This window comes from Treponema sp. B152 (genome assembly GCF_024181665.1).
GTDB lineage: Bacteria > Spirochaetota > Spirochaetia > Treponematales > Treponemataceae > Treponema_B > Treponema_B denticola.
On record NZ_CP058668.1, the window covers coordinates 518792 to 634134 of the forward strand.

At 39.9% G+C, this 115343-nt stretch carries 94 protein-coding genes and 3 pseudogenes (1 of these 97 cut by a window edge); 61 read left to right on the forward strand and 36 right to left on the reverse strand.

Annotation, left to right across the window (positions count from 1 at the left end; translation table 11 throughout):
- The first annotated feature begins 33 nt into the window (after window positions 1-33).
- Window positions 34-540, forward strand: a complete 507-nt coding sequence (locus HYB91_RS02335; RefSeq protein WP_253704330.1) for a hypothetical protein — start codon at window positions 34-36, stop codon at window positions 538-540.
- 80 nt (window positions 541-620) lie between these two features.
- On the forward strand, window positions 621-1370 hold the full coding sequence (locus HYB91_RS02340) for an FKBP-type peptidyl-prolyl cis-trans isomerase (protein WP_253704331.1): 750 nt from the start codon (window positions 621-623) through the stop codon (window positions 1368-1370).
- A gap of 60 nt (window positions 1371-1430) precedes the next feature.
- Here the strand turns inward: HYB91_RS02340 and mazG are convergent, their stop codons facing one another.
- Window positions 1431-2276: a nucleoside triphosphate pyrophosphohydrolase gene (gene mazG / locus HYB91_RS02345; protein WP_253719597.1), complete on the reverse strand. Its 846-nt coding sequence runs from the start codon at window positions 2274-2276 to the stop codon at window positions 1431-1433.
- Between the two features lie 94 nt (window positions 2277-2370).
- Between mazG and HYB91_RS02350 the strand changes: the two genes are divergently transcribed.
- From HYB91_RS02350 to HYB91_RS02375, 6 genes are all read left to right on the forward strand, one after another.
- Window positions 2371-3792, forward strand: coding sequence for a hypothetical protein (locus HYB91_RS02350; protein WP_253719598.1), 1422 nt, complete (start codon window positions 2371-2373; stop codon window positions 3790-3792).
- On the forward strand, window positions 3793-4758 hold the full coding sequence (locus HYB91_RS02355; RefSeq protein ID WP_253719599.1) for an efflux RND transporter periplasmic adaptor subunit: 966 nt from the start codon (window positions 3793-3795) through the stop codon (window positions 4756-4758).
- Window positions 4759-4765: 7 nt separating this feature from the next.
- Window positions 4766-6004 carry an ABC transporter permease gene (locus HYB91_RS02360; RefSeq protein WP_002675723.1) on the forward strand — a complete coding sequence of 413 codons (1239 nt, stop codon included), beginning with the start codon at window positions 4766-4768 and terminating at the stop codon, window positions 6002-6004.
- A 13-nt stretch (window positions 6005-6017) separates the two neighbouring features.
- A complete protein-coding gene (locus tag HYB91_RS02365) occupies window positions 6018-7055 on the forward strand; it encodes an EF-P lysine aminoacylase GenX (protein WP_002675721.1) in 1038 nt (345 codons plus the stop codon).
- 134 nt (window positions 7056-7189) lie between these two features.
- Window positions 7190-8263 (forward strand): LysM peptidoglycan-binding domain-containing protein, encoded by a 1074-nt coding sequence (locus HYB91_RS02370; protein WP_002674375.1) that lies wholly within the window; start codon window positions 7190-7192, stop codon window positions 8261-8263.
- 61 nt (window positions 8264-8324) lie between these two features.
- Window positions 8325-10391 carry a flagellar assembly lytic transglycosylase gene (locus HYB91_RS02375; protein WP_002675719.1) on the forward strand — a complete coding sequence of 689 codons (2067 nt, stop codon included), beginning with the start codon at window positions 8325-8327 and terminating at the stop codon, window positions 10389-10391.
- A 20-nt stretch (window positions 10392-10411) separates the two neighbouring features.
- Here the strand turns inward: HYB91_RS02375 and HYB91_RS02380 are convergent.
- Window positions 10412-11464 (reverse strand): annotated as a pseudogene (locus tag HYB91_RS02380) (HDOD domain-containing protein); the annotation flags it as partial.
- Window positions 11465-11569: 105 nt separating this feature from the next.
- On the opposite strand from HYB91_RS02380, the gene HYB91_RS02385 reads away from it, so the two are divergent.
- On the forward strand, window positions 11570-12646 hold the full coding sequence (locus tag HYB91_RS02385) for an IS30-like element ISTde2 family transposase (protein ID WP_253719447.1): 1077 nt from the start codon (window positions 11570-11572) through the stop codon (window positions 12644-12646).
- 46 nt (window positions 12647-12692) lie between these two features.
- Here the strand turns inward: HYB91_RS02385 and HYB91_RS02390 are convergent.
- Window positions 12693-13136, reverse strand: a pseudogene (locus tag HYB91_RS02390) (hypothetical protein); the annotation flags it as partial.
- Between the two features lie 304 nt (window positions 13137-13440).
- Window positions 13441-14196 carry an SIR2 family NAD-dependent protein deacylase gene (locus HYB91_RS02395; protein ID WP_002675715.1) on the reverse strand — a complete coding sequence of 252 codons (756 nt, stop codon included), beginning with the start codon at window positions 14194-14196 and terminating at the stop codon, window positions 13441-13443.
- Between the two features lie 92 nt (window positions 14197-14288).
- Between HYB91_RS02395 and HYB91_RS02400 the strand changes: the two genes are divergently transcribed.
- Window positions 14289-14981 carry a PrsW family intramembrane metalloprotease gene (locus tag HYB91_RS02400; protein WP_002675714.1) on the forward strand — a complete coding sequence of 231 codons (693 nt, stop codon included), beginning with the start codon at window positions 14289-14291 and terminating at the stop codon, window positions 14979-14981.
- A 12-nt stretch (window positions 14982-14993) separates the two neighbouring features.
- Here the strand turns inward: HYB91_RS02400 and truA are convergent, their stop codons facing one another.
- Complete coding sequence (gene truA / locus HYB91_RS02405; protein ID WP_002675713.1) at window positions 14994-15800, reverse strand: tRNA pseudouridine(38-40) synthase TruA; 807 nt, start codon at window positions 15798-15800, stop codon at window positions 14994-14996.
- Window positions 15800-16675, reverse strand: a complete 876-nt coding sequence (locus tag HYB91_RS02410) for a DUF2225 domain-containing protein (protein WP_002675712.1) — start codon at window positions 16673-16675, stop codon at window positions 15800-15802. Before HYB91_RS02410 ends, truA begins: the two co-directional genes overlap by 1 nt.
- A gap of 242 nt (window positions 16676-16917) precedes the next feature.
- Here HYB91_RS02410 and HYB91_RS02415 point away from each other — a divergent pair, with 242 nt between their 5' ends.
- The 8 genes from HYB91_RS02415 (at window position 16918) to HYB91_RS02450 (ending at window position 27791) form a co-directional block, all read left to right on the forward strand.
- A complete protein-coding gene (locus HYB91_RS02415) occupies window positions 16918-17946 on the forward strand; it encodes a hypothetical protein (protein ID WP_002675711.1) in 1029 nt (342 codons plus the stop codon).
- Entirely contained in the window at window positions 17861-18445 is a 585-nt protein-coding gene (rdgB, locus tag HYB91_RS02420) for an RdgB/HAM1 family non-canonical purine NTP pyrophosphatase (protein WP_044909949.1), read from the forward strand. Before HYB91_RS02415 ends, rdgB begins: the two co-directional genes overlap by 86 nt.
- Window positions 18446-18546: 101 nt before the next feature.
- The gene (locus HYB91_RS02425; RefSeq protein WP_253719602.1) at window positions 18547-20646 is read left to right on the forward strand and encodes a methyl-accepting chemotaxis protein; all 2100 of its coding nucleotides are present in this window, start codon (window positions 18547-18549) and stop codon (window positions 20644-20646) included.
- A 176-nt stretch (window positions 20647-20822) separates the two neighbouring features.
- Window positions 20823-22613: an ABC transporter ATP-binding protein gene (locus tag HYB91_RS02430; protein ID WP_002675708.1), complete on the forward strand. Its 1791-nt coding sequence runs from the start codon at window positions 20823-20825 to the stop codon at window positions 22611-22613.
- 51 nt (window positions 22614-22664) lie between these two features.
- Window positions 22665-23579 carry an alpha/beta hydrolase fold domain-containing protein gene (locus tag HYB91_RS02435; RefSeq protein WP_002675707.1) on the forward strand — a complete coding sequence of 305 codons (915 nt, stop codon included), beginning with the start codon at window positions 22665-22667 and terminating at the stop codon, window positions 23577-23579.
- Complete coding sequence (locus tag HYB91_RS02440) at window positions 23579-24829, forward strand: peptidase U32 family protein (RefSeq protein WP_002675705.1); 1251 nt, start codon at window positions 23579-23581, stop codon at window positions 24827-24829. Before HYB91_RS02435 ends, HYB91_RS02440 begins: the two co-directional genes overlap by 1 nt.
- Window positions 24830-24893: 64 nt before the next feature.
- Complete coding sequence (locus HYB91_RS02445) at window positions 24894-26495, forward strand: 5'-nucleotidase C-terminal domain-containing protein (RefSeq protein WP_002675703.1); 1602 nt, start codon at window positions 24894-24896, stop codon at window positions 26493-26495.
- 114 nt (window positions 26496-26609) lie between these two features.
- On the forward strand, window positions 26610-27791 hold the full coding sequence (locus HYB91_RS02450; protein ID WP_002675702.1) for a YibE/F family protein: 1182 nt from the start codon (window positions 26610-26612) through the stop codon (window positions 27789-27791).
- 53 nt (window positions 27792-27844) lie between these two features.
- Here the strand turns inward: HYB91_RS02450 and HYB91_RS02455 are convergent, their stop codons facing one another.
- The 3 genes from HYB91_RS02455 to HYB91_RS02465 form a co-directional block, all read right to left on the reverse strand.
- On the reverse strand, window positions 27845-28507 hold the full coding sequence (locus HYB91_RS02455; protein ID WP_002675701.1) for a C39 family peptidase: 663 nt from the start codon (window positions 28505-28507) through the stop codon (window positions 27845-27847).
- A gap of 10 nt (window positions 28508-28517) precedes the next feature.
- Window positions 28518-29780 carry a uracil permease gene (gene uraA / locus HYB91_RS02460; protein WP_002675699.1) on the reverse strand — a complete coding sequence of 421 codons (1263 nt, stop codon included), beginning with the start codon at window positions 29778-29780 and terminating at the stop codon, window positions 28518-28520.
- Between the two features lie 110 nt (window positions 29781-29890).
- A complete protein-coding gene (locus tag HYB91_RS02465) occupies window positions 29891-30637 on the reverse strand; it encodes a DUF368 domain-containing protein (RefSeq protein WP_002675697.1) in 747 nt (248 codons plus the stop codon).
- A gap of 76 nt (window positions 30638-30713) precedes the next feature.
- Here HYB91_RS02465 and HYB91_RS02470 point away from each other — a divergent pair, with 76 nt between their 5' ends.
- Both HYB91_RS02470 and HYB91_RS02475 read left to right on the forward strand, forming a co-directional pair.
- Window positions 30714-31772 carry a phospho-N-acetylmuramoyl-pentapeptide-transferase gene (locus HYB91_RS02470; protein WP_002675695.1) on the forward strand — a complete coding sequence of 353 codons (1059 nt, stop codon included), beginning with the start codon at window positions 30714-30716 and terminating at the stop codon, window positions 31770-31772.
- 19 nt (window positions 31773-31791) lie between these two features.
- Window positions 31792-32514, forward strand: coding sequence for a tRNA threonylcarbamoyladenosine dehydratase (locus HYB91_RS02475; RefSeq protein ID WP_002675694.1), 723 nt, complete (start codon window positions 31792-31794; stop codon window positions 32512-32514).
- Window positions 32515-32528: 14 nt separating this feature from the next.
- Here the strand turns inward: HYB91_RS02475 and HYB91_RS02480 are convergent, their stop codons facing one another.
- From HYB91_RS02480 to HYB91_RS02495, 4 genes are all read right to left on the reverse strand, one after another.
- Window positions 32529-32858 (reverse strand): type II toxin-antitoxin system PemK/MazF family toxin, encoded by a 330-nt coding sequence (locus HYB91_RS02480; RefSeq protein ID WP_002675692.1) that lies wholly within the window; start codon window positions 32856-32858, stop codon window positions 32529-32531.
- Complete coding sequence (locus HYB91_RS02485; protein ID WP_002675691.1) at window positions 32846-33088, reverse strand: AbrB/MazE/SpoVT family DNA-binding domain-containing protein; 243 nt, start codon at window positions 33086-33088, stop codon at window positions 32846-32848. Before HYB91_RS02485 ends, HYB91_RS02480 begins: the two co-directional genes overlap by 13 nt.
- 95 nt (window positions 33089-33183) lie before the next feature.
- On the reverse strand, window positions 33184-35001 hold the full coding sequence (locus tag HYB91_RS02490; RefSeq protein WP_002675689.1) for a DNA topoisomerase IV subunit B: 1818 nt from the start codon (window positions 34999-35001) through the stop codon (window positions 33184-33186).
- The gene (locus tag HYB91_RS02495; RefSeq protein WP_002675687.1) at window positions 35001-36221 is read right to left on the reverse strand and encodes a V-type ATP synthase subunit I domain-containing protein; all 1221 of its coding nucleotides are present in this window, start codon (window positions 36219-36221) and stop codon (window positions 35001-35003) included. Before HYB91_RS02495 ends, HYB91_RS02490 begins: the two co-directional genes overlap by 1 nt.
- 115 nt (window positions 36222-36336) lie before the next feature.
- Between HYB91_RS02495 and HYB91_RS02500 the strand changes: the two genes are divergently transcribed.
- The 5 genes from HYB91_RS02500 to HYB91_RS02520 all read left to right on the forward strand — a co-directional run bounded on the left by HYB91_RS02500 (window position 36337) and on the right by HYB91_RS02520 (window position 42727).
- Window positions 36337-37077, forward strand: a complete 741-nt coding sequence (locus tag HYB91_RS02500) for a copper homeostasis protein CutC (protein ID WP_002675685.1) — start codon at window positions 36337-36339, stop codon at window positions 37075-37077.
- 179 nt (window positions 37078-37256) lie between these two features.
- Window positions 37257-39710 carry a hypothetical protein gene (locus HYB91_RS02505; RefSeq protein WP_002675684.1) on the forward strand — a complete coding sequence of 818 codons (2454 nt, stop codon included), beginning with the start codon at window positions 37257-37259 and terminating at the stop codon, window positions 39708-39710.
- A complete protein-coding gene (locus HYB91_RS02510) occupies window positions 39703-40773 on the forward strand; it encodes a glycosyltransferase family 2 protein (protein WP_196218684.1) in 1071 nt (356 codons plus the stop codon). Before HYB91_RS02505 ends, HYB91_RS02510 begins: the two co-directional genes overlap by 8 nt.
- A gap of 53 nt (window positions 40774-40826) precedes the next feature.
- Window positions 40827-41591 (forward strand): hypothetical protein, encoded by a 765-nt coding sequence (locus HYB91_RS02515; protein ID WP_253719603.1) that lies wholly within the window; start codon window positions 40827-40829, stop codon window positions 41589-41591.
- Complete coding sequence (locus HYB91_RS02520; protein ID WP_002675679.1) at window positions 41588-42727, forward strand: formylglycine-generating enzyme family protein; 1140 nt, start codon at window positions 41588-41590, stop codon at window positions 42725-42727. Before HYB91_RS02515 ends, HYB91_RS02520 begins: the two co-directional genes overlap by 4 nt.
- 328 nt (window positions 42728-43055) lie before the next feature.
- Here the strand turns inward: HYB91_RS02520 and HYB91_RS02525 are convergent, their stop codons facing one another.
- Window positions 43056-43808: an Rpn family recombination-promoting nuclease/putative transposase gene (locus HYB91_RS02525; RefSeq protein ID WP_002675676.1), complete on the reverse strand. Its 753-nt coding sequence runs from the start codon at window positions 43806-43808 to the stop codon at window positions 43056-43058.
- A gap of 284 nt (window positions 43809-44092) precedes the next feature.
- On the opposite strand from HYB91_RS02525, the gene HYB91_RS02530 reads away from it, so the two are divergent.
- The 6 genes from HYB91_RS02530 to HYB91_RS02555 all read left to right on the forward strand — a co-directional run bounded on the left by HYB91_RS02530 (window position 44093) and on the right by HYB91_RS02555 (window position 50755).
- Window positions 44093-44950: an Rpn family recombination-promoting nuclease/putative transposase gene (locus HYB91_RS02530; protein WP_002675675.1), complete on the forward strand. Its 858-nt coding sequence runs from the start codon at window positions 44093-44095 to the stop codon at window positions 44948-44950.
- Window positions 44951-45035: 85 nt separating this feature from the next.
- A complete protein-coding gene (locus tag HYB91_RS02535; RefSeq protein ID WP_002674441.1) occupies window positions 45036-46493 on the forward strand; it encodes a methylaspartate mutase subunit E in 1458 nt (485 codons plus the stop codon).
- Between the two features lie 178 nt (window positions 46494-46671).
- Window positions 46672-47910 carry a methylaspartate ammonia-lyase gene (locus HYB91_RS02540; protein WP_002675672.1) on the forward strand — a complete coding sequence of 413 codons (1239 nt, stop codon included), beginning with the start codon at window positions 46672-46674 and terminating at the stop codon, window positions 47908-47910.
- 105 nt (window positions 47911-48015) lie between these two features.
- The gene (locus HYB91_RS02545) at window positions 48016-48951 is read left to right on the forward strand and encodes an ABC transporter substrate-binding protein (RefSeq protein WP_002675671.1); all 936 of its coding nucleotides are present in this window, start codon (window positions 48016-48018) and stop codon (window positions 48949-48951) included.
- A complete protein-coding gene (locus HYB91_RS02550; RefSeq protein WP_002675670.1) occupies window positions 48951-49970 on the forward strand; it encodes a FecCD family ABC transporter permease in 1020 nt (339 codons plus the stop codon). The genes HYB91_RS02545 and HYB91_RS02550 overlap by 1 nt, the downstream gene beginning before the upstream one ends.
- A gap of 5 nt (window positions 49971-49975) precedes the next feature.
- Complete coding sequence (locus HYB91_RS02555; RefSeq protein ID WP_002675669.1) at window positions 49976-50755, forward strand: ABC transporter ATP-binding protein; 780 nt, start codon at window positions 49976-49978, stop codon at window positions 50753-50755.
- Here HYB91_RS02555 and HYB91_RS02560 read toward each other — a convergent pair.
- A complete protein-coding gene (locus HYB91_RS02560) occupies window positions 50752-51573 on the reverse strand; it encodes a leucine-rich repeat domain-containing protein (protein ID WP_002674449.1) in 822 nt (273 codons plus the stop codon). The genes HYB91_RS02555 and HYB91_RS02560 overlap by 4 nt on opposite strands.
- Window positions 51574-51853: 280 nt before the next feature.
- On the opposite strand from HYB91_RS02560, the gene HYB91_RS02565 reads away from it, so the two are divergent.
- The 3 genes from HYB91_RS02565 (at window position 51854) to HYB91_RS02575 (ending at window position 53964) form a co-directional block, all read left to right on the forward strand.
- Window positions 51854-52180: a DUF6922 domain-containing protein gene (locus tag HYB91_RS02565; RefSeq protein ID WP_002674450.1), complete on the forward strand. Its 327-nt coding sequence runs from the start codon at window positions 51854-51856 to the stop codon at window positions 52178-52180.
- A gap of 8 nt (window positions 52181-52188) precedes the next feature.
- Complete coding sequence (locus tag HYB91_RS02570) at window positions 52189-52419, forward strand: nucleotidyl transferase AbiEii/AbiGii toxin family protein (RefSeq protein WP_253719604.1); 231 nt, start codon at window positions 52189-52191, stop codon at window positions 52417-52419.
- 99 nt (window positions 52420-52518) lie between these two features.
- The gene (locus HYB91_RS02575) at window positions 52519-53964 is read left to right on the forward strand and encodes an aminoacyl-histidine dipeptidase (protein ID WP_253719605.1); all 1446 of its coding nucleotides are present in this window, start codon (window positions 52519-52521) and stop codon (window positions 53962-53964) included.
- A 182-nt stretch (window positions 53965-54146) separates the two neighbouring features.
- On the opposite strand, the gene HYB91_RS02580 is transcribed toward HYB91_RS02575, so the two are convergent.
- From HYB91_RS02580 to HYB91_RS02605, 6 genes are all read right to left on the reverse strand, one after another.
- On the reverse strand, window positions 54147-54806 hold the full coding sequence (locus tag HYB91_RS02580; RefSeq protein WP_002691014.1) for a DUF1361 domain-containing protein: 660 nt from the start codon (window positions 54804-54806) through the stop codon (window positions 54147-54149).
- 103 nt (window positions 54807-54909) lie between these two features.
- On the reverse strand, window positions 54910-55881 hold the full coding sequence (locus tag HYB91_RS02585) for a metal ABC transporter substrate-binding protein (RefSeq protein WP_253719606.1): 972 nt from the start codon (window positions 55879-55881) through the stop codon (window positions 54910-54912).
- 93 nt (window positions 55882-55974) lie between these two features.
- Window positions 55975-56382 (reverse strand): acyl-CoA thioesterase, encoded by a 408-nt coding sequence (locus tag HYB91_RS02590; RefSeq protein WP_253690727.1) that lies wholly within the window; start codon window positions 56380-56382, stop codon window positions 55975-55977.
- Window positions 56383-56562: 180 nt separating this feature from the next.
- Entirely contained in the window at window positions 56563-57447 is an 885-nt protein-coding gene (locus tag HYB91_RS02595; RefSeq protein WP_253719607.1) for a 1-acyl-sn-glycerol-3-phosphate acyltransferase, read from the reverse strand.
- Between the two features lie 19 nt (window positions 57448-57466).
- The gene (locus tag HYB91_RS02600; protein WP_253719608.1) at window positions 57467-58501 is read right to left on the reverse strand and encodes a DUF7954 domain-containing protein; all 1035 of its coding nucleotides are present in this window, start codon (window positions 58499-58501) and stop codon (window positions 57467-57469) included.
- 11 nt (window positions 58502-58512) lie between these two features.
- Window positions 58513-60300: a proline--tRNA ligase gene (locus HYB91_RS02605; RefSeq protein WP_253719664.1), complete on the reverse strand. Its 1788-nt coding sequence runs from the start codon at window positions 60298-60300 to the stop codon at window positions 58513-58515.
- Between the two features lie 291 nt (window positions 60301-60591).
- Here HYB91_RS02605 and lepB point away from each other — a divergent pair, with 291 nt between their 5' ends.
- Window positions 60592-62277 (forward strand): signal peptidase I, encoded by a 1686-nt coding sequence (lepB, locus tag HYB91_RS02610; RefSeq protein WP_253719609.1) that lies wholly within the window; start codon window positions 60592-60594, stop codon window positions 62275-62277.
- Here the strand turns inward: lepB and HYB91_RS02615 are convergent.
- The gene (locus HYB91_RS02615) at window positions 62266-63144 is read right to left on the reverse strand and encodes an acyl-[acyl-carrier-protein] thioesterase (protein ID WP_253719610.1); all 879 of its coding nucleotides are present in this window, start codon (window positions 63142-63144) and stop codon (window positions 62266-62268) included. The genes lepB and HYB91_RS02615 overlap by 12 nt on opposite strands.
- A gap of 119 nt (window positions 63145-63263) precedes the next feature.
- On the opposite strand from HYB91_RS02615, the gene HYB91_RS02620 reads away from it, so the two are divergent.
- The 3 genes from HYB91_RS02620 (at window position 63264) to HYB91_RS02630 (ending at window position 67798) form a co-directional block, all read left to right on the forward strand.
- Window positions 63264-64475 (forward strand): substrate-binding domain-containing protein, encoded by a 1212-nt coding sequence (locus HYB91_RS02620; RefSeq protein WP_002668007.1) that lies wholly within the window; start codon window positions 63264-63266, stop codon window positions 64473-64475.
- 110 nt (window positions 64476-64585) lie between these two features.
- Window positions 64586-66079, forward strand: a complete 1494-nt coding sequence (locus tag HYB91_RS02625; protein WP_253719611.1) for a sugar ABC transporter ATP-binding protein — start codon at window positions 64586-64588, stop codon at window positions 66077-66079.
- A 24-nt stretch (window positions 66080-66103) separates the two neighbouring features.
- Window positions 66104-67798 (forward strand): galactose/methyl galactoside ABC transporter permease MglC, encoded by a 1695-nt coding sequence (locus tag HYB91_RS02630; RefSeq protein WP_253719612.1) that lies wholly within the window; start codon window positions 66104-66106, stop codon window positions 67796-67798.
- Window positions 67799-67803: 5 nt separating this feature from the next.
- On the opposite strand, the gene HYB91_RS02635 is transcribed toward HYB91_RS02630, so the two are convergent.
- Both HYB91_RS02635 and HYB91_RS02640 read right to left on the reverse strand, forming a co-directional pair.
- On the reverse strand, window positions 67804-68139 hold the full coding sequence (locus HYB91_RS02635; protein ID WP_002668012.1) for a type II toxin-antitoxin system HicB family antitoxin: 336 nt from the start codon (window positions 68137-68139) through the stop codon (window positions 67804-67806).
- Window positions 68132-68389: a type II toxin-antitoxin system HicA family toxin gene (locus HYB91_RS02640; RefSeq protein ID WP_002668014.1), complete on the reverse strand. Its 258-nt coding sequence runs from the start codon at window positions 68387-68389 to the stop codon at window positions 68132-68134. The genes HYB91_RS02635 and HYB91_RS02640 overlap by 8 nt, the downstream gene beginning before the upstream one ends.
- Window positions 68390-68557: 168 nt before the next feature.
- On the opposite strand from HYB91_RS02640, the gene HYB91_RS02645 reads away from it, so the two are divergent.
- The 3 genes from HYB91_RS02645 to HYB91_RS02655 all read left to right on the forward strand — a co-directional run bounded on the left by HYB91_RS02645 (window position 68558) and on the right by HYB91_RS02655 (window position 71845).
- Complete coding sequence (locus tag HYB91_RS02645; protein WP_002675658.1) at window positions 68558-69757, forward strand: galactokinase; 1200 nt, start codon at window positions 68558-68560, stop codon at window positions 69755-69757.
- Between the two features lie 165 nt (window positions 69758-69922).
- The gene (locus HYB91_RS02650) at window positions 69923-70522 is read left to right on the forward strand and encodes a hypothetical protein (RefSeq protein ID WP_002675657.1); all 600 of its coding nucleotides are present in this window, start codon (window positions 69923-69925) and stop codon (window positions 70520-70522) included.
- Between the two features lie 15 nt (window positions 70523-70537).
- On the forward strand, window positions 70538-71845 hold the full coding sequence (locus tag HYB91_RS02655; RefSeq protein ID WP_002688510.1) for a right-handed parallel beta-helix repeat-containing protein: 1308 nt from the start codon (window positions 70538-70540) through the stop codon (window positions 71843-71845).
- A 123-nt stretch (window positions 71846-71968) separates the two neighbouring features.
- Here HYB91_RS02655 and HYB91_RS02660 read toward each other — a convergent pair whose 3' ends face one another.
- The 3 genes from HYB91_RS02660 to HYB91_RS02670 all read right to left on the reverse strand — a co-directional run bounded on the left by HYB91_RS02660 (window position 71969) and on the right by HYB91_RS02670 (window position 75898).
- Window positions 71969-73645 carry an ATP-binding protein gene (locus HYB91_RS02660; RefSeq protein WP_253719613.1) on the reverse strand — a complete coding sequence of 559 codons (1677 nt, stop codon included), beginning with the start codon at window positions 73643-73645 and terminating at the stop codon, window positions 71969-71971.
- A gap of 31 nt (window positions 73646-73676) precedes the next feature.
- Window positions 73677-74444 (reverse strand): Nif3-like dinuclear metal center hexameric protein, encoded by a 768-nt coding sequence (locus HYB91_RS02665; RefSeq protein ID WP_002675650.1) that lies wholly within the window; start codon window positions 74442-74444, stop codon window positions 73677-73679.
- 152 nt (window positions 74445-74596) lie between these two features.
- The gene (locus HYB91_RS02670) at window positions 74597-75898 is read right to left on the reverse strand and encodes a Na+/H+ antiporter family protein (RefSeq protein ID WP_002675647.1); all 1302 of its coding nucleotides are present in this window, start codon (window positions 75896-75898) and stop codon (window positions 74597-74599) included.
- Between the two features lie 229 nt (window positions 75899-76127).
- Here HYB91_RS02670 and HYB91_RS02675 point away from each other — a divergent pair, with 229 nt between their 5' ends.
- Entirely contained in the window at window positions 76128-77489 is a 1362-nt protein-coding gene (locus HYB91_RS02675; RefSeq protein WP_002675646.1) for a Na+/H+ antiporter NhaC family protein, read from the forward strand.
- Window positions 77490-77540: 51 nt separating this feature from the next.
- Here HYB91_RS02675 and HYB91_RS02680 read toward each other — a convergent pair whose 3' ends face one another.
- Window positions 77541-78443 (reverse strand): DMT family transporter, encoded by a 903-nt coding sequence (locus HYB91_RS02680; protein WP_002675645.1) that lies wholly within the window; start codon window positions 78441-78443, stop codon window positions 77541-77543.
- Between the two features lie 227 nt (window positions 78444-78670).
- Between HYB91_RS02680 and megL the strand changes: the two genes are divergently transcribed.
- From megL to nifJ, 3 genes are all read left to right on the forward strand, one after another.
- Window positions 78671-79876, forward strand: coding sequence for a methionine gamma-lyase (megL, locus tag HYB91_RS02685; RefSeq protein WP_002675643.1), 1206 nt, complete (start codon window positions 78671-78673; stop codon window positions 79874-79876).
- 69 nt (window positions 79877-79945) lie between these two features.
- Entirely contained in the window at window positions 79946-80650 is a 705-nt protein-coding gene (locus tag HYB91_RS02690; RefSeq protein ID WP_002675642.1) for an aspartate/glutamate racemase family protein, read from the forward strand.
- A complete protein-coding gene (gene nifJ, locus HYB91_RS02695) occupies window positions 80619-84224 on the forward strand; it encodes a pyruvate:ferredoxin (flavodoxin) oxidoreductase (RefSeq protein WP_002675641.1) in 3606 nt (1201 codons plus the stop codon). The genes HYB91_RS02690 and nifJ overlap by 32 nt, the downstream gene beginning before the upstream one ends.
- A 405-nt stretch (window positions 84225-84629) precedes the next feature.
- Here the strand turns inward: nifJ and HYB91_RS02700 are convergent, their stop codons facing one another.
- A complete protein-coding gene (locus HYB91_RS02700; RefSeq protein ID WP_002675639.1) occupies window positions 84630-85340 on the reverse strand; it encodes an RluA family pseudouridine synthase in 711 nt (236 codons plus the stop codon).
- Window positions 85341-85478: 138 nt separating this feature from the next.
- Here HYB91_RS02700 and HYB91_RS02705 point away from each other — a divergent pair, with 138 nt between their 5' ends.
- On the forward strand, window positions 85479-86666 hold the full coding sequence (locus HYB91_RS02705; RefSeq protein ID WP_002675638.1) for a glycine C-acetyltransferase: 1188 nt from the start codon (window positions 85479-85481) through the stop codon (window positions 86664-86666).
- A gap of 84 nt (window positions 86667-86750) precedes the next feature.
- A complete protein-coding gene (locus HYB91_RS02710) occupies window positions 86751-87257 on the forward strand; it encodes a deoxycytidylate deaminase (RefSeq protein WP_002675637.1) in 507 nt (168 codons plus the stop codon).
- Between the two features lie 33 nt (window positions 87258-87290).
- Here HYB91_RS02710 and HYB91_RS02715 read toward each other — a convergent pair whose 3' ends face one another.
- Entirely contained in the window at window positions 87291-88709 is a 1419-nt protein-coding gene (locus tag HYB91_RS02715) for a PALP domain-containing protein (protein WP_002675636.1), read from the reverse strand.
- Between the two features lie 161 nt (window positions 88710-88870).
- Between HYB91_RS02715 and HYB91_RS02720 the strand changes: the two genes are divergently transcribed.
- The 5 genes from HYB91_RS02720 to HYB91_RS02740 all read left to right on the forward strand — a co-directional run bounded on the left by HYB91_RS02720 (window position 88871) and on the right by HYB91_RS02740 (window position 95365).
- On the forward strand, window positions 88871-90202 hold the full coding sequence (locus tag HYB91_RS02720) for a thymidine phosphorylase (RefSeq protein ID WP_002675635.1): 1332 nt from the start codon (window positions 88871-88873) through the stop codon (window positions 90200-90202).
- A gap of 19 nt (window positions 90203-90221) precedes the next feature.
- Window positions 90222-92345, forward strand: coding sequence for a single-stranded-DNA-specific exonuclease RecJ (gene recJ, locus HYB91_RS02725; RefSeq protein ID WP_002675633.1), 2124 nt, complete (start codon window positions 90222-90224; stop codon window positions 92343-92345).
- 21 nt (window positions 92346-92366) lie between these two features.
- A complete protein-coding gene (locus tag HYB91_RS02730) occupies window positions 92367-93317 on the forward strand; it encodes a M23 family metallopeptidase (protein WP_002675632.1) in 951 nt (316 codons plus the stop codon).
- Between the two features lie 76 nt (window positions 93318-93393).
- Complete coding sequence (locus HYB91_RS02735; protein WP_002675631.1) at window positions 93394-94941, forward strand: hypothetical protein; 1548 nt, start codon at window positions 93394-93396, stop codon at window positions 94939-94941.
- Window positions 94942-94963: 22 nt separating this feature from the next.
- A complete protein-coding gene (locus tag HYB91_RS02740; protein ID WP_002668053.1) occupies window positions 94964-95365 on the forward strand; it encodes a ParB N-terminal domain-containing protein in 402 nt (133 codons plus the stop codon).
- A gap of 93 nt (window positions 95366-95458) precedes the next feature.
- On the opposite strand, the gene HYB91_RS02745 is transcribed toward HYB91_RS02740, so the two are convergent.
- Genes HYB91_RS02745 through HYB91_RS02760 form a run of 4 tightly spaced genes read right to left on the reverse strand, consistent with a single transcriptional unit; the run spans window position 95459 to window position 101269 of the window.
- Window positions 95459-97114 (reverse strand): AMP-binding protein, encoded by a 1656-nt coding sequence (locus HYB91_RS02745; protein ID WP_002675629.1) that lies wholly within the window; start codon window positions 97112-97114, stop codon window positions 95459-95461.
- Between the two features lie 51 nt (window positions 97115-97165).
- Entirely contained in the window at window positions 97166-98410 is a 1245-nt protein-coding gene (locus HYB91_RS02750; RefSeq protein ID WP_002674509.1) for a type 2 periplasmic-binding domain-containing protein, read from the reverse strand.
- 9 nt (window positions 98411-98419) lie between these two features.
- The gene (locus HYB91_RS02755; RefSeq protein ID WP_002675628.1) at window positions 98420-100606 is read right to left on the reverse strand and encodes a YncE family protein; all 2187 of its coding nucleotides are present in this window, start codon (window positions 100604-100606) and stop codon (window positions 98420-98422) included.
- Window positions 100607-100612: 6 nt separating this feature from the next.
- Complete coding sequence (locus HYB91_RS02760; RefSeq protein ID WP_002675627.1) at window positions 100613-101269, reverse strand: CpXC domain-containing protein; 657 nt, start codon at window positions 101267-101269, stop codon at window positions 100613-100615.
- 135 nt (window positions 101270-101404) lie between these two features.
- On the opposite strand from HYB91_RS02760, the gene HYB91_RS02765 reads away from it, so the two are divergent.
- Genes HYB91_RS02765 through mnmE form a run of 3 tightly spaced genes read left to right on the forward strand, consistent with a single transcriptional unit; the run spans window position 101405 to window position 105931 of the window.
- Complete coding sequence (locus HYB91_RS02765; protein WP_002675626.1) at window positions 101405-103483, forward strand: putative glycoside hydrolase; 2079 nt, start codon at window positions 101405-101407, stop codon at window positions 103481-103483.
- Window positions 103483-104526 carry a phosphatase PAP2 family protein gene (locus HYB91_RS02770; protein ID WP_002675624.1) on the forward strand — a complete coding sequence of 348 codons (1044 nt, stop codon included), beginning with the start codon at window positions 103483-103485 and terminating at the stop codon, window positions 104524-104526. The genes HYB91_RS02765 and HYB91_RS02770 overlap by 1 nt, the downstream gene beginning before the upstream one ends.
- Window positions 104513-105931: a tRNA uridine-5-carboxymethylaminomethyl(34) synthesis GTPase MnmE gene (mnmE, locus tag HYB91_RS02775; RefSeq protein WP_002675623.1), complete on the forward strand. Its 1419-nt coding sequence runs from the start codon at window positions 104513-104515 to the stop codon at window positions 105929-105931. The genes HYB91_RS02770 and mnmE overlap by 14 nt, the downstream gene beginning before the upstream one ends.
- A 5-nt stretch (window positions 105932-105936) precedes the next feature.
- Here mnmE and HYB91_RS02780 read toward each other — a convergent pair whose 3' ends face one another.
- Window positions 105937-107574, reverse strand: a complete 1638-nt coding sequence (locus tag HYB91_RS02780) for a ClC family H(+)/Cl(-) exchange transporter (protein ID WP_002675622.1) — start codon at window positions 107572-107574, stop codon at window positions 105937-105939.
- Window positions 107575-107586: 12 nt separating this feature from the next.
- Window positions 107587-107988 (reverse strand): DUF3784 domain-containing protein, encoded by a 402-nt coding sequence (locus HYB91_RS02785; RefSeq protein WP_002675621.1) that lies wholly within the window; start codon window positions 107986-107988, stop codon window positions 107587-107589.
- 172 nt (window positions 107989-108160) lie between these two features.
- On the opposite strand from HYB91_RS02785, the gene HYB91_RS02790 reads away from it, so the two are divergent.
- The 6 genes and pseudogenes from HYB91_RS02790 to HYB91_RS02815 all read left to right on the forward strand — a co-directional run.
- A complete protein-coding gene (locus HYB91_RS02790; RefSeq protein ID WP_253719614.1) occupies window positions 108161-108589 on the forward strand; it encodes a hypothetical protein in 429 nt (142 codons plus the stop codon).
- Window positions 108516-111140, forward strand: a complete 2625-nt coding sequence (locus HYB91_RS02795; protein WP_002675620.1) for an autotransporter outer membrane beta-barrel domain-containing protein — start codon at window positions 108516-108518, stop codon at window positions 111138-111140. Before HYB91_RS02790 ends, HYB91_RS02795 begins: the two co-directional genes overlap by 74 nt.
- 413 nt (window positions 111141-111553) lie before the next feature.
- Window positions 111554-112447 carry an Rpn family recombination-promoting nuclease/putative transposase gene (locus HYB91_RS02800; protein ID WP_002694511.1) on the forward strand — a complete coding sequence of 298 codons (894 nt, stop codon included), beginning with the start codon at window positions 111554-111556 and terminating at the stop codon, window positions 112445-112447.
- Between the two features lie 82 nt (window positions 112448-112529).
- A complete protein-coding gene (locus HYB91_RS02805) occupies window positions 112530-113078 on the forward strand; it encodes a hypothetical protein (protein WP_002675616.1) in 549 nt (182 codons plus the stop codon).
- On the forward strand, window positions 113075-114688 hold the full coding sequence (locus tag HYB91_RS02810) for a leucine-rich repeat domain-containing protein (protein ID WP_002675613.1): 1614 nt from the start codon (window positions 113075-113077) through the stop codon (window positions 114686-114688). Before HYB91_RS02805 ends, HYB91_RS02810 begins: the two co-directional genes overlap by 4 nt.
- 319 nt (window positions 114689-115007) lie before the next feature.
- Window positions 115008-115343: pseudogene (locus tag HYB91_RS02815) on the forward strand (Rpn family recombination-promoting nuclease/putative transposase) (its annotated part continues 222 nt past the right edge of the window); the annotation flags it as partial.

Sequence of the window (115343 nt, forward strand, 5' to 3'; positions counted from 1 at the left end):
TTTAAGAGATATAGCTTTCTCTATGGAGGAAAAATGAAGAAATTTTTAGTTGTCTTATTTTTATTTGTTACGGTCTTTGCATATTCTTTTAAGTATGAAAACTATCAGGAAATGTCTATTAACGACTTAGTAAAAATGGTAGAGTCTGCTGCTAAAGAAAATGAAGATGGAGGGCTTACTATATTTAACAGCTTTATAGGTCTCCCTGTTACATTGGATGAGTATCCAAGTGCCGAAAAAGATAAAAAATATGAACAAGAAATTCGTATGTTTACATATTGGTTTGAAATGCCTGAAAATTTTTTTGGGAGTGTTATTACAAATAAGCTTCCAAATGGATATGAACTGGTTATGGTATTCCAAAACAGCATTGCTCAGCACTTAAAAAATGATGTAAAAAAAGGTGAAAAAATAGGAGTCTATGCTTTTTTAGGCGGATATGATAGTTCTTCCAAAAGAATATTAATAATGGTCTCAGCCTTTAACACAAAAGTCGACTATAAAAGGCGTAATATAAAGCCTATTTGGGAAAGAATGTAAAAGTCCGGCTATTGACTGTTTTTTAAAAGACTGATATTCTTACGCCTTCTATATATTTTATATTTATAAGGATTTATTCTATGAAATTTATTAAAAATTTTACTCTTATTTTATGTTGTGCCTGCTTGTTTTTTGCGTTTACATCCTGTAAGGATAAAAAAGCGGAAACGGAAGTTCCTTCCGAAAACAATGCAGTCGATGAAAAGGAAAAAATTTCGGTAACCGAGGAAGATGTAGGCTATGCCTTCGGCGTTATCATCGCACAAAGTGCAAAGCAAGACGGTATAAAGCTCAACCCCAAGCACATTTTAAAGGGCTATAATGAAGCAATGGCTAAGGATTTTAAAGAAACAGGACTTCAGGATGCTCAGACGGTTTTAAATAAGGCCTTTAAAATGGCTCAGATAGAAAAGGCTGCAAAGGCTCTTGAAGAAGCTAATGCCTTTTTGGAAAAAAACAAGGCTAAAGAGGGTGTTGTAGTTACCGAATCCGGTTTGCAGTATGAGGTGCTTTCAAAGGGGAAGGAAGATTTCTATCCTACAGCAAATGACGAAGTTGAAGTCAACTATATCGGAAAACTTATAGACGAAAGTGTTTTTGACGATTCATATAAAAGCGGTTCCAGCGTAAAAATCCAATTATCAAGGGTGATTCCCGGCTGGAAAGAAGGCTTACAGTTGATGAGTCAGGATGCAAAATTCAGACTTTATGTTCCGCCGGCATTGGCTTACGGAGAACAGGGTATTACTCAGGGCAATACGGTTATAATTCCCCCCAATGCTGTTTTGATTTTTGACATTGAGCTGGTAAATATCTTACCCCAAAAGTAGTAACCGGTAAAAGAAAAAAAAGAGTTTTGTGTTTAAGCAAAACTCTTTTTTTATGCTTTGTTAATTTTTAGTCCTTTCTTTAAGTTTTGCCTTATTCCAAAATTCTTCCATCTTTTCCCCATTTTCGGGTAAAAGCTCAAGGCCGTTTTTTTTCATTTCGGCCTCAACAAACCGGAACCGCCTTTCAAATTTTTTGTTTGCATGCATCAAAGCCATTTCGGGATCTATCTTTAAAAAACGGGCAGCATTGACGGCAACAAAGAATACATCTCCTATCTCATCTTCCATCGCGGCCTCGGATCCTGATTTAACGGCTTCGGCAAATTCTGCCGTTTCTTCTTCCATCTTTTCGATAAGGCCGCCTATTGCAGTCCACTCAAAACCGGCCTTTGCTGCCTTTTTTGAAATCTTTAAGGCCCGCAGCATCGGCGGAAAATTTTTAGGGATGGAATCCAAAATTGATTCGGCCTTAGGTCTTTCAATTTTTTCTTTTATGTTTTCCCATTGGTTTAAAACGGATTCGGGAGTCGAAGCTTTTTTATCGCTTTCAGGCCCTTCATAGCCTTCCGTTTCCCCGAAAACATGAGGATGCCTTCTTATCAGCTTTTCGGTAAGATTTTTCATAATATCGGCAGTTGAAAAAAGGCCTTCTTGTTCATACATATACGAAATCATCAGTACATTTAAAAGAATATCGCCGAGTTCTTCTTTTACATGCTCGGCGTTTTGTCCGGTATTATGGTGTTCTTCTATTGCGTCAGCTGCCTCGTAAGCTTCTTCCAAAAGGGACTTGCGCATACTCATAGGGGTTTGGGCTATATCCCATGGACAGCCTCCCTGCCCCCTTAATCTTTTAATTACATTAAAAAGAGCTTCAAAGCTCTCAATCAGTCGTGAATTTTCCATGTGTTGTATTATAGCAAAAATATCTTAGCTAGTTCAAGAGTCGATAATTCCTTGACTTTTTTATTCTTTTTTTGTAATCTTAAGCGGGTCAAAAATGCTTAAACATAGTTCTTTTTTTATTTATCTCTTAATTTCGTTAAATGTCCTTTTTGCTCAAGAAAATATTTATGACAGAATTTTGGAGTACCGCTGCAAAAACGATACCGATATTGTTTTGATAGAAAACGAAGCGGCGATAGCTTTAAATAATTATAAATCCGTAAGGCTTAATTCCCTCTTTGCCTTTGATTTTAGTTCTACCTTAAATTTTAATCTTAGTTCCGAAAAGGATAAATCGGGATTTTCCGTACAGCCTTCGGTTTCGGCAGGGATGCCTCTTTATAATAATCTGGGACTCAAACTGTCCGCTCCTTATTCTTATAAGATGGGAAAAAGTTCTCAAGATTTTTCGCTGGGGCTTTCGGGCGATATTTACAGTCAAGCCCGCAAAAGAAAAAAGCAGGAAATTGAAACTTCCTTGGAGGCGCTTAAAGAGGCTGAAAATAAAGTAAGGAGAGTTAAAGAGCTTGCCGAAAAAAAACTTTTAACCGATATTCAAAAAATATTAAACGAATATTCGGCTCTTCTTTCAAAGAGGCTTTCAGGAATTCAGGCCGATATTAACTACAAACAGATTCTTGCAGAAGGCTATTCCGAAACATCTTCAAAGTTAAGAACGGCAAGGCTTAATTTGATAAGCTCCGAAAGGACAGAAAAAGAAACGGAATTTTCTTTTGAGGTTTCGGCCCGTCTTTTTTTTGAGTCCTGCGGTCTTGATATTCCAAAAAAAGACGAGGATGAATTTTTTATAAGGCTTGCAAAAAGCCTCCCGAAACAAAAGCTGATTTCTATGGAAAATCTAAGGGCCGAAAACTATAAGCCCCTTTTAAAAGCTGAGAATGATTATAAAAAACTTCTCGAAAAAAATAAAATGGATTTAAGCCCCTTTTCGGCTTCTGCAAGTTTGGGATATTCTTATACGGGATCATACATGAATAAACTTGAGAATATAAGTTCGGGGCTGCAGATGATGTTTCCCGGGGTAAGGCTTGATACGGGCCTTAGCTTAAGTCTGGACTCCGCTTCCGTTCCGACTATGCAGGTATCTTTTTCGATAAACCCGCTTGCAATTTATGATTATTATCTTAATAAAAAGAATGTTGCCTTAAAAGAAGCAGGCGAAAAAATAAAGCTGGGAAACACGAGAAATAATTTTGCTAAAGAGTTTAATACTTTTAAGCTTAAATGGGAGCAGCTTGAGTGGCAGCAAATCCGCTATGCCGAAGAACTGGATATTTATAAAGAAAATGCCGAAGAACATGCTAAATGGTTCCAAAGGGGACTTATAAACGCTTTGGAAAATAAGCAGGCTTCTTTGCAATATATTACCGCTCTTTTAGGTTCAGCCGATTCGAATATCGCCGTACATATTTTCAATGCAGAGTTAAAAGAAGCTTTCGATATAGAGGAAAAATAAATGCAGGATAAAAAGCAAAAAAATAAAAAGATTATTTTAATTATTGCTGCCGCAATAATTATACTTTTGATAGTTTGGATTCTTTTTTTACCGAAGAAGGGAACTGAGGAGATTTCTCAAACGGTTACGGTAACTAAAGAAGTGATACAGGATGTTATTCAAGTTTCAGGCTATATTCAGCCTGCTCAACAGCAAAACCTTCACTCACCGGGCGAAGGTCTTATAAAAAAGGTTGCGGTTAAAGAGGGCGACATTGTAAAGAAAGGAGATCTTATCTTTGCTCTTGACAATACCTATCAGGCTTTTCAAGTTGCAAAGCAGGAATTTCTTATCGAAAAAGAACAATTACAAGGCTATTCTAAAAACCTTGAACTTATGAAACTGGAGCTTGAATCTTTAAAGAGGGCCCTACGGGATAGAAGTGTTTATGCAAAGTTTGACGGTATAGTCGTTTCTTTTGACCTTACCGAAGGCTCCTATGTTATGCCAAAGGATAATTTCGGGGTGATTATAGACCGCTCCTTTTTTAAGTCTACTGTCGATGTTTCCGAAGGAGATGTTCCGCGCTTAAAGGTAGGGCAAAAAGTTTTGCTCAGCTTTCAAGCTCTCGGCGATGAAAAAGTGGAAGGCCGTGTTACCTATCATTCTTCAATTGCTAAGTCCGGCAGCCAAAGGGGAGCTACTGTGATAGAAACAAAGATAGTTGTCGATAAGCTTCCCGAAAATGTTTTACCCGGTTATTCTTTTAGCGGAAACATCATTGCCGGTGAAGATGAAGAAGTTTTGCTTTTGGATCAAACGGCTCTTTCCTACGATAAGGGCGAACCATACGTTGAAAGGCTTCTTGAAAACGGCAAGCTTGAAAGGGTTAATGTTGAGGTGGAAGCCTATACTCAGGGCACTGTAAAAGTTTTATCCGGCTTAAAGGAAGGCGATACCTTGAGGGTAAAACCTCCTAAGTGGTAAGAGAAAAATGTTTGAAGATTTTATAAACGCCCTTCATAATTTTAGAACAAACAAGATGCGGACCCTTCTTTCCTTATTGGGCATAGTGATAGGCGTTACCTCGGTTATAATTGTTACAAGCCTTGCAAGTTCTCTTTCAAACAGTATGATAAAAGAGTTTGAAGAGTTCAGTATGGATATAATCAACATAGGAACTCAGGCGGATAATCCCGAATTTGCAGGTGAAGGTAAAATCATAAAATTTGATGAGGCTTTCCGTAAAAAGCTGATGCAAAAAATCCCCGAGATAAAGCATGTTTTTTATTCCAACACTTTTCAAGCCTCAATTATAAGGAATGATTTGCGGATTGAAATTAGCGATATAGAAGGAATTGAAGCTGAAAGGCTTGAATCTCACCGCGTGGTTATGGATTACGGCAGTTTTTTTTCTTCTTCCGATTATTCTATGGGAGCTGAGAAGGCTATTATAGGCGAAAGGATAGCTTTTCAGCTTTTTCCCGAGGGTAGGGCTGTAGGTAAATTTATTACTTTGCAGATTCCGTCAAGCAGCGAAAAGTCTCCTCCCCTTATTGTGCGTCTTCAGGTCATAGGCGTTGTAAAACCCAAAAATACCTGGGTGATCCGCACCTCTGATGCCGTCTTTGTTCCAAGAAAATTTGCTCTGAGTAGGCTTCCGGGAAAGGTATCTGAGGCTGTTTGGGCAGCCGAAGTTGCTATCTCGGACCCTAAGGACTCCTCCAAGGTTGAAGTAAAGATTCAAGATTTTTCTGAAGAACTGTCGGGCGGTAACCGCTTTGCTCTGTGGGTTTACTCTGCCCGTCAGCAGTTTGAGCAAATGACTAAGATTACAGGAATGGTAAGTCTTGTGCTTTCTGCCATAGCCGGAATATCCTTGCTTGTCGGGGGTATAGGCATTATGAATATAATGCTTGTTACCGTTACCGAGCGCCGAAGGGAGATAGGTATAAGAAAGGCTCTCGGAGCCACGGGCGGAGCCATAAGAATGCAGTTTTTAATAGAGTCGGCTTCTCTTACTCTTACAGGCGGGCTCATAGGTATAGTTTTAGGGCTTCTAATCAGTAAGCTGATTGTAAATGTTTTCTTCCCTCCCGAAATAATCTTTTTACCCAATTTTTCGGGCTCGCTGATAGCCTTTTCGGTAAGCGTATGTACGGGAATATTTTTCGGCCTTCATCCTGCCATCAAGGCTGCAAGGCTTGATCCAGTCCTAGCCCTTGCGGAATAAATGAGGTTTTCTTATGGATATTGAAGCTTTAGAATTACGAGCCCTGAGTATTCAGGCTGCAAGAGAATTTTTTATTAAAAAAAATTATTTGGAATTGGATACGCCGGCTCTTTCGGGAGAGCTAATCCCCGAAACCTGTCTGGAAGTTTTTAAAACGGAATATATAAGCCCGTCCTTGTCAAAAAAAAGCCCTGCAGGAAAAGCCCTTTTTTTGGTTCCTTCTCCCGAAGTTTATATTAAGCCGATAATAGCCCAAACTTCCCGCTCGGTTTTTCAAATTTCAAAATGCTACCGCAATGCAGAATCGATAGGTAATATCCATAGCCCCGAATTTACCATGCTCGAATATTATACGGTAAACGCAAACTATAAAGATTCCGTAAAGATAAGCGAAGAATTTTTAAGCCATGTTTCCGATAGGGTAAAAGAAAATCCTCTTGTTGACAGGGAGGTCTTAAAAACCTTATCAAAGGGATTTGAGTGTCTGACTATGGACGAAGCCTTTAGAAAATACGCAGGAGTGCCTTTAAGTACGGAACATTCACCGGAGGAGCTTGCTTATTACGCCGAAAACTTAGGGCTCGGAGAAGCTGAAAACTATTCGGATTGGAAAGAGGACGATTTATATGAGCTTATTTTAGTCCATGCAGTTGAGCCTCATCTTCCTAAAAACAGACTTATAGCCCTTTTGGATTATCCCGCCTTTGTGCCCTGCCTTGCCGCAGAAAATTCCAAAAAGGTTTTCAATAAAAAAAATGAACTTATTGAATGGAAGACCGTCGAGCGATGGGAAGTTTATTTAAACGGGGTTGAGCTTGCAAACTGTTATACCGAAGAAAGGAATGAAAGCAAAATAAATTCTTATTTTAAAAACGAAAACGAATTAAAGCAAAAAAACGCTCTCGTTCCTCATCCGCCGGTAAAAAACTTCGGGGAGACTTGCTCTAAGATGCCGCCATGCTCAGGTGTTGCCATGGGCTTCGACCGCCTTATCATGCTCTTGGCAGGAAAAAAAACTCTTAGTCCTATAATTTATCGTAATAATTTTTAAATCCGGATATAAGTATTATGTAACTTTATTGGGATTTTCGTTTTAAATTCATTGACAAGAACCTGTTTTGCGTTTAAAATGGTTATAGATGTCTAGAAGCAATTATTAAATTTTGAATTTTGCAGGAGGATATTATGGCTTCAAAAATAGGAATAAAACTTGCAGACGGAACATTTTTCCCGATTTTGGATGAAGATGCACTTTCCGAGCAATCTTTGGAATTGACTACGGTTAGGGATGATCAGGAAAGTGTTCAAATAAATTTATTTAAACAAGTTGACGGAGCAGAACCTGAATATATAGGCTCCCTTATTGTAGAAGATATTTCAACGGGGCGTGCAGGTGATCCCACTATAAATTTAAAAATAAAGCTTGATGAAGAAAAAAATCTTTCTGCAGAAGCCGTCGATGAGGGCTCCGGATCTCATCAATCGCTAAGAGTATCTTTAAAAAATCTTGATGAGGCAAGCCTTGAAGGTATGGATTTTGATTTTGCTTCCCTTGATTCCTCATCCGGGTTTACAAGCGGTGATGACGATTATTTTATAAAAGAAAGCGATGACCTTTCTTTTGATGAATCGCTTGAATCTCAGGCTGATTCTCAACTTTACGATAATGAAGAAAAACCTGAAAAAAAGAAAAAGATGCCTTTGTGGCTTATAATTATAATAATAATTCTTTGTATAACGGCATTGGTATTTGCCATTCTTCTTTTGACAAAAAAAATGCCCTTTGCCGATAAAGATAAGATAGCTTCGGTTCCTGAAAAGGTTGAACAGGTGCAAGAGTCAAAAAAAGATGTAAATGCGACAACCTCTAATGTTCCTAAAGAAAATGCCGCAGAAAAAGCTGCCGCTGAAGCCAAGCGAAAAGCTGAAGAAGAGGCCAAACAAAAGGCTGAAGCCGAGGCTAAGAAAAAAGCCGAGGAAGAAGCTAAGCAAAAGGCTGAAGCCGAGGCTAAAAAGAAGGCTGAAGAAGAAGCTAAACAAAAAGCAGAGGCCAAGAAAAAGGCTGAAACTCAACAAAAATCGAATACAAATTCAAATGGCGCAGTACGGTACAAGATCAAATGGGGAGATACTCTGTGGGATCTATCCGAGACCTATTATAAAACACCTTGGCTTTACAAAAAGATAGCGGATTACAACAAGATTAAAAATCCTAATCTTATTATAGCAGGAACTTATATAGATATTCCGCCTAAATAATTTTTAAGAGGATAGCCTTATAACATCCAAATTTACCCGCATCGCTTTAATATGGTTCTTTTTGTGCGTTTGTCTTTGCAGCGTTTCCTGTGCGGGCTCTTACGATAAAACGGGAGAAGCCCGCCTGATTGAGGACCTTTATTCGGAAAATTTTTACCGTTTTTTAAAACCTCAAGCTTTGGAATTGAAGAAGCTGTATAATACCGATCCTTCATCCTTGTACTATATAGGTCTTGCCCTCCAAAAGGCGAAGGTGGGGGCTTCGGATAAAAAAATCTATGATGCATCGGCTAGGGCTTATTTTGAGTACGCAGTAAAAAATGCTCCCATGCCCTATAAAAAACTGGCCGATGATGCTCTTTATTCTCTTTTATCCAATGAAGAAAAACTTAATCGGCTTGAAGAAAAACTTGCTTTACCCGAAGCTATTCAATTAGACAATAAATTAGACAATCAAACAATAAGATCCGAAATCCAAAGGCTGCTATTTTTATCGGGAAATTTTACAAGAATGGATCAGTCTTTGCCCGAGTACCTTAACACACAAAAATTTGATGCGGAAATTATTGAAGGCCTAAAAAATATCGAAAAAAAGCAGAATGAATTAAAAGACTGCGGAGACGATTTTTTTAATATTTTAAAAGCAAGAAAGCTAAACTTTGAATCTCGGTTTGAAGATGCGTGGATTATTTTTAAAAGTTTAATGGAAGCCGGGGATAATCCATGCTTTGAACATAGAATTGTTCTCTCTGATGCGGGAAAGGCTGCCTTATCAGGCTCCTCCGACAATGCTTCGGATGCCCTCCTTTTTGAAAATCGGCTTGATTTTTATGAAAAAAAATCCGCAAAAAATTCCGACTACATTGTTCAAAAATACATGTATGCTTTTTATGCTGCCCGCCTGCGTCTAAAGATGGGCGGAAAGGAAAATACCGAAAAGGCTCTTTTACTTTTTAAAAAGGCAAAAACCTATCCGCCTCAATCCTACGATTATGATGTTGCCCTTTGGTACATCCTCGATATAGAAAAAAGCAGATCGTTTAAGGTATTTTTTGATGAGCTTTGCCTGTCTGTTCCCTCATGGAAGAATCCTTCGGTTTATGAAGAACTGACAGCTCATGCCTGTATGAAGCTGGTTCTTTCCCGGGATTGGAAAGGACTTGAAAAACTTCAAAAAGCCGTTCAAAAAACAAATCTTCTGACGGCACGAGCCCGTCTTGCTTATATTCTTGCACGTTCTAAAAAATCATCGGATGCAGAGTCTCAAAAGCTTTACCGTGAAGCTTATGAAAAAGATCATAATTCCTTTTATTACAGGCTTATGGCTGCTTATCAGCTTGGGCTTCCTATTTCCTCTTCTCCATACGGGAAAAATTATAAAAGAAAAGGCAGCAGCGGCTTTTCGGATGAAGAGACTGTTCAGATTTTAAAAGGTTTTGTAAAATATAAACTTTATTCCCAAGTGTACAATAAAATTACCGTTTTATATCCTCAGATCAGTACGGAAGAAGCCGCTTTTTTTTCGCAAGCTTTATCGGAAAACGGCTATTATGCCGACTCCATGAGAATTATGACCTTTGCGGTCAACTCCGAAGGTGCCGAATTTGGAGACGAACACTTAAAGTTGATTTATCCCCGGCCTTGGCTTGAGTCGGTTAAAAGATATGCGGCAGAATACAATTTACCGGAGTATCTTTTATACGCCCTGCTTAGAAGCGAAAGTTATTTTAAGCCTGAGGTTGTTTCCCATGCGGGTGCGATAGGACTTGCCCAGCTGATGAAGCCTACTGCTGCCGATATTGCCCGCCGTCTGAAGCTGGAAACTTATGACCTTAACAATCCCGATACAAATATCCGTTTCGGAGCCTTCTATCTTTCGGATATGGTAAACCGTAACGGCGGAAAAATTATGCATGCCCTTTTTTCTTATAATGCAGGTCCCAATGCAGTCAAACGCTGGGTAAGGCAGGCCGGTGATTTGCCGACCGACTTATTTTTAGAAAGCCTTGCTTATGCGGAAACAAGGGGCTACGGTAGAAATGTGCTTGCCGCCGCGATTATCTACGGGCATTTATATTACAATAAAACCTACCGCGAAATTATAAAAGAGCTTTTTCCGGATATTTAACACTGGGATTCTTGCATTTCTTACTTTGAAAAAGCAAATTCAAAGCGTTCACAGAGTTTTTTAAGTTGTTCTTCCGACTTTATTTTGAATCTTTTTAGCAAGGATTCAGGGATCTGATAGTAGTCTATTTTCCCTTGTGAGAAATTAAGCATAAAGTCTGCAAAGCAAACGCTTTCAACCAATTCTCGATGTTCTTCGGGTGCATTTTCAAAATTATCCTGATATCTTATTGTTACTACTATCGGTTCGGGGAAGTTCCACTTTTCTGCAAGGGTAGCTCCTATTTCTGCTTGAGCCATTCCGCTCATAATCATGTCCATAACCTGAGGCGGTATGTTCCTTTCAGCTTGAATTTCTGCCAGTTTTACAAGCAGCTCAGGGTACATTGAACTAAGGATAATCTTTCCAAGGTCATGGAGAAGACCGCAAATATATGCATCATCAACTATAGTGCGTTTGCCGGTAAGTTTTGCAACATTTAAGGAGAAAAAGGCCAGCCTGTAAGCATTTTCCCAAATTTCCTTTTGCTCTTTTTCCGTTGTTTCCAATATTTTGATAGTTCCCATAGAGTAAAGCAGGTTTTGTATTCCTCTCAAGCCTACGAACTTGACGGCTTCGACAATGTTCATACAGGGTTTTGAAAGACCGAAAGCTACGGAGTTTACATGTTTTAGAAGGTCTGTTGCCAATCCTATATCGCTGCTTATAAGCTGGGCAATTTTTTGCATCTTTGATTCCGGATCGTTAATAGCCCTCTGTATCTGCATAATATTTTCGGGGAATTGCGGTATTTCGTCGATATATTCTACAATAGCCTTTGTAAGAGGTACTGCCTCTTTTTTTAGCTTCAATCTTAGGGGAATAATAACACGGTTTAATGTTACTCCGTCTACAACATCAATTGTGTATGACTTTTCATCCAGACCCATTTTTTTGAGCATTAGAACCATTATTACAAGACCTAAACCGGCTCCTTCGGTATTGTCTAAAACTTGAGTAAAGGCTTCATCCAATGATGAAAATTGTCTTGCTCTGACTATTTTGTCAAAAATTCTCTTAAATTCTTGGCGGGTTGGTAAGTTGTAAAATAAATTGCCCTAAAAATAAATAAAAAAGGTTCATCTGAACCAAAAAACCATTATAATGAAATTAGGAAAAACAAAGATAATGGGGAACAGATGAACCAAAACAATGATACCATAAAAAGTAAAAAATGGAAACACCTTAGCGAAAAAGAAAGATATGCGATAGAAGCATTATTCAAAAGCGACCATAACGCAAGACAAATTGCACAGTCTTTAAATAGGGATAGAAGAACGATACAGAGGGAGATAAAAAGGGGAATGGTAATAAAAGTAACAGAAAATCCATATGTAAGCCGTAATCCAAAAGTTCCTGACTATCTTGAAAAAATAGTTTACTCGGCACGAAAAGGACAACAAAGAGCCGATAAAATGAAATTACTAAAAGGCCGTGGTTTAAAAATAGGTAAGGATAAAAAACTTTTACATTATTTGGAAACATGTATAGCGGATAATAAATTTTCTCCTGATGCTGCTATAGGACAAATAAAAGAACTAGGCTTACAGTTTCCGGTTATGATATGCACCAAAACTGTATACAATATGATAGACAGAGGGGATTTTTCTAGGCTTACAAACAAAGATTTACCTGTAAAACGCAATAAAACTAAACGAAAATATAAAAAAATAAGCAAAATTGCTAAAAACAACATAAAAGGACGCAGTATTGAACAAAGAAGTGAACAGATAAATAAAAGACAGGAAAAAGGACATTGGGAAATGGATTTGGTGGTAGGTAAAGGAAGATGCTGCTTACAAGTTATGACTGAAAGAGTTACTAGAAAAGAATTAATATTTAAAATCCCCGATAAAAAACAGGAAAGTATTAAAAAAAATATAGATATGCTTGAGATGAAATATAAAGATGAGTTTAAAGAAATATTTAAAAGCATAACCATGGATAACGGGACTGAATTTTTAGACCAAGAAGGCCTTGAAACCTCTTGTTTAAAAGAAGGAGAAAAAAGGACAACTTGTTATTATGCACATCCTTATAGTTCTTGGGAAAGAGGAAGCAATGAGAATGCTAATAAATTAATTAGACGCTTTATACCAAAAGGAGCAGATATAAGTAAATATAGTGACATACAAATAAAACAAGTAGAGAATTGGATAAATAATTATCCTAGACGGATGTTTGGCTATAAAACGGCCAATCAAATGTATACATGAATTTCATAAAAATGGTATTTTTTGGGCAATACCTCTTACAATTTATAAATTCTTGGCGGGTTAGGGCCGAGTTATTGCTTACTTCAAGGACTATATTGTCATTTTTAAGTTGAAGGGACAGTTTGATATAAAGACCTGCCTTTTTTTGAAGTTCCAGATAATGATCCATGTTTGAGATTGTATCTTCTTTAAAATCCTTCATTCCCTGTTCATAGTCTTCGGCATCGGAAATATTTAAGCCTCTTTCTTTAAAATATACTCTTTTTGTATTGGCTTTTTTTGCGTTTGTTGTGAGCTCATTTGTGTAATATACGATATAATCTGTAATATCGGTACAATGCAGCTGCCTTAAAAATTCCGATATAACATCCGTAATATAAACTTCAGTTTCTTTAGGCAAAGTATATGAAGTTATAACGATAGGAACACCCAAACGTATGGCTGTTTCAATTTTTTCCGAATCAACGATTATTCTTTTATCTTTTTCCATGAGACACATCCTAACACATAAATAAAAAAAAATAAATACCTTTTTAGTAATTTACTGTAAATCTTTTTCAATTTATTTATCGGCATTAAAACCTTAAATCTTGAATGCTTGTTTTGCACTATATATAAAAAAATCGCCCCGGGAGTATGCGGACCGGGGCGATTAAAATAGAGTATAAACCATTCACATATAAATACTTTTATGAACGCTTTACGCAGGTAATTTAGGATAATTACCCGCAATCTGTGCCTAAATGTAAGTTACCATATTCTTACTTTTTTGTCAAGTGAATTTAGATAAAAAATTAAACTTTCTTTAATCTTTTGTCTATTTCTTCGAAAGTTTCTTCCAAATCTTCAAATAAAAGGTCCGTATAGGAGTCAAATTGGGTAGGCTGATTGTTTACTATCGCTATCTTACCTCCGTTTCTTAAAGTATAAGCCGGAAGAGCTGCTGCAGGATAAACCAAAAGACTTGTACCTAAAACCAGCATAAAATCCGACTTGGAAGCTTCCGTTTCTGCCTTCATCAGGGCTTTTTGAGGAAGGGCTTCTCCAAAAAAAGTTATTGCCGGTTTTATAGGACTTCCGCATTTAGGGCACCTTGGTACTTCTCCCGTTTTAGCCGTTTTTGCGGTTTCTTCAAAGGTTTCGGTGTAAGAGCAGTTTATGCAATAGTGAACCGATGGAGAGCCGTGTACCTCAATTACATTTTTGCTTCCCGCCTTTTGATGGAGTAAATCGATGTTTTGGGTTATTACGGCTTTTAGGATGCCCCTTTTTTCAAGGTCGGCAAGGACGGTATGCACGATTGCAGGCTGCTTTTCTTCCAATCCGTAGATAAATTCTTTTGCCATCCCGTAATAAACCGAAGGATCCCGATAAAAGACGTCTATATCGAACATTTTCTCCGTGTTCGGCTGTTTATAAAGGCCGTCTTTTCCTCTAAAGTCCTTGATTCCTGCAAGGGTGCTTATTCCGGCTCCCGTGAAGGCTACGAGGTGCCTTGCTTTTGTAATTTCCGAAAAAAGTTTGTCATAATCGTTTTTTTCTTTATCCATAGTCTTAACCCCATGTAAATATTATAAGGCATTTTCCTTTCAAAATAAAGACCTTGCCGGTAAACCTCTTGAATTTAATTCTTTTTCAATGTATGCTTACAAATATGCAGATTGCAGCACTAATGTTTCTTTCTTTTGCACTTTCAATTATTTGGGCTTTTATTGTTATAAGAAAAGAAAATTTATCGGTTAAACCATTATTATATATTTTTTTGTTTTCATTTTTTGCAGTCCTTATTTCGATTTTAATGCAGACTATCGTATACTTTTTGTCTCAGGATTTTTTAAAAACTACGGGATATGCTTACGGCATTCTTTTTGACTGTTTTATTCATTCTTCCCTGCCGGAAGAAGCTGTTAAGGCACTGCTTTTTTCTATTTTTGTAAAATTGCTTTGGTCGGATAAGATGAAAAATATGGATGAGATTACTCCGGCTCAAAACAGGGCGAACATAAGGATTCTGATGCTTTTATCGGTGTTTTACGGCTTAATTTTTGCCTCTTTTGAGAATCTTGCTTATGCAATACGTTATCCGGAGGCAATCTGGCTTAGATCTTTTACTTCAAATATCTTACATGCGTGTTTGGGTGTATACTATCTTGAAATAAGTATGGTGCAAAAGACGAGGAATATTATAAAGCCTTTTCTTTTTACTTGGGGTATACACGGCCTATATAATATGTTTTTTTCCATAGGCTCTTATTTTGTAATCTTCGGAATAGTTATTGTGTTTTTTGTTATTTCTAATGCGGTAAGCAGATATGACCGCTTTAAGAGTAATTAAGTTTACTGTCTATTAAAAGGTTTCCGGCGGTGCTTTAAGCAGGTCTTCAGGATATTCTATCGACCATAAAAAAAGGCCTTGGGGCGGAGCTGTGGGGCCTGCCTTTTCCCTCATCTTTGATTCTAAGATATCTTTAAAATCTTTTTTGGAAGCTCCGATTTCGTCTAAATGCAAAAGAGTTCCCACTATTGAGCGTACCATCTTCCACAAAAAGGCATTTGCACAAATTTCAAAAATAAGATAATCGTTTTCGATAAAAAAGACTGCTTTTTTGATATAGCGGGATTTACTTATACTTTGATCTCCGGCTGCAGAAAAAGCGGTACAATCCAATTCTCCTGAAAGGCAGGAGGCCATTTCGTTTAAGGCGGCTATGTCGGGGTATCTTCTTATGTGCCAAGTATAGGGCTGCTCGTGGGCGAAGATTGTTTTGCCGCATTTGATCTTATAGCGGTAGGTTCTTGAAAGAGCATTAAAGCGTGCATGCAGGAGGGGGGACACTTCAGCTGCATCCATCACCCTTATATCCTTAGGCAGGATTGAGTTAAGTGCCGGTAAAAAATTTGAGGCCCTCATGCTTTTTATATCGCAAAAAAAGTTTACGGCTTGGCGGGCTGCGTGTACACCTGAATCCGTACGGCCTGAGCCGTTTGTTTCTATAGGATGTTTATGAATTTTGGTTAAGGCTTTTTCCAATTCTCCTTGAACCGTCCGGAAGGTTTCAGCGCCTTCCTTGGTTTGTTTTTGCCATCCGCAAAAATTCGTACCGTCATAGGAGAGGGTAAGGAGGATATTTTTTTGATTTTGGGAAATTTCCATTAATCTTCTACATCCTTTAGCTCTACCTTGAGAGTATCGTAAAGGCTTCTTGCCGCTTCCAAAATCGGGCCCGGCTTATTTTTACTTGATTTTCCTAGACCGAACATTTTTGCAAGGGCAAATTTGTGATAATCCAAGCGTTTTAAGCGCATTTCCATATCGAGCTTTTGGCCGTACTTATATTCAAGAAGGGCTGAAAGATAGATTATACCGTCATAACCGTAGTTTTTATCTACATCAGGGCCGAAAGATTTTAAGCCTGCAATTATTTCCGTTCCTGTCGATTCCAATTCAAGAGCACGGCGGTAAAGAAAGGTTGCCTTTTGATAAAAAAGGTCTGAAACATATTTATAATTTTCTTCAGGGTATTTTTTACCAAGTTCGTCAAAGAGCCATGCCGCTCTTATGGCACAGATAGCCTGTTTTATCGTGGGCGAAAATTTTTCTTCAAAAAGTTCGTAACATAAAATGGCAAGGTAATATGAGGCTGCTCCTTCATTTAAACCGCGGGATTTTGTAAAATCAACGTTATGGAAAAGACCTTTTACGGCCTCATATCTTGCTTCGGTATTTTCAAAAAGTTTTTCTATGACCGGACGGGAAGGAATGGCAAAATCTTGCGGAAAGGCTGTATAAAGACATTTGTGACAGACCGTTAAATTGTACACTGTAGGAAATATTTCTCCGTATTTTGCCGAAGGTTCATAAAGTCTGCGTAATTCATCGGTAAGATCTCCGGCAATTAAGCGTCCTCCGCCTGAGTGCAGTTCTTCTCTTTTAAATTTTGTACTGCACACGGGGCACTGTACTTGTTCCTTTGAGTAAAAAGTTATACTTCCTGTACGGGATTCCTTTTCTGCTTGTTTTCTTATCATAATTTTCTTCTCCGCTTTTGATTATCGGCATTTTTTGTGTTTTGAAGACCGATAAGCTCAGTCTTTTTATGGAAAATCTCATTTTTTTATTGATAATTTTTTAAGCTCTTATAAAAAAATTGAAAAACTCATTTTTCAAGATTATAAAAACTAAAAAATATCCAAACTAATAAGCTTTTTTCAAGCTGCTGTTTTGCACTCTTTTTGCTTCCATAAAACATATAATGTTAAAGGAGGTAAAAGTGAATTTCAGTTTAGAAAAAGGAGAGGAATTTGTCAAGGCCTACAATAACGATAAGACAAATCCGTCAAGACGACAAAAAGTTTTAATGTCTATCTTTGAGATGATTTATGTCAATTTGGAAAGTTTCGGTGTGTATTTTGCGGACGAAGATTTACGCAGTGATTTTTTACTCAAATTTTATTATAAGCTTCCTAGAGTTTTGGAAAATTATAATTCTTCACTGTCAAGTTTTTATACTTATTTAACAAATCATATTCGTTTTTATTATTTAACGTTTAAATGCAAAACCGTAAGGCACGAGATAAATGATACCGTTCTTGCCGATCAAGAAGGAGCAAGATGGGAGTATCTTATGGGGGAGTATGATTTAGAGGAAAATTTTAATTTTTATGTAGCCGAGTCTGAACCGGAATACTGCAATGTAAAAACAGGGGATTTGGGTTTGAAATATGACAAAAATTTCTCAAAAGAATCGATGCATATGAGAGAGCTTTATTTTAGTATGCCTTGCAAACATAGACGAATTTTCTTGCTTGCGTGCAAGGCTTGTTTTTTTCTTGATGATGATTTGATCGATAAAATAGCTGCCGAAATTAAAATGGATTCATGGTTTCTATGTTCTATTCTTCATGATTTAAAGGCTGCCTGTTTTAACCGTTACGAAAAAATAAATTATTGTGTCGGTAATAGAAACAGGTATTACGTAAAGGCTCAGCTTTTTAAATATCTTTTACTTCATACTTATAATACAAGAAGTCAGCTTAAAAAAATTTGTTTTTCACTAAAACATAACCGTCATTTATGGGATAAAACAAAAAAAATAAATAGAAGACAGATAAAGGCGCCAAGCAGTACCGATATAGGAAAGTATATAAATGTATATAAGGGTACAATCGACAAAAATATTGCAAAGAGTTTAAAAATTTGGTATACTCAACAGCATGAAAATATATCTGGCATCCGGAAATGTAAACAAAAAAAAGGAAGTGCAGGAGCTTCTTCCGTCTCATACGATCGTTTTGCCTAAAGATGAGGGCATAGAATTTGATCCTGAAGAAACGGGAAGTACTTTTTTTGAAAATGCTATGATAAAGGCAAAGGCTCTTTACGATATTGTAAAAGCTCCGGTTCTTGCAGATGATTCCGGTCTTTGTGTCGACTTTTTAAACGGAGCTCCCGGTATTCATTCCGCACGATACGGTTCTATTGAAGGAGAGCATGTTTCGGCTGAAGCAGGTATTAACAAGGTCCTTTCAGAATTAAAAGGCGTAAAAGACCGAAGTGCCCGTTTTGCTTGCTGCATGGTTTGCCTTTTGGAAGAAAACCGTTTTTATTCGGTGCAGGAAACATGTGAAGGTCATATAACCGAAGCTCCATCAGGTTCGGGCGGCTTCGGCTACGATCCCATATTCTTTGTAGAAAAGTTCGGCAAAACCTTTGCCGAACTTACTTCTGAACAAAAAAATTCCATTTCGCATAGGGGCAGAGCTCTTTTTTCAATTTCAAGATTTATAAAGGGGTCTTAACAGCTATTTTTTTTAATAAAGGGATATTGGATATATTGATATATTTTACATTTTTGTATATATTTAAACCAATAAAATATTGAATAGGATATAGAGGTTATATGAAAAATAAAAAGCATTTTTCAATACGAAAAAAATTATTGATTGTTTTCGGATTATTGATTATATTGGGTGGAGTTATACAGGGCTCCGTATCGTGGTATACCTTTAGAAAGACAATGATTAAAGATGTCGAAGAACGCTTAACGGATAAGGCTGCCGATATTGCTATCCTTGTGGAAAGCATAATAGATGTCGATTTTGAGTATTTAAGAGGTGTGGCTCGTATTCCCGATTTAAATGACGACAGTTTGTCGTATCCTCAAAAATCTGCACGGCTGCAGCAGGAGCTCTCCTCAGACAATGACGGTGCTTTTTTAAATATATGCGACTTAAACGGCAATACATATTATATGGACGGAAGAGTAGTTTCGGTTGCAGACAGATATTGGTATAAGACGGCTCTTGAAGGAAACTATTTTATTTCGGAGCCCTATCTTTCTCCGGATACGGGTAAGATTCATGTCGTTTTTTCTTTGCCGATTTACAACACAGACGGTGAAATTTCGGGTGTTATGTGCGCAGGGCTTCAAGGGCTTATTTTGTCGGAAGATATTAAAGATCTTGTTATAGGTAAAACAGGTTACTGCTACATGATGGGTAAAGACGGTACCATTATTGCACATAGGGACAATAAGCTTGTTTCCGGTTTTGTCAATTATCAAAAACTTGCGGAAAATGATGCCGAATTGAAATCGGTAGCGGAATTTCAGAAAAAAGCCTTGCAGGATGAAGAGCCGGGAGTAGGTTATTACACTCTTGACGGAGAAAAAAATATCGGCGCTTATGCAAAAATGGAAAAGAACGGATGGACGATCGTTATACGGGCTCCTGTAAACGAATTCTTAATTTCGCTTAATACGCTGACCCGCGCAATCATAATTTCAGTTATTATAATACTGCTTGTAACAATAATTATTGCGTTTATTATTTCTACAAAGATGGTAGGGCCCGTGAAGACTGCCATGAATGTGCTTAGGGATATTGCCCAAGGCGAAGGAGACCTAACCGTTCAGCTTCCTCTTATCGGAAACGATGAGGTTACTCAGCTGTCGGAATATTTTAACGAAACAATCGAAAAAATACGTCTTTCCATTAAATCTGTTGATTTAAATGCCGGAACAATGCAGAATATCGGTGACGAGCTTGCGGGTAATATGACGGAGACTGCAAGCGCAGTAAACCAAATAAGTGCAAACGTTGAAGGTATTAAGCAGCAAGCTATTACACAGGCCGCAAGTGTCAGCCAGACATCGGCAACCGTAGAAGAAATTATCAATACGATAAAAAAACTTGATGAGAGAATAGAACTTCAGGCATCCAGCGTTGCCCGTTCTTCTGCTTCGGTGGAAGAGATGGTTGCAAACATCGGCTCAATTACTCAAACCCTTGAGAAAAGCGACGATGCCATTAAAAATCTTGCAACGGCAACCGCCGACGGAAAAGATACAGTGTTAAGCTCGAATACGATTACACAAAAAATAGCCGAAGAATCGGGCAGCCTTTTGGAAGCTTCAAGTGTTATTCAGCACATTGCAAGCCAGACAAACCTCCTTGCGATGAATGCCGCAATTGAGGCTGCCCACGCAGGCGAAGCCGGAAAAGGTTTTGCTGTCGTAGCCGATGAAATAAGAAAACTTGCTGAGGATTCCGCTGCTCAAGGTAAGACCATTACCGCCGTATTAAAAACCTTAAGCAACGAAATTGAAGTCTTGTCGTCTTCTTCCAAAACCGTTGAAGAAAAGTTTAATACCATCTTCTCGCTTTCCGAAGAAGTAAAGACGATGAGTAATACTTTAACCGAAGCGATGAGGGAACAGGAAAACGGAAGTAAAGAAGTGCTTGCCGCTATCCGAGACATCAATGCCGTAACGGTAGAAGTAAAAGAAGGTTCCGCCGAAATGTTAAGAGGCGGCGAGCAAACTGCCGAAGAAATGCAAAAGCTGGACGGTCTTACACGGGTTATTACCGACGGAATGAACGAAATGGCTGCGGGTGTTATCGAGATAAATAATGCGGTACAGGAAGTAAACGAAATTACTCAAAAAAATAAGATAAGCATTGAAAACCTAGCGGATGAGGTTAAAAAGTTTAAGATTTAAAAGGAAGCATCTCAAATTAAAATCAAATGAAACCTCTAAAAACTGAAGTTTTTAGAGGTTTTCTATTGTAAATTTGATAAAATCTTAGAGGTCTTTGCGCACCTTGCGGTTAAATTAAACACGGCCTTTTAAAATGCCTATTTACTTTTTTTTGATTATCATATATTATCGAAAATATGCATAAAAAAAGCACCTTTTTAAAATTTGCGGCCTATTACAAGCCTTATAAATTCTTGTTTTTCTTTGATCTTTTTTGCGCTCTTATAGTTTCAGCGGTGGACTTGGTTTTTCCTCAGGTGATAAGATACTTAACGAGGGTAATCCCCAAAATAAGAAGCGGCGAGGTTTTGCTCTTTTCGGATAAGACTATTTTCAGCTTTGATGTGCAAGCCTCGGCCATTATATATCTTGGGCTTCTAATTTCGGCCATCCTGTTGGGGCTTTATATAATAAGATACTTTACCCAGTATTTTATAACCTCATGGGGGCATATAATGGGTGCCAGAATGGAAAGGGATATGAGAAATGACCTTTTTAACCACATGCAGCGTCTTTCCTTTTCATATTACGATAAAAACAAGACGGGCGATATGATTTCGCGGATTGTTTCAGACCTTTTCGATATATCGGAGCTGGCCCATCACGGCCCCGAAAACCTTTTTATTTCCTTTTTAAAAATAATAGGTTCTTTTTCACTCCTTTGTTTTATCAATGTAAGGCTTACCCTTATTTTAGCTTCGGTTACATCCCTTATGTTCATTTTTACTTTTTTTCAAAATAAAAAGATGCGTAAAATCTTTATGCTCAACCGGAAAACCATAGCCGGAATAAATTCCCAAGTGCAGGATACTCTTTCGGGGATAAGGGTGGTGCAGTCCTTTGCAAACGAAGAATTGGAAAGTAAAAAATTCGATACGGCAAATGAGGCCTTTGTTCATTCAAAATATTTAAACTACAGGCAGATGGGGCAGTTTGTCGGCATAAACGGTCTTTTGCAGGGCTTGTTTTTTATAGTAACTGTTCTAGCGGGAAGTTTTTTTGTCGCAAAGAATGAACTGACTATTCCCGATTTGACCATCTATGTTTTGTACATAAATATCTATATCGCTCCTATAAATGTACTTATTAATTTTACCGAGATGTTCCAAAAAGGAGCCGCCGGTTTTAAGCGTTTTTTACAGATTATAGAAACGGCTCCGGATATTACGGAAAAAGAAGATGCCGTCGAGTTAAAAGACGTAAAAGGAAACATAAAATACGAAAATGTCGATTTCAGTTATAATGAAACTACAACAATCTTAAAAAATATTTCCATCGATATTCCTGCAGGAAAAACCCTTGCTCTTGTAGGCCCTTCGGGAGGGGGAAAGACGACTATTTGTTCTCTTCTTCCCCGTTTTTATGATGTAGTAAACGGAAAGATAAGCATAGACGGTAAGGATATTCGGGACCTAACATTAAAGTCATTGAGAGAAAATATCGGAATTGTGCAGCAGGACGTTTATCTTTTTGGCGGGACAATAAAAGAAAATATCGCCTACGGAAAACCTGAGGCTTCCGATGAGGAAATTATTGAAGCCGCTAAAAATGCTCACATTCATGATTTTATTATGAGCTTGGAAGACGGTTATGATTCTTATGTGGGAGAGCGGGGCGTTATGCTTTCAGGCGGCCAAAAGCAAAGAATTTCCATTGCCAGAGTCTTTTTAAAAAATCCCCCGATTTTGATTTTGGATGAAGCGACTTCAGCCCTAGATACCGAAAACGAAATTTTAATTCAAAAGGCAATTGAGGAACTTTCTGAGGAAAGGACTACAATAGTTATAGCCCATCGTCTTTCTACAATAAGAAATGCCGATAGGATTTTGGTGGTTACCGATGAAGGAATTATGGAAAGCGGTACTCACGAGGAACTTTTAAGTTTAAACGGCATCTATGCAAATTTACGCAAGCTTGATGAGTTTTAATAGATACCTCAAAACTAATTAATCAAAAACTAATTAAATGGAGACATTTAGGTGCAAAACGAATTGAAGGATTTACGCGAATTAAAAAAGAAATTTAAAAAAGCCGTTCTTTCTCGAAAACATACTATAGACGAGATAAGACTTGCCTATGATGATATTCTTTATTCTCCCCATGTGCCGAACAATGTAGACTTATCCGAAACCGAATTGAGGGGGGTAGGTACGGATGTCTTAAAGCCTGAGATGGCTGTTTCCGGCAGGGTAATCCTATATGCTCATGGAGGCTCTTTTATAAGCGGTACAAAAAAAGCTTACCGCTCCTTTTGTGCGGGTCTTGCTCATGAAGCTTCTGCCGATCTATATTTACCGGAGTACAAGACGGCTCCCGAATATCCCTTTCCTGCCGCCCTTGAAGATGTTTACAAGGTCTATGCAAAACTTATAGAATCGCATACGGTTGAACCTGCAAATTTGATTCTTGCAGGAGACGGGGCAGGGGGCGGCTTAATTTTGTCTCTTATTCATTATTTAAAAAATAAGCATCTTCCGCTGCCTGCTTTGCTGATTTTATTTTCGCCTTGGGCGGATTTAAGCTGTTCAAGTGAGGGCTTAAGCGTAAACCGTAAAAAAGATTTTGTTTTTTCTCAAGAAGCTTTATTGGGAGCCGCCCAATTATACACGGAAGAAAAAAATCTTACTAACGAACTTGTTTCTCCTATTTTTGGAAACTTTGAAAACTTTCCGCCTGTTTTTATTCAATGCGGAAGTAATGAGATTCTTTTAGATGATTCGATCAGGCTTTGCGAAAAAATAGAAAAGGCCGGAGGAAGGGCCGTGCTCGATAAAATTGATGATATGCCTCATTTGTTTCAGGCTGTTCCCGATTATTTTTCCAATGCCCACCTTGCAGTTGAAGCTGTCGGGAAAAAAATAAGTGAGTTTATTTTAAGCGGAGATACAAAATAATGGAACTTCTTTCGCCTGCGGGCAATTTTGAAAAATTGGATTATGCATGGGAGTACGGAGCCGATGCAGCCTATATAGGATTAAAAAACTTTTCGCTTAGAGCTAAGGCCGATAATTTTTCGGGAGAAGAATATAAAAATATTTCCCTTTTAAAAGAAGAATACAAAAAACGCGGCTTAACAAAAAAACTTTATTGCGCAATAAATATTTCGTTTCATAATGAGGACTTAAAAAACCTTTTAGAAGAGGTAAAATATTTTAAGCAATATCCCTTCGATGCCTTTATAGTTCAAGATTTGGGAGCCGCCCGAATTTTAAAAGAAAGCTTTCCTGAGATTCCGCTTCATTTAAGTACGCAGGCAAACTGCATAAACTATGAGGCCGTAAGGGTGTACAAGGACTTAGGCTTTTCCCGCGTGGTTTTGGGAAGGGAAGCAAGCCTTGAAGATGTGCGTGAAATAAAACAAAGAGTTCCCGAAATAGAGCTTGAATGTTTTGTGCATGGGGCGATGTGTATTTCTTATTCGGGACGCTGCCTTATAAGTGCCTATCTCACCGACCGAAGCGCAAACGCAGGTGCCTGTACCCATTCTTGCCGCTGGAATTATAAGATGTATTCCGAAAAAGGCGGACACTTCTTTGTCGAAGAATCCGAACGGAAGGGCGAGTTTTTTCCCGTAGAAGAGGGCGAAAACTATACGGCCCTTTTTTCTTCAAAAGATTTGTGTATGATAGACTACCTCGACAAGATGAAAGAAGCCGGGGTCGATTCTTTAAAAATAGAAGGCCGCATGAAAAGCATTTACTATACGGCCTTAACTGCAAGGGCCTACCGTAAAAAAATAGATTTTTTAAACGGAAAAATAAGCGCCGATGAAGCGGCTCCCTTTGTAGAAGAATTGTACAATACGGCCCACAGGGAGTTTGCTACAGGCTTTTATTTTTCGAGTGCGGAAGCAAACAAGACCACAGCAGGCGAGTCAAAGTCTCCATACATGCTTGCAGGCAAAATCGGCAAAAAGCTTTCGGAAAATGAATATGAATTTATTTCGATGAATAAGATAGATTCAGGTATTCCGCTCGAATATGTAGGCCCCGATATTTGTTCTATCGAGGACTTGGATTACACCCTTCTTAAACCCGACACAAAAGAAAAAATGGATTGGGTCTGCCACGGTCATCCCTGTATCATCAAAACCGATAAACCCATAGCCGAAAAATTCTTGGTAAGGTGCAAAGAAAACTTGTAATTTTTCTTGTACTGGTGTATAATTTTATTATAAAATTATTAGAAGTTTTTATAGGAGTATGCTTATGAAGAACAGCAAATTTTTTAAAGCCGTCGGCTTTGTTGTAATCGTTCTCATCCTGAGTGCCGCCTTTACAGGATGTGAAACCGAATCCCATGATGTAAGCGGTCAGTATGCGGGAATTGAGGCAAAGGCCCCTGCAAACAGGATAGATATTCTTCTTTTTAACGACTTTCACGGAAACGTTGCAGAAGATACCCGTCCCGGAAAGGGAAAGAATGCCGGTATGGCTAAGATGATAGGCTATGTCCGCACTGCCGGAATGGAAAACCCTAACACCATTGTGGTTGCAGGAGGCGATAACTATCAGGGAACAGCCATATCCAATCTTACCTATGGAGCTCCCGTTTCGGCTATGATGAGGGCTATGGATGTAAAGGTCTGTGCCGTAGGTAACCATGAATTTGACTGGGGTTCAAACCGCATGACAAAATGGCAAAAGGACGGAAACTTTACCTTCTTGGCTGCAAACATTGTCGAAAAGAAGACGGGAAAGCCTGTGTCCTGGGCAAAACCCTATGCAATCATCAAAAAAGGAAACTACAAGATTGCCTTTATCGGTTTGGCTCACCCCGATACGGCCGTATTGACAAGCGCTGAACATGTAAGCGGTTTGGAATTTACCGATCCGGTAAAAACAGGCCAAGAATGGGTAGACTATCTATTGGCAGGAAAGGCTAAAGAAGGCAAGCCCGATGCAATTATCGCCTTAACCCATATCGATTCATTCCAAGAAGATGGAAAAATCAGCGGAAATGCAGTTAAACTTACCGAAATTAAGGGCTTGGATGCTGTTCTTTCGGCTCACAGCCATCGAACAGTTTCAGGAAATGTAAACGGTATTCCCATACTTCAAGCCTATTGTTACGGCAGGGCTGTAGGTAAACTCAGCATCACCTTCGGAAGCGAGAACAAGATTGCAAAGATTGAATCGGCGGTTGATGAAATCTACAAGCATAAAGATTCTCTTATCGAAGATGAAAAAGGCAAGGCTCTCTTTGCAAAATATGACACTGAACTGAAACCTATTATGGGTGAAGTAATCGGTGTTGCCGAGGGCGAGTTTACCCATGAAAGAAGCGAGAAGGGAAGCAATACCCTTTTGGGTGCATGGGCAGCTGAAGTTCAGCGCCAATTGGGAAAGGCCGATATAGCTATCCAAAACGGAGGAGGCTTACGCCGAACCCTTGCAGCAGGCAATATCACCGTAGGCGACCTTTATGAGATTATGCCCTTTGATAATTACCTAGTTGTTTTCGATCTTCCCGGTTCTGAGATTAAAAAGGCAATTGATCACGGTATAATGAATCCTAATATTACCGACGGTCAGTTTGCAGGTCTACGGGTAGAATATGACGGCAGAAAGCCTTTTGAAAACAGGATCACAAAGATTACGCTTATGGATGGGACACCCCTTGATATGAATAAAAAATATAGGGTTGTTGTAAACAGCTTTATGTTTACGGGAGGAGATTCCTACGATTTTAGCAAGGCAACAAATTCTGCCGAAAGCGTATCCATAAGAGATGCTCTCATTGATGCCATTAAAAAGGCTAAAACAATTAAACCCATACCTGTCGATTATATTAAAGATATAAGCAAATAACAGGATTAGATTATAAAAGCGGTGTAGAAAACTTTCTCGCCGCTTTTTATTAAAGGGAGCCTCTAAAAACTGATGTTTTTAGAGGCTTCTAAGTAAGGATGACCGGAACCGGACATGAAGCGTATTTTCCTTTTTATTGTAAGCCTCTTATTTTTTAATTTATATGCAGAAGGCACAGGGCAAACTTCCTCTGAAAATTTATCTCAAGATATGGAAAAGAAGTACGATGGCTTAAGCAGTTATTATAATGCCTATATAAATGCTCCCGAAAGTCAGGTCGTTAAGGCTAAAGTTATCGAAATCGTTTATGACGATACAAAGGAAAACCGCCCCGATATTCCGATAGAGTCGGACTTCCGTTATCAGCATTTAAAGATAAAAATTTTAACCGGAAAGCATAGAGATGAGGTTTATACAATCCGGAATACTATAGAGCTCGCCATTCCTTATAAACTTATTTTTAAGGTAAACGAAAAGCTCATCTTACAGCTGGATGAGGATGAAACAGGGAAGGTAAACAACTTGCGCATTTATGAGAGGGCGAGGGACTATAAGGTCTATGCTCTTATTTTTATTTTTGCAGCGGTTTTAATTTTTGTCGGCAAAAAAAACGGTCTAAAAGCTCTTATCTCCCTGGGGCTTACCATAGGCCTGATATTCGGCATTTTTCTTCCTCTTATACTTCAAGGTCATAATCCTATTCTTTGGGCTATTATAATTTGCAGTCTTGCCTCCGTCATTACTCTTTTTATTATTTCTGGAAGGAATAATAAAACCTATACGGCAATTTTGGGAACTATAGGCGGTGTTATTATAGCAGGTCTTTTTGCCTTTGTTGCAGGAAAAATTTTAAGACTTTCAGGTTTGGGAAATGAAGATGCTCAAATGTTAGCCTTTGTTCCGCAGTACCGCAAAATAGATTATCAAGGACTCTTATTTGCCGGCATTATGATAGGCTCCCTCGGAGCCGTTATGGATGTAGCTATGTCTATTTCTTCTTCAATGTGGGAGATTGTAGCTGTAAGTCCTAAGATACCGAATAAGCAGCTTATAAAATCGGGGATGAATATAGGGCGGGATATTATAGGCTCAATGTCCAATACGCTTATTTTAGCCTATGTGAGTACGTCAATTCCCGTACTTTTACTCTTTATAATTTTTTCGCACGGATTTACCGAAATCATAAATTTGGAAATTTTATCGGCCGAGATATTGCGTGCCGTCTCCGGAAGTATAGGCTTAATCTGTACGATTCCCATAACCGTCAACTTAGTAAATATTTTTAGAAAGAACTAAAAAAGGTTTTTAGTCTGAGGTACGGAACCTTTTATTTGCAAAAGAAACTAATTTTATCCGCAAACCAATGCCCAATTTTTAAAAAATATTTTATAGCCTCCCTTATCCCAAAGTTTTATAAGGTCGGAATATTCGTAATAACGGTTTCCGTAATATTGAGGCTTGTCTTTTATTGTTTTTCGCGGATTTGATTTTGTCTTTTCTTGCAGAGAGTCGTAAAGAATAAAACCTTTTTCGTCGTAACCTATTACCGTTACATAATGTAAAACTTTTTTTATTTTTATTAAAAGAATAATCGGCTTTCCTTCGTCGACCGTATTTTTTATCCAATTAATTTTTTCGTTATCGGAACAGCAGGATAAAACTGCTTCTTTTGTTTTTATTCCGTGTTTGTGCAATACTTGAATAAGGCCTTGCGGCATGGTTAAGTTATTTTTTATCCGCCATCCTGTTTCTCTTGCTAAAAGTTCCGGATCTATTTCTTTTTTTGTTATTACATTTATCGCAGCCATTGCAGAATAGGATGCACAGTTATTAAAAGTTTGACGGTAATAAATATCGCTCATGGCTAAGATATTTTTTTGTCTATGGTTTTCTTTTGTGTTTAATCCGATGGACGGAAAAACTCTGCCTAGACTTGCGATTAAAACGGCAAGCGGAATGAGTGCTAAAAAGAAAAACAAAAATCTTTTTTGTATCCGCATCAAAATTTCCATTATCAACACCCTATTCTTCCAGGACGCCAAGTTTTTCAAAAATAAAAAAGATAAGGCTTAAAGCTACGGCAACAAGAGAGGCTAAAACCATTCCCTTAAATTCGATTTCTCCGAATTTTATGCTGAGGCCGCTCAATCCTGTGGTAAATACTATCGAGGTTAGGATTAAGTTTTTTGATTTTGAATAATCGACCTTTGAATCTACTAAAAGGCGTATTCCCGAAGCTCCTATCATTCCATAGAGCAAGAATGTTATGCCGCCTATGACGTTTCCGGGGACGGTACGGATTATGGCTGCAAGGGGGCTTATAAAGGCCATACAGATTGAAATTATTGCGGCTCCTGCAATTACATAAACGCTGTAAATACCGGTAACTGCCATAACTCCTATGTTTTCGCCGTAGGTTGTAGTGGGAACTCCGCCGACAAGGCCTGAAAGAGCTGTCGAAAAATTATCGGCAAAGATACTCCTGTGAAGGCCGGGATTTTTTAATAGGTCTCTTCCGATGATGTTGGAAGTTACTACCTGATGACTTATGTGTTCGCTTGTGATAACCAAAAGAACGGGAAGCATTGTGATAACTGCCATGAGATCGAATTTGGGAAGCTGAAAATGGGGAAGGGTAAAAAGCCCTGCTTCTCGTATTATCGAAAAATCTACCATACCGAAAAAGATTGCGGCTATGTAGCCTGCAATGCTTGCAATTAAAATAGAAATGGTAGATAAAAAGCCCTTAAAAAGAACCGAACCCAAAACGGCAGCTCCTATCGTAATAAAAAAAACTATTATGTCGCCCCGTGAGGCCGATTCCGTCATGATGTTTGCCCCGATGGTTCCGCCTCGAACAGTGAGCCCCGTAAGTTCAAAACCGATCAGGGAAACGACGGCACCCATAGCAGCAGGCGGAAGAATGACATTGATCCAAGAGGTTCCGAACTTATAAATTATAAAGGCAATCAAACAGCCTAAAAGTCCTGTTACTATAAAGGCCCCTTGGGCATATTGAAATCCCATGGAAGAAATAATCAGGCCGGCAGGTCCTAAAAAGGCAAAGCTTGAACCTAAGTAGGCGGGTGCTTTTCCCTTTGTTATGGCTATAAATAAAAGGGTTCCCACACCGTTCATAAATAGAACGATGCCTGCATCAATTCCGAATATAATCGGAACTAAAACCGAAGCACCGAACATTGCAAATGTATGTTGAATACTTAAAGGTAAGAAAAGCCCCGCCGGAACTTTTTCGTCAACTTGATAAATTCTTTTATGTGACATGTTAATTTCCTTATTTCAATTTAATCTTTTTTTATCTTTTCAAACAGCGTTATCAGGCCCCAGCCTGCAAGCATACAGAGGACTGCAGCCAGCCTCATCGAAGGCAGCAGTCAGCCATCGGGGAGCATGTGACGGATTGAACCGGCAACCAGCCCTAAAATAAAGGCATAGGTTATTTTGGGAAATTTCTCCATGAAAAAACCGATTAAACGGGCAGAAAGAATGATGCCGGCAAGGACTCCTAAGCCTACAGGAATCAGTACCGGAATATTAAAATCTGTTATTGCTTTAATTACTGTGTAATAAGCTCCCATTATCAAAAGGAGGAAGGAGCCCGAGATACCCGGAATTATCATTGCAGCTGCTCCCGCAAAACCTGCAAGAAATAAAAAGATAAAGCTGCCGAGGCTCAATGTTTCTATGGCCGCAGTTGATGAGACCGCCGCTCCCTTAAAAAAGTATAGGGCAAGCATGATGCTTAAACCTATAAAGAACCAAAGAATTTTAAAGACCTTTGTAAAAGAGCTTTCTTTTTCTTTTTTGCGTACAAGGTCAAAGATTATAAAGATACTCCCGATTATAAGGCCTACAAAAAAGAAATTGGTCTGTACCGGAAACTTTTCATACACAAGTTTGAAAAGGCGTGCAAATAGGAGAACTCCTAGGCCCATGCCTCCGAAAAGGCAAAGATAAATTTTAAAATTGGTTTTGATAGTCTTGATGTCAAGGCTTGCAGCCCCTATAAGGTCGGAATAAGCTCCGAAAACGACGGCTATGGTTCCGCCTGAAACCCCGGGTATAACATTTGCCATACCTACGGCAATGCCTGCGATTATCTTCTTTATATAGTTTAACATTGCTTAAATATACATAAATTTTATAATATAAACAATACAATAGACACAATCTATAAAAATTTGGTATAATATAAAAATGTTATACCATATTGCAGAACTGCTTGGTCCCTATTTCGGGCCGATGAGACTTTTACAATCCTATGCCGTTTTAATTTCTTTAGGCTTGTTTTTGGGCTTTTTAATAACGGTTTTACTCTTGCCTAAATTTTATTCCAAATTGCCGAAAGACAGAGGACGGGAGTTTACCGTAAATCCCGAAGCTGCCGTAGGAAAACCTACGGGGGGCGGAGTGGTGTTTATTTCCATCTTCGTGCTCTGCGTTTTTTTATTGATTATACCGACACTTACACAAGGTCTTGTTTTGGTTATAACCTTTGCCGTTATGCTGACAGGTTTTTTAGATGACAGATCCGAAAAGTCATGGGGAGAATATTTAAAGGGCGGCTTGGATTTTATTTTATCGGCCGTAACAGCCCTTGTTATTTTTTATATCTATTTTGAAGGAAAGGTTTCCTTTTGGCTGCCCTTTACATCGAACCTTGTCGAAGTACACCCTATTGTTTTCTTTGCCGTTTCAATAATGATTTTGTGGATTTCGATTAACACAACAAACTGTACTGACGGAGTTGACGGCCTTTCGGGAACCCTTATTCTATTGGCCCTTGTTTCCCTCGGTATAGTTTTTTACTTTGTTTTGGGACATGTCAAGGTTGCGGCCTATCTTTTGGTTCCCAATATCACCACGGGAGCAAAATGGGCAGTTATGGTTTTTACCCTCTGCGGAGTCCTTACGGGCTATCTTTGGCATAATGCCTATCCGAGTAAGGTACTTATGGGAGATGCCGGTTCCAGAGCTTTGGGCTTTTTTATCGGCGTTCTGGTAATTATTTCGCGGAACCCATTTATCCTTTTGATGACGAGCGGCGTTATCCTTATAAACGGAGGAACGGGTATTTTAAAAGTGGTTATGCTCCGCTTTTTTAAAATCCGTATTTTTAAAAATATCAGGTTTCCTCTTCATGACCACATGAAAAAGAATTTGCAATGGTCGCCTACTCAGGTTCTAATCCGCTTTGTGATTGTCCAAATTTTAATTACGATTGTGATTTTAGGAATTCTATTTAAGATTAGATAGGCTTATAATTTTTAGAACGATGAGTTTTTTATCGAGGTTTGAGCCTCTTTTAGGTTCTGAAAATTTAAAGAAGATTGAAAACGCTCGGATTGCGGTTTTCGGTTTGGGAGGCGTAGGAAGCTATACTGCCGAGGCCCTTGCCCGAAGCGGGGTTGCCCAAAACGGGGCAGGGCAGCTTATTTTGATTGACGGCGACAAGATAGAAGAAAGCAATATCAACCGCCAGCTTTATGCCCTTTATTCTACCATCGGAAAAGCTAAGACCGAAGTTGCAATGGAGCGTATTGCCGATATAAATCCGGCATGTAAAATAAAAGTTGTAAGTTCCTTTATCCTGCCCGATAATTTTTATAAAATCTTAGGCGAAGATTTTTTTAAAAGGGTAGATTTTATAGTTGATGCCGTCGATACAATAGCCCTAAAACTTTTTCTTGCAGCCGAAGCCGAAAAAAATGATGTCCCTATTATCTCGGCGATGGGCTGCGGAAACCGCCTAAACGCCGATTTTGAATTTGCAGATATTTACAAAACAAGTGTTTGCCCCCTTTGTAAGGTAATGCGTACCGAGCTTAAAAAAAGGAATGTTAAGCACTTGAAGGTACTTTATTCTAAAACCGAATGTACCGTAAAACAAAACCCTCCGGCTTCGGTTGCATGGGTACCCTCCATCGCCGGCCTTTTAATCGCCGGGGAAGTAATTAAAAGCCTGTATCAGACGGCTTCTTTTAAAGAAACATTGTAAGCCTGATTCGTATTTTAATCGACAAGCATTTCTTTAATGATTTTTTTTACGGCAAGGACTTCTGACGGTTTTATCTTTCCCAAATGCTTTACCAATCTTACCCTGTCTACGGTTCTGATTTGATCCAATACTATCCATCCATTTTTGCCTTCAAATTTTATACTGACCCTTGTCGGGTAAGCATGAGAATTTGTAGTCATAGGGGCAATAATAACAGTGGAAATATTGTTATTCATAACATCGGGAGATATTACCAAGCAAGGCCTTGTTTTTTGTATTTCATGGCCTATTGTGGGATCTAAGTTTATAAGATAGACCTCGTATTGCTTAATTACCATTCCCATTGAAAATCCCTTGGCTCGGGGATATCCTCCGCTAAGTCTTCATTATTTTGGTGCATCTTACGAAAGGCTTCTTCCCATCCTTTTCGAGGTTCGTATTTTATAGGTTTTAATAAAATTCCTTTTTCCGAAACCTCCACTTCAAACTTATCTGCACTTGAAACCTTATCAAGCACGAGTTTCGGTAATCTTATTCCGCGTGAATTTCCTACAGGTACAAGCGATACAATCATAAAAGGCCTCCTTGTCTCCTTTATGTAATTATATTGTAATCACAATAAAGAGTCAAGCTTTTTTTAATCGCTTTTTATACCCGCCGGAGAGGTAATTAAGCATCTATCTCGGCCAGAAGATTTTTCATGATAAATTTGCGTCGTTCGGGGGTGTTCTTGCCCATGTAGAATTCCAAAATTGAAGGAACTTTTTTTAGGGTTTGAACCGTTACGGGGAGGAGCTTTATATCCTGCCCGATAAATTGCCCGAATTCCTTTGGGCTTATTTCTCCCAAGCCCTTAAAGCGGGTAATTTCGGAAGAAGCCCCAAGGCGGCTTACAGCCTCATCTCTTTCCTTTTCGGAATAGCAATAACTTGTCTCTTTTTTGGTGCGTACCCTGAATAGGGGAGTTTCCAAAATATGAACCCGCCCTGAGGTAACCAGCTCTTCAAAATAGCTTAAAAAGAAGGTTAAAAGCAGGTTTCGGATATGAAAGCCGTCGTTATCCGCATCAGTTGCGATTACGATTTTAGAGTAGCGCAAGCCTTCAATATCGTTTTCGATGCCCAGGGCCATCATCATATTATAAAGCTCGGCATTTTTATATATCTGAGCCCGTTTTTTGCCGTACATGTTTTCGGGCTTTCCGCGTAGAGAAAAAATTGCCTGCGTTAAAACATCCCTGCTTGAAACCATGGCTCCCGTAGCCGAGTCTCCTTCGGTGATAAAGATCATGGTGTCTTCACCGAATTTTCCGTCTCCTAAATGGAATTTGCAGTCCTTTAATTTCGGAATCTTTATGGCAATTTTTTTTGCTGCTGCCTTTGCTTCCTTTTTTACCGTGTTAAGCTCGGTGCGGAGTTTTTCGTTGGCAATTATCTTGCTTTCAAGTTTTGCGGCAGAGTCCGCATTTTTTTGCAGCCATTCTACAACTGCCGATTTTGTATCGTTGACTATCCAAGAGCGTACCTCGGTGTTGCCTAGCTTGTTCTTTGTCTGGCTTTCGAATACCGGAGCTTGGATCTTTACCGAAACGGCAGCACAGGTTCCCTCTCTTACGTCTTCGCTCTTATAGTTCTTTCTAAAATACTCGTTAATGCCTTTTAATAAGCCTTCCTTAAAAGCCGAAAGGTGAGTTCCGCCGTCGGAAGTGTATTGTCCGTTTACAAAGGAGTAGTAGGTTTCGCCGTAATTGTTTGTGTGCGAAAAAGCAAACTCAAGCTGTTTTTCTTTGAATCGGCAGACTTCATAAATTGTTGAAGTTCCTACATTGGATTCAAGCAAGTCCAAAAGGCCGTTTTCGGATTTAAAAAGTTTTCCGTTAAAACTCAAGGTAAGGCCTGAGTTTAAATAGGCATAGTTCCAAATCCTTTTTTCGATAAAGTCCAAATTGAATTTATAGTCCCCGAAAATTTTTGTATCGGGAATGAATTCTACCAGAGTTCCGTTTTTGATTCCGGGCTTTGTGTTTCCGCTTTTTTCACTTACAAGTTTTCCTCTTTCAAAGATAGCTTCGGCATATTTGCCGTCCCGCACGGCTACAACCCTAAAATGTTCCGAAAGGGCATTTACAGCCTTTGTTCCGACTCCGTTTAAGCCGACCGAAAACTGAAAGACATCATCGTTATATTTTGCACCGGTGTTTATAACCGAAACACATTCTACCAATTTTCCTAAAGGGATGCCACGCCCGAAGTCGCGGACCGTTATCTTATTTTCTTCTTGTTGAATATCTATGCGCGAGCCGTTTCCCATTATAAACTCGTCTATCGAGTTGTCTATAACTTCCTTTACGAGGATATAGATACCGTCATCGGGATTTGAGCCGTCGCCTAAGCGGCCTATGTACATACCCGTCCTCAAACGGATGTGTTCAAGGGAGCTCAAAGTTTTTATTTTGGACTCATCATAAACAGCTTTTTTTTCAGCCATTATTCTTCCTCCGGCAGCTTTTCAGAGCTTTTATCCATCAATTTTTCTTCAATCTTTTTGGCATAATCTTCTAAATCGGCAATTTTAGCTTGCGCGGTTTTGATGCCTGTTTCGGAATCGCTGATTTTCTTTTCAGCTTCCTTGATTGCATTTTCCGAATTTTTTATAGTTCGGTTGAAATTTTGAATCCTGTTTTCTTCAGCCTTTATCTTTTGCATTAGCTCGCATAATTCGATATTATATTTGGTTTTTGTTATTTCTTTTCGATAGTTTCCTGCTTTTTTTAGATAGTCTGCATATTTTCCAAGTTCGACATCTGAAGAGCTTTCCCCAAGAGCCGAATCTCCTTCGGCCGAATAAAACTTGTCTGTATATTTTATTCCGGCAGATTCCAAAATAAGGTCTATTTTTTCGTCTATTTCTTTTATTCTGCTTGTAAAGTTATCGATCCGTTTTTTTGAATTTTTGTCTGCACCGGCATCGGCTAATTTCTGAGTAACAAAGCCTGTCTCCTCATCTATCATTTTGAGGCGGCTTTCAGAATTGCTTAAGTCACTGCCTAACTTTAAAATCGCTTCGTAAGTTTTTTTAAGTTCGGGGAAAAACTTATCTTCATCATAAAGAGCTTTTACCTCTTGAGAATTGTAAATATCTATATCCGATTTTGTTAAAATATTTTTAATCTTTTTTTCGGAATTTTTTACCTTTAATTCCTGAGAGGAAATCTTGCCTGAGATGCCGAGCTTAGCAAAAAAGTTTGCTTCCTTTTTCTCGGCGTTTAAGGTTTCTATTTTTTCTTGGGCCTCATGTATTTTTGCTTCTTCCGTGTGTATTTCGGCAGATAGAGAATCAAAAAGACTTCCGCACTGAGGTAGAAAATCCTTATAAAGTTTGAGTAAAAAATCTCCCTTTAGCTTTTCCGTTTCTTTTTTTGTATCCGAGAGTCTGTCTTTTATCTGTTTTTTAAAGCTGTCCAGTTCCGAAAGGCGGGTACTGTTGTTTTTTATGTCTAAAACGCTTTCAGTACAAGATTTTCTTTCGTCGTGCAGCTTTTGCCATTGAAGAAAATTTTCTTGAGAAACCCCGTTTGCTTCTGCAACCGGATCTGCCGTATCTTTAATAAGTTTGTTTCCAAGCTGTTTATAAGCTTCCGTCAGTTTTGACTCAAGGTCTTTTAATTCCTTTAAAAGAACAGGTATTGTTTTATCACTCTTATTCATTTTTCCATTGTAACCTTTTATTTGTTTCTTGACAATAGCTTGTCTTTGATGTTGACATTTTCGTCTTCATTTTTTAAAATACGGGGTGGTAATTTATTACAATATGAGGTGCTAAATGAAAAATATTAAAATAGAAATTTGTGCGGGATCCTTTGAGGATGCCGTCTTGGCGGAAAAGGCAGGAGCTTCAAGGATTGAGCTTAATTCTTCTCTTTTTTTGGGAGGCTTGACCCCCTCTCTTGGAACCTTAAAGCTGGTTAAAAAGGAAACCCATCTTGAGGTTATGGCCATGGTAAGGCCCAGAGCAGCCGGTTTTTTTTATTCTTCTTATGAATATAAGACCATGCTTGAAGATGCAAAACTTTTTATAGATAACGGAGCAGACGGTCTTGTCTTCGGTTTTTTAAAAAAAGACGGAACTATCGATGCAAAACGGTGTGAAGCTTTGATAAAAATTGCAGAAAGCAGGGATAAGGTTTTTCACAGAGCCATTGATGTGGTCCCTGACCCCTTAAAGGCCCTGGATGAGCTTATTTCTTTAGGATTTACAAGAGTTTTAACGAGCGGGCAAGAGCCTACAGCCTACGAGGGTGCCGATTTAATTGCCAAAATGGTAAAACGTGCAAAAGGCCGAATCGAAATTTTACCCGGCGGCGGCATTACCGAAAAAAACGCTTCAAAAATAATCAAGCTCACGGGTGTTGATCAGATTCACTTTGCAGCCCTAAAACGCAGGGAAGAACCATCTACCAAGGTAAATCCTTCAATCTATTATGGAGGAGCCCTCTATCCGCCTGAAGACAGCATCGAGGTTGCCGGACTTGATGAGATGACAAAGGTCATAAAAAGCTTGTAATTTTTCCAAATTTTGCTTGGTATTTTAATTTTTTTGATGTATAATGGAAGAACGGAATATGGGAGTAAACCGTCAAGGCTGTGTAAGCAATTTATAAATAAATGCAATTAAAAATTTTAGCGTTTTTTTCGTCCCTTGCGGTTATATTCAAAAATTGACCTTTGTTTTGGGAGGTTTTTATGAAAAAGACATTAATTTTTATTTTGATGATACTTGTTTTGATGATGTCATCCTGTAATTTGTTTTTAAAAGAAGAATACGGAGAGCTTGTTTTGAGCTTTGACGGAACCATGCCCGACGGTGCCAGAGCCTTGGATGCTAACGGGCTTCCCGTTCTTTCGTCTTCTCCTATGAAAATCAATATAATCAGAGAAGACGGCTACACGATAACAAGAGAACTAGGTGCCGAAGAACCCAAGTCACTGGTTGAGCTTGTACCTATCGGTGAAAAGATAGAGATAATAGTTACGGCAATTAACCCATCAGGTCAATGGTCGGGGAGAGCATCCCACACTGTAGTTTCAGGTCAAAATAAGGTAACAGTTCGCTTAAACAAAAACATTTCAGGTTTAAAAAATCTTTTGTTTACACAGACAGAAAATAGCGGTGTATATGACTTAACCTTCTACATGAGCGGGAAAAAAGTTAATGCTAAACAATCGCAATCAGAGTACAGCTTTGGCCGCGACAGCCTGGGACGGCTTTATATTAGTGTTAATGAGTTCAACGCTTATATCTATCGCTATACGAGTGAGGGTGAACTTCTTGACTATGACCCGCGGTCGATTTCTTGTTTTGCAAACGATTATACAACGGGGAAAATGTACGGTATTAATGGTTCCGGAGGTGTTCATGAAATAAAGGAGAATTTAAGTCTTTCCCCTGCTGCTATAGCGAATCTAGAGCATTATCAAGGTGCAGCGGCAATAGACAACAATCGGGTTGCGTGGTTACTGAGGGATGGTCCTATTAACCCTTTAAAAATAGAGGCCAAAAATCTGGATGGATCCTCTTCTTCAGGACCCGAAGAAATTAAGGATCATATTGACATTACAGGCTGCAAAGAATCTAAAGTAAACGATTTTTTTATCCGCGGCGATTATGTATATGTGCTTTTTACTACAAAGAATGAAAGTGTGGGTTCAAGTGATCCTAACCTTTACTCTTTAGGCGGGATTGCACGTTATAATATAAACAATTTGACTGCTCCTCCTGTAAAAATCGGTTTTTCAAACAGCGTCAGCTTTGAAGACAGCTTATTAAAAAACTACGACTACTCCAAAAACTTTTACGGGGCTGTAAAAGTAATCGGCTTTGATGAAGAAAACATCTACATAGCCGATGACGGTTTTGATGCAGCCGATACTCCTGCGGGTACCCGTATCGTTAAAAACCGCAACCGCATCGCAGCTCTTAATATCGCAACAAATACTTTGAGTTTTTCGGATGAAAGAACTGCAAAGTGGTATAACGAATGGAAAGAATGGCGAACGCCCAATACGAAGACTGTGGTGTGGGAATCTTTATATGACGGCTCCTCAAGAAGTGGGATGAATTACTATCAGGTAGAAAAAGGTGATGAGAACTTGTCAGGGGCTAATCCGTTTATAACTTCCAGCGTCTACAACCCCACCGGTGTTTTATATAGCGATGTATTTTGTTATGACAGCGCAGGAAACTTCTATGTTTCGGGCAAAGACAACAGCGATGAAAAATTATACCGATATGTATTAAAAGATGACGGAAGCTATGAGATCGACGGAGAAAAGGTCATATCTAATAAACCGGAAGCTATGGCGGTTTCCGTTTCTTCCATTGCTGCCGATGCAGGAAAAACAATTTTGTTTTACTATTTTGAGTCCGGATATGATCACAACATAGGGCGGCTTGCATGGTATACCGATGATTTTGATCATGCTTCCCAACTAAGGAACATAACACTCAATGATTTAGACCAAAATGATACCGTTACTGCAATGACGGCAAATAAGGACGGCATTTTTGTTGCGGTAAAAACCGTAACAGATAAGGATACTCACAATGAAAAATACAAGATTACGGTTAAAAAATATGCACATCAACCGCTTGGCTCTCCGGCAAGTATTAGTGCTGCTGAAACCGTAACCGTTATTGATGAAACATTGACAAACTATCCTAATGTTCCTCTTCTTCATTGGACACCGGAACAGGCAAACGCATACATCAATGAAGACCTCAATGCTCTCTATATTTCAGACGGCGTATTATACGGTCTTACAACTAACCAAAAGGGATATATAGAGGGCTTTTTCTCCAAGGCAACAGAGGTGTTTATAGGCGGTAAACTGCTTAAAATCGGGAATACCAAATCCCTTGGTTCTTATGTTGTTGTATTGTATAAAAACGACGGTCTTAGGCCTGCAACGTCTGGAGAATTCGCCCCCTACCGCTTTATTGCAGTTAAGCCAAAGAAACTCGTTATAGCTTCCGACGGCTATTACGGTAAGGAAACGACTCCCAGAAATAAAAATAAGGTGTTTGTATTTGATATAGGAAACTGGGCTCATCCTGATGAAACGGTTACTCAAACTAGAATCAATCTCTCAAAACAATTGGTCTATTCCGGCAACTCATTCATCTGGACAATTGAATAGGCCTATTATAAGTCTTTCCGTTCCGGTTTACGGAATGGAAAGCTTTTTGCCTGCTTTTTTGGATAGTGTTTTAGCTCAGAACCTATTGCTTAAAAATTCTGTTCAAAAGAGCGGCTTTTTTTCACATAATAAAGATACCTTGCCCATAGAAGTGCTCATCGTAAATGATGGAAGTCCTGGCGGTGATGCTTTACCTAAAATCCTTAAACCCTATAAAAAAAAGTTTAAAAACCTCGGTATTACTCTGACTCTTTTGGAACACCGCAAAAATCTGGGACTTTTTGAAGCTCGCAGAACGGCGGCAAATGCCGCTTCCGGTTCCTACATTTTCTTTGCTGACCCGGACGATACCCTGCCCAGCGATTCTCTTTTGGTCTTTTATAATGGACTGCTTGCTTCCGGCAACGGAAATCTTTCCGATGCAGCCGATATTATTCACGGCAAAATGCGGCTGTCAGTTCCTCAGTTCGATACGGCAGATAAAAAAAATGCGGAAAGATTCGACGCTTTTTCAAAAAGCGTGCAGTCGATACATTCGGGTTTTCTTTCGGGAAACGAAGTTCTTGAAAATTTTTTAATTAAAAAAGAACACTCAGGTTTTTTATGTGCTAAACTATTTCGTACCAGCCTTTTACAAGAGGTATATGCCGAACTTCCCAATATTTTTTGTATTATGTCCGAAGACCTCTTGTTGTATTTTTTTGTGCTTTTAAAAAAGCCCTCGTACTACGGCATCGATTCTTTTGTATATAATTATATTAACGATACGGGTATATCTTCAGTCCGTCAGGTTACAAGCCTTGACCGCTGGGAAAAAATATGCTCCGGTTCCTCTGTCTTTACCCTTATTTTTTCCTATATTCAGGAACATCCCATTGATGAAAAATATATAGATGAATTACGCATCGCCTGCAATAACCAACTTAAAAAAAACATAACCAAAATGAACAAAGATTTTACCGGCAGTCTCCAAGCCGAAGCCTACGCAATCCTCTGTGATTACTGGGGAGAAGACTATGTAAAACAAATTGAAAAAAGCATGAAGGATGAAGAACAAAAGTAAAAGTGAAAAGTGCGATTTGACAATTTTTTCATTTATGTGCTATACTACACGTTGTGGAGAAAAATTATTGGAAGATAGGTGTATTGATTCTCATTTTTTTTGGGCTGGTAGTTGCGGGAACTCTTGCGGTTCAAAAACTAAAAGTCCCTTTGGGACAGCCTGCTAAAGCACAGGCGGAGCTTTCTAAAACGGAAACTGCCGAGCTTGAAAAGCCTAAACAAGAGACTGAAAACACGGAACCTAAAAAAGAACTTAAAAAGGAAGAGCCTAAAAGGGTTGTACCTAAAAAAGAACTTAAAAAAGCATCTAAGGCAAAAGAGAATGAGGTTTCGGCTAAACCTTCAATGGGAATCTCCCTTGCCGATAGGGATAAAAAAATTTTTAACTGGTCCTTAGGGCTCTTAGCCGAGGCAAATATGAATTCGCCTGAAGCTTGTGCAATGGGCACGGGACTTTACACCCTTTTTATGCTTCCTTTAAAACTCAAAATAGGGTACTTATCCTTGGGAGCCAGGACTCTTTATTCCAATGACTTTAAAAAACACCATATTTTTGATGCCGCCCTATTATTCCGTTGGAACTTTTATGATTTTTCAAAGATAAAAGAACGGGATTCGGGCTTTTTTATCCAATTGGAAGGCGGTGCCGTTTTCGGCCTAAAAGGAAAAAGAGAGCCTTCAAAACTTTTTATGTATGCCCTCGGCGAAGCCGCATTCGGTTACCGCTTTACAATAAATAACTTTTTTATCGAACCCTATCTAAGAGGCGGCTATCCCGTAATCTGGGCAATAGGAATCAGCGGAGGATTTAGAATATGAAAAAAATTTTTGTTTTATTTTTGGCGATACTTTTTGTATCGGTTTCTGCTTGTAAAAACCCGTTTTTTAAAAACATGCTGGACAAAGATTCGGGGAGTGAAGATGCCGGAAATTGGAATTCTCAAAGTTCCGATTTTGTTCTTGTCACACCTCCTGCAAACGGCATCGTAGGCGTTGCCCCTAACTACGCCTTACCCGGAACTGGGAAAGGCGTAGTTATTGCAGGGCGCACGGTAAAACTGAGTCCCTATATGATCGGCAAAACAGAGGTAACATACGAGTTATGGCACAAGGTACTGACATGGGCAGAAAATAAAGGCTACACCTTTGCAAACAGGGGAAGAGAAGGCAATCACGGAACAGACGGAGCAGCCCCTACAGAAACAGGCAAAACCGAGCCTGTAACGATGATTTCTTGGAGGGACTGCATTGTGTGGTGTAATGCGTATACGGAAATGACGAAGGGCTCCGATGAGCAATGCGTATACCGCAAAAGCGATAGCGATTCTACCGTATTAAAAGATGCAACGGTAGCAGCTTATTGTGATGCAGCCTATGCCGATATGAGTAAAAAAGGCTATCGCCTTCCTACCGAAGCGGAATGGGAATATGCGGCCCGCCGGCAGGGAAGCGATAGCACCAATGCCGACAAGTACGGAGACGTATATTTGACAAAGCTTTGGAGCGGAAGCGGGATGAAAAAGCCTATAGGTTTTTCCGGCCTTCCCTTGCCCGAAGGCGAGAGCTGGGAGAGTTTAAGGGATGAGCTTAACAGGGTGGCCGTGTTTGGCTCTTGGTGGAATGGAACCAATTGGGTAGGACAAAACCCTGCTACAACTAAGACGGCTGCGGTTGGCGGCAAGGATGCAAATGCTCTAGGTTTATACGACATGAGCGGGAATGTCTGGGAATGGTGTTTTGATTGGTGGAATAATAATCCTGCATCAAACGATGCTGCTTATGAGCAAGGCGGTATTGTTATCGATCCTCAAGGTGCCGCGTCAGGCTCTTACCGTGTTAAACGCGGCGGCAGCTGGAGCAACAGCGCGTGCGACTGCACTGTAGGCCCACGGGGCAGCCGCAGTCCTGACTACGGGGACTACGATCTTGGCTTCCGCCTGGCTTGCTGGCCTTAGAGTTCACACATTTTGCCTATGAGGTTGAGCAGCTGAGGGCGCAGCGTAAGCCGCCCGAAGCAGTGAAACCGAACAGGCAAAATGTGTGGTGTGGTGCAGTAAATTTTTGAAAAGAAGAGTGACCTACACTATGCCAGCCGCTTTAGAGGCTCGAAAATTTTTTGGCTAAAAACGGTATGAATCTTATTTGGTGCCGCGTCGGGCTCTAGGGGAGGGTAACAACCAACGGAGTTTCAAGGTCAAGAAGCTTTCTTCCGAAAAAGTGTCTTAGCCTTGAAGCTTCGCCGGCTGTACGCCTTGAAGCTCCGCTGGCTATACCTCCCCTAATTTACAGTTTTTCAATCTCAGCTTCGGGAAGTCCTGTCACTTGCATAATTTTCTGTATTGAATCACCTAATTGTTTTAAGATTTTTGCTGTTTCCCTCTTGGCTTTGTCTTTAATATCCATCTCAAAAGTAGACATTAACCTGTATTCTTGTCTTGCTTGTTCGTTATTTTTTACTGTTTGTATCATTTCTTCTATCCTCCTTGTAAATTCACTTTTTGCCTTACCCGTTTTAAGGTATTCTAAAAATTCCTTTAATTCTTTGTTTTTAGTGTCCTTAAAGGCTTCCGCATTTATTATAACCTTTTTTGTTCCATCTTGTAAAGATATGTTTTTATCTTCAATACAGATATTTTCAAAGGTGTAAATGGGCTTATTTTTCCCGATAGCATCAAAAGTACAAATAAAAATTATAAAACTGTCGTTTAAATTGTTATAGGAATTGCCCTTATCCAAGAATGAAATGTCTATAGCAGCTTGGTAAAATCTCATTCTTTTTGGTATATTCTTCTCGTTACTTACCTGCATTTCAACATCGTAGAATTTACCGTTTTCTGCTTGTACCAGAACATCAAACCTTACTGATTTTGCCTGTTCATAGGTTTTAATATTATGCTGTACCGAGATATATGTAATTTTACCTATTGTATCAAATAATATCATTTCAATAAGTCTTTTGCATAAATCCGGATTTTGCATGACCTTACAAAACATAAAATCGTCCGTAAATGTCAAATCTTCAAATTTTTTTATCATTTGTGTTCTCCTAATTTTTTCATATTTTCCCTCCCCATTATATTTATAGAAAATATTTGAAAAAAATAGTAAATTATAAAAAGATTTTTGTAATCGATGCAGTTTTAAAAAATTCCTTTGCGGAGTTGAGCGTAAGCTCAACACTTTGCGTCCCCTTGCGGTTAAATTATCAAAAAAAATTACTTCTTTTTAAAATTTTTACTATCTGTTGCAAACTTTTCATACAATAATTATGAAAGAGGAAAAGTTTTTCTTCTTTTAAATAATTTGTCATGGAGTTTGATATGAAGCAATTGTTTAAAATAACCCTTCGCAACGACTATGCTTTTAAAAGAGTCTTCGGCACTGAGGAAAACAAGGACGTACTACAGGACTTGTTAGAATGCATACTGGACATTCCTCCTGAAACTATTGCAGGTTTGGAACTTTTGGATAAGGAGTTTCATAAGGATTCGATAAGTGATAAAACCGGAGTCTTAGATGTAAAATTACGCTTAAAAAACAACACAATTATCGACATCGAAATTCAAAACAGATGGAACAGCGAGTTTATCCAACGAACCATCTTTTACTGGGCTAAAATGTATACGGAAAATTTAAAAGCAAGTGAAGTATATACAAAACTACCTAAATGTATTACAATAAACATAGTGGGTGAAGGCTTTGATTTGAATTCGCTTATCCATAGTGAGTACAATGTAGTCGAAAAGCACATAAACGATAGGCTTTCTGATGAGCTTGAAATCCACTTTTTAAACTTAGCCAAGGTTAAAGAACAGGATGAAAATACAGAATCCGATGAAAAGAAAAAGAAACTTTACAACTGGCTAAAATTTATTAAAACCGATGATGAGGAGGTACGTAATATGCTGGCACAAGAATCCCCTATGATGCGGAAGGCAAATTCCACTATTGAGTTAATGGAAATGAGCCCAAAAGAGAAGTGGCTTTATGAAAACCGCATGAAATACGAACATGACAAGGCCTCTTGGAAACATGTGGGTTATCAAGAAGGTCTTGATAAAGGGGCTTACCAAAAAGCCCTTGAAACGGCAAAGATATTAAAACAGCTCGGTGATTCTGTAAAAAAAATAATGCAAGTCACCGGTCTCACAAAAGAAGAAGTAGAAGCGATTAATTAATTGGTAATCAATAAAAACCGTATTCCCTCTTGAAGCTATATCATCCTTGTGATACAATAAGGCACTATACTTTAGGAGCAAGAGTATGAGATGGAAGAATAAAAAAATACCCGAAGGGGAGTTTATGGAGATGCGAGAAGAAATTCTCCAAACATGGCCCACGGGAAAGGATGTTGACTTAAAAGAGTCTATCGATTATTTAAAGAAGATCCCGCCTGAAAAGAATTTTGCAATCAAACTTGAACAAGCGGACAAAGAAGGTATAACTACGGCCCAGCCTCGTGCCGGTGTTCCCCTTTTGGATGAACACATTAATCTATTGCAGTTTTTACAGGATGAAGGCGGAGCCGACTTTTTGCCCAGCACAATTGACGCTTATACGCGTCAAAACCGATATGAAGAGGGGGAAGCCGGTATTGAAGCTTCAAAAAAGGCAGGCCGCTCTCTTATGAACGGTTTCCCTGCCGTAAACTGGGGTGTAGGCCCCTGCCGTCAGGTTTTGGAAGCCGTAAATCTTCCCTTACAGGCAAGACACGGAACCCCCGATGCCCGTCTTCTTTCAGAGATCATTCATGCCGGAGGTTATACCTCTAACGAAGGCGGAGGAATAAGCTACAATGTTCCCTATGCAAAGGCCGTTTCAATTGAACACAGCATAATGTGTTGGCAATATGCCGACCGCCTTGTAGGATTCTATGAAGAAAACGGAGTTCACCTTAACAGAGAACCATTCGGTCCCCTTACAGGAACCCTTGTTCCGCCTTCGGTTGCTATTGCAGTAGGCGTTATCGAAGCCCTATTGGCCGCAGAGCAGGGTGTAAAGAGCATTACCGTAGGTTACGGTATGTGCGGAAACATGACGCAGGATGTTGCAGCCGTTATTTCTTTAAGAGAAATTACAAAGGACTATATGAAAAAATTCGGCTACAAGGATACGTGCATCACCACGGTTTTCCATCAATGGATGGGAGGCTTCCCTGCCGATGAGTCCAGAGCCTATGGTCTTATCTCCTTGGGAAGCACCACTGCCGCTCTTTCCGGAGCTACAAAGGTAATCGTTAAAACCCCGCATGAAGCTTTCGGTATTCCTACCAAAGAAGCAAATGCAGGAGGTATCAAGGCTACCAAGATGGTTCTAAACCTTTTGAAGGGACAGCGTTATCCCGATTCAAGGGTTCTCGCTCAAGAGATTGAACTTATCAAGGCAGAAACAAAGTGTATTATGGACAGAGTTTATGAGATAGGAGGCGGTGATTTGGTTGAAGGCACTATCAAGGCCTTTGAAGCCGGAGTAATCGACATTCCATTTGCACCCTCCCAGTACAATGCCGGAAAGGTAATGCCTGCCAGAGACAATGACGGATGTATCCGCTATCTAATGCCGGGAAATCTGCCCTTTACAAAGGACATTCTTGACTTTAACAGGGGAAAACTTGAAGAGAGGGCAAAGGCCGATAAGAGGGAGGTTGATTTCCAAATGTCGGTTGATGATGTTTATGCCGTAAGTTCCGGTGTTCTCGTAGGAAGACCGGCTAAACGATAGAATTATAGGAGATTCGATAAACATTCCGGCTTGAGATACAAGCCTCCATGTTTATCTTCGAGTTTGCCTTTTAGGCAAACGTCGTATATTGTATGCGGGTTTGCAAAAGCAAATCCGCTTGAAAAAACTTTTTTCGGAAACTGATGTTTCATGCAAAAAGTTTTCATAGGAGAAAAAGATGAAAATTGTTGATGTTGTTTGCGCAGAAGGCAAAACAGGTTTCTATTTTGATGACCAAAAGGCTATCAAGATGGGTGCAGGTCATGACGGATTTTTTTATACGGGAAAACCCGTAACCGAGGGCTTTACCTCAATCAGACAGGCAGGCGAAGCTATTTCCGTTATGTTTATTCTCGAAGACGGACAGGTTGCATACGGAGACTGTGCTGCCGTACAGTATTCCGGAGCAGGCGGACGCGATCCCCTCTTTTTGGCAAAGGACTTTATTCCCGTAATTGAAAAAGATATAAAGCCCCTCTTTGTAGGAAAAGAAATTACAAACTTTAGGGAAATGGCTAAGACATTTGAGGAGCACAAGGTAAACGGAAAAAGAATGCACACGGCTTTACGCTACGGCATATCTCAAGCTATTCTTGATGCCGTTGCAAAGTCCCAGCACATAACGATGGCCGAAGTTGTTGTAAAAGAATACAAAACAGGCTGCCAAATAAAGAGAATTCCGATATTTACTCAGTCAGGCGATGACCGCTACTTAAATGCCGATAAGATGATTATAAAGCAGGCTGAAGTTCTCCCCCACGGTCTTTTTAACAATGTTGAAGAAAAAACCGGTAAAAACGGCGAAAAGCTTTTAGAATATGTTAAGTGGCTTAAAAACAGGGTCGAAACTATGAGAACTTGCAAGAGCTACAATCCTATTTTCCACATTGACGTATACGGCACAATCGGAGACTTTACAAATAACGATGTTCCCAAGATGACAGCCTATCTTAAAACATTGGAAGCTGCTGCGGCTCCCTTTAAACTTAGAATCGAAGGTCCGATGGACATGGGCGACAGAGAAAAGCAGATGCAGGTGCTTGCAGCCCTCACAAAGAGCCTTGACGATAACGGCGTAAAGGTAGAGCTTGTTGCCGATGAATGGTGCAATACCCTCGAAGACATTCAGTACTTTGCCGATAACCGTGCAGGCCACATGATTCAGATTAAAACCCCCGACCTTGGCGGAATCAACAACACGATCGAAGCTATCCTTTACTGCAAAGAAAAGGGTGTAGGCGCTTATTGCGGAGGAACTTGTAACGAAACCAACCGCTCGGCTGAGGTTATCGTAAACTGTTCCGTTGCAGCCGGAGCCGCCCAGCAGCTTGCAAAACCCGGTATGGGCGTTGACGAAGGCTACATGATCATCAATAACGAGATGAACAGAATCGTTGCCTTAGCCAATAGGAAGTAAAACTTTTTTCATAGTATTGTCTTAAGTGTGTGTTTTGCTGCACACACTTAAAAACTTTTTTTGGAAGCTTAGGCTTCCTTTAAAAACTTTTTTAGGAGTAAGTTTATGAAAAGCTTGAAAAAAATTTTCTTTGTGCTGACACTGTTTTTGGCAGTAGGCACAATGGTTTTTGCTGGAGGAGCAAAAGAAGCAAGCCTTCCCTCGATTGATTTGACGATGGATAGGGCAGGTGCTCCGATTACTTTACCTGCAAAGGTGGAAAGAATTGTTTCGATGGCTCCGTCTACCACAGAAATCCTTATTGATTTGGGGGTAGCCGACAAGATTATTGCCGCCGATACCAATACTCAAAAGGATGGGCTTTTAAAACAGAATATTCCGTATTTTGATATGATGAAGCCCGATGCAGAAAAACTGATTGCCCTAAAACCGGATGTAGTTTTTATCTCAGGGATGTCAAATGCAAAAGGTAACACTCCTTTTTCTCCCTTAATTGATGCCGGTATCTGTGTTGTCAACATTCCTTCATCTTCGAGTATCGAGGCCATTTATCTTGATATTGCATACATAGCTGCCGTCGTAAAACAGGAAGGAAACGGAGCAAAAATTATTGCAAACATGAAAAAGGAAATAGAAGCTGTCCGAAAAAAGGGTGCTTCTATTGCTCAAGATAAAAAGAAAACCGTTTACTTTGAAATAGGGGCCGCTCCTTATATGTACAGCTTGGGAACAGGAACCTTTATCAATGAGATGATCGAAATTATCGGAGCTCAAAATATTCTTGCCGATCAAAAATCATGGGTATCCGTTTCGGATGAAATGGTTTTGGCTAAGGATCCTGATGTAATTTTGACCAATGTAAGCTATATACCTAATCCGATTGATGAAATAATGGCCAGATCGGGCTGGGCTTCTCTTAAAGCCGTAAAGGGCAAAAAGGTTTTCGGTATTGATAATAATTCTTCTTCAAGACCTAACCATAACATTATAAAGGCCTTAAAAGAAATGGCTAAAGCCGTCTATCCCGAAATCTATAAATAATGAAACTTCAATTCAAGCTTGCAGGCTCGATTGCAGCCTGCATCCTTGTTCTAATCTTGGGGATAGGAATAGGCTCGGTCTTTGTTCCGCCCCAAGATATTATCAAAATCATATTTTCAAAAATAGCTCAAAAAGAAATTTCATGTATTGAACCGACCTTTGTTGCAATAGTTTGGAACGTGAGGCTGCCTAGGGTTCTGGTCGCTTTTTTGGCAGGCGGTTCCCTTGCCGTAAGCGGGGCCGTAATGCAAAGCATCTTAAAGAACCCCTTGGCTTCTTCTTATACAATGGGCGTTTCATCGGGGGCTGCCTTGGGAGCGGCTCTGGTAATTTTGACAGGATTCACTCTTCCTTTAATACCCGCTTTTACTCTTCCTCTTGCCGGCACTCTTGCAGGCCTTTTTACAGTCTACGCCTCGGTTAAAGTTGCATCCTTGGTTGATAGGAATTTTGAAAACTCGACGATTATTTTAACAGGGATAGTTTTTTCTCTTTTTATAAACGGAATTATAACCGTCATAATCGCCCTTAACAGGGACGGAATGGCCCGCCTGATATTTTGGCAGATGGGAAGCTTTGCAAGTCAAAATATAAAAAACTTTAACGTGTTATTGCCTATCTGTGCTGCCGCAACCTTGATTCTTACAAGTCTTTCACATGAGATGGATTTGCTTACCTTTGGCGAGGAGCAGGCTAAAACTATGGGTGTAGATACAAAAAAAGTTAAATGGGGTCTTTTGTTTTTGGCATCGGCCCTTACCGGAACCGTAATTTCCTTTGTAGGCATAATCGGGTTTATCGATTTGATTTCTCCGCACATTGTACGCAAGCTCGTCGGTGCAAGGCATAAGATAGTGGTTCCTGTGTCCTTTTGTATAGGAGGCACTGCGATGGTTTTATGCGATATGACGGCAAGAACTATTTTATCCCCCCAAGAGCTTCCGGTGGGTGCAATCACTGCGCTTGCAGGTGCTCCGTTTTTTTGCTATGTCTATTTTAAGGGACGGAGGAGGGCTTAACTTTTATGGACTATCCTTTAATAAATGTAAAATCGGTTTATGCAGGATATTCAAAGACTCCAGTTTTAAAAGATATCTCCTTTTCGGTTTTAAAAGGAGATAGCCTTTGTGTTTTGGGTCCCAACGGCTGCGGAAAAACGACCCTCTTAAAAACTCTTGCCGGTCTTATCGGCTATTCGGGTGAAATTCTTTTAAACGGTCAAAACTTAAAAAATATCAAACGCAAGGACATAGCAAAAAAAATAGCCGTTTTAAGTCAAGTTTCTTCTATATATTTTTCATATTCCGTCTATGATACCGTTATGATGGGAAGATATGCACACAGAGAGGGCAACTCTTTTCTTTCCGTCTCAAAAAAAGACAGGGCCTATGTAGAAAAATTTTTAAGGGCGGTAGACATTTGGAATTTGCGTGAAAAGAAAATAGATGAACTTTCAGGCGGTCAGCTTCAGCGTGTTTATCTGGCCCGCACTCTTGCCCAAGAACCCGAACTTATCTTACTGGATGAACCTACAAATCATCTGGATTTAAAGGCTCAAACCGAGCTTATTCTTTTTTTAAAAGAGATTTGTAAAAAAGAAGCTAAAGCCGTCATCGGAGTCTTCCACGATATAAACCTAGCCCTTCAATTTGCAGATAAACTTATTTTTTTAAAAGACGGGATAATACAAGCCTCAGGAAAAAAAGATGAGGTTTTAAATAGAGAAATTTTACAATCCGTTTACGGGATGGATGTAGCCGAATGGATGAAAGATTCTTTTAATTTATGGCTTAGAGCTTTTTAGGCTATGGGCAAACAGTTACCTGATGAATTTAAATATTGTAAATCATTCAATTCTTCTGTGTTTAGTTCGGTAAGCATATTTGAACTGCAATCAAGGCTTTGCAAATGTAATGCTTTTGTTAAATTAAGTTTTGTTAACAAATTTTTACTGCACCACAGATGCTCCAATGCCGTTAATCCGGTTAAGTCCAGCTCTGTAAGTTTATTCTTTTCACAATTTAAGCCGGTTAAACTTTTCAAATCAGTTAAATTTAGTTTATTCAATAAATTGTTTCCGCACCAAAGGTGTTCAAGTGAAGTCAAGCCTTCAAGGTTTAAAACTTCGAGTTTATTGTTGTTACAGCCAAGCCGCTTTAAGGAAGACATTCCTGTTAAGTTTAAATCTGTAAGCAAATTTGCAGTGCACCATAAAAATTCCAAAGCCGGTAAATGGGCAACGTCCAAACTTGAAAGCCGATTATATCGGCACGCAAGTTCTTTCAAATTATTTAAACCTTCAATGTTTAATTCGGTAAGCCTATTACCGCTGCAATTAAGTTTTTCTAAGTTTTTTAGGCCCTGCACGTTTAAACTTTTAATTTGGTTTCCATAGGTATAAGGATCACCTCCGCAGTTAAATTCAATAATATTTCCTTTTAAAATTATTAGAGAAGATTTAATGTTTAAAGTTGATTCAGTCCCACTTTCAATTACTGTCTCAGTGCAACCCTCGGCTTTTACGCTCGAGCCGTCTGCCGTTTTAACATAAATCGTAATTGTTTTCTTTTCGGAATCGATTACAAAAGAAGTGCCGCCGTCAATAATAGTACTTGTTTCCATAAAGGTTCTCCTTTGCTTGAGTATAGTCAGTTGTATGTGAAATAAAAATTATTGGAATGTTTAAATAAACTGCCGGTTTGCGGTTATATATATATATATATATATATATATAGGAAGAAAGTTGTTTGTTTTTTGTTTCTAAAAATTTGACTACCGTATTTTTGATAAAACATTTTAGCCCTCACAACTTGCAAAAGTATATCATATCCTAGAATATAAAGCAAGCGGAGATTGGAAAAATGTACAAAAATATGCTATAATAAAACTTGGGAGGTATGATATGTTTTTTGCAGATTATGAAACTCACAAAAAAGAACAAATTTCTCAGTCAATTCTCTGGGAATATGATACAAAAGCTCCCGATTGGGATTGGAATATAATGTCAAAAATTGTTGTCGCCCGCGTTTTGGAATACGGCAGACCTGAGGATTATTATGCAATGTTTCAACTTTACGGCGGCTTTGAAAGGGTAAAAAATATTGTTGTACAAATTCCTCACCTTTCCCCAAAAGAATTGAATTGGTCTTGTTTACTTTTTGATTTAAAAAAGGAAGATTTTTTATGCTGCAAAAGAACACTGTCGAGAAAACTGCATTTGAATTGTTAAGAACGCTCATGCAAGACAGTCAAATGGATCAATTTTTTTTAGTTGGCGGCACTTCTATTGCATTACGACTTGGACACAGGAAAAGTATTGATTTGGACTTATTTACTCAAAATGATATAGACTTTATACATGAGCCGGTAAACTTAATAGTCGGAAAATTTAATTGGGAACATATTGAAAAGCGTTTGCATGATATGATAAAAAATCCTCAAGAAATATACACAACCTATCCCATATAAATGCGATTAAACTCATAGTCATGCCGGTTATCCTGATTGTTTTTTTTTATATTTTATAATATACTACTAGCCTATAAAATAAATAATTTGGAGGCAATAATGAATCCGTTGCAGAACACTGAACCTAAAGAAGTTTTTAAATGGTTTTACGAAATCTCTCAGGTACCGAGAGGTTCGGGAAACGAAAGAGCTATCAGCGATTTTCTTGTAAAATTTGCAAAAGATAGAAATCTTGAAGTACATCAAGATAAGGCTATGAACGTTATCATAAAGAAGCCCGGAACTGCCGGCTATGAAAAATCTCCGACAGTTATTATTCAGGGACACATGGATATGGTTTGTGAAAAGGATGCTTCCTCAAACCATGATTTTTTAAAGGATCCTATTAAATTCGTTGTAAAGGGAGAAATGCTCTATGCCGATAAGACAACCCTTGGAGGAGATGACGGTATAGCAGTCGCATACGCTCTTACCGTCCTTGACTCAAAGGATATTCCTCATCCGCCACTCGAAGTTTTAATTACGACTGAAGAGGAAACGGGGATGGGCGGAGCTATGGCTCTTACCGATGAACACCTGCAAGGAACACGCCTTTTAAATATAGATTCGGAAGAAGAAGGCGTCTTTTTGGTAAGCTGCGCAGGCGGATCCAATATTAATGTTTTTTTTGATATAAAGAAAGAGCCGGCCAAGGGAACATTCTTAAAAATCACCGTCGGAGGTCTTCTCGGAGGACATTCGGGTATCGAAATAAACAAGCAGAGAGCCAACTCAATTAAACTTTTGGGAAGAATTCTGTATAACATCAAGCAAAACGAAAAAATCAATATAGTAGAAATTTCAGGCGGTTCAAAACACAATGCCATTGCAAAGGATGCCCATGCTGTTATAGCGGTTGAAAATAAGGAAGCCGTTTTGAAGATTGTTGAAAAACTTGCTGCCGATTTTAAGGGCGAATACAGAGCTGTTGATAAACTTTTAACTGTTACGGCAAATGAAACGCAGAATTCTTCAGGCCAAATGTTTACAAAAGAGCTTACCCTAAATCTAATTGATTTTATGGCAAGTATTCCCAATGGTGTTCAATATATGAGCATGGAAATTCCCGGCCTTGTTCAAACAAGTTTAAATAACGGAGTTTTGGAAGAAATTGATGGAAGAATCAAATTTACAACCTCTGTACGAAGCAGTGTAAAGAGTGCCTTGGATGAAATTGTGGACATACTTAGAATCCAAGCCGAGCGCTGCGGGGCCGAATTCAAAAAGGTTTCGGAGTATCCCGCTTGGGAGTACAGTCCCGATTCTCCTGTACGCGATGCTGCCGTCAATGTTTACAAAAAGCTTAACAAAAAAGAACCCGTTATTACGGCAATACACGCAGGGCTTGAATGCGGTCTTTTAAAGAAAACCCTTCCTAAAGTCGATGCTGTAAGTTTCGGGCCTAATTTGTATGATGTTCATACTCCTAACGAACACATGGACATTGCCTCTGTAGAACGTGTATGGAAGTTCTTGCTGGCTTATTTGGCCGAATTAAAGAATTAAAAATAAGGTGTAAAAACTGAGGTCTAATCCGAGGCAGGCTTATTAAAAACTAAAAAGGGGCATGAAGTCATGCCCCTTATGGGAGTTGTGCTTTGAACCGCCTAAGACGGATACTCACATCTCCCTCTTAATATAATTCTAACATAATTATTGCAATTGTCAAGTAAAATAATCATAAAAACTTAATTTTTTTTCTCGCCGAAGCTCTTGTACGATATATAAAGCAGGTTAAAGAGTGTTCCCAGTAAAAGAATAAATGCCCATGTTCTTGCATGTATAAAGGGATTCTTTATCGGCAAAAAAAGGTCTGATAGAACGGAACTTAAATTCGTTACAAGATCCCATGAATTCCACCTTAAAAATCTTCCCAGATAGATGCCGAAAGCTGAAAGATATATCGCAAAAATCGAAAAAATTTGCGGATATTTTATATTAAAAAGCTTTTGAATCTTGGCTTCGATAAAATCCAAACTTACGAAGCCGTAAAAAAGGCCTGCAAAGCTGTAAGAAAACAACAGGATTAAATCATACCAGCGCATTGTTGAAGCTGCCGTTTTTAGATGGATAAAATCTGTTACAATATAAAGAGCATTGGGAAAAAACAGAAGCCAGATAGTCATAAAAATAATAAAAATTATTTTGTTATTGTTTTTTGATAGGTATAGCGTTGAAGAGATAAGCCATGGCACAAAGGCCAAAAATAAGTTCCAGACCAAAAAAAGTAAAAAATAGTTTTCTGCTATAAAAATTCTACATACCGATAAAAAAATACAGAAAAAAGACAAAAACATCAAGGCAAAGGTACTTTTAATTCGGAATATATTTTTAAAGTAATGTCTCATTTATTCTCCAACAGAAAGAGCTGGCTCCCATAAAATAAAGAGCTGGCTCCCATAAAAAAAGAGCCGGGCGGTCTTTAAAAAAACAAAAGACCGCCCGTTCCTTTTATTTTAAATTTTCATATATGCGCATTAAATTTGTTTTCATGCGTTCAAGATAGCTTTTGTTATCTTCAGGGCTTTCGATTGTGTAAATTTTTTCAACCTTGGCTCCAAGCTCTGTTGCAAGTGTTTTTGAAACAAGGGGGCTTGCCGCTTCTTCCGTAAAGATAACCCTTACATTGTGCTCTCTGCAATATTCGACAAGTTTTGCAAGTTCTTTCGGATTCGGTTCGTTTTCATTAAAGATATCGGTTACGGAATTTTGCTTCAAGTCAAAATCTCTGCAAAGATATCCGAAGGCTGCGTGTCCCGTTACAAAGTGCTTGTTTTTTACTTTAGAAAATTTCTCGATATATTCTTTTAAAAGTTCGTCAAGCTCGGCAATGTATTTACTTGCATTTTCTTTATAGCTTTTTGAATTTGCAGGGTCAGCCGTAGTCAGAGCATTTTCAATATTTTTAACCATAATTTTTGCAGAAGAGAGGCTGAGCCATGTATGAGGATCGAATTCTCCGTGATGGCAATGTTCATGCCCCTTACCGTGTTTGTGCTGTCCGGCACAGGCTTCGCAGTCGCAGTCTTCTCCATGTTCATCATGATTGTGATGACCGGCCTTGATTGCTTCAATTCCGCTGCTAGCCTCGACCATAATCAGCTTTTTGTTGTTGACCGCTTTTACGGCTTCATCAAGCCAAAACTCCATACCCAGACCGTTATAGATTAAAATATCGGCCTTCGATAAAAAAGCAAGGTCTTTAGCTTTGGGTTCAAAGTCGTGAGCTTCCATTCCCGGCGGGATGATAACCGAAATATTAACCTTATCCCCTGCAACTGCCTGAGTCAACTCTTTCATTGCATCGAAGGTAACGGCAACATTTTTTTTGCCGTTATCGGGAATTTCCTTTGCTCCCATCGCAAAGAGATTTACCGATGAAAGAAGAGCAATAAATAAACATGTTTTTAAAATAGATTTCATATAAACTCCAAAATTCCATATTTTTTTAAGACGGAATAGAATATAATACAGTGGCGAAATTAAGTCAATAAAAAATAAGCTAAAATTAACTTTTTATGGCTGAAGCTCGGGCTCCAGCCCCGAAACCAAGTATTTTTCGGGTATTTTAACGGGCCGTCCCGTACTGTCCACACAGGCCCAGGTTACCTTTGCTTCAGCACAGACTTTACCTTCTTCATTTTTTATAACCTGCAAAAAGGTTCCGGAAACCTTACCCAAATCTATGTGAGTAACCTCAATGGCCAGTTTATCGTAAAGTTTGGCAGAGTGTTTGTATTTAATATCTATGTGGGATACATAGAGCATGTAGCCTTCTTCAATCATCCCTACATAATCAAAACCTATTTTTTTTAAAAACTGCATTCTGGCATGTTCCAGATAGTTTAGGTAAACCGAGTTGTTTACATGATTATAAGCGTCAAGCTCGTAGCTTCGAACTTCAACATAAAACGTATGCGTCACAATCTTCCCCTATAAAAACTTTTTGCAGCAAATATCAATTTGCGAAAAAAGTTTTTTCACGCAGTTTGTTTACAAACTGCATACAATAATGCGATGTTTGCCTGAAAGGCAAACTCGGCAGATAAACAGTGAGGCTGAATTTCTGCCGAACTGTTTATCACACCTCCTATAAAAACTTTTCTATTTTAGCCGTCCGATTTCGTTTGCTTCGTGCATCTTTTCAAGGTCTGCCATTACCTGATCGACTACGGCCTGCTTTTTATCTATGCCTGTAAGGTCTCCATGTTCTGCCTTTATTTTTTCTCTATATTCTTCACAGTTTATGACGGGGCTTGCATCAAAGATGAGTCTATCCTTCCAGACAGTATCCTCGGTCATATCTCCCGAATCCGAAATACGCAGGCAGTTTCCGTTGCTTGAAACCAAGAGCATTATATCGGACATTTTAATATAGGAATCTATTTCTTTTACACCTTTTTTTGTTTCGGGTTTTCCGGGGCGGTATCGGGTTCCTGCAGGATATACAAGAATTACCCGGCCTTCTTCTTTTGCTTTTTCAAGTGCCCGCATTGAAGCAAGGTTTATCATCTTGCTCCGTTTTAATTCTTCTGCCAAAACTTCAGGGTCTTTAATCGATTTGATGGAACGGCTGGGATAGATATAAATGCGGTCATATGCACTTGCGAAGGCTGCAACGTAGGGATTGTCTTCTCCCAGTTTTAGCCCGGCCATTGCGATGCACTTTTCTGCAAGCTCCGTTCCTTTAGTACCGGTTTTTTTCATTAAATTTATAAAGGCCGGATAATCCATATTGCTGTAGTGCTCCGCAAGTATTATGCCTTTTTTTCCCTTATTTACCTCATCTAAAAATTCTTTCAAGTGTTCCGGGTGTCTGAATTCTGAATTTTCAAGGGCGAGATCGTCTACCATATCATCAAGAATTTTAGACAGGGCGGGATTTCCCTTTTGTAATACATTTTCGGGCGTAACAGCCTGGTTTTTCATCGTGTGTTTTGCAATTTCAGGTAAAATGTCTTTTACATATTCCATTAAAGTTTGCTGCATTTTGCACCTCCATAAATTTTTAAAATAAGCCGTCAAAATAGTCTTTGTATTTTTGATACGAAGATTTATCGACGGTCAAGCTTACTACAGTATATTTTGAATTTTCTCTTTTTATTACCAATTTAATATCGTGTTTGATGCTCTTTGTTTCAAGATCATAGACGCTGTTTATGATTTTAAATTTTTGTTTTGTTCCTTTTATATCCGTATTTTTTGCAAGAATTTTGGATGCCTTGCCCGAAGACGAAAAGTATTTTATTAAAAAATCTTCTTCTTTACCTTTGATGTCCGGCCTTGTCTTTAGATCTATTGTGTTTACATTTAAAAAAGCTTCATTTCCCATAAGAAAGGTATTGTCTGCTATCTGCTTCCATTGGCTGTCCAACGAAAGTTTAACTCCGTCAACGGTTTTTGTTTCTTTTTTTGCCTTGGAGTTTAAAGCGAATTTGGACTCAAGCGGTTTAGCATCTTCGAGAGGTTTAAAATCAAAAAAAGTTTTTTCGTCCTTGATTTTTCCCATTTCGACCAACTCAAAGGCTTTTTCCTTATTGGAATCTAAAATTTCTTTTACATGAAAGAGGGGAATATAGGATTGGAATTTTACCTCGCTTTCCCCTCCGAATTGTTCTTCATCTACCGTTTTGGAACCGGTTTTTATTACAAGGCTTTCAGTTAATTTTTGAGACTTCCACGCGTAGAGTTTTGGAAGCATTTCCATAAGATAGTTTACCGCATAGGTGTAGGCCGGATCGGTGTTAATACCCGAAATATTGTTTTGGCCTGTAATTACGAATTCTCCGTCTAAAATTTCCCCGCTAAATAGAACTTTTGCAACAGTTCTTCCGTTTGAAGTGTATACAAAACTGCCTATCGTATTATCGTTGTAATATAAAAAGCCGGCCCATGTCGGTTCTTTCCACGAAAGGTCCTGATAGATAAGGTAATCTCCCGATTCCGTTCCCTCCCATGCCGATTTTTCTTCGGCTATGAGCTTAAAACCTTCTGCCGTGAAGAGAAAAAAAAGTAGAAAACCAAAACTTAAAATTTTTTTCATTTAAAAATCCTCTAGTTTAATTTTGCAAGTTCTTCTTTTACGGTTTTTTCAACTAAGTCTACAACCTTTTCTTTATCGACCAAGCTGCTTTCTACCGCCTTTCTAAGCTTAAATTCGATATTGGGAAGATTTTTTTCGCCGACTACAAGCCTTATCGGAATGCCTATAAGGTCCATATCCTTAAACTTAACGCCTGTCCTTTCTTTTCGGTCATCTAAGAGGGCTTCAATTCCTCTTTTTTTGCATTCTTCGTAGAGGCGGTCGGCTTCCTTTTGCATTTCTCCCTCGTATTTTATGGGAACTATAGCAACTTGGAAGGGGGCGATACTCATTGGCCAGATTATTCCGTCTTCATCATGGTGTTCTTCGACAATTGAAGCTGTAAGCCGATCAAGACCTATGCCGTAGCAGCCCATGGAAGGGTGCTGTTGTTTTCCGTTTTCGTCGAGATAGGTCATATTCATTGCCTTTGTATATTTATATCCCAGCTTAAAGATGTGTCCGAGTTCGTTTCCCTTTTTGGTGTAAAGGGCGGTACCGCAAACGGCGCACTTATCTCCGGCCCTTACCGTGCGGAGGTCAAAGACATGGGCGGGGGTAAAATCCCTTGAAGGCTCCACATGGAGGAGGTGTTTGTCCTTTTTTAAGGCTCCGGTTACCGCATCGTGCATGAGCATAACGCTTTCATCTGCAATGACCGGAATATTTTTTAAGCCTACAGGTCCTGCAAAACCGACTACCGTTCCTGTAGCTTCTTCGACTTCGGCATCGCTTGCAAGGATTGCGTCCGAGGCTTTAAGGGAGGATTTTAACTTGGCTTCGTTTACTTCCAAGTCTCCCCTTATGCAGACGGCAATTAAAACTGTTTTATCTTCGTTTTTTGCAGTTTTTTTACCCTTTTCAGCATTGCCTAATATCTCGGAATTTTCTATGCGGTAAATCAAGGTTTTTATAAAAGAAGAACTTTCAGTCTTTAAAAAGGCTGTAAGGTCTTCTATTGTTTTTACATTGGGAGTGTCAATTTCTTCTATAGATAAGGCTGAACCTTGTGCCGCACTGCCGTTTCCTTGTTCCTTATCGGGTGCGCAGGCTGCCTTTTCTTCGTTCGCTGCATAACCGCAAGATGGGCAGAGAAGGAGGGTGTCGTCCCCAACCGAAGACTCTACCATAAACTCCTGAGAACCGCTTCCTCCCATAGCACCTGAGTCGGCTTTTACTCCTATTACCGTAAGGCCGCAGCGCTTAAAAATCTTTATATAGGCCTTTTCAAAACTTAGATAGGCTTCGTCTAAACTTTTATCGTTTGTATGGAAAGAGTAAGCGTCCTTCATCGTAAATTCGCGGGTTCTCATAAGCCCGTATCGCGGCCGGATTTCATCCCGGTATTTTGTGTTAATCTGATAGGTTAAGAGCGGGTAGTTTTTATAGGAGGATAATTCGTTTTTTAAAAGGGCTGTAAAGGCTTCTTCAGCAGTGGGGCTTACAACCAATTCTTGGTTTAAGCGGTTTTTAATACGCAAAAGTTCAGGGCCCATCGAGTCCCATCTTCCCGATTCCTGCCAAATTTCCCCCGGAACAATTACGGGAGGCTTAAATTCGAGACAGCCTATAGCATCCATTTCTTCTCTGATAATTTTTTCTACCTTTCTAAAGGCTTTTAAGCCGAGGGGCAAATAGGCAAAAAGCCCGTTAGCCAAATTTCTTATCATTCCTGCCCGCAAAAGCAGCTTATGACTTTCAACAACAGCCTCATTCGGGATTTCTCGTAAGGTAGGCATATACATCTGCGTCATCTTCATAATTATTTCTCCAATAAAATGGATAAACAGTGAGGCAGAATTTCTGCCGAGCTGTTTATCGAAACTCCAATAAAAACTTTTTAAGGCATTTATTGTACCCATTTTGCTTAAAAAAATCTATAGGCCGGATTTTTTTAAACTGCACATTAAAAAGCTCGAACTCTAGCATAAAATACAAAAAAGTGATATACTCTGTTGCTTATGGGCCTTGTTTTTGTTTAGATAGCAATAAGGCCGCTTTTAAAAGCTGATGTTTTTATAAGCTGTTTATATAAATTACTAGGAGTTTTCATGTCTATCCTTTTTTATGCAGAACCGGTTTTAAGTTTTTTATTTTCAATTTTACTAATTATAAAAAATTCCTCAAGTATTGCTGTGATTGCAGTGGTCTTAGGTGCGGCTTATTCTCTTTGGACTGCTTTTTGTATATTTTCTTTTTTTAAAAAGAAGACCGTGAGGGACATGTTCATAATGCGTAAAACTATGGAATATGTGCCGTATATTTTTATGGCCTGCTTTATTATATCCAGGGCTGTTCAAGCCGAACAGGATAGGTCTGTGCTCGATGCAATTTTAGCCGTCTATTGGTTTGCCTTAGTTATTTATAATAGAGTGCTTTTGTTTAGATTAAAGGATAAGAGGCTTCCCAAGTATTTCCCGGAATTGCCCGCGATACCTAAGAAAAAACGTTCTCTTATTTCGGAAATTTTAGATTGGGCTGATTCTATCTTGCAGGCTGCCTGTGTAGTTCTCCTTTTTACCGTTTTTGTTTTGCAGCTCTATGTTATTCCTTCGGAATCTATGGTTCAGCAGTTTATGATAGGGGACAGGGTCGCAGGCTTTAAAGTTGCTGCAGGGCCGACCTTTCCTCTTTCTTCATTCCGATTTCCTCAAATTTATAATTATAAGAGGGGAGATGTGGTTATAATCCGCAATCCTCATTACGAAGATGACCCGAATAACGAGCTTAAATTTTTTACATCTCAGCTGGTGCAGTATTTAACCCTCACTACGGTAAATATCAATAAGGATGAAAACGGAAGAATCAAGGCAGACCCCTTGGTAAAAAGGATTGTGGGCTTAAGCGGAGAAAAGTTAATGCTTGTAGACGGAGTGCTCTACATAAAAAAAGCCGGAGAAAAGGATTTTAAAGCCCTTGATGAAAGTGCTTATGCCGTTTGGGATTTATCCAAGCTGCCCCAGTCAAGCTTAAAATATGTAAAAGACATAAAAATGAATACCGAAGATTTAAACCGCCTTCAATCGGTAGAGGCTTGGCGGGCAAAGGTCGATTTTGATGAGGCCGAAAAGGAAGCCCTTGTCCTTATTAAAAAGATGAAAGAAATAAAGGCTAAGCCCGATAAGGTATTTTCGGCTAAGGATTTTTTAAGCAAGGGGCAGTACCTTGTGACTCAAATGGCCAGAGATAATGAAGCCATAGCCTCAAAGATTTTGACGACGGACGGTGGGCTTATGTGGTTTGAAAACTTTTTAACTTCATGGAAAAAATCTGCCGAAAAAAATTCCTACAACTTATATGAGATGAGAAATGCTCAACTCAATGTTCTTATTAAACTCGGATTTGGAAAGCTCCTTGTACGGAATGCCGAACTTTATAAGGCCAATGTCAGCGATGCGGTTTTTTCTTCGGATGCGGAACGCCAAGCTATTATAAACGAACTTGGTGAATACCTCTACTATTTAGCCCTCTCATCTCAAAGAAATATGGATGAATTTCCCAAGGGAGAAGAAGAGTACATCCCCGAAAACTGCTACTTTATGATGGGAGATAACCGCTTTAATTCCACGGATATGAGGCATGAATATCAATATCACTTGGAAGCTCTGAACAAGGATGATGCCATGTCGATGATGTTTGTAACAAATGTAGCACCGCGCTATATTCATTCTTCAAGAATGCTTGGAACGGTAAATCTAATTCTTTTTCCCAGAGCCCGTTTCGGTTTAGTCAGATAAATTTAGTGTTCGGGAAAGAGCCTTTTCGTCAGCCCATTCGGAGCGGGCTTTAAATACCTCGCTTTCGTCTTTTGCTCTTATTATGGAATGAATGCAGATATTTTCCGATCGGCTTGATCTGCATATAAGCTCTTCTCCGTACATGGCCGATGAAACAAAATTGGTATCAAGGATCTTTAATAATTTCCCCTTACAAAAGTCCGCATCCATGTATGATAGAATCCATCTCAAATAGTTTAAATTGTTTACATGAGAATTCATGTCTATGTCCAAAAGGGTAGGACGGAATCTTTCTTCGGTATCCAGGTTTTCGCATGCAGGAATTTTTGCAAACACCTTGCCTTCCAAGTGATCTTCATTAAAGGCTAAATTTCCCATAGTTTTTTCATCCGGCTTTACAGGCTGTCCTGTTTCTGAGTTCAATATTACCCAACAAGAACTTGCACGAAAGATAGGTTGTTTAAGCTCTTTAAATTCTTCTTCTATAGATAAGCTTTTTTCTCTTCCTTCTTCGATACGGCATTTTTCTTCAAAAGCTTCATCTATGGAATTTTTTTTGCCGTTTTTTGCATAAAAGAAGGCAAAATCCCTAAAGCAAAAAAAGCCCTTAGGCGGCTGAGCCCAAGTTTGAACGATTAAATCATCCATCCAAAGAGGGTATTCTGTAATTTCAAAATGCTGTTTTGTGATAACCCATGTTAAGCCCATTTTTTGCAAATGCGGAACGGAAAGGCCTGTCGTGCTGTAATGCCCTGCCGCCAATTCCTGCATCAAAATCGCAAATTCCATGGGTGTAGCCCTGCATTTTCCGTCTATGTTTCCTGTGAGAATCTTATGACGTATAGTGTATTTATTGTCAATAATCATAGGTCGAATTATATCAGTTTTTCAAAATTGTTTCTAGGTAAAGGATTTAAGGCTATGTAGACATATTTTATAAAATATAATATACTTATTTAAAATTATATTTTAGGAGGTGCGTATTTATGAGATCTTTTTCTAAATTTGCACAAATTGTTTTTTTTGGGCTTCTTATTGTGTCGGCTATTTTTGTTGTAAGCTGCGGCGGAAGCGGAAATGCAGTTCTTAACAAGGATAAACCTCTCGTCTTTTTTAATAGACAACCTTCAGACCCGACAACAGGAGAAATCGATATGACCTCTATGAACTGGAACGACAAGACCTATTATGTAGGTTTTGATGCTGCAGGCGGCGGCGCAGTTCAGGGAAAACTTATTACTGATTTTCTTGTATCGGCAGAAACTTCACTTGACAGAAACGGCGACGGTATTATCGGTTATGTTCTTTGCATCGGTGACGTAGGCCACAACGATTCAAAGGCTAGAACTGAGGGTATTCGAAAGGCTTTGGGAACTTGGGCAGGTTCTACTGACCCCGGTAAAACAAAGCAGGGCTCAATTACTATTGCAGGAAAAACCTTCGATGTTATAGAGCTTGAAGGAAAGGCTATGACAGGAACCGACGGTTCTACATGGAATGCCAATGCTGCAACAGAGGCCATGGGCGGATGGGCAACAAAGTTTGCCGATCAGATCGATATGGTTGTTTCAAACAATGACGGTATGGCAATGGGCTGTTTACAGGCCTCAAACTATCCTGCAGGTGTTCCGATTTTCGGATATGATGCAAACGCAGATGCTATCGAAGCTGTAGGCAAGGGTCTTCTTACCGGTACGGTTTCTCAGAACGTTGATGCTCAGGCAACAGCAACCTTACAGGTTTTGCGCAACCTGCTCGACGGTTTAACCGGAACAGATGTATACACCAAGGGTATCACGGCTGAAGATTCTTACGGCAATAAAATTTCGGCTCCTGTTCAGTACTGGGCTGATGTAAAAGCTGTTATGGCTGCAAACTCAGGTGTTACAAAGGCCAACTATGAGAACTACCTCGGCGGAACAAGGGATGCCGGAATTAAGCAGACAAATGCTCCCAAAAAGAAGGTTCTTTTAACAATTTATAACTCAGGCGACAACTTCCTTTCTTCTTCATACCTGCCTGCATTAAAATACTATGCTCCTCTTTTGAACATTGAATTGACAATCGTTCAGGGAGACGGACAAAACGAATCAAGCTGTTTGGATAAATTTACAAACCTAAACAACTTTGATGCCTTTGCCGTAAACATGGTTAAAACGAACTCAGGTTCAAACTACACCGACAAGTTAAAGTATTAATGAGTCTTAAATTTAAGATAGCCATTAATCTTTGATGGTTTTTAAGGCGGGAGTTTTCTTCCCGCCTTAAAATCAAAACAGGCGGCTTTTAAAGGAGTGTGATCTTTGGGATGAGTGATGTAGTTCTTGAAATAAAGAACCTTTCAAAATCTTTCGGAAAGAATAAGGTTTTGGACGGTATAAATCTGACTGTAAGACAAGGCTCCGTAATGGGACTCATGGGCGAAAACGGAGCAGGAAAATCTACCATGATGAAGTGCCTTTTCGGTATATATACACGGGATGAGGGCGCCATTTCTTTATTAAATAAATCGATCGAATTTAAAAATCCTAAAGAAGCTCTTGAAAGCGGAGTTGCTATGGTTCATCAAGAACTTAATCTTTGTCTTGACAGAACCGTTACAGATAATTTATTTTTAGGCCGTTATCCGACCAACTTCGGGATTGTTGACGAAATAAAAATGTTTGAATCTGCAAGCTCTCTTTTTTCTTCGCTCAATATGAATGTAAATCCCAAAACAATAATGCGTACCATGTCCGTTTCGCAGCGGCAGATGGTTGAAATAGCGAAGGCTGTTTCCTACAACGCAAAGCTCATCGTATTGGATGAGCCGACCTCTTCTTTAACCGAGAGGGAGGTAAAAAAACTTTTTTCGATAATAAGAGCCTTACAAAAAAAAGGCGTTTCATTTATTTATATTTCGCATAAGATGGATGAGGTTTTTGAGGTTTGCGATGAGGTCGCCGTTTTACGGGACGGTAAGATGATTCTTTCAAAGCCCGTAGCCGAAACAAATATGAACGAAATTATTTCGGCCATGGTAGGCCGCTCTCTGGATAAGCGTTTCCCCGATGTGGATAATGTTCCCGGAGAAGATTTTTTAAAAATAGAAAACTTAAAAACAAAATATGCACCCGTGCTTGAAGATATTTCCTTTACCGTAAGGAAGGGAGAAATCTTAGGTCTTTACGGGCTTGTAGGGGCAGGGAGGAGCGAGCTTTTGGAAGCCCTCTTCGGTATCCGCACTATAGAATCGGGAAGCATAAGTATAAACGATAAATATCTTAAATTTAAGAGCAGTAAAGAAGCCATGGCTCATGGCTTTGCCTTGTTGACCGAAGAGCGTAAACTAAACGGAATGTTCGGCAAGGATACAATAGAATTTAACACGGTAATTACCAATTTGAATAATTATAAAACTATCGGCGTCTTGTCAAAGCGTAAAATACGGGAGGCCGCAAACAGGGAAATTGAAAAAATGAAGACGCGATGTCTTTCGGCTGATCAAAGTATTTCGGCCTTGAGCGGTGGAAACCAGCAAAAGGTTATAATCGGAAAATGGCTGGAGCGTTCACCCGATGTGTTTTTGATGGATGAGCCTACCCGCGGTATCGATGTAGGGGCCAAATATGAAATATATCAGCTCATCATCAAGATGGCAAAAGAGGGAAAAACCATAATAGTTGTTTCGAGCGAGATGCCCGAAATTTTAGGTATCACGAACCGCATAGCCGTCATGTCCAACCGTCGCCTTGCTGGTATCGTAAACACAAAAGAAACCGATCAGGAAACTCTGCTCAGGCTTTCGGCTAAGTATTTGTAGGAACTATTTTAAGGAGTATGTTGTATGGAAAATAAGAACAATGAAAAAATAGACTTTAGTTTTTTTAACGAAGATGCAAAACTTGCGGACTACGGCAAGGCTCTTCAAGAGCTTCGCAAGGACGGGGTCGATAAAATAGCTTCTTTAAAAAATCATATCTATGCTCTTAAAAAGAACCGCCTGATAGACGATGCCGTAAAAATTTCTTCTATTGAAGAATATAAAAAAGAAATTGAAGAAGCAAAGAAAACGGCTCTTGAAAACAAGGATGCCGAAAAGAAACTTGCAGCCGAGGCTGTTGCTTATTCAAATAAGCTCTTTAACGATAATATAAGGGATTTTATAAAGTCGGAAAATCAAAAGCAAAAACAGTACAAGATTGATTATGAAAATCAAATATCTTCCATTATGCAGGAAAACGAAGCTGCAAAAAAAGAGGCCTATGACGAGTTTGCCGAAACAAAGGATTCTGCCGAGCTTAACCGCAAGCTCAATGTTTTAAAGTTTCAGCTTAATTCTTCTTTTGCTGAGGCAAAGAACAAATACAGGGATGCCGTTGCAACCTCTAAAGAAGCAAAAAATCAAGCCTACATAGATCATGTTCAAAAAAATATTTCTTTAAGAAACGGAAGAACAAATCTTAAAGAAAACATGGTTTTAAATTTTAAGGATTATATTTACAAGTTTAAGCTTTCAAGTTTCTTATTGAGTAACGGTCTTTATCTTGCAATTTTGGTTTTCTTCATTATCTGTATAATTGTAGCCCCCCTATCGGGAAACGGAAATCTTCTATCCCTTCCCAATATCTTTACAATTTTGGAGCAGGCTTCAACCAGAATGTTTTATGCTCTCGGTGTTGCGGGGCTCATTCTTTTGGCCGGTACGGACTTGAGTATAGGAAGAATGGTTGCCCTCGGTTCGGTTATTACAGGTTTGATTTTACATCCGGGGCTTAACATAGTAACCTTTTTCGGTCTCGGCCCTTGGGATTTTACGGCCATGCCCATGGTTTGGCGCTTGATTCTTTCGCTTGGGCTTTCAATATTGCTTTGCGTTTTATTTAGTGCCTTTGCCGGCGTTTTTTCAGCTCGGCTTAAGATTCACCCCTTTATTTCAACCCTTGCAACCCAGTTAATTATCTACGGCCTTTTATTTTTCGGTACGAGCGGAACTCCCGTAGGTTCAATCGACAATGAGGTAAAGGACTTGCTCGGCGGACGGTGGATTTTAGGAATTGTGAATAACGAGATGATTACTCTTCCCAAGCTCATAATTCCTGCATTAATTGCGATTATAATAGCATGGTTTATTTGGAATAAGACCGTATTCGGAAAAAATATGTATGCCGTAGGAGGAAACTCTGAGGCTGCAGCCGTCAGCGGTATAAGCGTTTTTAAGGTTACGATGGGCGTTTTTATTATGGCCGGAGTATTTTACGGTGTGGGCTCCTTCCTCGAAGCCTTTAGGGCTAATGCAAGTGCGGGAACGGGGCAGGGCTATGAACTTGATGCCATTGCCGCCTGCGTAGTCGGAGGCATCTCCTTTAACGGAGGTATAGGAAAAATAAGCGGTGCCGTAATAGGTGTTATTATCTTTACAAGCCTTACCTACTGCCTGACCTTTTTAGGAATAGACACCAACTTGCAATTTGTATTTAAGGGCTTCATCATCATTGCCGCCGTTGCCTTGGACAGTGTAAAATACCTAAAGAAGAAATAGGATTATTATATTCCGGTAGATGCTAATTCATGTTGTAATGCTTTTTCAACAAAAGTATTTAAAGAAAGATTTAAGCTTTTTGCGTTGATTGCTATTTTTTTATGAAGCTCCGGTGATATGCGTATATTGAATTTTCCCGAATATGGTTTTTCGGGTTCTATATTTTCTTCTCGGCACCAGTTGATGTAATCATCGACAGAGTCAATAAAGGCTTTTTCTATTTCTGCTACGCTTGTACCCTGGAATGTAATAACATCACGTGTATTTATGACATCTCCATGTAAAATTTTTGCTTCCGGATCGTATTCTATTTTTCCGATATATCCCTTATATTCAATCATTTTTTACTCCTGCATTTTCTAAAAATCGTCTAACCGAATTAACAGCTCCCTTATCTGTAATTTTTTCAGGATGCGGTCTATGAAAAACAGCCCGTGTATTATTCAATTTTACCCTTATTCGAGAGCCTGCTCCCTCAGAGATTTCCGCACCTAATGAAATAAATAGGCTTTCGATATCGGTCCAAAAAATATCTGCAGGAACAGGTCGTTTATATATGTTCTCAAGTGTTTTTTTATTCTTTGTATTCACTAATTTATAGTACCACTTTTAGGTACTATTGTCAATGTTTTTTATATACTGATGACGGTTTTTCCAAACTCTAAGAATTATGTTAAATCTAAACCTATCGACAAAGCGTTTTTTTTAATATAGAATTGTTAATTATATGGAAAGGCTTTGAGCCTTAGGAGGGAGACTTTGAACTTAAAACAAGATACAGCCTTAGAGGCCTTAAAAGATACTTTCATTTCTTTTTACGGTAATTCGGAAGAAAAAATTATTTTTGCAGCCTCTCCTGCACGGATAAATATAATAGGTGAACATATAGATTATAACGGAGGCCTTGTGCTGCCCGCTGCGGTTAATTTATATTTAAGGATTGCCCTGCGCAAAAGAAAGGATAAAAAAATACTTTACCGCTCGATGAAGGCGGAAAAAGTTTTTGAATTTGAGCTTGATGGAAATTTGGGCTTTGATAAAGAAAATGATTTTGCAAACTATTTAAACGGCATGTTTTTGTTTTTAAAAGAAAGAGGTTTGAAGGCTGATACGGGATTTGAGCTTTTAATTACAAGCGATATTCCGCAAGGGAGCGGCATTTCTTCTTCGGCGGCCTTGGAACTTTGTTTCGGCAAAATTATTTCTCATGCCTTCGGTTTTGAGCTTGACGGCATTGAGTTTGCAAAAATCGGCCGGCGGGTCGAAAATGAATTCTTAAGTCTTAAATCCGGAATTATGGATCAGTTTGCAATAGCTATGGGTAAAAAAAATCAAGCCCTTCTTTTAGACACCTCTTCCTTGGACTATGAGTACATTCCTCTTGAAACCGAGCCCTACCGAATTGTAATTATGAATTCCAATAAGCCCCGTAAATTGACGGAATCAAAATATAATGAGAGAAAGGAAGAATGTGAAAAAGCTCTTGCCTTTTTACAAAAAAAAACGGACATAGATTTTTTATGCGATCTAAGCGTTTCCGATTTTGAAAAATTGGAAGAAGATCTGATTTCCAATTTGGGAGAAAAACTTTTCCGCAGGGTAAGGCATTGCGTTACCGAAATGGACAGGGTAAGGCGGAGTGCGGAAGCATTAAAAAATAAGGACTTAAAACTTTTAGGCGCTTCCTTAAACCAATCTCATCTTTCGCTAAAAGACGATTATGAAGTTACCGGAAAAGAACTGGATGCTCTTTTCTTTGCAGCCATAAAAGAAAAAAGCTGTATCGGTGCCAGAATGACAGGTGCGGGTTTTTCGGGCTGCGCGATCGCCATTGTACGCAAGGACGGCTTTGAAGAATTTGCCGAAAGAGTAGGAAAGGCCTACACTGAAAATACCGGCTTTACCGCTTCATTTTTTGCCTGCCAAGCCTCAGACGGAGTGTCCGTTATTTCGATTTAGACAGTGCTATTTACACTGCTTAAAATAAATGCTCCAAAAAGCAAAAAAACGAAAAACCTCCACGAAAGATTGAAATTTGCGGGGAAACGGGGTATACTGTATAATAATGCATGTGTAACCGGTAATTCAATTACGCATGAAAAAAACATTTATAAGGAGATTATAATGAAAACAAACAGGAAAACAAGAGCTGCGGTGCTTATCACAGCTGCACTGATTGTACTGCTTTTCTCGGGCTGTGCTTTTTTGGAGGGGATGGCCGCTTCACCGGATAGGCCGTCAAGGTCTCTTTCTGTAGGTGATAGAGTGGGAGACAAGACTATCGTATGGGAAAATACAGGTGCGGGTTCATGGAAGTTCCTTGCGATGGGAACCCCATCAGAGCCGATGCCATGGGATCTTGATAGCTCACGGCATATAAGCATAAAGAATCTATCCTCAGGTATGGGGGACGGAAAAGAGAACAGTATTTTCTTAAAAAGAGAATTCGAATCGAACGGTTCCAAAACTCATACGGTAAAGAATAGCGCTGTTATGTACTGCATTTCACGAGGAGGCTGGCTCCCCTCACGGGACGAGGCCGAAAAGATAGCTCAATTTACCAGCAAAGATTTTTGGACATCCCACTGTGAAGCAAGCTCGAAGGCTTATTATTATAGCCCGCTTCAGAGAGGACTTCAATCAAAATGGCGAAACGACCGCGAGCCGGTTGTTGCTATCCCTGTGTACTATCTTGACGCACAAGGAAATGTAACCGAGCCTTAATAAGGAAATTACAAAATGAAAAAAGGAATAATAACCTGTTTACTGGCTGTTCTCGTTTTAGCAAACGTAACAGCTGCGGAATACTACGTTTCAAAAGAAACCGGTAAGAACGGAAATGCGGGTACAAAAGATGCCCCCTTTAAGAACATCGAGAAGGCTGTCGAAAAGGTTCAGCCCGGTGATAAAATCTACGTTGCCGAAGGCAATTACTACGGCGTTCGCGACAAGGGTTTTATCATGATACAAAAAGCAGTCGAAATTTACGGCGGATATTCCAAAGACTTTTCCAAACGGGATGTTTTAAAATACCGCACTCTTGTTATGCCGCCGGCCTCTTCAAACGGAACAGGCAGAGCCAACAAGGCTATGGAGTTCGACATCAAAAACGGTGAGGGTAAAAAACTCGTAATTGATGGTATCATCTTCGATAAAGGACTTTCAAATGGGTATCATCCCACAAAGGGTAAGCCTCAGGGTGTGGAAACCGGTATGCTTGTTTTACCGCCGGGCCAAGGTGTGAATGGTAATGAAAAATCCATTACAACGGAAAAGGCTATATTCGGCGGAAGCATTATGAAGTGCGATGTACTTATTCAAAACTGCGTATTCAACAATGCTTCCAATTTTGCCATTCAGTTTGGAGGAACAGGCAATGTTAAAATTTTGAACAACGTATTTACTGCAAATGCAATGGCTGCCTGTGAAATATGGGGAAAAGAAAATAAACCAAATGCCATAACGGTGGAGTTCGCATATAATACGGTACTGTTTACTTGGCCTCGTACTCATGCTTTTGAAGATATGGGCTACGGTTTCCGCGTTATGACAAAGGTTGAGGTAAATATACACCACAATATTATTGGGCTGTCTTGTCTCTCTGCAGTAGACCGCTGCCGTATCGATAGTCCCGCTTCAATGGAAAATGGGCGAAAGGTGCTTATGGACAACAACCGCTTTTTTATGAACAAACAGGCGGATGTAACCCTGCCGGGCTTAGGAACCTTCGAGTACGTATGGGTAAAAGACTTTGACGATCTCGACCGCTTTAACAGTGCAGAAGGTAATGAAGAGTTAAAAGACATTGCTTCGCTTAAAAATGTGTTAAATAAGGCATATTTGGCCGGTTTTTTGAATGCTACTTATAAAGAAAAAACGGACTATGACCCGAATTCTCCCGCCAATGAGTTCAGGCGTGCAATGGGAATGAACCAAACGATGACGGTTCAGACCGACGTGTCTATGTTTGCAAACAAATATCCGCAAGATGATGCCGTAAAACTGTTCGGCGCAGTAAAAGGTTTCGGCGCACAAGCGATTAAGTAATTCGGTTTACCGTTGTGCGTTCTGTGCAACGGTATATTCAAAGGATTTGCCGCCTCTCGGCCGGCAAATCCGCCGTGCCCTTCATAGTAATTAAAAATCTACCATTCTTTGAGCTTGTTCCGATTAATCATTTAACTCGGTATCAAGGTAATAGATTAGCCCTTGGCGGCTGCCGCGTATAAAATACTTCCACCACAAAACAAGAGACGGGTTTAAAGGTTCTCCTATAGTTTGGAGGATGAGCATCTTTTCTTTTAACTTCGGTTCAAGGAAGAAGGCTTGTTTTATTGCTTCCCGAATGGAAAGGCCGTGCACATCCAAGGCTCTATCTAAAAAATCCTTAAAAAACGAAGGATAAAGAATTTTATCTTCTTCCGCTAAAATGGAATTTTTTAATAGCTCATCGAAAGTCTTGTTTTTAATTTCCTTTGTGCTGTCATCTTCAGGGAATTTAAAAAAGTTCGGAGGATAATTGCCTTGCACGGCTATCGAAGGATTTGTCTTTTCAAAAAAAAGATTCGTTTTGTTGTTTTCTCTTTCAAGCCTCAAAAATATTTTTTGTACGGCTTCCATGCTCGCTTTAACTGCCCTATCATAGCTTTCCGCAGAGCTTAGGACATTGCCGCATTTTTCTACATTGTTTTTAGGAAAGACGGTTTCATCTTTTTCAAAAAGGCGGGGCAAAACATCTTTTATGTTTTTTGTGCTTCTTGCTTCTTCAAGCCCGTATATTTTTTTTATGATGCCCGGCACCGAAATCCAAGCTCGTTCAGCACTAAAGTGAGCGGCTCGTTCAGCACTAAAACGAGCGGCTTCGCTATTAGGAAGTTCATCTACAGGTTCGCCTAAGGCTATTTTGACGGCCGCCTTAGTTACATCAAAGCCCGAAGAATAGGGAACCGTCCAGCCAGACATGTAGCCCCCTGAAAGACGGGCGGCGATTTCTCCCACACAGGCAGTCCGTTTGCCGTTTTTTTGGGGATCGGCTTTTCGTAAAAAGATGTCTCCCTTGGCTGCCCCGTTTGTAAGTCCCAAGGCTTTTATTCCGAGGAAAAAAACTCTTATAAGCTCATCACATTCTTCCTTGCTCTTAATCGACGGAATCGTGTGTCCCATCTCGACAAAGTAGGGCGGAAAAAAAATATGCCTGTCTGCGAGGGCGTTTAAAAAAATCTCTCTGTTTATAACTAGGGCTTCAAGCGAAAACTCTTCACCCTCGATGAACTCTTCGGCTATAGCCTTTCCGCTCCGCGAAAAGTTTACCGCATCTTCTAGGGCCGGTCTTAATTCATCTTGGGAATAGACCAAGCGGCAGCCTCGCGCTCCCATGTTGTCGGCAGGCTTTACCGTAATAGGGAAGGGAATGGCTTTTTGTTTTAAAATTTGAAGAGCCTCATCTATTTCGTTTTTAAAAATATGGGTAAACTTAGGAGAAGGAACGCCGTGCTTTTCAAAGCACTCCCTCATTAAAACCTTATCGCTTGCTCGGCGGGCGGCTTCCAAACTATGCCCGGGAAGAGAACAGCTTTCTGCAACGGCTGCAACCGATACGGAAAAGTCCGTAGCTGCGGTAAAGACTCCGTGTAAGCCGGTTTCTTTTAAGCTTTTTGCAAGGTCTATAAGGGCGGGAATATCCTTTAAATCTATGGGAAAAAACTTGTCGGCTTCTTTTGCACAAACCGCATTCGGGTTTCCGTCTACGGCAATGACCTCGCAGCCCAGCTCTTTTGCGGCCCTTATTGCAGGTCCCTGCATGAGACCTGCTCCTAAAATTAAAATACGCTTTTTATTTTCTTTCATATTCCGGTTAAACTCATTTTAATCTAAAAATTTAAAAACCTGTCGGAATATCGATAAAACAGGTTTCAAGGTTTGTATCAAGTTCAAGCTTTTTTGCAACCAACTGAACGCCTACAGTTTCCGTCTGATAATGGCCTCCGGCAATTACATTTATCCTGTTTTCGAGGGCATTGTGATAGGTAATGTGTTCAATCTCTCCCGTTATGTATAAGTCAAGTCCTAAGGCTATTGCATCATCTATTTCCGAAGCGGCTCCGCCCGAAATAATTCCGATGGTTTTAATTTTTTTAGGCCCGAAAGGAAGGATGTTTGCAGGTTTTTCTCCTTGGGGAAAAAGTTTATTTACAATTTCGTCTAGTTCCAAGCCTTCTTTTAAAGGAAGACTACCGTAAAAGCCTATGTTCAGCCCCCTGTACATGCCGAACTCTTTTAAGTTTTCAAGCTCAAGGCGGCGGGCAAGACCGATGTTGTTCCCGTAAAGGGGATGGGCATCGAGGGGAAGGTGAACGGCATAGAGCACTATGTCATTATCCAAAAGAGCCTTTATTCTATGGTAATGATTTCCCATAATCCGTAAGGAGCGGCTCCAAAAAAGGCCGTGGTGTACAAAAAGCATGTCGGCTTTCCGCTCGGCGGCTTCTTTTATGGATTGAAGACAAGCATCCACCGCGAAAGCAACCTTTTTTATTTCTTTACCGCTGTTTTGTACCTGAACACCGTTTTGCGATAAATCTTGAGCCGCAAAGGCATCTATGTTTAACAGCTCTGTAAAATAAAGATCCAGCTCTTTTAGCTTCATTGTAATCCCCCCGCAAAAAAAAATTTTTAAAGATTATAGATGCCCATTATACCTTAGATTCTTTTTGAATTCAAGGCGGGCGGTTAGAAGATTGATGTGGGGTTTGAAGATAGAAAAAAAGCCCCCGCCGGTTTAGACGGGGGTGTTTAATTTTACAAGAACATTGCCGCAATCGTAGCGAATATCATAAGGGGAATATTATAATGCAGGAATGTCGGAACACAGGTGTCCCAGATGTGGTCATGCTGACCGTCGGCATTCAAGCCGGCAGTCGGTCCCAAAGTAGAATCGGAAGCGGGAGAACCTGCATCGCCTAACGCACCTGCCGTGCCGAGAAGACAGGCTATGGCCATGGGGCTGAATCCGAGCTTCATACCAAGCGGAACATATATTGTTGCAATTACAGGAATGGTGCCGAAGGAAGTTCCTATACCCATTGTAATACCAAGTCCGATTAAGAGCATTATAATGGCACCGAGGAGTTTGCTTCCTCCTATAAGATTGGCACTGGAGACAACAAGGGCGTCTACCGCTTTTGTAGCCTTAATTACTTCTGCGAAGCCTGCGGCCACGAGCATGACAAAGGCGATAAAGCCCATCAGCTTAATACCTTCTGCCATAGTTTGATCCGCATCTTTTACTTTTATAACACGGGTAACAAGTAATACCAAAATACCGACAAGACCGCCTAAGGGCATAGAACCGGAGAGAATCTGTGTTACAAAGGCGGCTGCAATCGCTAAAAGAGTAAACCATTCACGTGAAGTAAATTTTATGTTTTTAACTTCATTTTCAGCCTTTATGTCTGCTTCTACCGTTTTGTATTCACGTGGTTTTCTGTAGGAAAAGAAAACCGCAATAAAAAGACCTAAAATCATTCCGGCACCGGGAAGAGCCATAGCCTTCCATACATCCATTTTATTGAATTGAAGTCCGTTTTGTGTCATAGAATCCGAAATAATTCCATGGAAAATAAGACCGAAACCTGCAGGAAAAGCGACATAGGGCCACTTAACCGAGAAGGTTAATCCGCAGGCCATAGCACGTCTGTCGAGCTTCATTTTGTTCATTACAACCAAAAGGGGAGGGATTAAAATCGGAATATAGGCTATATGAACCGGAATTGCGTTTTGCGAAAAACAGCCTATAAATGCAATGATAAGCACGAATAGGGCTTTTTTATTTTTAAGCCATTTTTGTAATTTGACCGCTAAAAGTTCAACTATAGAAGTTGAAGTAATGGCTGCGGCCAAAGTTCCCAGCAAGATATACGATAATGCCGTTTCGGCATTGCCTCCCATTCCCGAAATAAGAATGCTTATCGTGTTTTGAAGTCCCAAACCTCCAATAATCCCTCCTACGATACCGGAAATCATAATTGCGATCAAGATGTTAATCTTAAGTAAGCACAGTACCATCATAACAATGACGGCAATAACAACAGGATTGAACATACACACCTCCGTTTTTTATGCAATTTATAACAGTTGCAGTATAACTTAAAAATATTAGCATGAAATATTTTATCTGTCAACATTTTTAAATTGACACTTTTTGAAATTAAAAAGTTTATCTTATTTTCTTGACAATAGGTATAACCTATGCGATAATTTAGTAACGCAAAATATATAGACTATTAAACTGCTTATATATTTTAAGTAAAACTTTTATGGAGGAGATTTTATGGAAAAATCTAAGTTTAAACCGAATGGTGTTGCTCTTGTTCCCTTTCTTATCTTTGTTGTCGTTTATCTGGGAATAGGTGTAACTCTTGTAGCAAAAGGCGATCCTATGGGGTTTTACGGCTTTAAGGGCCCTGTTGCCGTAATTGTAGGTATTATAGCAGCCTTTTTAATGCACAAGGGTTCAATCGATGAAAAATTCGATGCTCTGGTCAAAGGCTGCGGAGATGCAAATATCATTACTATGTGTATCATCTATATTTTAGCCGGAGCTTTTTCGGTTGTTTCAAAGCAGATGGGCGGTGTCGATTCTACGGTAAATTTGGGTTTAACCCTAATACCGCCGAATTTTGTTACAGCGGGCCTTTTTATTATCTGCTGTTTTTTATCTATTGCAACCGGAACAAGTGTCGGTACTATTGCTGCCGTAGGTCCTATCGCCGTAGGTTTTGCAGAAAAAGCAGGTATTTCAATGCCGCTTATGATAGCTTCAATGGTAGGCGGAGCCATGTTCGGCGATAACCTTTCGATTATTTCGGATACTACAATTGCGGCTACAAGAACACAAAATGTTGATATGAGGGATAAATTCAGAGTTAATATTGCATTAGCCCTACCTGCTGCAATTTTAACTGTCATACTCCTATTAATCTTCGGAAGGCCCTCTGTTACTCCTCAGATTGAGTCTTTGGAATTTAATATCATAAAAGTGTTGCCCTACGTATTTGTATTGGTTGCAGCTATCGCAGGTCTTAACGTATTTGCAGTTCTTTTAGGAGGAATCCTTTTCTCCGGTATCATAGGAATGGCTTACGGTGCCTTTGATGCTCTACAGTGGACAAATCATATGTATGACGGCTTTAACGGAATGTTCGAAATATTCTTGCTTTCAATGCTGACCGGAGGTCTTGCCTATATGGTAAGTCAGGCAGGCGGTATGGAATGGCTTTTACAAAAAATAAAGGGTATGGTAAAGGGTAAAAAATCCGCAGAACTAGGTATAGGTGCTCTAACCCTTCTTACCGATGCGGCAACTGCAAATAATACCGTTGCAATTATTATCGACGGCCCTATCGCAAAAGAAATGTGCGAAGAATTTAAGGTTGACCCTCGTAGATCTGCCTCTCTTCTTGATGCCTTCTCTTGTGTAATGCAGGGATTAATTCCTTACGGTGCCCAGCTTTTAATAGCCTGTTCCTTTACAAATGGGCTTGTAAATCCTGTAGGCCTTATTCCCTTATTGTGGTACCAGCTTTTACTGGCCTTGTTCTTAACTCTTTCAATATTCTTCCCCTTTGCCAACGGATATATTAAAAAGCATCCTTGGAATTTTGAAGAATGGAAGGCTGTTAAAGCAAAATAAGTTCTTGTGATTTTTCCCAAGGTTCGGATAAAACTTGAGCCTTGGGATTTTTTATTTATCGGCAGGTTTCTTTTGTTCCCCCGTAAGGGTGCCCTTTAGGGCAAATACGATTATGCTTGCTATGATTATTGCCCCTCCTATAACCGTTCCTGCATTTAAGGTTTCGCCTAGGGCAAGATAGCTTAAAATACTTGCAATCAAGGGGTTAAAAAAAAGAAAATTTGTAATATCGCTTGTTTTTTCAGCGATTTCTATTCCCTTATTAAAGAAAAAATAGCCTAAGGCGCTTGTAAAAATTCCTAAGTATAAAAGGCTTCCTATGTATTTAAAGCCGGCAGAAGAGAGTTCCTTATAGCCGTCAATACAAAATGGCGACAAGATAGCAGCTGCACAAATCATACTATAGGTTACGATTTCTATTGAAGTATAGCCCATTTTTGCAAGTTTTCGGCTTAAAATATTGTATCCGCAAAAGGAAATAGCTGCCGACATAGTCCATAAAATGCCTATGTTTACCGATAAAATTCCCTTCCATAAAATAATAACTAAAACTCCGCAAAAAGCCGTCAAAATAGAGAACCAGCCTGCATTGCTTATTTTTTCACTGTAAATAACGGAAGCTGTTGCAGCGGTTATTATGGGAGTAGTAGCGATTATGATGCTTGAGGTTGCAGCTGTGATTGTTCTAATGCCCATATTAAAAAAGATAAGATATAGGGCAAAACCTAGCGCTCCCGACAAAAAGAATAATCCTATGTGTTTAAGTTTAAAGGGAGCTCTAATTTTATTAAACCTTCCCATAATTAAAAGAACAAGACTTGCCAAAAAGCATCTTAAAAAGCCCAAGGCTTCAGGCCCGAAATGTGTTAAAGCAAATCTTGAAAACGGAAAAGAGGAACCAAAAAAAACAATTGCAGTAATAGCGGATAAATATGATTTTATTTTATTGGACATAATTTCTTCCTAAATTTTAATATGGATTTTTGTCTAACGCTATGATATAATAAAATAATAATGAAATCAAGTATGAGTGTTATAGTTAAATTTTATTTATTGAATAGTTTATTTTATTTGTTTTTTTGCTTTCTGTTGTTTTTAACTTTTTCGATTTTTACGCTTGCGTTAATAAAATAAATGCCTTATAATATTCTTAGTAGTGAATATTTCATTTGGAGGAAGATATGAATAGAAAAGAATTGGAAAAGTTGGGATTTGCTTCAAAACAGATTCACGCAGGAAGCATTAAGAACAAGTACGGTGCTTTAGCTACACCTATTTATCAAACTTCAACATTTGCATTTGATTCGGCAGAACAAGGCGGCAGAAGATTTGCCTTAGAGGAAGAAGGTTATATCTACACCCGTTTAGGTAACCCTACGACTACGGTTGTTGAAGAAAAACTTGCCTGCCTTGAAAACGGGGAAGCCTGTATGTCCGCGAGCTCCGGTATAGGTGCCGTTACCTCATGTATCTGGTCAATCGTAAATGCAGGAGACCATATCGTTGCCGGAAAGACTCTTTACGGCTGTACATTTGCGTTTTTAAATCATGGTCTTACACGATTCGGTGTTGATGTAACCTTCGTTGATACCCGTGATCCTGAAAACGTTAAAAAAGCTTTAAAACCGAATACAAAAATCGTTTATTTGGAAACGCCAGCCAACCCGAACATGTATCTTTGCGACATTGCAGCAGTAAGTAAGATTGCTCATGCTCATAATCCCGAATGTAAGGTAATAGTAGATAATACTTATATGACTCCCTATCTCCAAAGACCTCTTGATTTAGGTGCAGACGTCGTTCTTCATTCTGCAACAAAATACCTAAACGGCCATGGAGACGTTATTGCAGGTTTTGTTGTCGGTAAAAAAGAATTCATCGATCAGGTACGCTTTGTAGGTGTTAAGGATATGACAGGTTCTACATTAGGTCCATTTGAAGCTTACTTAATAGGCCGAGGTATGAAGACCCTCGATATCCGAATGGAAAGGCACTGCGCCAATGCTCAAAAAGTTGCGGAGTTCTTGGAAAAACATCCGGCAGTTGAGTCCATCGCCTTCCCCGGTCTTAAATCCTTCCCGCAATATGAGCTTGCAAAAAAACAGATGAAACTTTGCGGAGCTATGATTGCCTTTACCGTTAAGGGCGGATTGGAAGCCGGTAAAACCCTTATAAACTCGGTTAAATTTGCAACCATTGCAGTAAGCTTAGGCGATGCCGAAACCCTTATTCAGCATCCTGCAAGTATGACCCACTCTCCGTATACCCCTGAAGAAAGAGCCGCTTCGGATATTGCCGAAGGTTTGGTACGTCTTTCTGTCGGTCTTGAAGATGCGGAAGATATTATTGCCGATTTAAAACAAGCCTTGGATAAACTTGTTAAATAAATCTTAAGAACACCTCTAAAAGCTTTTTTAGAGGTGCTCATTCATTAAAAATTATGGAGGATCTTGTTTTTGAAAGCGGCCGTATTTGCCGGAACTACGGTGGATACCCGAATGGGGGTTGAACTTCTGGAAAGAAGAGACATAGAAGCTCTTGCAATTCCTATGTCAAGCACCTGTGAGGAACAGTCACAATTACAATATTTTTCGCAAGAAGCCCTTGAAAACCTTTTTATAAAAAACTCGAATGAGGCTATAAAAAAGGGAGCGGATATTATTGTTATATATTGCAATTCTTTAAGCTCTGCCATCGATTATGAAAAAATACAAAGACTTTTAAATATTCAAATTTTTAGTCCGCTTGATACATATAAAAAATTAGCTGACGATTGTAAAAACATTGCTATCCTGGCTGCAAACGGATTAGCTGCATATACAATCGACAAAATTATTCAAAAATATAACCGAGAAAAAAATACCATTCCCATAGGGAATATGAGTATAGTGCAGCTCATCGAAAATGGCCTTCCTCCGGCTGAAATAATAAAACTTTTAAACCTTAAAGGTTTTTTGTCCTATCTTGAAAATATTGAGATAAACGACTATAAAATAGACAGCCTGATGTTAGGCTGCACCCATTTTCCATATATAAAAAACGAGCTTCAAAAACACACTTCAATTAGAATTATAGACCCGGCAGAAAAAATGCTGGAAACAATATTACATACCAAGGAGAAAAAAGAGTATGCAAAAAAAAACTCAAACAATGACCGGTAATAATGCGGCTTCTTATGTGGCCTATGCCTTTACCGATGTAGCCGCCATTTATCCGATTACACCCTCTTCAGATATGGCCGAGCTTGTTGACTCATGGGCAGCCAACGGAAGAAAAAACATTTTCGGCCAAACCGTTCTTGTTTCGGAACTGGAGTCCGAGGCGGGAGCTGCGGGATCAATGCACGGAGCCCTTTCTGCCGGTGCCCTAGCTTCAAGCTTTACGGCCAGTCAGGGGCTTTTACTTATGATACCCAACATGTACAAGATGTCCGGTGAGCTTTTACCGGGTGTTTTACATGTGTCGGCGAGAGCTCTTTCGGCTCACGCCCTTTCTATTTTCGGCGATCATCAGGATGTTATGGCTTGCCGCCAAACGGGTTTCGGTATGCTCGCCTCAGGTTCGGTACAGGAAATTATCGACCTCGGCGGTATTGCCCACCTTGCAGCGATAAAGGGCCGAGTCCCCTTCCTTCACTTTTTTGACGGCTTTAGAACCAGCCATGAACTTCAAAATGTAGAGCTTATCGACTATGAAGACTTTGCAAAGATGCTTGATTGGAAGGCCTTAAACGATTGGCGCACCACGGCAATGAATCCGGAGCATCCATTTACCAAGGGAACAGCCCAAAACCCCGATGTTTATTTTCAGGCGGCAGAAGCTTCCAATAAATTCTATACCGATGTTGTAGAAATAGTTGCCGATTATATGAAGCGGATTTCAGCCTTGACGGGAAGAACTTATCGGCCTTTCGACTATCATGGAGCTCCCGATGCCGAACGCGTAATCATAGCTATGGGTTCTATAACCGATACAGCCGAAGAAACCGTTGACTATCTTGTTTCCAAGGGAGAAAAGGTTGGCCTTATAAAGGTAAGACTTTACCGTCCTTTCTCGCCCAAATACCTTTTTGATGTAATGCCCAAGACGGTTAAAAAGATTGCCGTTCTTGATAGGACAAAAGAGAAGGGGGCTCTTTACGAACCCCTCCATTTGGACATACTCGGTGCATACATTGATGTGCCCAATAAACCTTTAATAGTTGGCGGAAGATACGGGCTTGCTTCAAAGGATACGACTCCCTCAATGGTAAAATCGGTATTCGACAATCTTAAAGCCGATGCTCCCAAAAACAATTTTACCGTAGGAATCGAAGACGATATAACAAATTTGAGTCTCCCCGTTTTGGAGGAAATTAAGACCGAACCCGCAGGAACAATCAGATGTAAATTCTGGGGCTTCGGCTCTGACGGAACCGTCGGAGCAAATAAGAGTGCTATCAAGATTATCGGCGACAGCACCGGTATGTATGCCCAAGCCTATTTTGCTTATGACAGTAAAAAATCGGGAGGCGTAACCATTTCTCACCTCCGCTTCGGAAAGCAGCCGATAAAATCCACATATCTTATAAGCGATGCCGATTTTATTTCCTGTTCAAAGCAGTCCTATGTTCATCAATATGATTTATTGAAGGGCTTAAAAAAAGGCGGTACCTTCCTGCTTAACTGCCTATGGTCTGACGAAGAATTGGAAGCGAACCTCCCCGGAGAAATGAAGCGTTTTATTGCAAAAAATGAGATAAAATTTTATACAATCAATGCTACAGGTATTGCTCAGGAAATCGGTCTCGGCGGAAGAATCAATATGATTATGCAGTCTGCCTTTTTTAAACTTGCAGAAATTATTCCCATTGAAGAAGCCGTTGACAGCTTAAAAAAATCCATAGTCAGGGATTACGGTAAAAAAGGTGAAGACATAGTAAATATGAACTATGCCGCAGTAGAAAAGGGCGTAAATTCTCTTCACAAGGTTGCCGTTCCTGCTGCTTGGGCAAATTCGGAGGATTCAAAGATTTGCAATTCTCATCTTCCGCCCTATGTACGCAATGTACTTATTCCTATTAACAGGCAGGAAGGCGATGCTCTAAGAGTGAGCATCTTTAAAGGTGTTGAAGACGGCCGAATGCCTAACTGTACCAGCCGATACGAAAAGCGGGGTGTTGCAGTTGAAGTTCCGCATTGGATAAAGGAAAATTGTATTCAGTGTAACCAGTGTTCTTTTGTATGTCCTCATGCTACAATCCGCCCCTTCCTTCTTAATGAAAAAGAAAGGGCTGCTAAACCTGAAGGCTTTGAAACTATAAAGGCCAACGGAAAAGGCCTTGAGGGGCTTGAGTACAGGATGCAGGTTTCGGTTATGGATTGTACGGGCTGTTCAAACTGTGCAAATATTTGTCCTGCAAAGAATAAGGCCCTCGTTATGAAGCCCTTGGCCGAAGAAGAAGCTCAAAGCAAAAACTGGGATTATGCAGTTGATAATGTTTCTACAAAGCATGGTCTTATGGATCAGTTCTCCGTTAAGGGAAGCCAGTTTAAACAGCCTCTCTTGGAATTCCACGGAGCTTGTGCAGGCTGCGGCGAAACTGCCTATGCAACCCTTGTTACCCGTCTTTTCGGAGACCGCATGATGATAGCAAACGCTTCCGGTTGTTCTTCGATATGGGGCGGCTCGTATCCCACTGCCGGCTTTACCTATAACGAAAAAGGAAAGGGTCCCACTTGGGCAAGCTCCCTTTTTGAGGACAATGCAAACTACGGCTACGGAATGGCCCTCGGTACCCGTAAGTTGAGGGAACAGGCCGAAGACTATATGAAGAAATTTATTGAGCTCAATGTCGGAACCGATTTTACTCCTCTCTTTAAAGAATGGATTGAAAACAAAAAAGATGTTGAAGCCAATACCTTAACATGCGATAAGATTAAGACTCTCTTTGATGCTCATCAGCCGCCTAGAAATACGGCTGTAAAGAATACCGAGGCCGCCGATTATCTTCCGGTTCCCGAAAGTCATACCTTCAAATATAATACGGGAAATATTGAAGCTGACAGGCTCTTGGAATATATCTACAAGCTGAAGGACTTTATCGTTAAAAAGAGTGTCTGGTCCTTCGGAGGAGACGGATGGGCCTATGACATAGGTTACGGCGGTCTTGATCACACAATGGCTTCGGGCGAAGACTTTAATATCCTCGTATTCGATACGGAAGTTTATTCCAATACAGGAGGTCAGTCCTCAAAGTCGACGCCGACGGCAGCTGTTGCCAAATTTGCGGCAGGCGGAAAGCGAATCCGCAAAAAGGATTTGGGTGCAATGCTTATGACCTACGGCTATGTCTATGTAGCTCAGGTTGCCATAGGTTCCAATATGAGCCAATTTGTAAAGGCTGTAAAAGAAGCCGAAAGCTATGACGGACCTTCAATCGTTATCTGTTATGCTCCCTGTATCAACCACGGACTCCGCTCAGGAATGAGCAGAAGTGTCGAGCAGGAGAAGAAGGCTGTTGAAGCAGGCTATTGGCACCTATACCGCTTTGATCCCCGCTTAAAAGCCGAAGGCAAAAATCCCTTCCAGCTTGACAGCAAGGAACCGAACGCTTCATTCCAAGACTTCATCAATTCCGAAGTCCGCTACACCTCACTTAAAAAGACCTTCCCCGATGTTGCGGAAGTCTTATTTAAGCGTGCCGAGGAAGATGCTAAGGAGAGGTATAATAGGTATAAAAGTATGGCTGAGTAATTAATTTTTAAATATGCGGGCGATTACGTTGTCGCTCGAATAAAAATTAATCCTCGACGTGCAAAAAGCACGCCTGCGGTTAATTTTTATCGGCTCCTAGTACTCGCCTCACCTATTTAAAAATTGGCCTACAGTGGGCGGGCGATTACGCTGTCGCTCGAATAAAAATTAATCCTCGACGTGCAAAAAGCACGCCTGCGGTTAATTTTTATCGGCTCCTAGTACTCACCTCGCATATTTAAAAATTAGCCTACAGGATGCGGGCGATTACGTTGTCGCTCAAATAAAAATTAATCCTCGACGTGCAAAAGCTCGTCTGCGGTTAATTTTTATCGGTTCCTAGTACTCGCCTCGCCTATTTAAAAATTGGGTGACAGTTGTTTTCGGTGTGATTGTTATTCGTTTTTAATCTTCAAGCTCTTTTGCTTTTAAGCAGGCTTCGATGCAGGCTGACCATAGAGTGTCGGGAGAGGAGGGGAGAGCGGAAATTTCTATTCGCTTTTTGCTTTCGGGATGTTCGAATTTTAGGGAGTGGGCGTGGAGCCTGATCCCGCCGGATTTTTCGGTGCGCTCAAAACCGTATTTGATGTCTCCTTTTATGGGCATCCCCAAATGAGAAAGCTGAATACGGATTTGATGGGTGCGGCCTGTTTCGGGGAATATGCGTAAAAAATTATAGTTGTCGCCAATCCCTGCAAGCTGCCAATAAAGAGATGCCTTTTTTCCTCTTTGCCTTGATTCCGTTACAAAAGCTTTTTGTATTTTGGTATTGAATTCAAGATAGTTTTCGCAAAATTCTTTTTTATAAAGAACGGGAGTTGTGTCGCTTATTTTCGAATCGGCCGCCGATTTTAGTTCTTCTCTTTTTTTACAGATTGCCCAATATTCTTTTTCTACCTTTTTTTCTTTAAAAAGATTATTTAGTTTTGTGTGTATTGCAGGAGAAAAAGCTATAAGAACTAAACCGCTGACAGGTTTATCCAATCGGTTTACAGCCTCGGCATATTTTTTTTCGCTAAAGGCCTTTTTAAAAAAGACTTGAGAATTGTTCCCGCAGTTTTTTAAAACTACTGCAAAAAAATTGTCCTCAAATAAAATTCTTACTTCATTGTGCATTTTAAAATCCCAAGTTTTGTCGGCGGATTATACAATAATTTACGGCTCTTGACAATATCGCTAAAAAGATAAATAATGTCTCAGTCTTAAAGTCCACTTAATCTTTAAGAATTTTAAACATTTTATTAGGGGGAAACTATGTCGAATATCCATGATATGGAGTTTTTACAAAAAAAAGTTCAAGAATTAAAAGAGCAGGGTTTATACAAAGAGCTTGTTACTCTTGAAGGGCCGAGCGATGCCGAATGTATTATTAACGGAAAAAAGGTTATAAACCTTTCATCCAACAACTATTTAGGCTTTGCAAATCATCCGAGGCTTAAAAAGGCCGCTATTGCGGCTATCGAAAAATACGGAGCCGGAGCCGGAGCCGTACGGCCCATCATCGGTAATATGAAGATACATGATGACTTGGAAAAACTCTTAGCCGAATTTAAAAGAGAGGAAGCCGTTTTGGCTTTCCAATCAGGTTTTAACTGTAATGCTGGCGTTATTCAGGCTCTTACGGATAAGGGTGACTTAATCATTTCGGATCAGCTGAACCACGCTTCAATCATCGACGGTACTCGCCTTTCAAAGGCCGATAAGGCAGTCTTCCAGCACTCCGATATGGCCGACCTTGAAAGAGTTTTAAAAGAAAAAAGAAATAACTATAACAACGTTTTGATTATAACCGACGGCGTTTTCTCAATGGACGGAGATATAGCTAAGCTCCCCGAAATCGTTGCCCTTGCCGAAAAATATAATTGTCTTACATATGTCGACGATGCTCACTCAAGCGGCGTTTTAGGAGAAAGCGGACGCGGAACCGTAGACCACTTTAAGCTTCACGGCCGAGTTGATGTTGCAATGGGAACCCTTTCAAAGGCTATCGGTGTTGTAGGCGGTTATGTTGCAGGAAAAAAAGTAACTATCGACTGGCTTAAAAACAGAGGTCGCCCCTTCTTATTCTCAACCGGTCTTCCTCCTGCAGCCGTAGGAGCTGCTATTGAAGCCGTTAAGATGCTCATGGAATCAACGGAATATACGGACAAGCTTTGGGCAAACGCCAAGCACTTTAAAGAGGGCTTAGGAAAGCTCGGCTACAATATCGGCCACAGCGAAACGCCGATTACCCCGATTATTATCGGAGATGAAGCCAAGACCTTGGAATTCTCGAAAAAGCTTTTTGAAAACGGCTTATTCTCAGGCCCCATCGTATTCCCCACAGTTCCCAAGGGAACAGGCCGAGTCCGATGTATGGTTACTGCCGGTCACACCACAGAGCAGCTTGACAGGGCTGTAAAAATCTGTGAAAAAGTCGGCAAAGAAATGGGAATTATTTAATCCTGTTTTTTAAGATAAAAAGCACCGATTTGAAAATATCAAACCGGTGCTTTCTTTGAATTTTGTAGATAAGGAAGTTAGTTTATGGTAGAAACAAAGAGTAACGAAGAAAAATATAGCCGCCCATCCTGGGACGAATATTTTATGGATGTTTGCCGGGCTATTGCAAAGCGGGCAACCTGCGACCGCGGAAGATCCGGCTGCGTTATTGCGCGCGATCACCAAATTCTTGTTACCGGCTATGTAGGAGCTCCTACCGGTCTTCCTCACTGCGATGATGTCGGCCACCAATTTAAAAAACTTCAACATGAGGACGGCTCAATTACCCAACACTGTGTCCGCACCGTCCATGCAGAACAAAACGCCATCTGCCAGGCAGCAAAGCGAGGCATAAGCATTGACGGATCAACTCTTTACTGCAAGATGACTCCTTGCCGAACCTGCGCCATGCTAATCATAAACTGCGGGATCGTAAGAGTCGTAGCAGAAAAACGCTATCACGACTCGGCCGACACAATCGAAATGTTTAAAAAAGCCGGTATAATCCTAGAGCATATTTCCGACTCCTTAGAAGAATACAAGGGTCAATAGAGAAAACCGGCGATTTGTTTGAAGCTTTGTTTTTTAGTGAGACAAAGCCCATTCTTTAAACATTGAGTAATCGGGCAGGATATTAACCGCTTTTAAGAGCCGATATTGTAAACTTTCAAGTTTATCGGGTAAAGACGGCGGCCTGCCTATAGCCGGTTTCATAATTTCGGGGAACTTTGCAGGATGAGAGGTTTGTAAAACTATTCCCACCATACTGCTTCTGTGAATTGAAGATGCCCATGTTTCAATATTTGCATATTTTAAAGGTATGCCCGTGTCTTCATCATTTTCTGATGTTTTTCTCTTTAATGAATTCAATGCCCCATTATAGACATCCTGCCAGGCTGTCCAAGCCATAGCACCGTAAGGATCTATTATATAGCCTGTTCTTTCATTACATGTTCTTACGGAAGATATTGTTCCCATACCGTCAAGCCAATAAGGAATTATAAGTCTTCTAAGCTCTTCAACATCGTAAATTTGAAGCATTCGTTTAAAGTTGATTGTATTAGGAATATCCAGAGCCGGCGTATTGGTTTTTATTGCCGTTCTTTTTTTTAAATCTCCGGCTGTGAGCCAATCCGAAAGAGCATGATTTTCATTTTCGGCCGAGATAAGACCCTTGATCGGGGTTCCCATTTTTTTTGCAATTAGGGCTGCCGTAAGGGCCGAAAAACTTCCTGACGGTATTGAAGTTATGATTGAAGGATTTTCAATTTTGTTATCGTAATCGCTGCGGTATAATACGGTTAAGGCTGCATAGACAAAAAAAGCAACTTGAGGTAAAAGGGGCGCTATGTTTAAGGCTCCTCCTGAAACAAGTTTTAGTTTTTTCAGTAAATCTTCATCTTTGAGTGCTTTATCCACAAGATTTTCACAATCTTCAAAGGATCCTTCCACACAAATCGGATATACATTTTTAGGCATTGAAGAAAGAAAGTTTTCCTGTATTTCGGTTAAGGAATCCTTGGGGTATAAAAGAAGGGCATTAACTTTCTTCACTTGGGAAACGGCTGATGCAATGGCACAAGCTCTTTCGCCGGAGGCCGGTACAATGAGGTTAATATCTCCGTCTTCATCTTTATTAAAGTACTCTAAAAGATAGGCTAAAAAGCCTGCTCCTATGTCCTTATAGTTACAGGTTGGCCCATGAAAAAGCTCTAAAATATATGTTGTAGGTGCTATCGGGTTTATCGGGAGTCTGTGAGGATAAAATTGAGCTATTATCGACATTAGCTCGCTTTCGGGAATTTCATCGCCGCAAAAACTTTTTATAACTTCAAAACATATATCCCTAAAAGACGATGGAGGATTTTTATAAATCATTGCCGGACTTATTTTTCCGAGTTCCGCCGGCATAAAAACTCCGCCCGTTTCAGAATTAAAACCTTTTAGCACTGCTTCTTTAAAAGAAACTTGAACATTTTTATTTGTTATATCATAAAATTTCATCACTACTTATCCACAAGTTTTACATAGATTTTTCACATTTTGTATTCTACAATATAAATCATTCATTGTCAATTATCAAGTTCAATCAAATTTTAATCAATCAAATTTTAGGCTTGACATTTATGTACTTTCATACTAATATCAAAAATGAGAGGTAACACATGAGAGCAACGGATATTATTATGAAAAAACGCGGAATAAAGGGGCAGTCTATAGAACCCTTAAACCGCGAAGAGATAGAATTTATTGTAAATTCTTATGTAAAGGGCGAAATTCCCGAATATCAGATTTCGGCATGGCTTATGGCCGTGTATTTTAACGGAATGACCTTTGAGGAAACTGCTATTCTTACGGATGTTATGCTTCATTCCGGGAAGGTGATGGACCTTTCAAGCCTTGAAGGCCCATTTGTCGATAAACATTCTACCGGAGGGGTAGGGGATAAGCTCTCGCTTCCTCTTGCTCCCATTGTTGCGGCAAACGGTATTAAGGTTCCTATGATGAGCGGCCGAGCACTTGGCCACACGGGAGGAACTCTCGATAAGCTTGAGGCAGTTACGGGCTACCGCACCGACTTGACCGAAGCCGAATTTAGGAATTTTATAGAAAAAACAGGCTTTGCCATGACGGGGCAGACAAAGGAAATTGTACCGGCAGACCGCCTCCTATATGCGATGCGGGATGTTACGGCCACAGTCGAATCGGTTCCTCTTATAACTTCAAGTATCCTTTCAAAAAAAGTTGCAGAAGGTTCCGAAGCTCTCGTTTTCGATGTAAAATGCGGAAAGGGTGCCTTTATGAAAACCTTGAGCGATGCAGAGGCCTTGGCGGTAAGCCTTGTAGGTACGGCTAAAGCTATGGGAAAAAAGGCTAGGGCTCTTATAACCGATATGAATGAACCTCTCGGCACGATGGCCGGAAACTTTTTGGAAATAGAAGAAACGATAGATATTTTAAAAGGACAAGGCCCCGCGGACAGCACTGAGCTTACCTTGCAGCTGGCCGCTCATATGCTCGTTCTGGGAGGCAAGGCTAAGACGGAAGAAGAGGGGCTTTTTCTTGCAAAAGAAGCCGTAAGCTCAGGCAAGGCCTTGGATCTTTTTATAAAAAATATAGAACTTCAGGGAGGCAATCCCAAGACCCTTATGGCGGAATATAAAACCCGCCGCAGCAAATTTTTTGAAGAATTGAAGGCAGAAAGGGACGGCTTTATCGAGAGCATTAATGCTTTTGAGGTCGGTATGTCCGGTGTAAACCTTGGAGTCGGAAGAAATAAAACCACCGATCCCGTATGCCCCGATGCCGGAGTTGAAATTTTAAAACACAAGGGCGATTCCGTAAAAAAAGGAGACCTTATAATGAGGGTCTACGGAAAGGATTCGGCTTCGGTTTCCGCTTCAATGCCCTTATTGAAAAACGCTATAGAATATTCCGATAAGGCTCCGCAAAAAGATAAGCTTATTTTTAAAATTATCAAACAAGAAGAACTTTAAATCCAATGCGGAGAAAAAAATGGACTGGCAAAAAAAAGAAATAGGCCCCGAACTTGTAAACGAGATAAAAAGAAAATACGGATGTGATCCCCTGACTTCGGCAATATTGGTACGCCGCGGAATTATTGAAGGGAAGGATATTTTATTCTATTTGGAAGACGATATGCGCTATCTTCACAGTCCCTTCCTATTTAAAAACATGGAAGATGCCGTAGACCGTATCTTGGATGCAAAAGAAGAAGGGGAGAAGGTTTTAATTTTCGGCGACAGAGATGTGGACGGCATTACAAGTACGACCCTTCTTTATGAAGCCTTAAAGGATATGGGGCTTGACGTGTCATGGCGTATTCCTACCGGAGATGAGAGCTACGGGCTTTCCGTGGAAGCCGTAGAAAAGCACGCTGCAAATGACGGCACTCTTATCATAACGGTGGACTGCGGTATTTCCAATTTTAAGGAAATTGAAAAAGCCAATAGTTTAGGTATCGATGTAATAGTAGTTGACCACCATACCCCTCAGGAGAGCTTACCTGAGGCAGCCGTCATAATAAACTGTAAGATGCCCGATTCGGGCTATCCCCACGAAAATCTATCGGGTTGTGCTACGGCATGGAAACTTATCACCGCCCTCCGTTTCGGAATGCAGCCATTTTATAAACAGCAAGTTTCCCTTTTAAATGTAAGGCCTGTAAATGACGCTTACTCGATAGAAGCCGTAAAACTTGTAAATATGGTTCAAATCGGAAAAATTACCGAAACCATAGTTCCGGGAATGCTTTCTTTTTCGGAAACAAGGCTTGGCTCTTTTTTAAACGGGCAGCAAATATTCGTATGGGATGCTCCATTACAAAAAAAACAGCTTAAAACCATCTTCGGAAACGGAATCGAATTTAACTTTTTTGATTTTCAGCCCGAGGTTGCAAAACAATTTCCGCAAATGGGAGATATGAGCCTTTTGCGCTTAAAAGAATTTTCGACAATCGGAAAATATTATGAAGATGCCCAGTCGGAGCTTGAAACCTTTAAAAATATCTTTATAACCTTTGTTCAGCAAAAAAACAATTTTTACGGAAAAAGAGAGGCTTCCGAAATTCAGCTGGTTGCCCTTTCTACCCTTGCAGACCTCATGGAATTAACCGGAGAAAACCGTATAATAGTAAAACAAGGCTTAAAAGAAATAAACAAAAAGCCCCGCCTCGGTCTTGTAGACCTGATGGCTATGCAAAAACTTTTAGGGGCTCCCATAGGCACCGAAGAGATAGCGTGGAATATCTCGCCATTGGTAAATGCCTCCGGCAGAATGGGTAGACCCGAAACGGCTATCGAGCTTTTTCTTGCTCAAGATTCGGGTGAAAGAACGGCTAAGGCCCAAGAAATATTTCAAATGAATGAGGACAGAAGGGCTCTTGGTTCCAAGGCTTGGGAAATTGCCCTGCCTCTTGCGATTGAAAGCTTAAAGGAATATAACGAAAAATTGGTAGTTGCCGTCAGTGCGGAATTTCATCGCGGAATTACCGGAATTCTTGCAGGAAAGTTGGCAGAATACTTTAAGCTGCCGGCCCTTGCTATCTGCCTGATGCCTGACGGCAGTGCCGTTGCCTCGATAAGGTCGGCGAGGGGCTTCCGTCTTTTGGACTTCCTTGAACCCTATAGCGAGCTTTTTTTGGACTACGGCGGACATGATTTTGCGGCAGGTTTCGGCATCGAGCAGGAAAAGCTTACGAAGTTTTTGGAAAGTTTAAAACAATTTTCCGGGTCAATGGAATTTGAAAATGATGCAGATTCCGAAACTCTTACAATCGATGCCGAGCTTCCTCATGATTATTTAAAACCCGAAATCTTAAATTTAGTCGATAAATTTGAGCCTTACGGATGTAATTCTCCGGCTTTGACCTTTATGACAAAGCGGGTAAAAATTTTAAATGCAAACATTATAGGCAAGGCCGAGCCCCTTCATTTGCGCTTTAACTTGGAGTGCGGGAAATATAAATGGAATGCTCTTTATTGGAAGGCTGCCGAAAAACTGGGAACGGAGTTTAAGGTTGGGGACTATGCCGACATAGTATTCAATGTATCGAAAAACTATTTTAACGGTACGGTTACTCCTAAAATGGTTATCAAGGATTTAAAAAAAATAGATTAGGTGAACTAAAGGATTATTAAAATGTTAAAAAAAAGAAGTTTTCAAGTATTATTGTTTTTTTGTTTTTTATTTGCACTCCATCCATCGGGAAAGAAGGAAGTTTCCGATATTGAACAAAACGGCAAATCGGAAAAAGCTCTATATATTATTTCGCTGCCGGAGAGCGGAGATTTGGGTTCTTTTTTTAACGTAAAATTTAAGGTTGCACGCAAAATAGAAAAAGCATGGATTACTATTTATGACACATCGGAAAAAAAAGTTCAAACCATCAATGCTTTTCCTCTTGATAAGACGGAAAAAGAATGGGCTGCAATTGCGGCTGTTGCCGTTTGGTGGAAGAGCGGCAAATGGAAAATTCGGACTCATCTTATAATTGACGGAGCTTTATTTGAGGAAGATAGGGGCTTTGAAGTTTTAGAAAGAGAATTTGAAGAGTATGTAATGAAATTGAGCAAAAAAAATTCACAAATTTTAAGAGATAAAAGTCCTAAAAAAACCGAACAACGAAACAGGTTTGCAGAAGTTTTAAAGGTGCAAAACCTTGAGAGCCTTTATTTTAAGGGTCCCTTTGTAATGCCTTTTGATGCAAAAAGAATAAGCTCAACTTTTGCCGAAAAGCGCACTTCAAAATACCCTGACGGAAAAACTTCGGTAAGCCGTCACTGGGGAATCGATTATCCTTCTCCAATAGGAACGCCGATCTTTGCTCCCGGAACGGGAAAAGTTGTGCTTGCCGAAAACAGGATAGTAACGGGCTGGACCCTTGTAATAGAACATGCTCCTGCTGTTTACACCATTTATTATCATCTAAATAAAATTCACGTAAAAGAAGGTTCTTTGGTAAAACAAGGAGAAAAAATTGCAGATATAGGAACAACGGGTTTTTCGACAGGCCCCCACCTTCATTGGGAGCTGCGTATAAATGAAATTCCTGCAGATCCCGAACTTCTTTTAAAAAAAGAATTATTTTAGGGTTTTATGGTTATATAGCTACATAGTATTGACAAAGAGACTCTAATCCTTTATACTGTTTCTTGTGAGGTACTATATGAAAAATTTTAAATCTTTTATTTTATTCACCGTTATCGGCATCCTTGCCGGATTTCTTATTTCTTGCGGAAATAAGGATGAAAAAGATATTATCGCCTTAAAAAAAGCATCGAGGGAAAAGGCCGCAAAATCTATTACCGAATTTTCAAACGAATATTTTATGGACGGAGATATAGAAAAAAACGGTTCGATTACATTTGATGCCCGGATTAAGGAGTTTAAAAATACCATTAAGAGCCCCGATTCTGATAAGAATCCTTTGAATACGGCAGGTATTGAGAATCTTATAAAAAACAACATCGGTTTGAATTTTACTTTTATCAATGACCAAAAAGAAAAAGCCCTTTTTTATTCTTACGGTATTAAGGGTCCTGCTTCCGGAATGTCCGATATTCCTATTTTTATCATGAAATTTGGCGATAAAAATATTGAAGCAGCCAGCCTTTTTTTAAAGGACACTACATTTTATCTGCCGTCAAACGGTATAGGTAAATTTTTAGCTTTGATTTCTCCTAAAAATTTCCTTTCATTTTTTAATATGGATTTTTCCTATAATGAAATGAAAAATATGATGACGATGCAGCTTGACAGGCATTCCCAAAAAAGATATTTAAATGCCGAAAAAGCTCTTTATAAGAAAGCCGATATAAAAAAGACCGATTCGGGATATGAAATTACTTTTAACAATGAACAGCTAAAACAAATCCCTTCTCTTATTTGGTATGCCTTAAAAAACGATAACCGCTTAAAATTAATGTTGAGCATGTATGAAGATGTTCTTACAAAAGAAATGATGGATAAGTTTTCAGAAAATATTTCACCTGAAAAAATGACTATCCCTGATGGTTTCCGCATTACCGAAGAAATAGGCGTAAAAGACGGCTTAATTTCAAAAGATATGGTTACGGTTTTTGTAGCAGATAAACCATTGCTTAAATTAAGCTATGAAATTGAAGACTATAATTATGTTTTTAATAATTTAATTGCAAGTATAGAACTTTTTAGTGGTGTAGATTCTTCTTCCCATACTATCACATTTACAAGCAGGGGGGAATCAAACGAAAATAAAGCCGATTTTATGATAAATATGTGGCTTACTGCTAATGATTCGATGAGTGAAGATTTGACACTCGGAGCTCTAAATTATGCTATACTGATAGATAAAACAAAGCAGTCGGATAATTTTAAAGCTTCAATGAATTTTGCTTTCCCAAAAATGGTTCCCGTATATTCGGATGACGGCTATGACGGTAATAGGATGGAAATAATGGAAATGAATCTTTCCGGCAGCTTTAATAAGAAGAGTCCGGATACTGTGGAATTTGGTATTGATAAAATAAGCTTAAATTCTTCTAAAGAAATGGGCGGAGGAAGGCTTGACGTTGAACTTGACTCAAAAATGGTTATCACTAACAAGATTATAAAGAAGATAGAAATGCCTAAAGACAGGGTGAATGTGCTTGAAATGAGCTCCGAGGACTGGACAAAAACCAAAGATGAGTTTATGATGCAGTTGGAAAATCTGTCAAAGGAGTATGGAAAATAAATCCTTTGATCATGGGGGGCTTATGCAGATTCCTATAGAGAAAATAAAAGTAAGGCAAAGGGCCAGAAAAGAATTTATAGAAATTGAAGAGCTGGCAGAGAGTCTAAACCGTGTGGGGCTTTTAAATCCGATTATTGTAGATCAAAATAAAGTGCTTATAGCCGGCCAACGGAGATTGGAAGCGGCAAAAAAATTGGGTTGGAAAACCATAGAAGCCAGAGTCCTTTCCGTAGAGGATGAAAGCCTTGCTCTCGATATCGAGATTGAAGAAAATGTGCAAAGACAGCAGTTTTCTAATGAGGAGCTTTTAAATGCTTTTACGCGTCTTAATCGCTTAAAAAATCCGGGATTTTTTGTAAGGATCTGGCGTTCAATAAAAGCCTTTTTTAAGCGGCTTTTCGGCAAAAAAAAGGAATCGGCTTAAGTTTAATTTTTATAGGAAAACGTTTTTTTAAAACATCAAGCCCGTTTTATCAAAATCAACGTAAAAAAAGCCTCCTAAAAAGGAGGCTTTTTATTATTTTTCTTTTACTCCTTCTGTTTGGAGTTTTCCATGACGTAGAGAATAAAGATAGCGCTTTATCTTTTGGCTTGCAGTTTTTTCGAACTCTTCTACAACTTCAATTTTATCTATCTTTGAAAACTTGTTGACCTTTGAGTTGACAAAAAATCTTATTTCGTTTAGCACTTCTTCTCTCTTATGCATTATGGCATTAGAGATTTCTGAAACGGCATCTCCTATGGCATCTTGTAAGCGGACATAAGCGACTAAGGATGTGTTTTCTCCTTCAACAACTAAGGATTCCGATACAAGGGGATGCTGGTTTAAGACAAATTCTATATCTTCGGGATAGATATTTTCGCCGGCGGCTCCTAAAATCATATTCTTTGATCTTCCCTTTAAGCTTATTCTTCCCTTATTATCTATGACGCATAGGTCGCCGGTTTTGAACCAGCCGTCTTCGGTAAAGGCTTCCTTTGTTAAGTCCGGTGCATTATAATACCCTTGCATGACATTGGGGCCTTTTACTAAAAGCTCGCCTATCCCTGTTTGAGGGTCTTTATCCCCTATTTTTATTTCTACACCCGGAATGGTGCTGCCTATTACGCCGGGAACGGTTTTGTACACTGCGGAATAAGCAACCAATGGAGAAGTTTCGGTAAGACCGTAGCCTATTGCATAGGGAAATTTTGCATCAACCATAAATTGCTCAACGACGGGATCGGTTTTTGATCCTCCTATACCGAAAAATTTAAGACGGCCTCCGAAGGTCTTTTTTAGCTTTTTTCCGGCCTTACGGCATAATAATTTTCTTCCGAGTTTTGTTCCGTAAATCTTCTTTATAAGAGGACTTGCATTAAAGGCCGGCAGAATTTTTTGTTTATATATTTTTTCGATTACAATCGGAACGCTCAACATAAAATGAGGCCTTATCTTTTGAAGAGCCGGCAGGAGGTTTCGAGGAATGGGCGGACCTTCAAGGTAGTAGATACAGGCTCCGTTCAGCATGAACATTAAAAAGCCTATTGTAAACTCATAAACATGGGACATGGGTAATATTGAAAGGGCTGCCTCGTATTGGTTTATGCGTTGACAGTGCTGACCTGCAATGGCCGTAAAGATAAGGTTTTTATGTGTAAGGACAACACCCTTAGAACGGCCCGTTGTACCCGATGTATAAATAATTGAAGCTGTATCTTCTTCTTTGCACTCATGCACAGGCAGTGGGGTATCCGTCTTTATTTCTCCCTTTTTTACAGCAAAGTCATTTATATTGATTATAATATCAAGGTCATCCGTATTGTTTAACTTTGCCAAAAGTTTTTCTCCGGCAAATATAGCCCTTGCTCCCGAATGCTTTAAACAAGAAGAAGCTTCACTTTCATTAAAATCAGGTAAAAGAGGTACGGCAACGGCTCCAAGTGTTACTATCGCAAAATACGAAATTGCCCACTGGGGCGAGCTTGTACTGAAAATTGCTACCTTATCAAGCGGCTTTATGCCCAGCGAATGTAATAAGGTTTTTATAGACTCAACCTTTTCGTTAAGTTCTTTGTAGCTTATGGGTTGTTCAGATACATATGAAAGAGCCGGTCTATTTGAAAATTTTAAGACCGAATTTCTTAATAAGGCTGAAAATGTATATTTTCCGAGATCATTGATTGTCTGCATAAATACTCCGTTAAATGTTTATGACAATATAATTATAATAAGGTTGCATTTTTATTGATTTTTATACCATTCTGCTATTCTTTTATTAAGAGAAGGAATAGAATCGGGGTATGCTGAGGCATTACATGCGTCCTTTAAATAGGGCATTAAAATTTCTTTTTTTAGCATCGGCCAATTGCTCGGCAAAATATGAGGTGCATAAAAGCTTTGCGTCTGAGGCAGATGTGCCAGTAAAAGAGGATAATACCTTGGGAATAATTTTTCGGTTACTTGATGCAGGGCCGAAAAGCCTCCGGCAAGGCCGAAGGAATTGATCATCAGATCCATTTCATTGGCCCGATTTAAAAGCTGTTCTTGGGTTTTTACTTGAAAAAACCAAATAAAAAAAGCTTCGGCAGCTTTAGAGTTTTTTGCCTTGCTGCAAATTCCTCCATAAAGAATGTCGTCTTTTAAGGGAGTTTTCCCGCTGAAGGCAAGCCATCTAAAATCCATGTTTTCCAATCGTTTTTGAGGTGTAGAAAAAAGCTCCTCACTGGAGACATAATAAAAAAGACATCTTCCGTTTTTGACTAAAACATAGGGCGAGTCATAAAGATATTTGAATTTAAAGTCATCTTCGGCGGCAGCTGATGTATTTACCTCTCTGCTCCAATCTCTTATATAATTTATTGCATTTTGAAGGGATTTATCGTTCCATGAAAAAAAATCTTTTTCTTCTTCAAAGGATGCATTGAAGCCCTTGGTGTTCATATATAAAAAGTCGTCCGACCAGCGTGGAGAAAAGCCCATTGCGGTATAAGTTCCTTTGATTCCCTTATTAAATTTAATTGAAAAATCCCTTATCTCATCAGGAGAAATGGAAAAATCGCTCTTTGTTTTAAATTTATTTGCCGAGGAAAAAATAATCATCGGTAAGTTAAAACTTATAGGCAATAGATATTGATTGCCGGAAATATTTCCTAAGTTTAAGAGTTCGGGATAAAAGTCGGTTTTGTTTATCTTTTTTTCCCCGAAAAGATTATTGATTTTTCTAAATTTTACTCTGGCGGATTTACCCTTAAGCCATGAACCTATAACTATGTCGGGCTGCACATCGGTATTGATGAGAGCATCGACAGGGCTTTTTTGGTATTCGACAATAATTTTATATTTGTTTTGCGAATTATTAAAAACCTCACAGTATGAAACAAACTCCGCCCTGTCCGTCCAGATGACCGCTATCTTGTCTTCTTCGGTTTTTGTACATGAGGTAAAAAGCATTGCTGCAAGGATTAAAAATAAAATATATCTTTTCATAAAATTCTCTTACTCTATTGTTACTGTTTTTAAAATAGCCCCTGTTTTCCGCTCATACCATGATAGAGTATCGCCGAAGTTAAGGCTGATAAAATATTTTTTTAAGATAACGGCTTCCTTCGGAAATCCGTATGAGCGGGATAATCTTCTGGCCTGCTTTGATGAGGTATTGTAGTGAACAAGCGAGCTGTTTCCCAAGTTGGTTAAAATGTCGTTTCCCGAAATTTCCAAAAAGGCATCTACGCTTTCTTCCTTGTAGGAAAGAATCGGTTTGAATGTGCTGTCTATAGTATTTTTTCGGTTTAAGCTGATATGCAGCAGCTCCGTCTTGGGTGAAGGACTTGTTGCTACCAAAAAACATGCAAGGCTGTTAGGGCGTGAAGCATTTTGCTCAAGGGCAAAGGCTAAATTTCCTTCCATCGGAATCGGACTTGTTTCTTCCGTTAGGGTATTTATTATAAAGACGGGACTTTGGGATCGTCCTATGGCGCTTTTGGCAATCAGCATTGTGTTGTCGTCTACTTGAACCGCATTTTGGATTCCCGGAGCATTATAGACGAATTCTTTTTTTCCGTTATCAAAATTAACCAATGTAACTCCGTTAAAAGATTCTACATATAAAAATAAATTCTTATAAACCGAAACGGATATGACGGTTTCTTTAGGAATGATAATCTTTTTTAATGACTTTGTATCAAGGGAGTAGTGAGAGATAGGCATCCCCTTTTTTATGTCCGACCACAGCAAAAATCCGTTGTTATAAAATGTAAACTTATTTGTTTTAAGGTCTTCTATTATCGGAACGGGTTTTTCTTCAGGGGAATTTTGAACATATATTTTTCCGTCTTTTAGAATATATAAAATATTTCCGTCGCTTGTAATGTCATCTATTTTTGAGTCGGAGTAGGTAAGCGGTTTTTCAAGATTTACTGAAGAGTCTTCATTTAAGCCTATCATGTAAATAGAACCGTCTTGGGTGCCGATTACCATGTGATTTTTAATATGGCGGGCTGCCGTTATTTTGGAATTTCCCGGCACATAAAAGCCGCTCGAAGAAGCGTCTCCCTGTCTTATACACCATTCATTTTTTCTTCGAGTTCTTTCGATCCAAATAGGGACCGAATCTTGAATTTTGGAAGCAAAGAGGGCATATCGGGCTTGATGTTTGGATACCGTTTCTCCCGTAACTGCATCTATTACGTAGACATTATTGTCCTTATAGCCGATAATTCTTGTAAAGTTTTTTATAAGATTCGGATTTTCAAGTTTGTTTTCTGTTCTGAATTCTTTTAGCTTTTTTTTCTTTGCTATATCGGTGTAAACAAGGCGGCCTGATTCTCCGTAAGTTACAATGCTTCTTTCGGTTGATGCCGTAGCTGCCAAAAAAACAATTCCGGGGGCTTCTTGATAAATATTTTGCACTATGCCTTTTGAATCCAATACCGTGATACCGTCGGTAGACCTGTTGCCTACAAAAAGGTAGGTTCCGTTGGCCGACCATGAAAGGGATACGACCGAATCGGATAAGCGTTTTGAAAATAAGGTTTTCTTTTTTGCCCAATCCCAAAGAGAAACTTGATGAATGCTAAAGCCGTTTGTTTCATAAACTGCAACGAGTTGTCCTTTAGGGTGTACGGCTATTTTTTGTATCGGCATACTTGAAAGCTGCCAAGTATCGGGTTCAAATTTTGGATAAGAATATCTGGTAACAAAGCCGTCTTTCCCTGCTGCAAAAAATATCGGCAATGTTCCCGAATTCATTATCTCGGTAACGCCTCCCGAAAATTTGTGAACGACCTTTGCCGAACGAAGTTTGTCTTGTTCTGGGATGTTTGCTCTTGCGGCCGAGTTACGTGAATAAAGAGCCTTATCGTTTGCAACCGCAAGGGTCATAGCTTGAGCGAATACAAGGATATTTATTTTTTTTTCTTCCGGTTTTATCTCTGAGGATTGAGCTCCCGTGTTTGCACTTGCATTTGCTTCTGCTTGAGTTTGTTGGCTTGTACTTGAGTTTGTGTTCGGCTGCGTTTGTGAGGCAGAGTTTGAGCCTGATGTTCCGCTTCCTTGTCCGGTTCCTCCTGTTGTTTGTTCCCCTTGATTTTCGGCAACCTCACTCCAAGGCAAATCCGCATTCTGAGCGCCTAATGAAAAGCATAAAATTAAAGCAAAAAATAAAAAAAGATATTTTTTGTACATAAACTATTAATCCCTTCCTTCTGTAAAAATATTTTGGTAGGAAAGATAGTTTCCCAAATAGACTGCCGTAAAAATTTCGGACTTCTTTTTGTTTTTTATATCTTGACAAATCGAGTCATATAATTTGACGGGAATTTTCATAACTGCTACTTGATCTTCTTTTAAACCGTATACATAAAACTCGAAACTGCCGTCATTGTTTACCGAGTGGAAAAATATCTTTATCTTTTTGCCCTTTATATCCTTTCCGCTGTCCAATATAAAGAATTTTAAAACTTCCATGGCATGAGGATCAAGGCCTGCTTCTACAACTGCAAGCCGTTCAGCCAATTCCGAATAGCCTATAACCGGGGTCTCATCGGCTTTTTCATATTCTATCTTTTCGGTTTTTTTTGTTTTTTCGTTTATCTCTTTTAATCCGGAACAGCTGGAAAGGCAGGCTATCCTATCGGCCTCCGGAACGAAGAGTAAGATAAGCTTTTTGGAAGGCCATTCTATTCTTGTCTTTATTTCGGAACGGACCTTTCTTCCGCATTGAGGGCATTTAAAGGTCAAATATGAACCGTCAGCTATTTTTTTTAATATTTCCGGTTCTTTATCTAAATTTATTTTGGCATGATGCTCAATTTCAAAACTTGCATCGCAAGGACAATGTATCTTCATAATAAAACTCCAATATTCTATTATTATACCAAATTTTAGAGAAAAATGTAAGGGCTGATGAGGTTGTTTATCGGCCGGTATAAATTGTAAGAAGTTTTATCAAAAAAAATACCGGCTTGCATATATCTTCAATTTATGGCATTATGTGAACCTATGAAAATGTTTTATTGCGGTAAAAGAGCTTTAAGGCTTGCTTTTGTTTTGTTGATTGTTATGCTCCCGCTTTATGCCCAAGATGCTTTTTTGGCAGGAAGTTCTGAGGGTTTGTTTAAAATAGATAATTTTAGGGCAAAAAAAATTTGGAGTGATTCGCCCGTTTTTAAAATATCTAAGGCCGGAAATCAATGGCTTTTTTTAACCGGCAAGGGGCTTGCTGCAAGCAAAAACTTAAAAGAATTCTACTACCTAAATGATAAGCTTCCTAAAAAAATAATTAAAAATATAGATAAAAACGGAAACAAAACTTTTATAGAAAAAATTCCTCAACTTAAAGATTTGGAAATTCACCCCTTTAATCCGAACATCTTTGTTACTGCAACTTCAAGCAATGTTTTTTTAACACGGGATTCTGGAAAAACTTGGGAGAACCTTGGAGCCAATCATTCGGTAAACGGAATAAAGGCTGTCAGTGTTTTGGATATGCCTAATTCAAGGGGCGAAAAAGTTTTAACGGTTTTTGTTTCTCACTCTATTGCAGGTATGGCTTGGAAGCAGCCCGATGTAAATTCAAAAATTTGGAACGATATAAGCGACGGTTTAAAAAAAGGACCTGAAGGGATTGAAGAAATATCGGATATTGTTTTTAATCAAATCTCGAGCAACTCTCAAGTTTACTGTGCTCAAACATTTTCAGGTTTGATGTATAAGCTCGATTGGAATAAAAAATTATTTATATCCTTAAATGAAAAAGAAGCAAACAATAAAAAGCTCGTTTGTGTCGATAGTTTAAATATAATAGACAATACGGTTTTCGGAGTTATGGAAGGCGGTTTATTTGAAACCGATTTAATTATGCCGAATACTCAAATCTATACTTCCAACAAATTATTGAAAGATTATAATAAGGTCAAAAAATACCTAAAGAATTCAAAGTATCTTTGCGCCTTTGTTCCGAATAGTTTGACCTCGCTTGACGGTAATTTGTCCTTATCCGAACTCTGGTTATTACACGACAAAAAAAATCAAAGCAATCCTTATTTAAAAATCTCTGACGGTAAAAAAGGCATTTATACTCCCACTCATCAGATGCGGGATGAAAAATCTTTTGAAAAGCATCTTAAAACAATCAAGGACAATAAGCTCAATGCTCTTGTAATAGACATGAAAGATGAGTCCGGCTTTGTCCGCTATGAAAGTAAAAACGAAGATATAAAAAAATATAACGGCATAAAATATCCTCTCGATATCGAAAAATTTATAAAAAGAGCAAAGGCTGAAAATATCTATCTTATTGCCCGAATTGTCGTATTTAAAGATAAAAATTTATATAGATATAATAACGGGCAATATGCCGTTCAGGATAAAGAAACCGGTAAACCTTGGCAGGGGTATGATCTCTATAACGGAGAAAAAGAAAACATAGAGGAATATTGGGTCGACCCTTATAATGAAAATGTTTGGAAATATAACGTTGATATAGCCGATGAGCTTTGTTCCCTGGGCTTTGACGAAATTCAATTCGACTATATTCGTTTTCCTACCGACGGCTTCAACCTTGCAGATGTCCGATATCCGGCAAGGGAAAACGGCATGGACAAGGTTAGTGCCCTTATGTCTTTTTTAGCCTACTCACGCGAAAGAATCAAGGCTCCTATTTCCATAGATATTTACGGAGCAAACGGCTGGTACCGCACCGGTGCCCGCACGGGGCAGGAGGTAGAACTTCTTGCAGAATATGTGGATGTTATCTGCCCAATGTTCTATCCCAGTCATTTTTCTCAAAGTTTTTTGGCTTATCAGCCTGCCGAAGAAAGGCCTTATAGAATTTATCATCAAGGTTCTTATAGAAACAAATTGATGGCACGCAACAAGGTAATTGTACGCCCTTGGGCTCAAGCCTTTTTTATTCCCGTTTCTTATGATAAAAAATACTATGATGAAAATTACGTAAAACGCCAGATCTTAGGAATTAAGGATTCCATAGATGAAGGCTATATTTATTGGAATAATTCGGGGCGTTACTTGGATCTGCGTCCTGATGGGGAGGGCTTATAATGGCGGAACTTTCGGCAGCTTCAAAAGAACTTCATGCAGTACACCAATGGGGAATAGAAGTAATAAGAACCGTACAAAATTTTTCAACCCCCTTTCTTAATGAAATAATGAAAATTTTTACGGATGCGTCAACCTACGGCTTTGTCGTTTTTATTATAGGCTTATATCTTTGGTGTATAGATTATAAAAAGGGGCTTCATCTTGCCTATGCCGCTGCCTTTACCTCAGGACTCAACGGAGGGATTAAGCGGATTTTTAAAATTCCTCGTCCCTTTGCTCATGCACCCGAAATCATGCTTAAAAGCATAGGCGGCTTTTCAACACCTTCGGGCCATTCTTCGATAAGCGCTTTTATTTATCCGGCTGTCTTGTTTTATAAACCCTTTAGAGGAACCCTCTCAAAAGATTCCCAATCGGCAAAGCCTCAAAAAAGCACGGCTTCGGTTAAGATAAAAATAGCGGCTGCAATTGTTCTTCCTCTATTGGTAGGCTTTTCACGGGTTTATCTCGGTGTGCATTATCCGACCGATGTCTTATTAGGCTGGGGCCTTGGTGCGTTTATCTTTTTAAGTATGATGTTTTTTCTTCCCGCAATTGAAGCAAAGCTTTCCACATTAACATTAAATAGAACAGATGAGAGCGATGCCCAAAATATTAAGTTCAAAAAAACTGCATCTATAAGGTTTACCCTTGCGGCTCTTTTTTCATTTATTCTCATTTTAATTTCAAAGGAAAAGGTAAATGAAGCCGGCCTTATACTTGGACTGGCTTTTGGAAATATCCGTATCCTTGAAAATTCCAAATATAGCTTTGATGCCTCCAAAGGAAGTTTTTTACAAAAGTTTTTACGCTTTATAATCGGCTCTGCTCTTTCCTGTATTCCGATTATGATTTTTTATCTTTTAAAAATAGATTCAAGCTATGCACAATACAGGCTCTACCGCTTTTTGGAATTTTTTGCAGTAGGTCTTATTGCCTCAGGGCTTGCTCCGATAATATTTTGCCGCTTAAAAATTTCGGGAGAAGATAATGCAGATAGGTAAATATGCCCTAGACGATCCTATAGCCGCAATAGCTACGGCCCTAAGCCCTGCCGCTTTGGGCATTGTCCGCACTTCGGGGAAGGGGGCGATAAACATTGCTTCCGCAATCTTTTCAAAACCTGAAAAACTAAAAGAAGCCCAAGGCAACAGCATTTTGCATGGCTGGATTTTAGACCCCGAATCAAAAAAAGAAATTGATGAGGTTACGGTCTGCGTTTATCGGGAGCCTAAAAGTTTTACGGGGGAGGATTCCGTTGAGTTTATCTGCCATGGCGGAACTGCCGTAGTGTTAAAAATTTACCGCCTTTTAATTGAAAACGGTTTTAGAGCAGCCGAGGGCGGGGAGTTTACATTCCGTGCCTTTGCGAACGGAAAGGCCGATTTAACGCGGGCCGAAGCTGTAAACGAAATCATCAATTCAAAAACCGATATAAATATTGAACTTGCAGCAGGCCGCCTGTCGGGAAATCTTTTTTCGGGTATAGAGGAAATAAAGCACGGACTAACAGCTGTCATCGCTGCGGCCGATGTTGAAATAGAATATCCCGAAGATGAGGAAACAAGCCAAGGTGCATTTTCTCCCGATTTGATTTTACGGATTATCGAACCTCTAAAAGATTTAGCCGATTCATGGGCAGCTGAAAAAATCTTTATTCAAGGAGCTAAGGTTGTTCTTGCGGGTAAGACCAATGCAGGAAAGTCATCCCTCTTTAACGCCCTCCTAAAAGAAGACAGGGCCATAGTTTCGGATATTCACGGGACGACGAGGGACTGGCTTGAAGCTTCCCTAAACTTTAACGGCATCCCCGTAAGCCTTTACGATACGGCGGGTATACGCTATACTAAGGATTCGATAGAGGCTATCGGTGTCGAGCGGAGCTTGGAGATGAGCCGGAATGCCGACCTCATCCTCTACCTTTGCGACCCTAAAGATATCTTGTCCGCAGGTAGTTTAAACAAAGATGATTCCGAGTTTATAAAAAATGCAAAGGCTCCGGTAATTACGGTTATCACAAAAGAGGACTTACTCGATACCGAGTCAAAAGAAAAAATAAAAGAAATCTTAAAAGCCGAAAAAATTAAAGAGCCCATAATAATTTCATCAAAGGCTTCTAATGGGATTAAGGCTTTGTCTGAAAAGGCCTATTCTGTTCTTGCAAAAAATATAGGCAGTTCCGGCTTTTCAAAAACAGCTTCCCTCGGAAGTGAAAGGCAGAGGGATGCCGTTCAAAAGGCCTTGGATGTGCTCAAAACAGCCTATCAAAATTCTCTTGAAGGCTTCCCCCTCGACCTCATCGTAGAAGACCTTGAAGAAGCCTTAAGCTTTTTGGGCGAAATTACCGGAGAAGTCCGCTCCGATGATATCCTTGACAAGGTTTTTTCAGGCTTTTGTGTCGGAAAGTAAAATACTTAATCTATAACTTGAGCCATCTCTGCAATCTGCTCCAAATGGGATTCTACATAGTGTCCGTGCGTTAAAACCACCAGCCTGTCGCCTGCCGAAATAACAGTACTGCCGTCGGGGATGATTTCTTCTTCGCCCCTCGCAATGCTTACGATTAAACAGTCATCAGGCCATTGAATGTCCATAATTTTTTTTCCGTCCAAAAAGGATTCGGGAGAAACGCAAACTTCAAAAACCTGCTTGCCGTGTTCTTCCGCTTTTTCTTTTTTATTTGCAAAATCTTCACTGTCTAAAATCTGTTTTAAAAGAACCTCGTCATTCGGCGGCGACTTTATTATGTTTGCCGTAATGTATGCAGACGCTGTGGTCAGCACCAAGCCTCCCAAATGGAAAAGGTTTCCGCTTGTTTCTGCAAGAAGAACTATGGCTGTAACCGGAGCCTTTATTACGGTAGTAAAAAAAGCGGCCATCGCAAAGACCATCAGGTTTACGGAATATTGAGCTTCAATTAAATTAAAATAAACCAAGATGTTCGAAAATATAATTCCCGTCAAGGCTCCGCATGAAAGAAGAGGAACAAATATGCCGCCTATGGCTCCTGAGCCTGCCGAAAGACCTGTAAAAATTATCTTTGCCGCAAGAATCAGAACGAGCATGGAAAGCGGAAAGCTATGTTCTGCAAGGGCTTCAATCAGATGGTCGCCTCCGCTTGCCGCAAGAGGAAAAAAAAGACAGACGGGTATCGAAATAAGATATGGAATCAATGGCGAAAATTGGGGCGGAATTTTTAATTTTCCGTACATCTTTTGAGATGTATAAATCGATTTTTTAAAAAGGTGTCCGATCAGGGCTGCCGCGGCTCCCATCAAAATGAGCCAGCCGAAATATTTTATAGGGAAAAGTTGAAGACCGTGAAAATCAAAAATAGCTCCCTGCTTAAAAAATAAGGAGGCAGTAAGGTCGCCTGCAAAGGCTCCGAGCATTACGCAGGTTAAAAGGAGGGGGCTTAGATATTGGTGCAGGTCTTCGATTGCAAAGACGATTCCTGCAAAGGGTGCTCCGAAAGTTGCGGCAAGCCCTGCAGCAGCACCGCTCGTTACAAGGCAGACTCTTTCAATATGGGAAGTCTTGCCGATTTTTTCAAAGGCGCTTCCTATATACGCTCCGATTTGAACGGATGGGCCTTCCCGCCCGACTGAAAGGCCTGCACTTATATTTAAAACACCGCCTAAAAATTTTAAGGGTAATTCCGGCCATGGACTCATATCGAGCTTTTTCATAAATTTGCCCTTGATCTGTGAAACCCCGCTCCCTTTTATCATTGGATATTTTTTGATGATAAAGCCCATAAATAAGCCTAAAATAATTACCGTCAAAATTAAAACGCCAAGGCTGAAGATTGTACCAAAGACCGGGTTTAACAGTCCGCTTACTGTCTTATCATAAACATCAATTCGCAAGCTTGAAAGAAAATCAATGGATTTTCTAAATGCCGTAACGGCAAGTCCTGTGAGGATTCCTACTATAAAACTTTCTCCGGCAATAATAAGATGATTGCCATACCAATTTTCAAGAATTTTTTTTGTGCTTAAACCTGTGTTGCTCATCTTTGATATTATATAAATAAGCCTTTTGCCTGTCAATTAAAATGCACTCTAAATATTTTTACCCCATAAAATAACTAGAGCTAAAATAATCAGAATAACAATATTTATAAACACGATAAAAGGAATAATTTCGTTTAGTCTTTTTTTATTTTCTTTTATCAAGAGGATTGAAACTGCAATCATTGTAAGAATTACATAGACTGCTATTACGAGTTTTTCGGTTTGCTTGGACATTTGAAAAAACCGGAAAAGAAGGCCTACTGTCAAGGAAAGGCCTGAAAGAAAATAAAGGCTAAGCCCTACATGTTTGCCCATGGAAGAGGCATTGTATTCTTCTTTTTCCTCTTTGCTCATCATATTATAACCTGCAATCAAAAAATAGAATTTAAACTTATGAATTAAAATACCGAAAACCGCAAGCAATCCTGCAATTATATAAAAAGCTGTCATTCTTTCCTCCAAAAAAGTTTTTACTTTTAAATTATAGCATGATAGGTTTTTGTTGTAAACTATAAGCCGCATTAAAGAATCTCTGCGCTCTTAGCGCTCCTTGCGATTAAATAAAAGAAAATCCCCTCAAAAGATTGAAATATACGGAAAAACATGTTATACTGTACTATAAATGGAAGAAAAATGTACCGATAGCAGTTACAATCATCCTCACAAAAAAAATGCAAAAAGTTTTGCAAAAGCACTGTGCAAAGCACTTGACATAAAACCGCATATCTGCACAAAATTCACAGCTTCACAGCTTCACAGCTTCACAGCTTCACAGCTTCACAGCTTCACAGCTTCACAGCTTCACAGCTTCACAGCTTCACAGCTGAGGCCTTATTATGCCCAAATAAAACAATCAAACACAGCCAAATTTTCTCACACCACACGCACAAGACCGAATTCCCGTCTTTGTGCGTTTTTTATAGCACTACAGATTGGGATAGACCAAAACACAACATCCCCTAATAAGGAGTTAACTTATGAAAAAACTTTTAAAGATTTTAACAATGGTTGCGGCAGTGCTGACAACCGCCGTATTATTTACAACTTGTAAACAATTTCGGGATGACCCTGAAGATTTTTTAAGCTATTGGGCTGCGGAAGTTGCCCCTACAGGCTTCATTATTGATAAGAAGACCCAAAAAATTGGAGACGTAGAGTATATTCCGTCGTACCAGAGTGGAACGTACTCGGATGTAACGCTTACAATTAAACTGCGTAATCCCAAAAACTTTACCCTTGTTACGCCCGCTTTAGCGGCCGATGCGGGGAAAGTTATCAATTTTCCCGGGCTTTCGCCGCAGCCGAAATACGGCACGGACTACACTTTAGAGCAAACACCTGACAAAGCGGCATTGAAGCTCACGTACAAGCCAGCCTTTTTAAAAGCACACGAATGGAGTAACGGCAACATAGGAGCCGAAATTACCCTTATTTCAACAGACGGCAGAAAATTCGGTAAAAAGTTCAGTTTGAACCTAAAGGCGAATACAGCCCCGCCTAAGCCGTCCGTCACTCTTGCGCAGACAACGACGATTCCGAAGTATTATGTTTTATGTCTGAAAGTCCCCGATATGGGCGAAACGGTTACCGGCGGAAAGCTCCACAAAGACATCGCACACATCGAAATCAACGGAACGAAATATGAGCTGAAAATAAACGGCGGTGGCACCGATTTTATAAAACCTGCGGATTCAGCTTTTATTGAATCTACTAATGTGGAAAAACTTCCCATACCGGGTGCGGATAATCCGCCTACAGGTGCATGGGTTTTGTATTACCAAACCGATGTTAAAGCCGAATACGGAGCTGAAAAAAATTATACGATTACACTTATAGACGAACAAGGTTTGGTTTCAGAAGAATTGAAGCCAACCGCAAAGGCGGAATTTCCCACTTTCTATGTCCGCGGAAAAAACGGCTATTGGTATACCGATAACGTACCGGGAAGCGAGGAGGGTAATGACGATGCCGGAAACGGTTCAAAGCAAAAGCCGTATGCAACCGTTACAAAAGCGCTGGCACAATGTACCGAAAACGGCGTACCCTATATCATTCTTACAGACGGAACGATTAAGGAAGATGATACCCTTAATATTGAAAGCGGTAAAATGATTACAATAGCAGCTTTACGCAAGGACTATAATCCTCCGGTACCTGCGATAATACACGATGCACGTTCACTACCCCCCGACTCTGGTCCCGAACGCTATCTTGTTACAACGGCAGGAACGCTTACCCTCGACTCCGTTATCTTAAAAGCTAATATAACGGATACCCATGGAGGTGGAGCTAACAGTTTTGTTTACGGTATACAACAAACAAGTGGAACCGTAACCGTTACGGGCAAGACGGAAATTAGAAACTTTGCCCATGCCGTAACAATTGCCGGCGGTACTTTTACGATGGAAGAAGGTTCAATCTGCAATAATTATGTAGACGGCGGAAACTCCGGCGTAGAGATAAAAAGCAACGGAACATTTATCTTAAACGGAGGTTCTATAAAAGATAATAAGGCTACGAATCATGCCGGGGTGTCTCTAACAGATAACAATGCAAAGTTTACAATGACAGGCGGTGAAATATCGGGTAACAGAGCATACTGCTTTGGAGGAGGTATTTCTGCCCATGGCGGAACGGTAGAGATTTCAGGCGGAACAATAAACAACAACCATGCGGCGGAAGGACCGTATTATCAAACTGGTAGCACCGTTGATGTCGGCGGCGGCGGAATTTATATAAACGGGGGTACCGTTAATTTTACGGGCGGCACAATAGAAGAAAACTATATTGACGGAGCGGAAAACAACTGCGGTGCCGGGGTCTTTATCGGTGAACAGGGAATTTTTAAAATGACAGGCGGCACCATTACGGGCTGCAAAACCGACCCTAATATCAGTTCACCCAAACCGAGCAAAGGCGGCGGCGTGTTCGTGAAACACGGAATCTTTACCATGTCCGGCGGAACCGTCAGCGGCAACACGGCAGACAAAGGCGGAGGTATTTACGGTGAACACTCCGGCTACGATCTAGGAGTAATTAAAATTTCAGGCGGCGAAGTTTCCGGCAACACGGCGACCGCAGGCGGCGGTATATACTCGAAGTATCAGCTGACCGTATCGGGTTCTGCACAAATAAAGGACAACAACGCTCCGAACGGTTCAGGCGGCGGCATTGCCATTCCATTCCACGGACTATTTTACTTTACCGGAGGAACCGTCAGCGGCAACACGGCAAAAGAAGGCAGCGGTATCTATGTAAGAGAGCCTCCCGGCAACAACAAGCCTATGAAAATGTCAGGCAGCGCAACAGTTACTGAAGGCAACGACGTGTTCTTGGATAGTGATTCGTTTGCTAAAGCATTTATCACCGTAACGAAAGCGCTTACCAACACACATGCGGCAACGCTTACGATGAAGAACGATACAAACGGATACGCTGTAGGCAGAGATGTTGTAAAGGGTACAAGCGGTACAGACGGTTATACGCTTACAGATGACGACAAAAACAAGTTTCCCATAACACCGCAGACATCGCAGGAGTGGATAACCGAGCTGGATACTGTCAACAATACGCTCAAACTGAAGAAGAAGAAAAAGCCGTAAAACAGGGGCGCATAGGTCCGCACAGTACGGGTGCATAGCCCCATAACACATGGGTGCGTAGGCCCCGACAGCAGGGAGCCATAGCTCCCGACAGTATGGAGGGATAGCTCCATAGAGTACGGATGCATAATGGTAGCCGGTCTACCACGGTAATGGTGGACAGTCCACCAGCATAATGGTAGCCGGTCTACCACAGTAATGGTATTGATCAGGGGAGAAAAAACCCTTTGACAGCACGGGAAGGAGAGAGCTGTGAAGTTTATTTCTTAGTTTTATAAAAAAAATTCCTTTGCGAAGTTGAGCGTAAGCTCAACGCTTTGAGCTCTCTGCGTCCCTTGCGGTTAAATTAAAAGAACCGCTCTTTTAAAATTGAGGAAGTTGTGGTATAATTAAGGCAAGAGAGGGCATAAGTTATGAGTACTTCAAACAGAAAATACAAAGACTCTGTCTTCGTCGATCTTTTCAGTGAAGATGAAAAAGCAAAAGAGAATTTCTTATCGCTCTATAATGCTTTGCACGGCACCAAACTTACGGCTATAGAGCATTTGAAAAATATCCGCCTCGATCAAGTTTTGTACATGACATTCTATAACGACGTTTCTTATCTTGTAGATAACAAAATAATAGTTCTTGCAGAACACCAATCGACGATAAATCCTAATATGCCTCTCCGCTGTCTTGAGTATGTCAGCCGCTTGTATGAAACCCTCTTTGAATCAAAAGAAAAGTACAGCCGCAAACTCTTAAATATACCGACTCCTGAATTCTACGTATTTTACAACGGAGAGGAAGCCTATCCTTCCGATAAGACTCTGAAACTTTCGGAGGCCTTTATAGAAAGAGGAACGGAAACTAATCTTGAGTTGACCGTTAAAGTAATAAACATAAACCGGCAAAACCGTCATCCGGTATTGGAAAATTGCCGGACAATGCAGGAATACAGTATATTTGTGGAAACGGTGCGCAAGTGGAAAGAGATAGATAGTCAAAACGGTTTTGAAAAAGCCGTTGAAGAATGTATAGAAAATAATATTTTGCGTGAATATCTAAAACGCAAGACTAAGGAGGTATTGAATATGTTACTGGCAGAATATGATTATGAAACAGATATTGCAGTACAGCGAGCCGAAGAACATGAAATCGCCTTTGCCGAAGGAATTGAACAGGGGATTGAGCAAGGCTTTGCCGACGGTTCATATCAAACAAAACTTGAAACGGCAAAGGTACTAAAACAACTTGGTGATTCCGTAAAAAAGATAATGCAAGCGACAGGCCTCAGCCAAGAAGAAGTGGAAGCGATTAATTAATTGGTAATGGATAATGGGTAATGGGTGAAAATTACACATTACAAATTACCAATTCAAAATTACTTATCAGGAGAATTGATGTATGATGAAAAATTGTATAAAAGCCGCACTTTGTGTGGCGGTGTTTTTAGGGGGCATGGCAGCTTCCGTTCTGTTTGCTCAAGAGGTGAATGAGGAACCTGCAGAACAAAAAGACGTTCTTCATTGGTCGGTGGGGCTTTCTGCGGAAGGGAATATGAACGTACCGAAAGGCTATGCCTTGGGCGCAGGTCTTTACGGGCTTGTTGTATTGCCTGATTGGGTAAAGACCGGCAGGTTTTCAGCCGGTGCAAAGCTCTTGTATTCGACGGGATTTAAAAGATACGGACTTCTTGATACGGCTCTTTTATTCCGCTGGAATTTTTATGATTTTGCAAAGTTTAAAAAGCCGGACTCAGGCTTTTTTGTGCAGGCGGAAGGAGGCGTTTCCTTAGGGTGGAACGGAAAGGCCGCAAAACCCTTTATCTTCGGTTTGGGAGAAGGAACATTCGGTTACCGTTTTGCAATAAAAAACTTTTTTATCGAACCCTATATAAGAGGCGGCTACCCCGTAATCTGGGCTGCCGGAATGAGCGGAGGATTTAGAATATGAAAAAGCATAAAGGTAAGATTTTAGTTTTATTTTTGGCGGTACTTTTGGTATCGGTTATGTCTTGTGAAAACCCGTTTTTAAAGAAGATGCTGGTTGAAGAGGAAAAGGGGAACACCGTACCCGAAAAGCCTCAGGAACCGGAAAATCCTGCTGTTCCTGTTCCCAAGCACACCGTAAGCTTTAGCGTAGAAGGCGCCGGCGGCACACTCAAAGCAAGGGCGGACGGCATAGCGGAAACGGATGTAAGCCCCATAACCGTCGAACAGGGCAAAACCGTAACCTTTACGGCCGAACCTGCTGCAGGCTATGTAGTAAAAGAGTGGAAAGTAGACGGCGCCGTTGTTACAGACAACACGTCAAACACCTATACCCACACCGTAACGGCAGCGGTCAACATAAAGGTGAGCTTTGAAACCCTTCCGCCCGGAAAAGTCGAACTTACCTTAAGCCCCGATAAGCTCGACATCAAAGTTAGGGTAAGAACCGCTGACGGTACCCCCGTTACAGTTGAAGGCTGCGAAGAAACAACGCTTGCAAGCAGCAACAGCACGTACACAGAGCTGCACGCACAAGGTATTGTCGTTATCCTTAAAGGCAAAATCACCGAACTGTATTGCGACAACAATCAACTTACCGCCCTCGACGTACAAGACTTAACCGCTTTGCAATTGCTGTGGTGCTTCCAGAATCAACTCACCGCTCTTAATGTGCAAGGATTAAACAATTTGCAAAGGCTGGAGTGCGTCTACAATCAGCTTACCACCCTCGACGTACAGGGCTGCACCGCTTTGCAAAGGCTGGTGTGCTGGAACAATCAGCTTACCGCCCTCGACGTACAGGGTCTAACCGCTTTGCAAAGTCTGTCCTGCGGCGGCAATCAGCTGACCGAACTTAACGTGTCGGGCTGCACCGCTTTGGAAAAGCTGAGCTGCAGCGACAATCATCTTACCGCCCTTAACGTACAAGACTGCACCGCCTTGAAAGAGCTGTGGTGCTACAGAAATCAGCTTACCGCCCTTGACGTACAAGGCTTAAACGCTTTGCAAGAACTGCACTGCTACATAAATCAGCTTACCGCCCTTGACGTACAGGGCTGCACCGCCTTGAAAGAGCTGGACTGCTGGAACAATCAGCTTACCGCCCTTAACGTACAGGGCTTAAGTGCTTTGGAAAAGCTGTACTGCTCCGGCAATCAGCTTACCGCCCTCGACGTACAGGGTCTAACCGCTTTGCAAAGTCTGTACTGCCATGGCAATCAGCTGACCGAACTTAACGTGTCGGGCTGCACCGCTTTGCAATGGCTGTACTGCCGTAACAATCAGCTTACCGCCCTTGACGTACAAGGCTTAACGTCTTTGCAAATGCTGTACTGCCCCGGCAATCAGCTTAATGCCCAAGCATTTATAAAAATCTTTACCGATTTACCGCAGCGTGATGCAGGGGACAATGCAAAGTGCTGTCTTTACATCGAAGGACCGGGTGTTACCGAGGGCAACTGTACGGATTTTACCACTCCGTCTGAAGTACAAGCCGCTTTCCAAAACGCAAAAGACGTAAAGAACTGGAGGATGTGTAAAGTGAATACGAGCTTGCAAGAGGAGGAGATTTAGGGGGATTGGTAATTGGTAATGGGTAATTGGTAATTTCAGTACGATAGGGGAGGCAGAACCCTCTGCTCGAGGCTCTCGTATCGTCCTATTCGAGCCTCTCGTATCGCTCGGATCGAAGGTTTCGTACGGGCGGAACAGGGGGCAGTTACATTAAAGAAACCGCCAAGGCCGCAAAGCATTGAACTTCGCTCAACTTCGCAAAGAGGAAAATTAAATATCTTAACAAAGCTCCCCTAAAATTCCTTTGCGCTCCTAGCGTCCCTTGCGGTTAAATTAAAAAACCGCTCTTTTAAAATCCTTTAACCTGTGGTATAATGTACAACGAATGAGATATTATCAGGCGGCTCTCGATATTTCATTTTTGGATAAAGGCCTTCACTACAAAACCTTAAACGACAGCTATATTATTTTCGTGTGTTTGTTTGACGCAATAGGAAAAGGCAAACCGCTTTACACATTTGAAAACGTCTGTCTTGAAGACAGGCAAACACTCTTACAAGATGGGGCAAAAAAAGTTATAATCAATGCACAAGCATTCAGCAAAGCCGAAGACAAAGAACTAAAAGGTTTTTTGGAATATATTAAAACAGGTGCGGCAAATACCGAATACACAGGGAGGATAGAAACGATGATAGAGGCAGTAAAACATAACGAA

What these genes read in the sequence shown, in the direction of transcription:
- HYB91_RS02335 (WP_253704330.1), top strand. Translation starts at nt 34, where the DNA reads ATGAAGAAATTTTTAGTTGTCTTATTTTTATTTGTTACGGTCTTTGCA.
- HYB91_RS02340 (WP_253704331.1), top strand. Translation starts at nt 621, where the DNA reads ATGAAATTTATTAAAAATTTTACTCTTATTTTATGTTGTGCCTGCTTG.
- mazG (WP_253719597.1), bottom strand. Translation starts at nt 2,276, where the DNA reads ATGGAAAATTCACGACTGATTGAGAGCTTTGAAGCTCTTTTTAATGTA.
- HYB91_RS02350 (WP_253719598.1), top strand. Translation starts at nt 2,371, where the DNA reads ATGCTTAAACATAGTTCTTTTTTTATTTATCTCTTAATTTCGTTAAAT.
- HYB91_RS02355 (WP_253719599.1), top strand. Translation starts at nt 3,793, where the DNA reads ATGCAGGATAAAAAGCAAAAAAATAAAAAGATTATTTTAATTATTGCT.
- HYB91_RS02360 (WP_002675723.1), top strand. Translation starts at nt 4,766, where the DNA reads ATGTTTGAAGATTTTATAAACGCCCTTCATAATTTTAGAACAAACAAG.
- HYB91_RS02365 (WP_002675721.1), top strand. Translation starts at nt 6,018, where the DNA reads ATGGATATTGAAGCTTTAGAATTACGAGCCCTGAGTATTCAGGCTGCA.
- HYB91_RS02370 (WP_002674375.1), top strand. Translation starts at nt 7,190, where the DNA reads ATGGCTTCAAAAATAGGAATAAAACTTGCAGACGGAACATTTTTCCCG.
- HYB91_RS02385 (WP_253719447.1), top strand. Translation starts at nt 11,570, where the DNA reads ATGAACCAAAACAATGATACCATAAAAAGTAAAAAATGGAAACACCTT.
- HYB91_RS02395 (WP_002675715.1), bottom strand. Translation starts at nt 14,196, where the DNA reads ATGGATAAAGAAAAAAACGATTATGACAAACTTTTTTCGGAAATTACA.
- HYB91_RS02400 (WP_002675714.1), top strand. Translation starts at nt 14,289, where the DNA reads ATGCTTACAAATATGCAGATTGCAGCACTAATGTTTCTTTCTTTTGCA.
- truA (WP_002675713.1), bottom strand. Translation starts at nt 15,800, where the DNA reads ATGGAAATTTCCCAAAATCAAAAAAATATCCTCCTTACCCTCTCCTAT.
- HYB91_RS02410 (WP_002675712.1), bottom strand. Translation starts at nt 16,675, where the DNA reads ATGATAAGAAAACAAGCAGAAAAGGAATCCCGTACAGGAAGTATAACT.
- rdgB (WP_044909949.1), top strand. Translation starts at nt 17,861, where the DNA reads ATGAAAATATATCTGGCATCCGGAAATGTAAACAAAAAAAAGGAAGTG.
- HYB91_RS02425 (WP_253719602.1), top strand. Translation starts at nt 18,547, where the DNA reads ATGAAAAATAAAAAGCATTTTTCAATACGAAAAAAATTATTGATTGTT.
- HYB91_RS02430 (WP_002675708.1), top strand. Translation starts at nt 20,823, where the DNA reads ATGCATAAAAAAAGCACCTTTTTAAAATTTGCGGCCTATTACAAGCCT.
- HYB91_RS02440 (WP_002675705.1), top strand. Translation starts at nt 23,579, where the DNA reads ATGGAACTTCTTTCGCCTGCGGGCAATTTTGAAAAATTGGATTATGCA.
- HYB91_RS02445 (WP_002675703.1), top strand. Translation starts at nt 24,894, where the DNA reads ATGAAGAACAGCAAATTTTTTAAAGCCGTCGGCTTTGTTGTAATCGTT.
- HYB91_RS02450 (WP_002675702.1), top strand. Translation starts at nt 26,610, where the DNA reads ATGAAGCGTATTTTCCTTTTTATTGTAAGCCTCTTATTTTTTAATTTA.
- HYB91_RS02455 (WP_002675701.1), bottom strand. Translation starts at nt 28,507, where the DNA reads ATGGAAATTTTGATGCGGATACAAAAAAGATTTTTGTTTTTCTTTTTA.
- uraA (WP_002675699.1), bottom strand. Translation starts at nt 29,780, where the DNA reads ATGTCACATAAAAGAATTTATCAAGTTGACGAAAAAGTTCCGGCGGGG.
- HYB91_RS02465 (WP_002675697.1), bottom strand. Translation starts at nt 30,637, where the DNA reads ATGTTAAACTATATAAAGAAGATAATCGCAGGCATTGCCGTAGGTATG.
- HYB91_RS02470 (WP_002675695.1), top strand. Translation starts at nt 30,714, where the DNA reads ATGTTATACCATATTGCAGAACTGCTTGGTCCCTATTTCGGGCCGATG.
- HYB91_RS02475 (WP_002675694.1), top strand. Translation starts at nt 31,792, where the DNA reads ATGAGTTTTTTATCGAGGTTTGAGCCTCTTTTAGGTTCTGAAAATTTA.
- HYB91_RS02480 (WP_002675692.1), bottom strand. Translation starts at nt 32,858, where the DNA reads ATGGGAATGGTAATTAAGCAATACGAGGTCTATCTTATAAACTTAGAT.
- HYB91_RS02485 (WP_002675691.1), bottom strand. Translation starts at nt 33,088, where the DNA reads ATGATTGTATCGCTTGTACCTGTAGGAAATTCACGCGGAATAAGATTA.
- HYB91_RS02490 (WP_002675689.1), bottom strand. Translation starts at nt 35,001, where the DNA reads ATGGCTGAAAAAAAAGCTGTTTATGATGAGTCCAAAATAAAAACTTTG.
- HYB91_RS02495 (WP_002675687.1), bottom strand. Translation starts at nt 36,221, where the DNA reads ATGAATAAGAGTGATAAAACAATACCTGTTCTTTTAAAGGAATTAAAA.
- HYB91_RS02500 (WP_002675685.1), top strand. Translation starts at nt 36,337, where the DNA reads ATGAAAAATATTAAAATAGAAATTTGTGCGGGATCCTTTGAGGATGCC.
- HYB91_RS02505 (WP_002675684.1), top strand. Translation starts at nt 37,257, where the DNA reads ATGAAAAAGACATTAATTTTTATTTTGATGATACTTGTTTTGATGATG.
- HYB91_RS02520 (WP_002675679.1), top strand. Translation starts at nt 41,588, where the DNA reads ATGAAAAAAATTTTTGTTTTATTTTTGGCGATACTTTTTGTATCGGTT.
- HYB91_RS02525 (WP_002675676.1), bottom strand. Translation starts at nt 43,808, where the DNA reads ATGATAAAAAAATTTGAAGATTTGACATTTACGGACGATTTTATGTTT.
- HYB91_RS02530 (WP_002675675.1), top strand. Translation starts at nt 44,093, where the DNA reads ATGAAGCAATTGTTTAAAATAACCCTTCGCAACGACTATGCTTTTAAA.
- HYB91_RS02535 (WP_002674441.1), top strand. Translation starts at nt 45,036, where the DNA reads ATGAGATGGAAGAATAAAAAAATACCCGAAGGGGAGTTTATGGAGATG.
- HYB91_RS02540 (WP_002675672.1), top strand. Translation starts at nt 46,672, where the DNA reads ATGAAAATTGTTGATGTTGTTTGCGCAGAAGGCAAAACAGGTTTCTAT.
- HYB91_RS02545 (WP_002675671.1), top strand. Translation starts at nt 48,016, where the DNA reads ATGAAAAGCTTGAAAAAAATTTTCTTTGTGCTGACACTGTTTTTGGCA.
- HYB91_RS02550 (WP_002675670.1), top strand. Translation starts at nt 48,951, where the DNA reads ATGAAACTTCAATTCAAGCTTGCAGGCTCGATTGCAGCCTGCATCCTT.
- HYB91_RS02555 (WP_002675669.1), top strand. Translation starts at nt 49,976, where the DNA reads ATGGACTATCCTTTAATAAATGTAAAATCGGTTTATGCAGGATATTCA.
- HYB91_RS02560 (WP_002674449.1), bottom strand. Translation starts at nt 51,573, where the DNA reads ATGGAAACAAGTACTATTATTGACGGCGGCACTTCTTTTGTAATCGAT.
- HYB91_RS02565 (WP_002674450.1), top strand. Translation starts at nt 51,854, where the DNA reads ATGTTTTTTGCAGATTATGAAACTCACAAAAAAGAACAAATTTCTCAG.
- HYB91_RS02570 (WP_253719604.1), top strand. Translation starts at nt 52,189, where the DNA reads ATGCAAGACAGTCAAATGGATCAATTTTTTTTAGTTGGCGGCACTTCT.
- HYB91_RS02575 (WP_253719605.1), top strand. Translation starts at nt 52,519, where the DNA reads ATGAATCCGTTGCAGAACACTGAACCTAAAGAAGTTTTTAAATGGTTT.
- HYB91_RS02580 (WP_002691014.1), bottom strand. Translation starts at nt 54,806, where the DNA reads ATGAGACATTACTTTAAAAATATATTCCGAATTAAAAGTACCTTTGCC.
- HYB91_RS02585 (WP_253719606.1), bottom strand. Translation starts at nt 55,881, where the DNA reads ATGAAATCTATTTTAAAAACATGTTTATTTATTGCTCTTCTTTCATCG.
- HYB91_RS02595 (WP_253719607.1), bottom strand. Translation starts at nt 57,447, where the DNA reads ATGCAGCAAACTTTAATGGAATATGTAAAAGACATTTTACCTGAAATT.
- HYB91_RS02600 (WP_253719608.1), bottom strand. Translation starts at nt 58,501, where the DNA reads ATGAAAAAAATTTTAAGTTTTGGTTTTCTACTTTTTTTTCTCTTCACG.
- HYB91_RS02605 (WP_253719664.1), bottom strand. Translation starts at nt 60,300, where the DNA reads ATGAAGATGACGCAGATGTATATGCCTACCTTACGAGAAATCCCGAAT.
- lepB (WP_253719609.1), top strand. Translation starts at nt 60,592, where the DNA reads ATGTCTATCCTTTTTTATGCAGAACCGGTTTTAAGTTTTTTATTTTCA.
- HYB91_RS02615 (WP_253719610.1), bottom strand. Translation starts at nt 63,144, where the DNA reads ATGATTATTGACAATAAATACACTATACGTCATAAGATTCTCACAGGA.
- HYB91_RS02620 (WP_002668007.1), top strand. Translation starts at nt 63,264, where the DNA reads ATGAGATCTTTTTCTAAATTTGCACAAATTGTTTTTTTTGGGCTTCTT.
- HYB91_RS02625 (WP_253719611.1), top strand. Translation starts at nt 64,586, where the DNA reads ATGAGTGATGTAGTTCTTGAAATAAAGAACCTTTCAAAATCTTTCGGA.
- HYB91_RS02630 (WP_253719612.1), top strand. Translation starts at nt 66,104, where the DNA reads ATGGAAAATAAGAACAATGAAAAAATAGACTTTAGTTTTTTTAACGAA.
- HYB91_RS02635 (WP_002668012.1), bottom strand. Translation starts at nt 68,139, where the DNA reads ATGATTGAATATAAGGGATATATCGGAAAAATAGAATACGATCCGGAA.
- HYB91_RS02650 (WP_002675657.1), top strand. Translation starts at nt 69,923, where the DNA reads ATGAAAACAAACAGGAAAACAAGAGCTGCGGTGCTTATCACAGCTGCA.
- HYB91_RS02655 (WP_002688510.1), top strand. Translation starts at nt 70,538, where the DNA reads ATGAAAAAAGGAATAATAACCTGTTTACTGGCTGTTCTCGTTTTAGCA.
- HYB91_RS02660 (WP_253719613.1), bottom strand. Translation starts at nt 73,645, where the DNA reads ATGAAAGAAAATAAAAAGCGTATTTTAATTTTAGGAGCAGGTCTCATG.
- HYB91_RS02665 (WP_002675650.1), bottom strand. Translation starts at nt 74,444, where the DNA reads ATGAAGCTAAAAGAGCTGGATCTTTATTTTACAGAGCTGTTAAACATA.
- HYB91_RS02670 (WP_002675647.1), bottom strand. Translation starts at nt 75,898, where the DNA reads ATGTTCAATCCTGTTGTTATTGCCGTCATTGTTATGATGGTACTGTGC.
- HYB91_RS02675 (WP_002675646.1), top strand. Translation starts at nt 76,128, where the DNA reads ATGGAAAAATCTAAGTTTAAACCGAATGGTGTTGCTCTTGTTCCCTTT.
- HYB91_RS02680 (WP_002675645.1), bottom strand. Translation starts at nt 78,443, where the DNA reads ATGTCCAATAAAATAAAATCATATTTATCCGCTATTACTGCAATTGTT.
- megL (WP_002675643.1), top strand. Translation starts at nt 78,671, where the DNA reads ATGAATAGAAAAGAATTGGAAAAGTTGGGATTTGCTTCAAAACAGATT.
- nifJ (WP_002675641.1), top strand. Translation starts at nt 80,619, where the DNA reads ATGCAAAAAAAAACTCAAACAATGACCGGTAATAATGCGGCTTCTTAT.
- HYB91_RS02700 (WP_002675639.1), bottom strand. Translation starts at nt 85,340, where the DNA reads ATGCACAATGAAGTAAGAATTTTATTTGAGGACAATTTTTTTGCAGTA.
- HYB91_RS02705 (WP_002675638.1), top strand. Translation starts at nt 85,479, where the DNA reads ATGTCGAATATCCATGATATGGAGTTTTTACAAAAAAAAGTTCAAGAA.
- HYB91_RS02710 (WP_002675637.1), top strand. Translation starts at nt 86,751, where the DNA reads ATGGTAGAAACAAAGAGTAACGAAGAAAAATATAGCCGCCCATCCTGG.
- HYB91_RS02715 (WP_002675636.1), bottom strand. Translation starts at nt 88,709, where the DNA reads ATGAAATTTTATGATATAACAAATAAAAATGTTCAAGTTTCTTTTAAA.
- HYB91_RS02720 (WP_002675635.1), top strand. Translation starts at nt 88,871, where the DNA reads ATGAGAGCAACGGATATTATTATGAAAAAACGCGGAATAAAGGGGCAG.
- recJ (WP_002675633.1), top strand. Translation starts at nt 90,222, where the DNA reads ATGGACTGGCAAAAAAAAGAAATAGGCCCCGAACTTGTAAACGAGATA.
- HYB91_RS02730 (WP_002675632.1), top strand. Translation starts at nt 92,367, where the DNA reads ATGTTAAAAAAAAGAAGTTTTCAAGTATTATTGTTTTTTTGTTTTTTA.
- HYB91_RS02735 (WP_002675631.1), top strand. Translation starts at nt 93,394, where the DNA reads ATGAAAAATTTTAAATCTTTTATTTTATTCACCGTTATCGGCATCCTT.
- HYB91_RS02740 (WP_002668053.1), top strand. Translation starts at nt 94,964, where the DNA reads ATGCAGATTCCTATAGAGAAAATAAAAGTAAGGCAAAGGGCCAGAAAA.
- HYB91_RS02745 (WP_002675629.1), bottom strand. Translation starts at nt 97,114, where the DNA reads ATGCAGACAATCAATGATCTCGGAAAATATACATTTTCAGCCTTATTA.
- HYB91_RS02750 (WP_002674509.1), bottom strand. Translation starts at nt 98,410, where the DNA reads ATGAAAAGATATATTTTATTTTTAATCCTTGCAGCAATGCTTTTTACC.
- HYB91_RS02755 (WP_002675628.1), bottom strand. Translation starts at nt 100,606, where the DNA reads ATGTACAAAAAATATCTTTTTTTATTTTTTGCTTTAATTTTATGCTTT.
- HYB91_RS02760 (WP_002675627.1), bottom strand. Translation starts at nt 101,269, where the DNA reads ATGAAGATACATTGTCCTTGCGATGCAAGTTTTGAAATTGAGCATCAT.
- HYB91_RS02765 (WP_002675626.1), top strand. Translation starts at nt 101,405, where the DNA reads ATGGCATTATGTGAACCTATGAAAATGTTTTATTGCGGTAAAAGAGCT.
- HYB91_RS02770 (WP_002675624.1), top strand. Translation starts at nt 103,483, where the DNA reads ATGGCGGAACTTTCGGCAGCTTCAAAAGAACTTCATGCAGTACACCAA.
- mnmE (WP_002675623.1), top strand. Translation starts at nt 104,513, where the DNA reads ATGCAGATAGGTAAATATGCCCTAGACGATCCTATAGCCGCAATAGCT.
- HYB91_RS02785 (WP_002675621.1), bottom strand. Translation starts at nt 107,988, where the DNA reads ATGACAGCTTTTTATATAATTGCAGGATTGCTTGCGGTTTTCGGTATT.
- HYB91_RS02790 (WP_253719614.1), top strand. Translation starts at nt 108,161, where the DNA reads ATGGAAGAAAAATGTACCGATAGCAGTTACAATCATCCTCACAAAAAA.
- HYB91_RS02795 (WP_002675620.1), top strand. Translation starts at nt 108,516, where the DNA reads ATGAAAAAACTTTTAAAGATTTTAACAATGGTTGCGGCAGTGCTGACA.
- HYB91_RS02800 (WP_002694511.1), top strand. Translation starts at nt 111,554, where the DNA reads ATGAGTACTTCAAACAGAAAATACAAAGACTCTGTCTTCGTCGATCTT.
- HYB91_RS02805 (WP_002675616.1), top strand. Translation starts at nt 112,530, where the DNA reads ATGATGAAAAATTGTATAAAAGCCGCACTTTGTGTGGCGGTGTTTTTA.
- HYB91_RS02810 (WP_002675613.1), top strand. Translation starts at nt 113,075, where the DNA reads ATGAAAAAGCATAAAGGTAAGATTTTAGTTTTATTTTTGGCGGTACTT.